87 protein-coding genes are annotated in these 87,275 nt (G+C 67.4%); 34 read left to right on the plus strand and 53 right to left on the minus strand.

Features of this window, described 5'->3' with window-relative positions; all coding sequences use genetic code 11:
• The coding region (locus B3E91_RS13295) for a PqiC family protein (protein WP_287029862.1) at positions 1–603 on the plus strand (603 nt) is incomplete at its 5' end.
• Positions 604–1,109: 506 nt separating this feature from the next.
• Here the strand turns inward: B3E91_RS13295 and B3E91_RS13300 are convergent.
• Positions 1,110–2,651: an AhpA/YtjB family protein gene (locus B3E91_RS13300; RefSeq protein WP_287029863.1), complete on the minus strand. Its 1,542-nt coding sequence runs from the start codon at positions 2,649–2,651 to the stop codon at positions 1,110–1,112.
• A 170-nt stretch (positions 2,652–2,821) separates the two neighbouring features.
• On the opposite strand from B3E91_RS13300, the gene serB reads away from it, so the two are divergent.
• Positions 2,822–4,036, plus strand: coding sequence for a phosphoserine phosphatase SerB (serB, locus tag B3E91_RS13305; RefSeq protein WP_282344106.1), 1,215 nt, complete (start codon positions 2,822–2,824; stop codon positions 4,034–4,036).
• Positions 4,037–4,088: 52 nt separating this feature from the next.
• Here serB and ispA read toward each other — a convergent pair whose 3' ends face one another.
• From ispA to B3E91_RS13320, 3 genes are all read right to left on the minus strand, one after another.
• Complete coding sequence (gene ispA, locus B3E91_RS13310; protein ID WP_287029865.1) at positions 4,089–4,976, minus strand: (2E,6E)-farnesyl diphosphate synthase; 888 nt, start codon at positions 4,974–4,976, stop codon at positions 4,089–4,091.
• Positions 4,973–5,215: an exodeoxyribonuclease VII small subunit gene (locus tag B3E91_RS13315; protein ID WP_287029866.1), complete on the minus strand. Its 243-nt coding sequence runs from the start codon at positions 5,213–5,215 to the stop codon at positions 4,973–4,975. Before B3E91_RS13315 ends, ispA begins: the two co-directional genes overlap by 4 nt.
• 91 nt (positions 5,216–5,306) lie before the next feature.
• Positions 5,307–6,077: a hypothetical protein gene (locus tag B3E91_RS13320; protein WP_287029867.1), complete on the minus strand. Its 771-nt coding sequence runs from the start codon at positions 6,075–6,077 to the stop codon at positions 5,307–5,309.
• 49 nt (positions 6,078–6,126) lie between these two features.
• Here B3E91_RS13320 and B3E91_RS13325 point away from each other — a divergent pair, with 49 nt between their 5' ends.
• Positions 6,127–6,621, plus strand: a complete 495-nt coding sequence (locus tag B3E91_RS13325; RefSeq protein WP_287029868.1) for a glycosyltransferase family 10 domain-containing protein — start codon at positions 6,127–6,129, stop codon at positions 6,619–6,621.
• Here the strand turns inward: B3E91_RS13325 and B3E91_RS13330 are convergent.
• The 8 genes from B3E91_RS13330 to B3E91_RS13365 are packed head-to-tail and all read right to left on the minus strand — an operon-like array spanning position 6,594 to position 15,825.
• Entirely contained in the window at positions 6,594–7,712 is a 1,119-nt protein-coding gene (locus tag B3E91_RS13330) for a glycosyltransferase family 4 protein (RefSeq protein ID WP_287029870.1), read from the minus strand. The genes B3E91_RS13325 and B3E91_RS13330 overlap by 28 nt on opposite strands.
• A gap of 11 nt (positions 7,713–7,723) precedes the next feature.
• Positions 7,724–8,815, minus strand: a complete 1,092-nt coding sequence (locus B3E91_RS13335; protein ID WP_287029872.1) for a glycosyltransferase — start codon at positions 8,813–8,815, stop codon at positions 7,724–7,726.
• Positions 8,812–9,924: a glycosyltransferase gene (locus B3E91_RS13340; protein WP_287029874.1), complete on the minus strand. Its 1,113-nt coding sequence runs from the start codon at positions 9,922–9,924 to the stop codon at positions 8,812–8,814. Before B3E91_RS13340 ends, B3E91_RS13335 begins: the two co-directional genes overlap by 4 nt.
• Positions 9,921–11,117 carry a glycosyltransferase gene (locus B3E91_RS13345; protein ID WP_287029876.1) on the minus strand — a complete coding sequence of 399 codons (1,197 nt, stop codon included), beginning with the start codon at positions 11,115–11,117 and terminating at the stop codon, positions 9,921–9,923. The genes B3E91_RS13340 and B3E91_RS13345 overlap by 4 nt, the downstream gene beginning before the upstream one ends.
• Complete coding sequence (locus B3E91_RS13350) at positions 11,114–12,844, minus strand: ABC transporter ATP-binding protein (protein ID WP_287029878.1); 1,731 nt, start codon at positions 12,842–12,844, stop codon at positions 11,114–11,116. Before B3E91_RS13350 ends, B3E91_RS13345 begins: the two co-directional genes overlap by 4 nt.
• Entirely contained in the window at positions 12,841–13,755 is a 915-nt protein-coding gene (locus tag B3E91_RS13355; RefSeq protein WP_287029879.1) for a glycosyltransferase, read from the minus strand. Before B3E91_RS13355 ends, B3E91_RS13350 begins: the two co-directional genes overlap by 4 nt.
• Complete coding sequence (locus B3E91_RS13360) at positions 13,752–14,924, minus strand: glycosyltransferase (RefSeq protein ID WP_287029881.1); 1,173 nt, start codon at positions 14,922–14,924, stop codon at positions 13,752–13,754. The genes B3E91_RS13355 and B3E91_RS13360 overlap by 4 nt, the downstream gene beginning before the upstream one ends.
• 1 nt (position 14,925) lies before the next feature.
• Positions 14,926–15,825 carry a glycosyltransferase family 2 protein gene (locus B3E91_RS13365; RefSeq protein ID WP_286786099.1) on the minus strand — a complete coding sequence of 300 codons (900 nt, stop codon included), beginning with the start codon at positions 15,823–15,825 and terminating at the stop codon, positions 14,926–14,928.
• Positions 15,826–16,377: 552 nt separating this feature from the next.
• On the opposite strand from B3E91_RS13365, the gene B3E91_RS13370 reads away from it, so the two are divergent.
• The 3 genes from B3E91_RS13370 to B3E91_RS13380 are packed head-to-tail and all read left to right on the plus strand — an operon-like array spanning position 16,378 to position 19,671.
• A complete protein-coding gene (locus tag B3E91_RS13370; RefSeq protein ID WP_282344557.1) occupies positions 16,378–17,430 on the plus strand; it encodes a Wzz/FepE/Etk N-terminal domain-containing protein in 1,053 nt (350 codons plus the stop codon).
• 2 nt (positions 17,431–17,432) lie between these two features.
• Positions 17,433–18,368, plus strand: a complete 936-nt coding sequence (locus B3E91_RS13375) for a glycosyltransferase (RefSeq protein WP_287029883.1) — start codon at positions 17,433–17,435, stop codon at positions 18,366–18,368.
• Complete coding sequence (locus B3E91_RS13380; RefSeq protein WP_282344547.1) at positions 18,358–19,671, plus strand: hypothetical protein; 1,314 nt, start codon at positions 18,358–18,360, stop codon at positions 19,669–19,671. The genes B3E91_RS13375 and B3E91_RS13380 overlap by 11 nt, the downstream gene beginning before the upstream one ends.
• On the opposite strand, the gene B3E91_RS13385 is transcribed toward B3E91_RS13380, so the two are convergent.
• From B3E91_RS13385 to B3E91_RS13425, 9 genes are all read right to left on the minus strand, one after another.
• Entirely contained in the window at positions 19,656–20,603 is a 948-nt protein-coding gene (locus tag B3E91_RS13385) for a glycosyltransferase (RefSeq protein ID WP_287029884.1), read from the minus strand. The genes B3E91_RS13380 and B3E91_RS13385 overlap by 16 nt on opposite strands.
• Positions 20,600–21,955, minus strand: a complete 1,356-nt coding sequence (locus tag B3E91_RS13390) for a lipopolysaccharide biosynthesis protein (protein ID WP_282344545.1) — start codon at positions 21,953–21,955, stop codon at positions 20,600–20,602. Before B3E91_RS13390 ends, B3E91_RS13385 begins: the two co-directional genes overlap by 4 nt.
• A complete protein-coding gene (locus tag B3E91_RS13395) occupies positions 21,952–22,107 on the minus strand; it encodes a hypothetical protein (RefSeq protein ID WP_282344544.1) in 156 nt (51 codons plus the stop codon). The genes B3E91_RS13390 and B3E91_RS13395 overlap by 4 nt, the downstream gene beginning before the upstream one ends.
• Positions 22,104–22,562 carry a hypothetical protein gene (locus tag B3E91_RS13400; RefSeq protein WP_282344542.1) on the minus strand — a complete coding sequence of 153 codons (459 nt, stop codon included), beginning with the start codon at positions 22,560–22,562 and terminating at the stop codon, positions 22,104–22,106. Before B3E91_RS13400 ends, B3E91_RS13395 begins: the two co-directional genes overlap by 4 nt.
• Before the next feature lie 23 nt (positions 22,563–22,585).
• Complete coding sequence (locus tag B3E91_RS13405) at positions 22,586–23,722, minus strand: glycosyltransferase family 4 protein (RefSeq protein ID WP_282344540.1); 1,137 nt, start codon at positions 23,720–23,722, stop codon at positions 22,586–22,588.
• Positions 23,719–24,714, minus strand: a complete 996-nt coding sequence (locus B3E91_RS13410) for an NAD-dependent epimerase/dehydratase family protein (RefSeq protein ID WP_287029885.1) — start codon at positions 24,712–24,714, stop codon at positions 23,719–23,721. Before B3E91_RS13410 ends, B3E91_RS13405 begins: the two co-directional genes overlap by 4 nt.
• 425 nt (positions 24,715–25,139) lie before the next feature.
• A complete protein-coding gene (ppa, locus tag B3E91_RS13415; RefSeq protein WP_090225905.1) occupies positions 25,140–25,667 on the minus strand; it encodes an inorganic diphosphatase in 528 nt (175 codons plus the stop codon).
• Positions 25,668–25,774: 107 nt separating this feature from the next.
• Complete coding sequence (locus B3E91_RS13420) at positions 25,775–26,587, minus strand: zinc-dependent peptidase (protein WP_287029886.1); 813 nt, start codon at positions 26,585–26,587, stop codon at positions 25,775–25,777.
• A gap of 6 nt (positions 26,588–26,593) precedes the next feature.
• On the minus strand, positions 26,594–27,244 hold the full coding sequence (locus B3E91_RS13425) for a DedA family protein (protein ID WP_273229970.1): 651 nt from the start codon (positions 27,242–27,244) through the stop codon (positions 26,594–26,596).
• Between the two features lie 143 nt (positions 27,245–27,387).
• On the opposite strand from B3E91_RS13425, the gene mpl reads away from it, so the two are divergent.
• The 3 genes from mpl to B3E91_RS13440 all read left to right on the plus strand — a co-directional run bounded on the left by mpl (position 27,388) and on the right by B3E91_RS13440 (position 29,737).
• Positions 27,388–28,737 carry a UDP-N-acetylmuramate:L-alanyl-gamma-D-glutamyl-meso-diaminopimelate ligase gene (gene mpl, locus B3E91_RS13430; RefSeq protein ID WP_287029887.1) on the plus strand — a complete coding sequence of 450 codons (1,350 nt, stop codon included), beginning with the start codon at positions 27,388–27,390 and terminating at the stop codon, positions 28,735–28,737.
• A 74-nt stretch (positions 28,738–28,811) separates the two neighbouring features.
• Positions 28,812–29,441 (plus strand): flavin prenyltransferase UbiX, encoded by a 630-nt coding sequence (gene ubiX, locus B3E91_RS13435; protein WP_287029888.1) that lies wholly within the window; start codon positions 28,812–28,814, stop codon positions 29,439–29,441.
• On the plus strand, positions 29,441–29,737 hold the full coding sequence (locus B3E91_RS13440) for a YceK/YidQ family lipoprotein (protein WP_287029890.1): 297 nt from the start codon (positions 29,441–29,443) through the stop codon (positions 29,735–29,737). The genes ubiX and B3E91_RS13440 overlap by 1 nt, the downstream gene beginning before the upstream one ends.
• Positions 29,738–29,802: 65 nt before the next feature.
• Here B3E91_RS13440 and B3E91_RS13445 read toward each other — a convergent pair whose 3' ends face one another.
• The 5 genes from B3E91_RS13445 to B3E91_RS13465 all read right to left on the minus strand — a co-directional run bounded on the left by B3E91_RS13445 (position 29,803) and on the right by B3E91_RS13465 (position 34,102).
• A complete protein-coding gene (locus tag B3E91_RS13445) occupies positions 29,803–30,735 on the minus strand; it encodes a 2-hydroxyacid dehydrogenase (protein ID WP_287029891.1) in 933 nt (310 codons plus the stop codon).
• 34 nt (positions 30,736–30,769) lie between these two features.
• The gene (locus tag B3E91_RS13450) at positions 30,770–31,243 is read right to left on the minus strand and encodes a YbaK/EbsC family protein (protein WP_287029892.1); all 474 of its coding nucleotides are present in this window, start codon (positions 31,241–31,243) and stop codon (positions 30,770–30,772) included.
• Positions 31,244–31,317: 74 nt separating this feature from the next.
• The gene (locus B3E91_RS13455) at positions 31,318–31,959 is read right to left on the minus strand and encodes an oxidoreductase (RefSeq protein WP_287029894.1); all 642 of its coding nucleotides are present in this window, start codon (positions 31,957–31,959) and stop codon (positions 31,318–31,320) included.
• Positions 31,960–32,004: 45 nt separating this feature from the next.
• On the minus strand, positions 32,005–33,555 hold the full coding sequence (locus tag B3E91_RS13460) for a C13 family peptidase (RefSeq protein ID WP_287029896.1): 1,551 nt from the start codon (positions 33,553–33,555) through the stop codon (positions 32,005–32,007).
• A gap of 91 nt (positions 33,556–33,646) precedes the next feature.
• Positions 33,647–34,102: a MaoC family dehydratase gene (locus tag B3E91_RS13465; protein WP_287029897.1), complete on the minus strand. Its 456-nt coding sequence runs from the start codon at positions 34,100–34,102 to the stop codon at positions 33,647–33,649.
• 149 nt (positions 34,103–34,251) lie between these two features.
• Between B3E91_RS13465 and B3E91_RS13470 the strand changes: the two genes are divergently transcribed.
• Genes B3E91_RS13470 through B3E91_RS13480 form a run of 3 tightly spaced genes read left to right on the plus strand, consistent with a single transcriptional unit; the run spans position 34,252 to position 35,919 of the window.
• Positions 34,252–34,614 carry a CidA/LrgA family protein gene (locus B3E91_RS13470; protein WP_090225931.1) on the plus strand — a complete coding sequence of 121 codons (363 nt, stop codon included), beginning with the start codon at positions 34,252–34,254 and terminating at the stop codon, positions 34,612–34,614.
• On the plus strand, positions 34,611–35,327 hold the full coding sequence (locus B3E91_RS13475) for an LrgB family protein (protein ID WP_287029899.1): 717 nt from the start codon (positions 34,611–34,613) through the stop codon (positions 35,325–35,327). Before B3E91_RS13470 ends, B3E91_RS13475 begins: the two co-directional genes overlap by 4 nt.
• Before the next feature lie 7 nt (positions 35,328–35,334).
• Positions 35,335–35,919 carry an LON peptidase substrate-binding domain-containing protein gene (locus B3E91_RS13480; protein WP_287029900.1) on the plus strand — a complete coding sequence of 195 codons (585 nt, stop codon included), beginning with the start codon at positions 35,335–35,337 and terminating at the stop codon, positions 35,917–35,919.
• Between the two features lie 12 nt (positions 35,920–35,931).
• Here the strand turns inward: B3E91_RS13480 and B3E91_RS13485 are convergent, their stop codons facing one another.
• Both B3E91_RS13485 and B3E91_RS13490 read right to left on the minus strand, forming a co-directional pair.
• The gene (locus B3E91_RS13485) at positions 35,932–37,248 is read right to left on the minus strand and encodes a bifunctional DedA family/phosphatase PAP2 family protein (RefSeq protein ID WP_273229990.1); all 1,317 of its coding nucleotides are present in this window, start codon (positions 37,246–37,248) and stop codon (positions 35,932–35,934) included.
• A complete protein-coding gene (locus tag B3E91_RS13490) occupies positions 37,245–37,961 on the minus strand; it encodes a DNA-3-methyladenine glycosylase (RefSeq protein ID WP_287029901.1) in 717 nt (238 codons plus the stop codon). Before B3E91_RS13490 ends, B3E91_RS13485 begins: the two co-directional genes overlap by 4 nt.
• A gap of 204 nt (positions 37,962–38,165) precedes the next feature.
• Between B3E91_RS13490 and B3E91_RS13495 the strand changes: the two genes are divergently transcribed.
• From B3E91_RS13495 to lipB, 11 genes are all read left to right on the plus strand, one after another.
• On the plus strand, positions 38,166–39,431 hold the full coding sequence (locus tag B3E91_RS13495) for a glutamate-5-semialdehyde dehydrogenase (protein WP_287029902.1): 1,266 nt from the start codon (positions 38,166–38,168) through the stop codon (positions 39,429–39,431).
• Complete coding sequence (nadD, locus tag B3E91_RS13500) at positions 39,431–40,090, plus strand: nicotinate-nucleotide adenylyltransferase (RefSeq protein ID WP_287029946.1); 660 nt, start codon at positions 39,431–39,433, stop codon at positions 40,088–40,090. The genes B3E91_RS13495 and nadD overlap by 1 nt, the downstream gene beginning before the upstream one ends.
• A 16-nt stretch (positions 40,091–40,106) precedes the next feature.
• Entirely contained in the window at positions 40,107–40,493 is a 387-nt protein-coding gene (gene rsfS / locus B3E91_RS13505) for a ribosome silencing factor (protein WP_090225946.1), read from the plus strand.
• Between the two features lie 9 nt (positions 40,494–40,502).
• Complete coding sequence (rlmH, locus tag B3E91_RS13510) at positions 40,503–40,970, plus strand: 23S rRNA (pseudouridine(1915)-N(3))-methyltransferase RlmH (RefSeq protein WP_090225949.1); 468 nt, start codon at positions 40,503–40,505, stop codon at positions 40,968–40,970.
• A gap of 10 nt (positions 40,971–40,980) precedes the next feature.
• Positions 40,981–42,876, plus strand: a complete 1,896-nt coding sequence (mrdA, locus tag B3E91_RS13515; protein ID WP_273230004.1) for a penicillin-binding protein 2 — start codon at positions 40,981–40,983, stop codon at positions 42,874–42,876.
• 31 nt (positions 42,877–42,907) lie between these two features.
• A complete protein-coding gene (rodA, locus tag B3E91_RS13520) occupies positions 42,908–44,011 on the plus strand; it encodes a rod shape-determining protein RodA (protein ID WP_287029947.1) in 1,104 nt (367 codons plus the stop codon).
• Between the two features lie 17 nt (positions 44,012–44,028).
• Positions 44,029–45,039 carry a lytic murein transglycosylase B gene (gene mltB, locus B3E91_RS13525; protein WP_090225957.1) on the plus strand — a complete coding sequence of 337 codons (1,011 nt, stop codon included), beginning with the start codon at positions 44,029–44,031 and terminating at the stop codon, positions 45,037–45,039.
• Positions 45,039–46,037, plus strand: coding sequence for a septal ring lytic transglycosylase RlpA family protein (locus B3E91_RS13530; RefSeq protein WP_090225959.1), 999 nt, complete (start codon positions 45,039–45,041; stop codon positions 46,035–46,037). The genes mltB and B3E91_RS13530 overlap by 1 nt, the downstream gene beginning before the upstream one ends.
• 95 nt (positions 46,038–46,132) lie before the next feature.
• A complete protein-coding gene (locus B3E91_RS13535; protein ID WP_090225962.1) occupies positions 46,133–47,293 on the plus strand; it encodes a D-alanyl-D-alanine carboxypeptidase family protein in 1,161 nt (386 codons plus the stop codon).
• Between the two features lie 66 nt (positions 47,294–47,359).
• Positions 47,360–47,635 (plus strand): DUF493 domain-containing protein, encoded by a 276-nt coding sequence (locus B3E91_RS13540; RefSeq protein WP_273230010.1) that lies wholly within the window; start codon positions 47,360–47,362, stop codon positions 47,633–47,635.
• Positions 47,635–48,261 carry a lipoyl(octanoyl) transferase LipB gene (lipB, locus tag B3E91_RS13545; RefSeq protein WP_287029904.1) on the plus strand — a complete coding sequence of 209 codons (627 nt, stop codon included), beginning with the start codon at positions 47,635–47,637 and terminating at the stop codon, positions 48,259–48,261. Before B3E91_RS13540 ends, lipB begins: the two co-directional genes overlap by 1 nt.
• A 111-nt stretch (positions 48,262–48,372) precedes the next feature.
• Here lipB and lipA read toward each other — a convergent pair whose 3' ends face one another.
• From lipA to leuS, 6 genes are all read right to left on the minus strand, one after another.
• Positions 48,373–49,425 carry a lipoyl synthase gene (lipA, locus tag B3E91_RS13550; protein ID WP_273230014.1) on the minus strand — a complete coding sequence of 351 codons (1,053 nt, stop codon included), beginning with the start codon at positions 49,423–49,425 and terminating at the stop codon, positions 48,373–48,375.
• 111 nt (positions 49,426–49,536) lie between these two features.
• Positions 49,537–50,832 carry a lytic murein transglycosylase gene (locus B3E91_RS13555; RefSeq protein WP_287029907.1) on the minus strand — a complete coding sequence of 432 codons (1,296 nt, stop codon included), beginning with the start codon at positions 50,830–50,832 and terminating at the stop codon, positions 49,537–49,539.
• A gap of 56 nt (positions 50,833–50,888) precedes the next feature.
• A complete protein-coding gene (gene arfA / locus B3E91_RS13560; protein ID WP_282344396.1) occupies positions 50,889–51,050 on the minus strand; it encodes an alternative ribosome rescue factor ArfA in 162 nt (53 codons plus the stop codon).
• A gap of 63 nt (positions 51,051–51,113) precedes the next feature.
• Complete coding sequence (holA, locus tag B3E91_RS13565) at positions 51,114–52,151, minus strand: DNA polymerase III subunit delta (protein ID WP_273230019.1); 1,038 nt, start codon at positions 52,149–52,151, stop codon at positions 51,114–51,116.
• Between the two features lie 37 nt (positions 52,152–52,188).
• Positions 52,189–52,800, minus strand: coding sequence for an LPS assembly lipoprotein LptE (gene lptE, locus B3E91_RS13570; protein ID WP_282341904.1), 612 nt, complete (start codon positions 52,798–52,800; stop codon positions 52,189–52,191).
• Between the two features lie 56 nt (positions 52,801–52,856).
• Complete coding sequence (gene leuS, locus B3E91_RS13575; RefSeq protein ID WP_287029911.1) at positions 52,857–55,463, minus strand: leucine--tRNA ligase; 2,607 nt, start codon at positions 55,461–55,463, stop codon at positions 52,857–52,859.
• A 295-nt stretch (positions 55,464–55,758) separates the two neighbouring features.
• Between leuS and B3E91_RS13580 the strand changes: the two genes are divergently transcribed.
• Positions 55,759–56,061, plus strand: coding sequence for a hypothetical protein (locus tag B3E91_RS13580; RefSeq protein ID WP_287029912.1), 303 nt, complete (start codon positions 55,759–55,761; stop codon positions 56,059–56,061).
• Positions 56,062–56,086: 25 nt separating this feature from the next.
• The gene (locus B3E91_RS13585; RefSeq protein ID WP_287029914.1) at positions 56,087–56,860 is read left to right on the plus strand and encodes a YdcF family protein; all 774 of its coding nucleotides are present in this window, start codon (positions 56,087–56,089) and stop codon (positions 56,858–56,860) included.
• A 37-nt stretch (positions 56,861–56,897) separates the two neighbouring features.
• Here the strand turns inward: B3E91_RS13585 and lnt are convergent, their stop codons facing one another.
• From lnt to miaB, 5 genes are all read right to left on the minus strand, one after another.
• Positions 56,898–58,418 carry an apolipoprotein N-acyltransferase gene (gene lnt, locus B3E91_RS13590; RefSeq protein WP_287029915.1) on the minus strand — a complete coding sequence of 507 codons (1,521 nt, stop codon included), beginning with the start codon at positions 58,416–58,418 and terminating at the stop codon, positions 56,898–56,900.
• Between the two features lie 140 nt (positions 58,419–58,558).
• Complete coding sequence (locus tag B3E91_RS13595) at positions 58,559–59,398, minus strand: HlyC/CorC family transporter (protein WP_273230028.1); 840 nt, start codon at positions 59,396–59,398, stop codon at positions 58,559–58,561.
• A gap of 10 nt (positions 59,399–59,408) precedes the next feature.
• Positions 59,409–59,867 (minus strand): rRNA maturation RNase YbeY, encoded by a 459-nt coding sequence (ybeY, locus tag B3E91_RS13600; RefSeq protein WP_287029918.1) that lies wholly within the window; start codon positions 59,865–59,867, stop codon positions 59,409–59,411.
• Positions 59,860–60,885 (minus strand): PhoH family protein, encoded by a 1,026-nt coding sequence (locus B3E91_RS13605; protein WP_287029919.1) that lies wholly within the window; start codon positions 60,883–60,885, stop codon positions 59,860–59,862. The genes ybeY and B3E91_RS13605 overlap by 8 nt, the downstream gene beginning before the upstream one ends.
• A gap of 147 nt (positions 60,886–61,032) precedes the next feature.
• Positions 61,033–62,373 (minus strand): tRNA (N6-isopentenyl adenosine(37)-C2)-methylthiotransferase MiaB, encoded by a 1,341-nt coding sequence (miaB, locus tag B3E91_RS13610; protein WP_287029920.1) that lies wholly within the window; start codon positions 62,371–62,373, stop codon positions 61,033–61,035.
• A 169-nt stretch (positions 62,374–62,542) separates the two neighbouring features.
• Between miaB and B3E91_RS13615 the strand changes: the two genes are divergently transcribed.
• The gene (locus B3E91_RS13615) at positions 62,543–62,869 is read left to right on the plus strand and encodes a DUF1820 family protein (protein ID WP_090226002.1); all 327 of its coding nucleotides are present in this window, start codon (positions 62,543–62,545) and stop codon (positions 62,867–62,869) included.
• 33 nt (positions 62,870–62,902) lie between these two features.
• Here the strand turns inward: B3E91_RS13615 and B3E91_RS13620 are convergent, their stop codons facing one another.
• The 4 genes from B3E91_RS13620 to B3E91_RS13635 form a co-directional block, all read right to left on the minus strand.
• Complete coding sequence (locus B3E91_RS13620; RefSeq protein ID WP_287029922.1) at positions 62,903–63,454, minus strand: tetratricopeptide repeat protein; 552 nt, start codon at positions 63,452–63,454, stop codon at positions 62,903–62,905.
• A gap of 116 nt (positions 63,455–63,570) precedes the next feature.
• Positions 63,571–64,860: a glutamate-1-semialdehyde 2,1-aminomutase gene (gene hemL / locus B3E91_RS13625; protein ID WP_287029925.1), complete on the minus strand. Its 1,290-nt coding sequence runs from the start codon at positions 64,858–64,860 to the stop codon at positions 63,571–63,573.
• Between the two features lie 55 nt (positions 64,861–64,915).
• Positions 64,916–65,545, minus strand: a complete 630-nt coding sequence (thiE, locus tag B3E91_RS13630) for a thiamine phosphate synthase (RefSeq protein WP_287029926.1) — start codon at positions 65,543–65,545, stop codon at positions 64,916–64,918.
• A gap of 10 nt (positions 65,546–65,555) precedes the next feature.
• Entirely contained in the window at positions 65,556–66,350 is a 795-nt protein-coding gene (locus tag B3E91_RS13635) for a hydroxymethylpyrimidine/phosphomethylpyrimidine kinase (protein ID WP_273230052.1), read from the minus strand.
• 188 nt (positions 66,351–66,538) lie between these two features.
• Here B3E91_RS13635 and B3E91_RS13640 point away from each other — a divergent pair, with 188 nt between their 5' ends.
• The 3 genes from B3E91_RS13640 to B3E91_RS13650 all read left to right on the plus strand — a co-directional run bounded on the left by B3E91_RS13640 (position 66,539) and on the right by B3E91_RS13650 (position 71,360).
• Positions 66,539–68,959, plus strand: coding sequence for a 7TM diverse intracellular signaling domain-containing protein (locus B3E91_RS13640; RefSeq protein WP_287029930.1), 2,421 nt, complete (start codon positions 66,539–66,541; stop codon positions 68,957–68,959).
• 98 nt (positions 68,960–69,057) lie between these two features.
• On the plus strand, positions 69,058–69,699 hold the full coding sequence (locus B3E91_RS13645; protein WP_287029931.1) for a TetR/AcrR family transcriptional regulator: 642 nt from the start codon (positions 69,058–69,060) through the stop codon (positions 69,697–69,699).
• Entirely contained in the window at positions 69,696–71,360 is a 1,665-nt protein-coding gene (locus tag B3E91_RS13650) for an acyl-CoA dehydrogenase family protein (protein WP_287029932.1), read from the plus strand. Before B3E91_RS13645 ends, B3E91_RS13650 begins: the two co-directional genes overlap by 4 nt.
• A gap of 28 nt (positions 71,361–71,388) precedes the next feature.
• Here the strand turns inward: B3E91_RS13650 and B3E91_RS13655 are convergent, their stop codons facing one another.
• The 5 genes from B3E91_RS13655 to B3E91_RS13675 are packed head-to-tail and all read right to left on the minus strand — an operon-like array spanning position 71,389 to position 75,846.
• Complete coding sequence (locus tag B3E91_RS13655) at positions 71,389–72,129, minus strand: amino acid ABC transporter ATP-binding protein (protein ID WP_287029933.1); 741 nt, start codon at positions 72,127–72,129, stop codon at positions 71,389–71,391.
• Positions 72,126–73,631: an argininosuccinate lyase gene (argH, locus tag B3E91_RS13660; protein WP_287029934.1), complete on the minus strand. Its 1,506-nt coding sequence runs from the start codon at positions 73,629–73,631 to the stop codon at positions 72,126–72,128. The genes B3E91_RS13655 and argH overlap by 4 nt, the downstream gene beginning before the upstream one ends.
• Positions 73,628–74,317: an amino acid ABC transporter permease gene (locus tag B3E91_RS13665; RefSeq protein ID WP_090226027.1), complete on the minus strand. Its 690-nt coding sequence runs from the start codon at positions 74,315–74,317 to the stop codon at positions 73,628–73,630. Before B3E91_RS13665 ends, argH begins: the two co-directional genes overlap by 4 nt.
• A 7-nt stretch (positions 74,318–74,324) precedes the next feature.
• Positions 74,325–74,987, minus strand: coding sequence for an amino acid ABC transporter permease (locus B3E91_RS13670; protein WP_287029935.1), 663 nt, complete (start codon positions 74,985–74,987; stop codon positions 74,325–74,327).
• Between the two features lie 13 nt (positions 74,988–75,000).
• Positions 75,001–75,846 (minus strand): transporter substrate-binding domain-containing protein, encoded by an 846-nt coding sequence (locus B3E91_RS13675; protein ID WP_287029936.1) that lies wholly within the window; start codon positions 75,844–75,846, stop codon positions 75,001–75,003.
• A gap of 227 nt (positions 75,847–76,073) precedes the next feature.
• Here B3E91_RS13675 and B3E91_RS13680 point away from each other — a divergent pair, with 227 nt between their 5' ends.
• Positions 76,074–76,976: a LysR substrate-binding domain-containing protein gene (locus B3E91_RS13680; RefSeq protein WP_287029937.1), complete on the plus strand. Its 903-nt coding sequence runs from the start codon at positions 76,074–76,076 to the stop codon at positions 76,974–76,976.
• Positions 76,977–77,159: 183 nt separating this feature from the next.
• Entirely contained in the window at positions 77,160–78,533 is a 1,374-nt protein-coding gene (gene ppnN, locus B3E91_RS13685) for a nucleotide 5'-monophosphate nucleosidase PpnN (protein WP_287029938.1), read from the plus strand.
• Positions 78,534–78,650: 117 nt separating this feature from the next.
• Here ppnN and B3E91_RS13690 read toward each other — a convergent pair whose 3' ends face one another.
• Entirely contained in the window at positions 78,651–79,601 is a 951-nt protein-coding gene (locus tag B3E91_RS13690) for a threonine dehydratase (RefSeq protein WP_287029939.1), read from the minus strand.
• A gap of 77 nt (positions 79,602–79,678) precedes the next feature.
• Here B3E91_RS13690 and B3E91_RS13695 point away from each other — a divergent pair, with 77 nt between their 5' ends.
• Positions 79,679–81,013: a PLP-dependent aminotransferase family protein gene (locus B3E91_RS13695; RefSeq protein WP_287029940.1), complete on the plus strand. Its 1,335-nt coding sequence runs from the start codon at positions 79,679–79,681 to the stop codon at positions 81,011–81,013.
• A gap of 119 nt (positions 81,014–81,132) precedes the next feature.
• Positions 81,133–82,608 carry an AMP nucleosidase gene (gene amn / locus B3E91_RS13700; protein WP_273230081.1) on the plus strand — a complete coding sequence of 492 codons (1,476 nt, stop codon included), beginning with the start codon at positions 81,133–81,135 and terminating at the stop codon, positions 82,606–82,608.
• Between the two features lie 410 nt (positions 82,609–83,018).
• On the opposite strand, the gene ahr is transcribed toward amn, so the two are convergent.
• Positions 83,019–84,053 carry an NADPH-dependent aldehyde reductase Ahr gene (ahr, locus tag B3E91_RS13705; RefSeq protein WP_273230083.1) on the minus strand — a complete coding sequence of 345 codons (1,035 nt, stop codon included), beginning with the start codon at positions 84,051–84,053 and terminating at the stop codon, positions 83,019–83,021.
• Between the two features lie 178 nt (positions 84,054–84,231).
• Here ahr and B3E91_RS13710 point away from each other — a divergent pair, with 178 nt between their 5' ends.
• The gene (locus B3E91_RS13710) at positions 84,232–84,801 is read left to right on the plus strand and encodes a pseudouridine synthase (RefSeq protein WP_287029948.1); all 570 of its coding nucleotides are present in this window, start codon (positions 84,232–84,234) and stop codon (positions 84,799–84,801) included.
• Between the two features lie 132 nt (positions 84,802–84,933).
• Here B3E91_RS13710 and B3E91_RS13715 read toward each other — a convergent pair whose 3' ends face one another.
• The 3 genes from B3E91_RS13715 to B3E91_RS13725 all read right to left on the minus strand — a co-directional run.
• Complete coding sequence (locus tag B3E91_RS13715; protein ID WP_090226054.1) at positions 84,934–85,140, minus strand: DUF2788 domain-containing protein; 207 nt, start codon at positions 85,138–85,140, stop codon at positions 84,934–84,936.
• Between the two features lie 133 nt (positions 85,141–85,273).
• A complete protein-coding gene (locus B3E91_RS13720; RefSeq protein WP_090226057.1) occupies positions 85,274–85,753 on the minus strand; it encodes an Lrp/AsnC family transcriptional regulator in 480 nt (159 codons plus the stop codon).
• 347 nt (positions 85,754–86,100) lie between these two features.
• Positions 86,101–87,275, minus strand: a 1,175-nt coding sequence (locus B3E91_RS13725; protein ID WP_287029941.1) for an NAD(P)/FAD-dependent oxidoreductase, incomplete at its 5' end; no start/stop codon positions are given.

An 87,275-nucleotide genomic window follows, 5' to 3' on the forward strand; every position in this document is an offset into this window, starting at 1 on the left:
GACAGCGGCAGTCCGGCCATTCCACAGAAGGCCAGCGGGCCGGCGGTGCTGCTCGGTCCGATCCAGCTCGCCGAATACCTGTCCCAGGACAACCTGCTGCAGCGCCAGGCCGACGGCAGCCTGCTCGCCGACCGTGACGCGCGCTGGGCCGGGCGCCTTTCGGCGAACGTCGACGATGTGCTCCTGCGGCAGCTCGCCGGACGCCTGAACAGCCAACGCGTAGCGCTCGCCCCGGCGATCGGCTTCAGCGCCGACGTGCAGGCCCAGCTGAACATCACGCGCCTGGATTCCGGCCCCACCCAGCCGGCGGTGCTCGAAGCGCAGTGGCGTCTGGTGGACAAGGCCGGGCAGCTGCGCGATACCCGCCTGGTGCGCCTGCAGGAGGAGCATCAGGGCAGCGCCGCGGACCAGGTGCGCGCCCAGGGCGTGCTGCTGCAGCGCCTGGCGGGCGAGATGGCCGAGACGATCGGCCCGCTGTCGCGGCAACTGGCCGAAAGCGCGCGCAAGGCCGAGGCGAGGGCGGCGACCGCGACCAAGGAGAAGCCTTCGCGCATCCCGGTCGCCGAACCGGTGCGTAATGGCGCCGAAGTGTTCCGCTTCTAGCCCGCGCCGCTCGCGCAAGAGCCCGGACCGCCCAGCGCGCTCCGGGCTTTTTTATTGGGGTACGAAGGGTAGTGGCTGGTAAAGCACCTGCCCGATTGAGCGGGAGAGTCTCGGCGATAGCGCGTGTGGTGGGTTACGGCGCATGACGCCAGAGAATGACCGGAGCGTCGTCGATGCGCCTAACCCACCCTACGGGTGGCGGGGACATCTGGACGTAGGGTGGGTTAGCGGCGATAGGCTCGGCTTTGTGGGTACGACACCGCAGGTTAACGCCGCGTAACCCACCGGGCGGAGGTTGGCGATAGTCCGTCTGGTGGGTTACGGCGCTTATGGCGCGGGGAAGGAGCGAAGCGTCGGTGATGCGCCTAACCCACCCTACGGGTGGCGGGACATCTGAACGTAGGGTGGGTTAGCGGCGATAGGCACTGGCGGTGGGCACGACTCCGCAGCGCAACGCCGCGTAACCCACCGGGCGAGGCCCCAGGATCACCAACGAAACGGCCGCCTCAGCGGCCGTTCATGTCCTGCATGCGCACCAGTTGGCGTTCGAGCAGCGACGGATAGGGTTCGAGCAGGCGCTCGACGCAGCAGGCGCCCTCGGGGCTGGCGATCGGGCGGATGCGCGCGCGCTGGCGCAGCAGCGGGTCGTCGGCGATGCGGCGTTCCACCAACAGCAGGTTGCGGCTGTGCTGCGACAGGGCCAGGGCGTCCTGGGCGGTTTCGCTGAGCAGCAGTTCGGGCTGGTCGAGGTCGGCCAGGTCTTCGCCGAGGGTCAGTCCCAGTTGCAGTTGCAGGGCGATGCCGCTGTCGGCGACCTCGATCTGCAGGGCATGGCCGAGGGCGCGCATCAGTTCGCCACAGCACAGCGCGTGGGTCAGGTAGTCCTCGCCGCTGTCCTGGCGATGGAAGAGCAACAGGCTGCTGCCGTCGCTCAACGTGTGCAGGTCGCACTGGTAGAGCGAGGCGGCCTTGTCCAGGCAGTCGCGGTAGCGCTGCAACAGGTCGAGCAGGCGGCTGCGCGGCAGGCGGCGCAGCTGTTCCTGGGCGCCGAGCTGGATTGCCAGTACCGCGCTGAGCGCGGGCAGGCTCGGAGCCACCGTGACCGGGGCCGGCTGCACCTGTACCGGCGGCCGTGTTCTCGACGTCTCGACCGGGCTTTCGTCGCGCAGCTCGGAGAACGGATCGTCCTCGTCGTGAAGGCGGCTCGAGGCGCGCATCGGGGCCGGTTCGTCGTCGTCTTCCTCGTCGCTGTCGAAGCGGCTGTCGCCGAGGTCGCGTACCTCGAACTCTTCTTCGGCTTCCTGGTCGAGGTAGTCCTCCTCGAGGTATTCGTCTTCGGGCTCGGGCTCGGGTTTTTCCGGCACCAGGCGCGCCTGCAACTGGCGCGCGAGGTCGCCGATCTCGTCCTGGCGGCCTGCGCCGGGCGCCGGATCGTCCGGGTCGCGCAGCCACACCCGCAGCTCCAGCAGCGGCGTCGAGATGTGCCGGCCCAGGCGCAGGCTCAGCGACAGGGTCAGCGCCAGCAGGATCAGGCTGAGCAGCCCCATGCTCTGCAGGCTGATGGTCATCGGCTGCTCGAACTGCTGCATGTCGAGGCTGATACGCAGCTGCCCGGCAATCACTTCCTGGAAGGTGATCGGCGTGGAGAACACGCCTTCGGTCTCGCCGAGCATGCTCTGCTTGGGCCGCGAACCGGCCTCGGCGAGCAGGCGGTTGTCGACGCTGTAGATCGCCGCGTGGGCGACCAGCCGGTTCTTCACCAGGTTGCCCAGCAGCACGTTGAGGCTGAGGATGTCGTTGGACACCAGTGGATCGCGCGCCGAGGAGGCGGTCTGGGTGATCAGGCTCTGGCCGAGGGCGTCGGCTTGCGATTGCATCGCCTGCTTGAACTGCATCCCCATCACCCAGGCGTAGATCACCAGCGCCAGGGCCACCAGCAACAGGCTGTGACTGGCGATGCGCAGGGCCAGGGGTACACGCCGCTGACGCAGGGCGTGGAAGATGAGGAGGAAGAAGTTGTCGGGCTTGACGGGGGCTGGCCGGTTCACGGAGCTCGGCTCTTCTCGAGTAGGAAATGTGGCCGGCAGTATACGGGAAAAGCCGGGCCAGGCTTCAAGCTAGACGGCCGCCTTTGCGCCAGGCGGACGCGCAGAGCGGGAAGCCGGGCGTCGGCGGCTCGGTTAGAATGGCCGCCGCATTCTTCAGCGGAGCCAGCACCTTGCGCGAAATCGTCCTGATCAACATCACCGGGGAAGACCGCCCGGGCCTGACCGCCGCCATCACCGGCGCGCTGGCACAGGGTGGGGTGAACATCCTCGATATCGGCCAGGCGGTGATCCACGACACGCTGTCGTTCGGCATCCTGGTGGAAATCCCGGACAACCAGCGCGCCTCGGCGGTGCTCAAGGAAGTGCTCTTCACCGGCTACAAGCTGGATCAGCAGGTGCGCTTCACGCCGGTTTCGGAAGCCGACTACCAGCAATGGGTCGGCGGCCAGGGCAAATCCCGCCACATCGTCACCCTGCTGACGCGCAAGGTGACTGCCGAACAGCTGCAGCGGGTCAGCTCGATCACCGCCAAGTTCGGCCTCAACATCGATCGTATCGACCGTCTTTCCGGGCGTATGCCGCTGGATACGCCGGACGAGCGCAGCAACGGCTGCATCGAGTTCTCGGTGCGCGGCGAGCCGGCCGACACGCTGGCGCTGCGCGCCGAGTTCCTCAGCGTGGCGCAGGAGTTGAACGTCGACATCGCCTTCCAGCGCGACTCGGTGTTCCGCCGCAACCGGCGCCTGGCGGTGTTCGACATGGACTCGACGCTGATCGAGGCGGAAGTCATCGACGAGCTGGCCAAGGTTGCCGGCGTCGGCGAGAAGGTGTCCGAGATCACCGAGCGGGCAATGCGTGGCGAGCTGGATTTCCGCGCCAGCTTCACCGAGCGCCTGGCCCTGCTCAAGGGGCTGCCGGAATCCGAGCTGGAAGCCGTCGGCGCCTCGCTGCGCCTGACCGAAGGCGCCGAAGTGCTGTTCGCCGAGCTCAAGCGGCTGGGCTACAAGACCGCGATCCTCTCCGGTGGCTTCAGCTACTTCGCCCGGCAACTGCAGGCCCGGCTGGGCATCGACTACGTGTTCGCCAACGAATTGCAGATCGAGAACGGCGTGCTCACCGGTGTCGCCGTCGAGCCGATCGTCGACGCCCAGCGCAAGGCCGACCTGCTGCGTCAGCTGGCGGAACAGGAAGGCCTGCGCCTGGAGCAGACCATCGCCGTGGGCGACGGCGCCAACGACCTGCCGATGCTCGGCCTGGCCGGTCTCGGCGTGGCCTTCCGCGCCAAACCGCTGGTCAAGCAGTCGGCCAAGCAGGCGATTTCCACCCTCGGCCTCGACGGCATCCTCTATCTGCTCGGTTTTCGCGATCGGGAAGGGCAGGACTAGAGCGGTCCTGCGTCTGCGGGGCGGTTGAATCGCCCCGGGGGAGTGATGGCTGTTAGCTGCGCCGTTCTACGATGAAACGCGCGAGGTCGCGCAGCGGTTCGGCGCGTTCGCCGAAGGCCTCCAGCGCGCCCAGCGCCTGGTCGCGCAGGTCCAGCGCGTAGGCCTTGGCGGGTTCCAGGCCGAGGAGGGCCGGGTAGGTGGGCTTGTCCTGGGCCTGGTCCTTGCCCTGGGTCTTGCCCAGCGTCGCGGTATCGCTTTCCACGTCGAGGATGTCGTCCTGCACCTGGAACGCCAGGCCGATGGCCCGCGCGTAGGTTTGCAGCGCGGCCAGCGCCGCGTCGTCGGCCCGGCCGCTGGCCAGGGCGCCGAGGCACACGCTGGCTTCGATCAGCGCGCCGGTCTTGTGCCGGTGCATGCTTTCCAGCGCGCGCTGGTCAATCTGCCGCCCCACCGACTCCAGGTCGATCGCCTGCCCGCCGACCATGCCTTCGGGCCCGGCCGCGCGGGCCAGGGTGGTCAGCATGCGCAGGCGGGTCTCGGCGCTGGCCCTGGGTGCGCTCGGCTCCGCCAGTACGCTGAAGGCCAGGCTCTGCAGGCCGTCGCCAGCGAGAATCGCCGCCGCTTCGTCGAATGCCTTGTGGGTGGTCGGCTGGCCGCGGCGCAGGTCGTCGTCGTCCATCGCCGGCAGATCGTCGTGCACCAGCGAGTAGGCGTGGATCAGCTCCACCGCACAGGCCGCGTTGTCGGCCTGTTCGGCGTCGCCGCCAAGGGCTTCGCAGGCGGCGTAGACGAGGATCGGGCGCACCCGCTTGCCGCCGTTCATCACGCTGTAGCGCATCGCCTGGTAGAGCCGCGCCAGGTCGTCCTGCGGAGGCTGGAAGAACCGCTCCAGGCACGCGTCGACACGTGCCCGGCAGGCTTTCTGATAGGCCGCGGTCATGCCTCGGGGTCCGCTTCGAAGGGCGCCTCTTCGGTTTCGCCGTCACGCTCCAGGAGTATCTGGACCTTCTGCTCGGCCTGGCTGAGCGCCGCCTGACAGTCGCGGGTGAGGCGGATGCCCTGCTCGAAGGCGCCCAAGGAGTCTTCCAGCGACAGCTCGCCGCTTTCCAGGCGCTCGACCAGGTTCTGCAGGTCGGCGATGGATTGTTCGAAATCGAGTGCAGCTTTCTTGCGGGCCATGGGCGTTCTCTACGACGGGAGCGGAAACCGCGGCGACACTAGCAGAGCGGCCGCGCACGGAGCAAATGGCCGGCGGGGCGAATCCGCGCGATCACGCGCCGGCCAGCTCGACATCGGACAAGGGTGAACAGCCGTTTCGCGCAGTCATTGTGGGCGCGGCTTGGTATCCTGTGCGGGGATTCGGGAGCGTAGCGAAATGGAATGGGGCATGGTGCGGCGGCTGGTGACACTCGGCAAACGCCTGCGCAGGTCGGTCGTAGCTCTGACCTTCGATGCGCATGATTTCTCCGACCCGCTCCCCTGCCTCTGGTCGAAGGGCCTGAGCCGCCAGTGCGACTTCCGCGGGCCGGAAGGCTACTGGCAGGCGCCGACCGAGAGCGTCCAGAGCGAAAGCCTGTTCCGCGAGCATTATGCCGATGCCCACGGTCTGGTCTGGGTCCGGCTGAGCACCCAGTCGCGCGACGGCGTCGCGGCGGATCTGGATCATTTCGTTGCCGCCGCGCTGCCCTCCATCGCCAAGCCCTTCGTGCTGGTGACGTCCGATGGCGACGTTTCGGTGCCCTCCGAGCTTCGTCCGGAAACTGTCGCCGCGCTGCTCTCCTGTTCCTGGCTGGTCGCCTGGTACACGCAGAACCACGACGGCAGCGGCGCCCCGCGGCTCGCGCCATTGCCCATCGGGCTCGACCTGCACACGCCGCGGCCCTTCAGCAGCCCGCGCCGGCTGCTCGACGACCTGGCGCGCATCCGCTCGATGCGCCGCGAGGCGGGTGATCTGCCGCCCACGGTTCTGTGCGACATCGGTCTGAGCCTGGCCTCCGCGCCGCGCATCGCGCCGGTCAAGGCATTGCACGGCTGCAGGCATGTCGAGAGGGTTCGTCGCCGGGTGAGCCAGCGGGCGATATGGCAGCGTTATGCGAACCATCCCTTCGTGCTCAGCCACGGCGCTGTTCCAGTCGGCGACGAAGGACACCAGCGGGCGCAACGCCTTCGCCGCCGAACTGATGCGCCATCTGCCGGTGGACTCCTACGGCCGGTTCCTCAACAACAGCGCCATCCCGCAGCCGGATCGGGGCGCGGCGACCAAGATGGACCTACTCGGCGGCTACCGCTTCTGCCTCGCACTGGAGACCTCCGAGGAGGACTACGTCACCGAGACGTTCTTCCAGCCGCTTCGGCCGGCCTTCGCCGCGAAGATGGACCTGGCGTCCGAGGAAGTCTTCCTGCGGCTCGTCGCGCGCCGGTTGCACGCGAATTCCCGCCCGCAGGATGCCGGCGCCCCGCAACGGCCTTTCGGCTGGCTGGGCTATGCGCGCGCGTCTGCAACACCTGCGGTGCCGGTTGGCCGGCTGAACGCCCCGCGCATGGCCGCGACTCCGGCTCAGCGGGCGTCTGCGACCAGTTGGTGATACAGCGCCACATAGCGCTCGGCCATGCGTTGCGCGGTGAACAGCTGCCAGTAGCGGGCTTCGGCGCGCTGGCCCATCGCGGCGGCTTGCTGCGGATGGTTCCACAGGTACTGCATGGCGCTGCGCAACGCCTCGGCGTTGTCGGCCGGGACCACCAGGCCGGTCTCTTCGCCGATGTTGATGAAGGTGGTGCCGGTGCCGATCTCGCTGGAAATCATCGGCTTGCCATACATCGCGCCTTCCAGCAGCGAGATGCCGAACGCCTCCGAACGCAAATGCGAGGGAAACACCACGGCGTAACTCAGCTGCAGCAGCGCGGCCTTGTCGTTATCGGGCAGGTGGCCGAGGAAGCGGATGTTGAGCAGGCCGAGTTCGGCGGCCTGGGCGCGCAATTCCGCCTCGATCGGCCCGGCGCCGACGATGACGATCGGCAGGTCGGTGCCCCGGGCCGCCTCCAGCAGGATGTGCAGGCCCTTGTAGTAGCGGATCACGCCGACGAAGAGGAAGAACTTCGGGCCGATACGCTCGCGCCAGTAGCGCAGCTTTTCGGGTGAGGCCGCGGGATAGCTGGTCTTGTCCAGGCCGATGGGAATCACGCTGACCTTGTCCCGGTACTGCTCCAGCACATCGCTGGACGCCAGGTAGTTGGGCGAGGTGGCGACGATGTGATCGACGTCGGCGAGGAAGCGCCGCTCCAGCGGCCGGTACAGCTTGAGCAGGTTCTTCTGGCGGATGATGTCCGAGTGATAGGTGACCAGCGTCGGCTTGCGGGTGCGACTGAGGAAGTGCACCAGGTCCATGAACGGCCACGGAAAGTGGTAGTGGATCAGGTCGGCCTGCTTCGCCAGGCGGGCGAACAGCGGGAATGCGGACAGGGAGAAACCGGTGGCGGCGATCTGGAAGTCCAGCCTGGCCCGGTAGCCGTGGTAGCCGTTGATCTCCATCGGCCGTTCGACGCGCTGCTCGCCCAGCGACAGCACGTCGGTGGTCACCCCGAGGCCGGCCGCGCCGCGGGCGATCTGATCGATGACCTGTTCGATTCCACCGATGCTGTCGGGAAGGGAGGTCTTGTAGAAGTGCAGCACGCGCATGGTGAAGGTGCTTATTGGATGATGTTTCTGAAGGCGTCGAGGAAACGTGCCCGGGAGAACTCCGCAGCCCGCGCCTCGCAGGCGGCGCGCATGCTCAACGCCCGCTCGGCGGACATTCGTCCAAGCGCCTCGGCAATGGTATCCGCGCTCGGGTCCGCGGGCAGCAACAGGCCCGTGCGCTGGTCGACGACGCTTTCGCGCAGCCCGCCCTCGGCGACGCCGATCAGCGGTTTGCCCGCCGCCATGGCTTCGACCGCGGACATGCCGAAGTCCTCGTCCTGGGGCACGTAGAGCGCGGCGATGGCATTGCCCATGAGCTGCGCCAGGGCGGCGTCGTCGAGCCAGCCGGCGAAGCGGATGTTCGGCGCGCCGTTCGCCAGCACCTTCAGGGCCTCGAGCTGCGAGCCGCCGGAGGCGACCACCAGCTGTTTGTCCGGCATGCCGAGAAAGGCGCGGACGATGCGGTCGACCCGCTTGTTGGGTTCCAGGCGCCCCAGCGACAGATAGTAGCCCTGCTGGCCGAGGAAGCGAAACCCGGTGGTATCGATGGGCGGGTAGACGACCTCGGCGGCGATCCCGGTGTGTTCGAGCAGGCGCTCGCGGACATGCAGCGAGTTGGTCAGCACACGGTCCATGCGCTGCAGCGCGAGCAGGTAGGCGTGGCGATAGCGTTCGATGGCCAGCCGCAGCGCCGGCCTGGCCAGCGCCGGAGCACGCGCCAGGTAGCGCTCGCGCTGGTCGAAGGCGAAACGCGGCGGCGTGTGGCAATAGTAGAGGCGCCGCCCGCTCGGCTGTTCGAGCGCCGCAAGCGGGGCATAGAGCCCGCTGTAGATCACCTGCCGCGCCTCACGCAGGTACGCGGGCGGCCGGGAGAACGCGGCCAGCGCCCGGGGGATGCGCGGGAGCATGCGCAGGGGCGCGGCGCCGATCACCTGGGGCTCTACGGCGTCGCAATCCCCGGATTCGCGGAACGCCGGGTAAACCCCCGATACGCCGAGGGCGAAGCCGGGCAGCCCGTTGGCCAGGGCGATGACCAGTCGCTCGGCGCCGCCGTTCACCTGTAGGTAGTCGTGCAGGACCCAGTGCGAGGAAGGTACGTTCATGGTTGCCCCGCATCCGACAGGTTCAGCCGTTCCAGCAACTGCCGGGTGACCGCGCCGGCCTCGTAGCGTTCGACGACCTTGGCGTGACCGGCTTCGCCCAGGCGCCGGCACAGCTCCGGCGAGGAAGCCAGGCGCAGCAGCGCCTCGGCGAGCGCCTGGGTGTCGCCCTCCGGCACCAGCAGGCCGTCGACCTCGTGCTCGATCAGCTGCGCGGGCGCGCCGGTGGCGTAGGCGATTACCGGTTTGCGCCGCGACCAGGCCTCTATGACGGTTCTACCGAAGGTCTCCGGCCCGCCGGAATGCGACACCGAGGCCACCACCACGGCGCGGCAGCTGCGCAGCAGGACGGAGGGGTCAGCCACGTAGTCGCCGAGCCGGTAGCTGGCGCCGATGCCGAGTCGCTCGATCAACTGCCGCAAGCGCTGTTGAAGCGCCGGGTCATCCTGCGGTCCGCAGGACAACAGGGCCAGTGGCTGCTGGCGCTCGTGCAGGTGATGCAGCGCCAGGGCCAGATCGGTATGGCCCTTCCAGGGATTGAGCGTGGCCAGATGCAGGATCGGACCTTCGTAGGAAACCGCCTCGTCGGCGATTTCCACCATGTCCGGCACCACCGACCAGGGCGAGGGGCCGAAGGGCGCCGTGTACGCGGGGCTCAGGTAGCCCTGGCGCTGCATCACCACGCTGTTCGGTAGCAGAATCGGCGCGCCGGGCAGGCGGGTGAAGATGAAATCCAGGTCCTGCCAGAGGTAGTCGCGCACGTAGAGATGGCAGCGTCGGGCCAGCGGGCGGACGAACCGCGCGGCCATGGCGGCGATGAGCGCCGAACGCTGGGTGTTCAGCAGGATCGCGTCGGGGCGATGGCGCAGGAACGCGAGCAGCAGCTGCAGCGCCGCGATTCGCCGGCCGGCGGTGTTCTGGCTGGTGCGCACATGAATCAGGCGCGCATTGGCCGGCAATGCTCCCGGCTGTAGCAGGCGCTCCCGGTGCGCGTTGCTCTGGGCAAAGATCACCACCCGCAGGTCCGCTGGCAAATGACGCAGGACGATCTCGATGCTGCGCTCGGCGCCGCCGTAGCCCTGCTCGATGGAGAGGATGAACAGGGTTTTCATGGCCGCGCGTACTGCTGTCGGCAGAGCGCCCAGCCGGCGTTCGCGATGCGTTCGGCAAGCTCGCGCCGGGTCGCCAGGGCGACGATTGATGCGGCGAATTCCTCGGCGCCGTGGGCCGCCAGGTAGTGCTCGCCGGACGTCACCGCGAGGCCGCGCACGCCTTGCCGGGTGGAAATCACCGGGCGGCGGTGGGCGAAACCTTCGAGCGTCTTGAGCTTGGTCCCGCCGCCGGCGAACAGCGGGACCAGGACGATGTGGCTGCGCGCATAGCTGTCGTCGAGGTCGCCGACTTCGGCGGTGAACTCCACCTGCGGCGTGTCGCGCAGCAGCGCTTGCAGCGCCGTGGAGGCATGCCGGCCGATGATGCGTAGGCGCCAGGGCGACGTCAGCGTCGTCGACAGGCGGGGAATCAGGCGCGTCAGCAGGAAGCGCACGGCTTCTTCGTTGGGCGGGTAGTTCAGTGTGCCGACGAACAGCAGGCCAAGTGGCCCGTCGCAGGGGAGACCGGCAGGCGTCGCCGGCAGGGCGATCCGGTTGGGCCGGCAGGCGATGGACAGGCCGGGACGCGCCGGCAAGTGCCGCGCATCGTCGCTCGCGGCCAGGTAGAGGGTTCGGTACTGCCGCGCGATGTCGCGCTCGACCAGGCGGTACTGGATCGCCGTGGACAGCCCGCGCAGCGCGTCGCGGTACTGCCCCATGCGCCAGGAGGCCAGCGCCACGCTGGTTCGCGTGCGGGACTCCAGATCGTCCAGGTCGAGTGCGCAGTCGGCGTGCGGATAGCGCGCGGCCAGTGCTGTCCCGAGGTCTTGCAGGTAAAGCCGGAACACCACGATGCGCTGCACCGTCTCGCCGGCGAGGCGGGCTTCCAGCGCCTCCAGCGTCGATGTCGACGTCCACTGCTGCCAGTCGCTGACGAAGCGACGGGAACACAGGGCGAGCAGCGGCAGCGACAGGCCTGCCAGGCGGCGATAGCGGCGCGTCGTGCTGACCCCGTCCGCCAGCGGCCAGAGCGCTTCGGCGGGGTAGTCCGCGGGCAACGTCGGCCAGCTGTCGCGGTCACCGGCGACCAGCAGGTGCACCCGGTGGTCGCGGCTCAGCGTCTGCAGCCAGTCCCAGGCGCGCAGCGCGCGGCCCGAGCCGCCCGGCAAGGGCAGGACTGGCGTGACGAACAGGGCAACCGGTCTGGATGTCATTCGGCGTTCGCCGCCAGGTCTTCGAGCACGCCGTTCTGCAGGCGCACGGTGCGGTCGGCGAAGCGCAGGTTGCTGCTGCGGTGGGTGATGTAGACCACGCTCATCGCCGGGCAATCGCGGCGCAGCCGGGACAGCAGGCGGGTTTCGCTGGCTTCGTCGAGGCCGGAAGTGGCCTCGTCGAGCAGCAGCAGGTCCGGCCGCCTGTACAGCGCCCGCGCCAGCGCCAGCCGCTGGCGTTCCCCGCCGGAAAGACGCGCGCCGTCGGCGCCGGCCGCGGCGTGGCGACCGCCGGCGAGGCGGGCGACGACCTCCTCCAGCCCGGCCTGGCGCAGCGCGGTATCGACCCGCTCGCCGTCACCGTCGTCGAAGCCGAACACCACGTTCTGCTCGATGCTGTCATCCAGCAGGGCCACGTGCTGCGGGATATAGGCGATGGTGGGTGACGAGCCTTCGGGCCAGGCGTGGCGGACATTGCCCGACTGCGGCTGGTGAATGCCGCAGAGCAGCTCCATCAGCGTGCTCTTGCCGGTGCCGGACGGGCCGACGATGGCGACCCAGGACGGATGCGCGATGTGCAGCGTCGCCTCGTCGAGCACCGTCGGCAGCTGGGGGCCGTGGCGGAAGGTCACCCGCTCGAGGGTGAACATCGGGGTGTCTGCGGCCTGCGCCGTGATGCCCACACGCTGGGTGTAGCCGGCGGCGGCGCGTTCCAGCTCGCCAAGGACCAGTTCGATGTTGTACACCGCGCCGAACAGCGCGGTGCGCGTGCCCAGCACGCTCATCATCGCGGGCAGCAGCGCCCGCGCCACCACGGCGTAGAAGATCAGTTGCGGCAGCAGCAGGTTCAGCGGTCGCCCCATCAGCATCCACAGCGAGACCACCAGCAGGAGGATGCCCAGCACGGCGAAGTCCAGCACCAGTCGCGGCAGCGTCGGGAAGACGGTCAGCCTGACGTTGGCGGCGGCCAGGGCCTTGAGCGAATGGTCGATGTGGCGCAGGAAAAAGGGCTCGAGGTGGTATACGCGAATCTCGCGGAACGAGGCGAAGGCCTCGGCCATGCTGGTGTTCCAGCGCTGCAACGCGGCCTCGCGCGCGTGCGAAGCCTGCTTCTGGCCCCTGCTCAGCAGCCGGTGGGTCAGGGTATTGAGCAGCAGGAATCCCAGGGCCAGCAGGACGGACGCCAGCGGGTACTGCCAGAGCATCAGCGCGGAGAGGAACACCAGCATCAAACTGGAGGAGATCATCGTCACGCATTGCTGGCTGACGTAGGCGGCATCCACCGCCGTGGCCGCGCAGCGGCGGAAGTAATGGGTTCGGCTCTCGCTGCGAAAGCCCATCCAGTCCAGATGCAGGTAGCCCTCCAGCAGGCGGCTGACGGTGTAGCGCTGAACCTGCTGGTTGAAGCGCGCACCGCGCCAGGCCAGCCCGGCCTGGACCATCAGCTTCACGCAGATCAGCAGGAACAGGCCAAGGCTGAGGGTCGGGATGACCGACCAGCCGAGCCGCTGCAGCGTCGATTCGATCAGTACCGGACACTGCTCGTTGAGGCAGGCGACGTAGGGGATGACGGTGGCGGCGACGAGCATTTCCAGCGCCGACAGCCCGCAGGCCCAGATCGACACCCAGTACAGCTGGCGCTTGTGCGCCGGCGACAGGAAACGTGACAGCGCGGCGCCGAACTGGCGCAGCTTCCCCCAGTTGTCGTCGAAGTCCTGGCGGGCAGTCATCGCGAGTTCAGCCAGGATCGGACGCTGTGCCGGGGATGGCTCAGCAGGGTCATCGCGCGTTGCCGCTGGTAGGCCAGCAGGCTGGGCCTGGCGTCCGCCGGCAGGAAACGCCGGGCATTGCGCGCGTAGGTGGTGTCGGCGAAGGCGACGTAGTCGACCGTCAACAGTGCGGCATGGAAATGGCTGAAGTCCAGGCGCGACTCGTCGAACCACAGGTGATTCCACAGGTGCAGGCTGCGGGCCTCGTCCGGCAGCGTCACGTTTCGCAGCAGCAGGTCTTCGATGCCCTTTGGGGTCCAGTCCAGCGAATAGAAGGAAGTGGGCGGCTGGATATCCAGCAGGTCGGGGAAGCGCTTGCTGAGGCGGTACGGCAACAGCGTGGAGTGATTGCTCCAGCTGCCGTCGAACGCCTCGGTCATCGCGTCGAGCCAGTGCCGGCAGAATTCGGCACCGGGCGCCGAGGCGATCCAGGCGTTGCACAGCGAGCGGTCGTCCTCGGCGCCGGCGGGGGCCTTTTCCTCGCCGAGGATGAATTGCCGCGAATGCCAGTCCGTCGGCAAGGGGCGCAGGAACAGGCTGTCGATGTCGGCGTAGATGCCGCCTTCTTCCAGCAGTATCCGCAGTCGCGCGAAATCGGCCAGGTGGGCATAGCGGAACGCCGCCACCGTGGGGTCGTCGTAGCGGTAGTCGGCGACGAAGCGCTCGGGGTCGATGCGCCGCAGGCGCAGCCGCGGCTTGATTCGCTCCCACCATTCGCCGTGTGGCTCATTGTGATAGTGGAAGTGCACCTCGTCGGGCTGGTTCACCTCCAGGCACGAGGCCAGGCAGAGGTAGTACATCAGGTGGAACGGCTCGGTCTGTTCGCGCAGGCCGAAGACGAAATGGAAGACGTTGGGGATCGGGCTGGTCATGCGAGGGCCTTGAGGAGGGCCGCGATCACGGCATCCGGGGAAAAATCGCGGGCGATGCTCGCCGCCTGCTGCGCCGCGCGCTGGCGAGCCGCGACGGGCGCCTCGAAGATCGTCCGCAGCTGGCGCGCGGCCTGCTCCACCGAGGGTTCGGCCCAAAGGTCGGACGGCTTGTAGCTGGCGGACCAGGTCGGTTCGTGGACGGGCACCAGGGTGTAGTCGATCAGCGCGCTGAGTGCGGGGTCGAGATAGTCCAGCTGCCCGCCATAGCCGGTGATCACCACCGGCTTGCCCAGCCGCGCGGCCTCGAAGGCACCCAGGCCCCAGCCTTCGGTACGCGTGAGCGAAACGAAGCAGTCGCCCATCTCGTGCAGTGCGAGCATTTCCTCGTCGCTCAGGGACTCCTCCGCGATCACCGCAACGGGCGCGGGATTGGCGAAGCGGCGTGCCAGCCGCGCGACGCTGCGCACCGGCGACGGATGCCGAAGGCGAAAGCCATTGCGCCAGTGGCGATGCCACTGGGTGATGTCGTTGCGACTGGTCTTCACGATCATCAACACCGGATCGCTGGCGTCGAAGGCCTTCCAGTAGGCCTCCAGTGCCAGGTAGGGCGCCTTGCGGTTGGACCAGTAGCCGACGGTGTAGAACACGAAGCGCTGCCGGTCGTCCCGCGGCAGGCGTGCCCGCAGCGCGGCGCGCGCCGCGGGGGCGGCTTCGGCGAGGCTCTCGAACTGGGGCAGGTGGGGCACCACGTGGATCGGCACGTTCACACCGGCGCGGCGAAACACCTCGACGTTCCACTGGCAAGGCACCAGCACCGCGTCCAGCTGGTTGAGAATCTCTGGCCAGTGCGTCGGCAGGTTTTCCAGCTCCCACACCGTGTAGCCGAGGATGCGTCGCCCGGCCTGGCGCTCCTGTTCGATCAGCGTGGGGAAATACTCCGGCACGGTGTGGATCAGCACGGTGTCGTAGTCGATCGGCCGGTTGCACACGCCGTTCAGCTTGGTTTCCGGCCAGTCGGTGACCGGCTGCAATTGATAGCGATCCGCGCCGGGCAGCATCGGTGCCCACGTCAGCTCGACGCCGGCATCCACAAGCGCGCGGACATAGGCCTTCGCCGCGACCGCGTAACCGGTGGTGTCACCCCAGGAAATGTACTTCAGCCCACGCATGTCATTTGCGCCAGGATGCCAGGTGGAAAGCGGTAAAGCCGCGCAGCATGCCGAGGATCCGCGCGGCGAAGGCCGCGCTTCTCCAGGCGTCCAGCGTGAACAGCTGGATGAACGAGGAAACCAGCGTACGCATGCCCCAGTTGAGCATATGAGGCTGGGGATTCTTCGCGATCAGCGCGCCATCGCCTATGGCATAGCTGTGGAAACGACCCACGGCCCAGGCATTCCAGGGCGGCATCTTGCTCGGGTGCTGCATCTTGATCCGCGGGCTGTAGCAGGCTTTCAGGCCATCCATGTGGTCGAACAGCCGGTTCATCAGGTCGATGCCTTCGGCTGCTGGGAAGGGGGCGCCGGGGCCGAAGCGCTCATCGAAGCCGTCGGCCCGCAGGAACAGCTCGCGGCGCACGAAGAGCGTGGCTTCCGTCAGGCAGCTGAACATTGTGCGGCGGGTGAACTCGGTCGGCTCCTGCTTCCAGCGCAGCACGTTGGGCGCGCCGGTTTCGTCGATGGTCTGGCCGGTGATCACCTGGGTCAGCGGGTCGTTGGAGAGTCGTTGCACTTCGCCCAGGGCATCCGAGAGCAACTGGCAGTCGTCGTCCGGAAAACCCAGCCAGATTCCCCGCGCCAGGCGCGCACCGAGGTTGCGGGCACGGGTGGCGCTGCGGAAGTCGACCTGCTCATGGCGGATATCGAGAAGCCCGGCGAAACGGGCGATCACCTCGACCAGGCGATCGTCGCCATTCTGGTCGACCACGATCACCTCGAGCGTTGGCGCATTCTCCTGTTTCACCAGGCTCGCCAGGCAAGGCTCCAACTCGCCGTCGTCGTGCAGCGTGGCGATGACCAGCGAACAGTGTGGGGCAGAGGGCTGGCGCGCGACGTCGTCGGGGGAACGCTGCATGGTTTCTCGGTTCTATCGGCAAGGCGGCTTTTTCAGCGGAACGCGCGGCAGGCCGGCTGTTCTGTCGATCGGTCGGATGATCGTATTTTCCATACAGGCATGTCTTCTCCTCGCGCCGAGCGGTTCATGGCGTGGGAGCTCTTTCTTCGGGAGGCGACGCGAGCAGGTGCGCCCAGGCGCCGCGGGAGAATGCCTTGACGCGTGGCTATTTACCAGTCCAGAAGGGGATTTTCTCGTATCGATAGCGTTACGAGGGACTAAAACCCGTGAAACCGCTCCGTTTTGGTCTTTCAGATCGATCTTCTGTTTGCGCCTAAGCTATACCCGTTCAGGCCTCTCATCCGCGCAGGCAGGGTAGGTACGAAAGGCGGTGGGCACCATCATGGACGGCGCGTCTCGTGGCGGGCCTGGTACGAAACGGTCGAAGGCTCGCCGCCGTGCGGGTAGTCCAGTGGTCTGAAGCCGCCTGGTTACGGGAAGCAACACTGGCGCCGCCGAATGAAATCGTTACTATCCCGCGAGCAAGAATAATCGAGAGATTTCTTAGTGAACATGCTGACGCAACGTGGAACTGCGGACTCCTCTTATCACCTCGACCTCTTCGATTATCTGCGGCTTCTGTTGCATCGCTGGAGGTGGGTAGCCGGGCCGACGCTGGCCGCCCTGGCCTGCGCGGGGCTTTACCTGCTCCTCACTGCGCCGGTCTACCAGGCGAGAACCACGTTGTTGCCGCCGACGCCGGCGTCGATTGCCGGGTATAACCAGGACAACGGTCGGGCGGGACTGCCGGTCTGGGATTCGGACGCAGTCTACAGTGCGTTTCAGAAGTATCTGTTCAGCGACAGCCTGCGACTCAGCTTCTTCAGGGAAACGGTTTTGCCGGGCCTGAGCGAAGAGCAGCGCCGGAGGCCCGAGGGCGCCTTGCGCCGTGCGTTCGACACGCAGCTCCAGGTGTTGGCCCCGGACAGGCTCAAGCCTTATATCCTCCAGGTCGACGTATTGTCCGAGCAGCCTCAGCAGGCCGCCGACTGGGCCAACGCGTACGTGCGCAGCGCCGAGCGTCTGGCGGACCAGGAGATCCGCGAGACAGTCGAGGCGTCGATCCATCAGCGCGGCGCCCAGTTGCAGCGCCAGATCGATCTGTTGAGAGAAACGGCGCTGAAGCGGCGCAAGGACCGCATCGCGGCGCTGAAGGAGGCGCTGCAGATTGCCCGTAGCGTCGGTCTTGACTCCCCGCAGGCGAGCTCCATGCGGGTTGCTGCCCAGGACAACCTTGCCTCGTTCATCGACGGCAGCCTGCTGTATCTGCGCGGCTCCAAGGCAATCAGCGAAGAAATCGCGTTGCTGGAGGCTCGCGAGTCCGATGATCCTTTCATCGAGTCGCTGCGGGATCTGGAAGAGCAGAAAGCGTTCCTCGGCGGTATCCGAATGCCCGACACCATGCGGGCGGTACAGGTCGATCAGTTGGCGCTGCCGCCAGACGCCCCGGTGAAGCCACGCGCGGTTCTCGTACTGCTGGCCGCCTTGCTGATCGGACTGATCGCCGGGACGCTGCTGGCCTCGGTGCTCGGTGCGGCGACCATGCGAAAGGGCGAGGCGCGCTGAGCATGACGCAGCAGGCGCCACTGGTCACGCTGGTCACGCCTACCTACAACCAGGCGCGCTACCTACAGAAATCACTGGACAGCGTGCTGGAGCAGACCTATCCGAACATCGAGTACATCGTCATCAACGACGGTTCCAGCGACGATACCGAGTCGGTGCTGAGCCGCTACGATGGTCGCGTGAACTGGTCGACCCAGGCCAACCAAGGACAGGCCGCCACGCTGAACGCGGGGTGGAAGGTGGCACAGGGCAAGTACATCGGTTACCTGAGTTCGGACGATCTGCTCGCTCCGGACGCGGTGGCGCGGCTCGTCGCTGTGCTTGAACAGGATCCGTCGGTGGTCTGTGTCTATCCGGACTGCGACCTCATCGACGAGCATGGCGTGGTAGTCAAGCGTGGTCTCTGCAACGGGTTCGATCTCGAAGAGTTGGTGGTCCGGCAGGAGTGCCACATCGGTCCCGGAGCATTGTTCAGGGCCGACGGCTTTCGCCGCGTGGGCGGCTGGAAAACCTATCTGCATCTGGCGCCGGACCGTGAGTTCTGGATGCGCCTGGCGGGCGAAGGAAGCATCCGTTTTCTGCCCGAGTCACTTGCCGGCTACCGCCTGCATGCGCAGTCCATTTCCTATCAATCGACTTCCGACGAGCAATCCAAGGAATACCTTCAGGTGCTGGATGAGTACTTCGCCGGAAACGTCGCGCCGAGCATCCTCGCACGCAAGCAGGAAGCCTATGCGTTCGCCTATTTCCTCATGGCGCGCAATGCCATGCGTAGCGGCCGCCCCCTGCGTGGTGGCCGCTATTTCGTCGAAGCCTGTTCGCGGCATCGCGGCTTCATGCATCCGCGATACCTGCTGCAGTTGGTGCGCAATACGCTGAGCAAGCCGGTCCGGGTGGCGATGGCACGTGTGCGAGCGAGGCGGCTGCGTGCTGACTGATCGCGTCCGGCTCATGCGATGGCTTTTCCCGCTGTTTTACTTCCAGGCATACCTGGGGCTGAGCGTGTTGCTGTTCTTCTTTGGTCCATGGCCTTGGCCGGTGCAGGAGCCGGAGTCGCTGCTGGTGTTCCTGCTGGCCTCCCAGGCATGCTTTCTCGTGGGCTATCTTGCCGCCGCCTGCGTGCCCTTCCCCAAAGGGGCCGTGCTGGACGAGGCGAAGGTGCGTCGCTTCTTCGATTTTTGCCTGGTGGTTAGCCTGGTCCTCGCGATCCCAACCAGCCTGGCCCGCGCGGGCAGCGCGGTGCCGGACATCCTGTTCGGCCTCAGCGATCCGGGACAGGCCTACGTGGATAACTACTATCGCCTGCTCGACGGCAACTCCTACGTATGGGCGGAGTATCTGCGGATTCTCCTGGCCGTCCCCGTTACCTCGACCTTTCCGCTTCTGGTCTATCTCTGGGGCGGTCTGGGCTGGGTACGGCGCTTATTGGGTATTGTCGCTGTCGTTTTCCACATGTGCGTATACATGGCGATCGGCACCAACAAGGGGATCGCGGACGTCGTCATCACCCTGCCGCTGCTGCTGGTGTTGGCGAGTTGGTCCGGCGGAATTCGCCTGCAGGTGTTCCGCCCCCGTTACTTGCTGCTGTTCGTCCTGGCGTTCGCGCTGTTCCTAGGATTCTTTTCGGCGGGCCAGGTCGGACGGACGGGCGGGGTCGGGGAGGCGGGACTACTGCCGGCGGGGCAGGTGATGGTCCAGGCCGATCGCCGCGATGGTGAATATGCGCAAGTTCTGCCGCCTGCGTTGATGGTTACCTATGAATCGCTGACGCGCTACATGGGGCAGGGTTACTACGCCTTCGCCGTCGGCATGGACCTGGACTCGCCGAGCACATTTGGCTTCGGCAATTCCATGTTCCTGAATCGAAACATGGACGCATTGCTGGGCACCCACTACTTCACCGAGAATTCCCTGCCCAGCGTCCTGGAACAACGCAAGGGTTGGAGCATGATGATGCTCTGGCACTCGCTCTACACATGGTTGGTGTCGGATTTCGGCCTGGGCGGGACGCTTTTCCTGATGGGATTTTTCGGCTTCCTGCTGTCGCTGGGCTGGCGCCGTTGCCTCGACCGGCAGGGCGTCCTCTGGCTGACGATGGCGTACATGATGTTGATCCTGTTCTATTACACCCCAGCCAACAACCAGCTGTTCCAGATCGGAGAGACCACTTCCGCTTTCGTCATGGTGCTGCTCTGGCTGATGCTTTCCGGAGAACGGATCTTCTATCAGCGCAAGGGGTGATCGAGCCGCTGCCTGAGCCAGGCACGCCATGCATTCCTGGCACGCAAGCGCGGCAGGCCGAAGAGGCCGTTGGCCAGAAGTTTGAGGTTGCGGTAGCGGGTCGGCCAGGCCGGCCAACAGCGCGACGCTTCGGCAAGCGCGGTCGCAGCCTTGCGCCAGCGGCCTGCCAGCAAATGCAGGCGCGCCGTCAGCACCTGGGTGTTGGCGCGGGCGCGGAATTGCTGCCGAGCCAGACTGTCCGGTACATCATCGCGGGAGAAAAAGCGTTGCACGGCGATGGCGTACTCCCCCGCACGCTGTTCATCAGGCGCGCGAAAGGTCTGCGATTGTTCGTGTACGCGGAAAGCCGCGAGGGTTTCCGGATAGTGATGCACCGTACCGCACAGGCCCACGCGCAGCAGGAAATCCCAGTCGGGAATCAACCGCAGACGCACGTCCCATCCGCCGATTCGTTCCAGCACGCAGCGTCGTAGCAGGGCGCCGGGGCCAACCGGACAGAAGCCGTTGATCACCACCTCGTAGTGGTCGAACGGCGGTGCGATGACTTGCTTGAGTCGCCGACCCTCATGATCGATCAGCCAGTAGTCGGGATACACCAGCATTCGCTGTTCGTCTTCGAGCAGCGCGGCGACCAACTTGCCGATAGCGCTGGGTTCAAGGCGGTCATCGGCGCTCAGGTACCCCAGGATGTCGCCGGAGGCATGCCCCCAGCCGCGGTTGAGGCTGGCGGACTGGCCCTGATTGCTCTGTTGCAGCAACACGATCTTGCCGGTATAGCCCGCAAGAATGGAGGCTGTACGGTCGGTCGAGCCGTCGTTGACGACGATGACCTCAAGGTTGCCATAGTCCTGGGCAAGCAGGCTGTCCAGCGTGTCGGCGAGGTAATGCTCTGCGTTGTAGGCAGGTACAACCAGGCTTACGCGTGGGCTCATAGCAATCTCTTCAGGGTTCGCAGGGGGTGTAGCATCCCTTGCAGCGAGGCGACTGTCACTAGTCCCAGGCGCATTCTGACGCAGACACACATGGCCAGGCTCTGAAGACCCAAGGCAATGGCGACGCCGAGGGCGACGCCGCTGGCGCCGAGCCAAGTACCCAGCAAGAGCGCCAGTGGGATCAACAACGCACCGCTCAACCCGGTGATCCACAACATGTCGCGCTGGCGTCCGGTCATCATCAGGGTGTAGCCGGCCGAGCCGCAGAGCACGTTGACGCACTGCCCGGCGCCGAGGATCAGCAGAACCCCGTGAGCACCGCGATAGCTGGCGCCGAAGAACAGCTCGAGCAGCAGCGGGCCGGCGACAGCGAACAGGATCAGCGCCAAGATGGCTGGCAATGCCGCGAGTGCGGCCGAGTCGCGCAGAAGGCTCTGCAAACGGGCATGCTGGCCGAGCGCGTGCTGTTCGCTGATCATCGGGACCAGGGCCGAATTGAGCACCAGCAGGGGCAGGGTGAGCAGTTGGGTCAATCGAGAGGCGGCTCCGTACAGGGCAACGTCGGTACTGTCGGCCAAATGGTTGAGAATCCACAGATCGGCCTGGGTCAGCACGACCAGAAGCAGATTGGTACCCCACAGGGGCAGCGATAGCGCCAGCAATGTCCGCCAGCCCGGCGTCTGTGGCGCAGGCAGTCGACGCAAAGCACGGCGCAGTGCCATCGAGCAGATGAGAACCGCCAGAAGCGTTGCTCCGGCTACCAGTATGACGGTCTGCCGTAGTGTTGGAGTGCCATACAGCGCGGCGATGCCGAGCGCCGTTAGGTACAGCAAGCTGGAGCAAAGGCCTCCATACACCGAGGCGCGGAGTATGTCCTGCAGACCGCGAAAGGTTTCCGCAAGGGCTGACTGCAGCGCCAGGCCTATTGTCCAGATGATCAGGAGGATCGGCAGGAGCACGTCCGGTGGGAATTTCAGGAATGCCGCCAGTTGCCTGCTCACCGGCGGTAGCAACAACACGGTCGCATAGACCAGCGCGGCGAAGGCTAGCAGCTTCAGGGCCATCCATATGGCGCCCTTGGCCCGTGCTGGCCTGCCCAGGGCCATCGCTTCGGATACCAGTCGCACGACACTCAGATTCACGCCGCAACCGATCACGATGGCACTGATGGAGCAGAAGCTGAACAGGATGAAGTAGTTGCCCGCCGCGGCGGGCTCCAGCGTGCGGGTGATGAGTGTGGTGACGAGCAGCCCCGAGAAGGCTGCGAGCAGGCGCACCGCGAGGGAAATGGCGCTATTGCGTGCCAGGCTGGAAGATTTGCCTGCGGCAACCGGAGGGGTGGTGGAGTTCATGTCGGCACCGTTTCGCCCTTGAGCATCCCCAGCAGCGAGGCGCCCGCGGCAAGGTTGGACTGCGCTGTGCTCGGCACCATGAGTGCAAACTCCGAATTCACGCCGACCCGGCTTCCAGGCTCGTTGGAGCCGAAGACCATCACGGCGATCATGGGATCAGTCCGATTCGTCCAGATCGTTGTTCAGGGCCAACGGTTTCATCCGCCGGGCGATGACCGGTGATGGCAACCTCCTTCAGCGTCTTGGAAAGCGCCAGGGCGCTAGCCGGATAGGCCGCTTTGTCCGGTTTTCCGGTGCCCCTGATCTTGGTGTGCGCCGCTTGCGTGACGTCGGGCACGCAGCAAGCAACCCGCTCGGGCGTCGCGACATGAAAGGCGTTGACGATATCGCGCGTCGCGCTCTGAAGGATGGCGGAATGGCGCGCATCGCGTCGGTGGATCTTCGACTTGGGATGCGCATGGCGCGGCAGCAGCACATCAGGCTGGCTCTTTTCGTCGCGACCAAGGGTGTGGATTCCCTTCGGGGCGCTGCGAAGAAAACCGCCGAAAGCGGCGTTGCCGAAAGGCCCCGTTCCTTCGGAGATCAGCAAACATCTGTCTTTCAGCATTCCCGCTCTCTTCGGTGTTTCCGTCACGCAGATGTTACGGAAATTCCTGAGTAGGCGCGCAGACAACGCTGGGCCACCTCGCGCCAGGTGTAGTCCTGCAGAACGAGCTGCTTGAGTCGCTGGCCTTGGACGGGCAACAGGTCCCGCTGTGACAGCATCTGGCGCATACCTTCGGCAATTGCAGGCGCTTCGACCGGAACGATCCGGCCTCCGGCGATTCTTTCTACTTCGTCGAAGCCGCATTGGTCGGTGAGCAACACCGGTGTACCCACCAGGCCTGCTTCCAGCGCGACGATGGACATTGCTTCCTTCCGGGAGGGTATCACTAGGAAATCCGCCGCGCGCAGCAACGGGTATTTGCTGTCTGGCTGCAAGTGTCCGGGGAACTCGACGTTGCTGGCGATTCCCAGCTGCTGTGCCATGGCTTCGAGTGTTGCTCGTTCACCGAAATCCGGGCCCGCCACCACCAAGCGTGCGGTCGGATAGTCTTGCTTGACCTGGGCGAATGCTGCCAGCAACAGGTCAGGCCCTTTTATCGGCGCAAGGCGCCCGAGAAACGCGATCAAGGGTGATTCAGCGCTCCCCGGCTCCCAGCGAGGCGGCGAACGATCCCCCTCCTGATCCTGCTCGTGAACCCCATTGGGAATCAGCAGCGGCGCGTCGCAAGGAATGCCGTAGGGTGGGTAGTCCTTGCGCTCTGCGTCGGTCACCACCATGCAGCGTTCGGCGTTGCGGACCAGCTGGTAACCGATTACGGCGTTGTAAAGTTTCTTCAGCAGGCGCGACCGGCCCGCAACCGGTAGCGAGCCGGCCGGACAATAGAAATAGGGTATGTCGTGGCGCTTCGCGAGCCAGCCGACGAGCCCTGCGAGCCAACTCCAGTGTCCGGTGATCTGTACCACATCGGCCCGTGCTATCCAGTCGCTGATGCGTGCCGGAGAGGCCAGTGGCAGGTAGAAGCGGCGGCCCAGGTTACTCAGCAGCAGGCACTCGAATTCGGCCAGTTCGGCGCGCCGTTCAGCGGTAAGTCCAACCGTGGTGCTCAGCAGCATGACGGTGTGCCCAAGATCTTGCAGCGCCCTGGCCAACTGAAAGGTTCGCTCGGCCGTGCCGCCTCCCAGGGTGGTGTCGATGGAGTCACAGACCAGCAGTATCCTCATGAATTTCCCTTCCGCTGCAACGCGTACCATCGACCGTATTCCCTCACGGCCTGTTCGAAATCTTTCTTTGGCGCGAATCCGAGGCTGGCTAGCCGGGTCCCAATGATCTGCAGACGTGGGTCGTCCTGGGAACGCCGCGAGAGGCGCAGCAGGGCATGAAGCACCGAAGAGGGAATGCTCAGGGTAGAGCGCAGCTTCGGTGCATCCATCGATGCGGCGAGGAGTTCGTCGACGCGCTGGTAGTGATTCGACGGATGTGCATCCTCTGCGACGATGAAAACCTGACCCAGCAGCGGCTTTGGATGGAAAGCCAGCAGTTCTACCGCCTGGACGACTGTTTCGACGGGCACCAGATGCATGTTTCTGTTGCCGTAAACGAAGCGCAGCACGGCGCGGGTCCATAGAGGCCAGTCCAGCATGCGTCGCGCCAGTTGCTCGAGATTCCTGGAGTCAGGACCGAACACCGCGGTTGGTCGCAGGATCGCCAGGTCGACCCGAGAACCCAGGGTGGCCGCTAGCTCCTGCTCCACCACCAGCTTGCTTTTCTCGTATCGGGACAACGGATTGGGCGGCGTATCTTCATTGGCTTCGCTGCGGTCGGAGCGACCCAACACCATCGCGGTGCTGACATGTATCAGCCGCCGAACGCCGTTTTCGATGCAGGCCGAGGCGAGCTGACGAGCATGATCGTGCGGAGATTCTTCGGCGGCGGTTGACCATGCGAGGTTGATCAGGACATCGGTGCCGGTGAGAAATGCCTGCAGCGAGTCGGGGGTGTTCAGGTTGCCAATGTAATGGCGGGTCCCATCCGCAGAGGGAGCAGATGTCGCCGAGCGACACAGTTGCCGAATCTCGCATGGCAGCGGGAGAAGCGAATCCAGCAGGTGACGGCCGATGAAACCCGACGCGCCGATGAGGCCAATTGTCAGTGGCTGCTGGGAGGTCGGTCTGTTAATCACCAGTGGACCCACCCCTTGCCTGATGGTCTCCATGAAGACAGCAGGGCGTGGCAATCAATGCGTACGAGCATGCCTCTGCGGTCGGACCACCATGGCAGATACGGAATCCATTCATACATCCCTGCTTCCATGTTTTTTATTATGGTCTTCAAGCCGCTAAATACCTGCCTGCGTTTGCATATCTAGACATCTGGCATTTCAGGTCGATGCGTTTGATCGGAGTGGCGCCGATTAGTTGCGGTCTTCCTGGCTCCCATCAACCAGGGGCCCGGCGAGTCTGGGGTCGGTTTGGCTTTTCACACGCATCCGTGCTTTCGATACAACCCGTTCTCGTTCCAGGCATCGGAGCGCTTGTATGTATCAAGCTTCCGATTATTTGGATATTTGTTTCTAATTATTAATGTCTGTAGGCAATAAAAAAGCCGGCTTGTGGCCGGCTTTTCGGAGAGGGCAGCAGCTTACTTTTGGTAAGCCGCGGCCGCCTTGAGAATTTCGGCGCGGGCGGCGTCGGCGTTGCCCCAGCCTTCGACCTTCACCCATTTGCCTTTCTCGAGATCCTTGTAGTTCTCGAAGAAGTGCTTGATCTGCTCGATCAGCAGCGGCGGCAGGTCGGTGTATTCCTGGACGTCCTTATAGATGCTGCTCAGCTTGTCGTGCGGAACGGCGATCAGCTTGGCGTCGCCGCCGGCTTCGTCGGTCATGTGCAGCACGCCGACCGGGCGCGCGCGGATCACCGAGCCCGGCGCCACCGGGTACGGCGTCACGACCAGCACGTCGAGCGGGTCGCCGTCGTCGGCCAGGGTGTGCGGGATGAAGCCGTAGTTGGCCGGGTAGAACATCGGCGTGGCCATGAAGCGATCGACGAACAGGCAGTCGGTGTCGTGATCGATCTCGTACTTGATCGGCGCGTGGTTGGCCGGGATCTCGATGGCGACGTAGATGTCGTTGGGCAGGTCTTTGCCAGCCGGAACCTTGCTGTAGCTCATGGGGTGACTCCCGGTATTAGGGCCAAAAAGTGGGCCGGATTATAGGCACATTCAATCGGCGATACCACGCCATTCAGCCTTTGGTCGGGGTTGTCCGAGACCATCGGTCAGGGCCGCTCGCGGTAGTCCGGATGCTCCGCCTGCAGGCGTTTCAGCCGCGCCAGCGGGTCCTGGCGATAGAAGTGCGCGAGCTGTGCGTAGACCGCCGGGAAGGCCTGCTCGAGCAGGTCCGGGGCGCTGAAGAAGTACTCGCTGGAGACGGCGAAGAACTCCGCCGGGTTTTCCGCGGCGTAGGGGTCGATGGCGGTAGCCGCGTCCGGATCGCGATCCAGCTGCGCATTCATCGCGTCGTAGGCGCCCTGCATCGCCTGCGCCCAGTCGACCACGCGAATGTCGCGGTGCAGGGGAGGCAGGCCGTTGGCGTCGCCGCCGAGCATGTCCAGCTTGTGCGCGATTTCGTGGATCACCAGGTTGTAGGCTTCCCAGCCGCCGCTTTCGGCGACCCCCGGCCAGGCCAGGATCACCGGGCCCTGCGCCCAGGCCTCGCCGCTGCGCTCGTCGTCCCACTGGTGCTCGACGCCGGCATCGTCACGGTAGCGCTGCGGGCTGCGGAAGTCGTCGGGGTAGAGCACCAGCTCGTGGAAGTTGCGCTGCCATTCGCCTGCCGGCAGGTGCAGCAGGGGAAGCTGCGCCTGAGCGGCGAGGACCAGGCGATCCTCGCCGGACAACTCCAGGTCGCCGAGCAGGCTGAGGCTCTTGTCATGCAGGAACAACACGCTCAGCTCGCGCAGGCGCTGCAGTTCGGCGTCGTCCAGCCCGTCGAGGATCGGCAGCCGCGCCAGTACCGCGGCCCAGCGCTGGTCGTCGACGGGGTGCGCGGCGAGGATGCGGCGTTGGCGCCAGGCGCGCAGCGACCACACCGGCGGTCAGCCCTGGCTGATGGCGCGCGCGCGGATGCGGTGGCGAATCCAGCCGATCAGCATGGGCAGCAGCGACAGGCCGATCACCAGGAGGATCATCGCGGTCAGGTTCTGCCGCACGAACGGCGTATTGCCGAAGAAGTAGCCCAGGGTGCTCAGGCCGCCGACCCAGAGCAGGGTGCCGAGCAGGCTGAAGGCGAAGAAGCGCGGGTAATACATGCGCCCAAGACCGGCGACGAAGGGCGCGAAGGTGCGCAGGATCGGCAGGAAGCGCGCCATGGTCACCGTCTTGCCGCCGTGCTTGGCGTAGAAGGCCTCGGTGTGCGCGAGGTAGTCGCGGCGGAAGATCTTCGAGTCGGGATTGCTGAATAGCCGTTCGCCCGCCGTTCGCCCGATCAGGTAGTTGCACGAGTCGCCCAGCAGCGCGGCGAGGCTCAGGCAGCCGATCAGCAGGCCGATGTCCATGCCGCCCAGTGCGCTCAGCGCGCCGGCGAGGAACAGCAGGGAGTCGCCGGGCAGGAACGGTGTCACCACCAGGCCGGTCTCGCAGAAGATCACCAGAAAGAGGATGGCGTAGATCCACACTCCGTACTGGGCGAGGAGCATTTCCAGATAGAGGTCGAGGTGCAGGATCAGGTCGATCGGATTGAAGTCCATGGCGGGGGCATTTGTCCGGGCGGAGGCGCCAGTATAACCACGCCGGTCCGCTTGGCGCTGCTGCCGGAGGTCCGTTGCAGGGGCTCTGTGCTAACCTGCGGCGCAGTTTTTCCGGGGGTGGTTTCCCCGCTCAGAGGTCATCCATGCATATCCACATTCTCGGCATCTGCGGCACCTTCATGGGTTCGCTGGCCGTCCTGGCCAAGGAACTCGGCCACCGCGTCACCGGCTCCGACGCCAACGTCTATCCGCCCATGAGCACCCAGCTGGAAGCCCAGGGCATCGAGCTGATGCAGGGCTACGATGCCGCGCACCTGACGCCTGCGCCGGACCTGGTGGTGATCGGCAACGCCCTGTCGCGCGGCAATCCGGCGGTGGAGTACGTGCTGAACAAGGGCCTGCCCTACGTTTCCGGGCCGCAGTGGCTGGCCGACCACGTGCTGCAGGGGCGCTGGGTGCTCGGCGTCGCCGGCACCCACGGCAAGACCAGCACCAGCAGCATGCTCGCCTGGGTGCTCGAACACGCCGGCATGGCGCCGGGCTTCCTGATCGGCGGCGTACCGCAGAACTTCGGCATCTCCGCGCGCCTTGGCGACACGCCGTTCTTCGTGGTCGAGGCCGACGAGTACGACAGCGCCTTCTTCGACAAGCGCAGCAAGTTCGTCCACTACCGCCCGCGCACGGCGATCCTCAACAACCTCGAGTTCGACCACGCCGACATCTTCCCCGACCTGCCGGCCATCGAGCGGCAGTTCCACCATCTGGTGCGGACCATTCCCGGCGACGGGCTGATCATCCACCCGGTCGCCGAAGCCGCGCTGGTACGCGTGCTGCAGATGGGCTGCTGGACGCCGGTGCAGACCACCGGCGACGGCGGCCAGTGGCAGGCACGGTTGCTCAGCGAGGACGGTTCGCGCTTCGAGGTGATCTTCGACGGCGTGCCGCAGGGCACCGTGGACTGGTCGCTGACCGGCCGTCACAACGTCGACAACGCCCTCGCCACCTTGGCCGCGGCGCGGCATGTCGGCGTGGTGCCGGAGCTGGGCATCGCCGGCCTGAGCCTGTTCAAGAGCGTCAAGCGGCGCATGGAGAAGGTCGCCGAGGTCGATGGCGTGACGATCTACGACGACTTCGCCCACCACCCGACGGCCATCGCCACCACGCTGGACGGTCTGCGCAAGCGCGTCGGCAGCGCCCAGGTGATCGCCGTGGTCGAGCCGCGCTCCAACTCGATGAAACTCGGCGCGCACCGCGACGGCCTGGCCGAATCCGTGGTGCAGGCCGACCGGGTGTACTGGTACGCGCCGCCGAACCTGGGCTGGGACCTGGCGGCCACGGTCGCCGGCGCGACGGTGCCGACCGAGGTCTGCGATTCGCTGGAGGCCATCATCGCCGGGGTCAAGGCCCACGCGGCGCCGGGCACCCAGGTGGTGATCATGAGCAACGGCGGCTTCGGCGGCCTGCACGGCAAGCTGGCCGCGGCGCTGAAGTAAGACATGGGCCTTCCGGCCGGGCTGGCGTTCCAGCAGGCCGGACAAGCAAGCGAAACAGCTTTGAGAGTGAATTTATGAGCGGTCCCGAACGCATCACCTTGGCGATGACCGGCGCTTCCGGCGCGCAGTACGGCCTGCGCCTGCTCGACTGCCTGGTGCAGGAGGAGCGCGAGGTGCACTTTCTCATCTCCAAGGCGGCGCAACTGGTGATGGCCACCGAAACCGACGTGACGCTGCCGGCCAAGCCGCAGGCGATGCAGGCGTTCCTCAGCGAATACACGGGCGCTGCGGCGGGGCAGATCCGCGTCTACGGCAAGGAGGACTGGATGGCGCCGCCGGCCTCGGGCTCCGGTGCGCCGACGGCGATGGTGGTGGTGCCCTGTTCCACCGGCACGCTGTCGGCGATCGCCACGGGCGCCTGCAACAACCTGATCGAGCGCGCCGCCGATGTCGCGCTGAAGGAGCGCCGGCAGCTGATCCTGGTGCCGCGCGAGGCGCCGTATTCGAGCATCCACCTGGAGAACATGCTCAAGCTGTCCAACCTCGGCGCGGTGATCCTGCCGGCCTCGCCGGGTTTCTATCACCAGCCGCAGACGCTCGACGACCTGATCGATTTCGTCGTCGCGCGTATCCTCAACCTGCTGGAAATCCCCCAGGACATGCTGCCGCGCTGGGGCGAGCATCACCTGGGCAGCGCCGACTGATGCGCGCCGCGGCGCTGCTGGCCGCCACGCTGGTCGCCGCGTCGCTGCTCGGCGGGTGCGCCAGCGTGCGCACGCTGGATGCGGCCAGGCCCGGCGCGCCGGTGATCTACGCCGGCACGCGGCTGGACTGGTATGAACTGCACGGGGGTTGCTGCCCGAAGGAGCGGTTCGGCGCCGAGGCCCCGCGCCATGCGGCGCTCGACCTGCCGGCCAGCGCGCTGCTCGATACCCTTCTGCTGCCGTTCGCCGTGGCCACCGAGCTGGGCATCGGCCTCGGCGTGCGCGGCGGCAACTGACGCCGCGGGCGTTGCCCGTCGCCACGCGATGCGCGCCGCTCGGGCGGCGATAGAGTGATCAGGCCCTAGAGCGGCGTCAGCAGCGGTTCGCCGGCGAAATGGCGGCGGGCGTTCTCGATGAACTGGGTCAGCGCCTGCGCCACTGCCTGCGGTGAGTTGCCGCCCAGGTGCGGGCAGAGGATGACGCTGTCCAGGGCGACCAGCTCTTGGGGTGGCAGGGGCTCGCTTTCGTAGACGTCCAGCGCCGCGCCGCGAATGACCTTGCGCCGCAGCGCATCGGCCAGCGCGGCGGTATCCACCACGCTGCCGCGCCCGACATTGACCAGGTAGCCGCCAGTACCCAGCGCCTCGAGCATCTCGCGGCCGACCAGGTGATGGGTCGCCGCGCCGCCCGGAATCGCCAGCACCAGGCAATCGGCCCAGCGCGCCAGCGCCAGCGGACTGTCGAAGTAGCAATGCGGGCTGGCGTCTTTCGGCGTGCGGTTGTGGTAGCCGACGGACATCTCGAAGGCCAGCGCGCGCGTGGCGATGCGCTCGCCGATGGCGCCCAGGCCGAGGATGCCGACGCGCTTGCCGCTGACGCCGTCCTGCTCCGGTAGCTGCGTGCGCCAGACCCCGGCGCGGCAGGCGATGTCGAGGTTGCGCAGGTCGCGGATCGCCGCCAGCAGCAGCGCCATGGCGTGATCGGCGACGCTGGCGGCGTTGCTGCCGGCGCCATTGCACAGGGCGATGCCGCGCTGGCGGGCGACGTCGAGATCGATGTTCTCATAACCGACGCCCAGCGCAGAGACCAGCTGCAGCGCCGGCAGGCGGGCGATTTCCTCACCCGCAAGGCCCACCGCGCCGGTGGTCAGCACCACCTGGATAGAGGCGGCGTGCTCGGCGATGGCCGTGCGCCGGCTCTCCGCATCGGGCGCGTAGTGGCAGTCGAAATGTTCGGCGAGTCGCGCCAGGGTGGCGGGCGGCGAAGGGCAGAGGATCAGCAGGCAGGGCTTCATGTGAGCGACCTCCAGGATTGGATGAGGGCGGCCATCAGGCGAGGCTGGTCTCCTGGCAGACATCAACCCACTGGGCGCCGGTGAGTTCGGCGATGCGCCGGGGCGCCAGGCGCACCGCGCTGTGGATGGCGCCCGCGGCCGGCACCACTTCGTCGAAGGCTTGCAGCGACACGTCGCAATACACCGGCAGCGGCGTCGCCAGGCCGAACGGGCAGACGCCGCCGACCGGGTGTCCGGTCAGCGCCACCACGCTCTCGGCGTCGAGCATCTTGGCCTTGCCGCCGAAGGTCTCCTTGATCTTGCGGTTGTCGATGCGCGCATCGCCGCGGGCCACCACCAGCAGGTTGCGTTCGCCAACGCGGAAGGCCAGGGTCTTGGCGATCATTCCCGGTTCGACGCCATGCGCGGCGGCGGCCAGGGCGACGGTGGCGGTACTGTCGTCGAGTTCGATGACGGTGAGGTCGGGCGCCTTTTCGGCGAAGAAGGCGCGGACGGACTCCAGGCTCATGCAACTGCTCCCTTGGCGAAAAGGGCCACCTTGGCGCTCCGCGCCGGCTCCGTCAATCGCCCGGGGAGGGCGGCTCAGCGGCCGAGTCGGCGCAGGTCGTCGGACTCGACGATCCGCGCGCCGGGCTGTTCCTCCAGCGCCAGGCGCCACAGCGCGCGGGCCAGTACCGTGGCTTCGATGCCCTGCCACTTGCCCGGCAGCACCCGGCTGAGCGGCGCCGCCAGGCGTTCGCCGAGGCGAAATTCCTGGCGCGCGCCGAGCAGCATCGAGGGGCGGGCGAGGGTCAGTTGAGGCCAGTCCTGGGCGAGCAGCGCCGCTTCGGTCTCGCCTTTCACGCGGTTGTAGAACACCGACGACTGCGCGTCGGCGCCGATCGCGCTGATCACCAGCAGGTGTCGCGCGCCCAGTGCCCGGGCGCGTTCCGCGAAGGCGAGAACCAGGCCATGGTCGACGGCGCGAAAGGCTTCCTGCGAGCCGGCCTGCCTGATCGTCGTGCCGAGGCAGCAGAAGGCGGTGTCGACCGGCCCTTCGAGGCGCGGCAGCAGCGCGGCGAGTTCGCCGACCGGGTTGTGCAGGCGCGGATGCTCGGCCAGCGGGCGCCGGGTCGGTGCCAGCACGCACTCCACGGTCGGCTCGTCGAGCAGGCGGTCGAGCAGGTGTTCGCCGGTCAGGCCGGTCGCGCCGGCGATGAGGATGCGCTGCGGTGTCAGGTACATGTTCGCCTCCGGTGACAGCGGCGCGGTGCGCCCACTCCTGTTTCTTCAGAGTTTGCCACTGGCTGCTTTGTTCTGGGCCGCGCGATAGCGATTCCAGCGATCGAGCACCGCGTTGGGCGCCCAGATCTGCGGCTCGGAGGCCTCGAAGTCCTCGGCGAGCTCGCGTTCGGCGACTCTCGCCCTGGCGATCTCGAAGGCCTTGGCGAGGTCGTCGGTCTGCTGCAATGCCTCGCCGAACAGCGCGCGGCCGAAGTAGGTGAAATCGGCTTCTTCCGAGCAGCCGAAGGACACCCGGTCGGCGCGGGCGGCGGTGATGATCAGGGTCTTGTCGTCCTTCAGCGGCGGGATGAAGCCGCCGGAATAGCAGGCCGAGACCACCAGCACCTTGTAGCGCTCGTTGAGTGGGCGCATCAGCTCGGCCAGCGAGGTGGCGGAGAGGTCGGCCAGGTTCAGGCGCGGTACGTCGAGGCTCAGGCGGTGGTCGGCCGAGCCGTGGCTGGTCAGGTAGATGAACAGGAGGTCTTCCGGTCCGCTGCGTTTGGCCAGGGTGTCGAGGCTGCGGGCCAGGCTCTCGCGGGTGGCCAGTGGGCGGTCGGCGAGGTGGTCGCGGTGGTTGGCCAGGGTCACCACGCCGCGCGCGCCGAAGCGCTTGCCGAGCAGGTCGGCGACGTAGTCCGCCTCGCGCAGGAACACGCTCTGCTTGCCGTCGCCGGCCAGGGTCAGCGCGTAGAGTTCGCTGGCCGGGGTCGACGCGGGTATCGCCGCGAGGGCGTCGCCGAGCAGCCGGCCCTGTTCCAGCAGGCCGACGTCCAGCGGGTCCGGCAGCGCCTTGCCCTGTTCGTCGCGGATGCGCTGGCCGGCTTGCCAGGAACCCTTGCGGGTGCTGCCGTCGGCCAGCGTGAGCACGCCGGGACCGTCATAGGCGCCCTGCTTGAAGCCGCCCTCGTAGATGCCGCCATCGGCCAGTTGCAGGCGGCCTTCGCCGTCGTACTGCCAGTCCTTGAACTGGCCCAGGTAGCGGCTGCCGTCGGCGCCGCGGAATTCGCCCTGGCCGCTCAACTGGCCGTGGACGAACTGGCCGAGCCAGGTGTCGCCGTCGCTGGAATAGCTGCCCTGGCCGTGGAAGTCGCCCTCCTCGAAGGCGCCGCCGTATTCCTCGCCATGCGCGCCGCGGTAATGCCCGGCGCCGTTGAGTTCGCCGTCGCGGAACACGCCCGACCAGCTTTCACCGTTTTGCTCCAGGGTACCCTGGCCCTGCATCTTGCCCTTGTCGAAGAGGCCTTCGTAACGGCTGCCGTCGGCGTAGGTGAAGGTGCCCTTGCCGTGGTACTGACCGAGATGGAATTCGCCGACGTAGGTTTCCCCGCCGGCGCCGTGCCAACTGCCCTGGCCCTCGAACTGGCCGTCCTTGAAGTTGCCTTCGTAGTAGCTGCCGTTGGCGTAGTCGATGCGCCCCGTCCCCTGCAGCAGACCGTTCACCAGCTCGCCGCGGTAGCGCCCGCCATCCGGCAACTGTGCAGTCGGCGATTTCATCGGCTCGCCCTCGCCGCAGGCGGCGAGCAGCAGGATCAGCAGGGCGGGTAGAACTGGGCGCATGAAGAGGGTCCGGTCTGGCAACAGGCCCTAGTATGCCGCAGCGGGGCGGGCGACGCGCGGCGCACCCGTGGCAGGGTGCGCCGGAGCCCGTTCAGACGAAGCAGAGGCTCAGCGGCTCGGCGATGTAGGCGGGTTTTTCCTGGCCTTCGATCTCCATCACCGCGCGTGCCTTGAGCAGCCACTGGCCGGGGTTCTTCTCATAGGCATCGGTCAGGCTCAGGCCCAGGCGCACCCGCGAGCCGACCTTGACCGGCTGGATGAAGCGCAGGCTGTCGAGGCCGTAGTTCACCGCCATTTTCAACCCTTCGGGGAGGATCATCCGGCCCTCCATCAGCATCGGCATCAGCGAGAGCGAGAGGAAGCCGTGGGCGATGGTGCTGCCGAACGGCGTCTGCCGCGCCTTCTCCGGGTCGACGTGGATGAACTGGTGGTCGCCGGTGCATTCGGCGAACTGGTCGATGCGCGTCTGGTCGACTTCCAGCCAGTCGGAATGACCGAGATCCTTGCCGATGTGGTCCTTGAGTTGTGCGACGGGTACGAATGGCATGTGTCCTCCGGGGGGCTCTTGTTGTTGTCGAGGTCGCAGATCAGCACGCACCCGGTGGACGGTCAAGCTCGCATGGCCCAGGCGAATGGCGCGTCATAGGTCCACGGGGGAATGCCTATAATGAGGGCCTCGAGCCCTTGGAGAATCCGATGCTGCTACGCGGCCTTACTTGGCTGGTGCTGTTCCAGATGCTTGGCACCGCGCTGAACGTGCTGTTCCTGTCCATGCTGCCCGGCCCGATCATCGGCCTGGTGCTGCTGTTCCTCTTCATGCTCGCCCGCGGCGAAGTGGGCGAACCGCTGAGCGTCGCCGCCAGCAGCCTGCTGCGCTACCTGCCGCTGATCCTGGTGGTGCCGGCGGTGGGCGTGATGGTCTACGCGCGGGAAATCGCCGCGGATTTCTGGGCGATCGTCGGCGCGCTGGGCCTCTCGCTGGTGATCTCGCTGTGCTTCGCCGGCTGGCTGATGGAGAAGCTCATCCGCCGCCAGGGCCGTGCCCGGGAGGACGCATGAGCGTCAACTGGCTGGGCGCCTGGCAGGCGCTGATCCACCATCCGCTGTTCGGCGTCGGTATCACCCTGGCGGTGTATCAGCTCGCCCTGGCCGCCTACGAACGCAGCCGCTGGGTGATGCTGCAGCCGGTGCTGGTGTCGATGGTCGGGATCATCGCCATCCTGCTGGCCTGCGGCCTGAGCTACGCCGAGTACCGCAAGAGCACCGAGACCATGACCATCCTGCTCGGGCCGGCGACCGTGGCGCTGGCGGTGCCGCTGTTCCTCAACCTGCGGCGCATTCGCCTGCTGTTCTGGCCGATCGTCATCACCCTGGCGGTGGCCGGCGTGTTCGCCACCGCGTGCGGCGTGGCGCTCGCCTGGTTGTTCGGTGCGGAGCGGCAGATCCTGATGACCCTCGCGCCGAAGTCGGTGACGTCGCCGATCGCCATGCTGGTGGCCGAGCAGATCGGCGGCGTGGCGGCGCTGGCGGCGGTGTTCGTGATGATCACCGGCGTGATCGGCGCGATCGTCGGCCCTTCGCTGCTGCGCCTGGTCGGGGTGCGCAGCGCCGCCGCCCAGGGCATGGCGCTGGGCCTCACCGCGCATGCCGTGGGCACCGCGCGGGCGTTGCAGGAAAGCGACGAAGCCGGCGCCTTCGCCGCGCTGGGCATGAGCCTGATGGGCGTGGCCAGCGCGGTGTTCCTGCCGCTGGCCGTGGCGATAGTGAGCTGAGGTGCTGATGACCCTTCCCCTGTTCCCCCTTTCCACCGTGCTGTTTCCGGGCTGCCAGCTCGACCTGCAGATCTTCGAGGCGCGCTACCTGGACATGCTCAGCCGCTGTCTGAGGCAGGACTCCGAGTTCGGCGTGGTGTGCATCATCGAAGGCGCAGAGGTCGGCCAGGCCGCCGGGCGCTTCGCCGATGTCGGCTGCTCGGCGAGCATCCGCGACTGGCAGCAGCGTCCCAACGGGCTGCTCGGTATCCGTGTCGAAGGCACGCGACGTTTCCGCGTGCTGAGTTCGCAGGTGCAACGCGACCAGTCGATCCTCGCCGACGTGGAGTGGCTGGACGAGCCGCCGGAGCGGCCGCTGCTCGCCGGGCACGCCGACCTCGCGGCGCTGCTCGAGGCGCTGGCCGAGCACCCGCTGGTCGCCGCGCTGGGCATGGGCGGCGTGGCCGCGGGGCAGCAGGCGCTGGCCAATCAACTGGGCTACCTGTTGCCGTTCACCGAGGAGGCCAAGCTGGAGCTGCTGGCGATCGGCGATCCGCCACAACGCCTGGAGCGCATCCAGCAGCTGCTCGAACAGCTGCAGGGCGACGGCTGAGCCGGGCGGCCTTCAGTAGCGGTACATCTGCACGGCGGCCGGCAGCGCCCAGGTGGCAACGCCGCCGAGCAGCGCGATGCAGGCCGGCAGGATCAGCCACCAGGCGCGCGGAGACAGCGCGCCGAGCGGCTCGCGCCACTGCACCGCGGCCAGGCTGGCGGCGCACAGCGCGCTGGCGAGCATCGCGCCGGCCAGCACGTCCGTGGGCCAGTGCACTCCCAGGTACACCCGCGACATCGCGATCGCCAGCGCCGGCAGGCAGGCCATCACCATCCACGCCAGGCGCAGACGCGCCGGTTGCCCGCGACCGGCGAGGGTGCCCAGCACCAGGAAGAAGGCGAACGCCGCCGAACTGTGGCCGCTGGGAAAGCTGTAGGTGTGCAGCGGTTCAAGCAGCACTTCCGGGCGGGTGCGGGCGAACAGGTGCTTCAGCAGGCCGTTGAGCAGCGCCGTGCCGAGCAGCGTGCCGCCGGCGAACAGCAGGGCGCGCCACTGACGGGTGATCGCCAGTAGGGCGCAGAGCAGCGCGCCGACGAACAGCTGGGTCTTGAAGTCGCCGAGCCGGGTGATCAGCACCATCAGATGGTCGAGGTGCGGCGCACGCTCGTCCTGCATCACCGCCAGCAGGCCGTTGTCCAGCGCCTGCAGGTGCGGCATGCCGAGGAACAGGCCGGTCAGGATCGCCGCGCTCAGCGCCGTCGCCAGGTACGGCGTGCGGCGCTGATGGTGCAGGCTTTGCTGCGCGCAGAGGCCGATCAGCACCGCGAAGGCTGCGGCGACCACGCCGGCCTGGGGCCAGAAGCCCTCGGGCAGCGGCAGACGCAACGCGGCGCCGGTGGCCCAACCCGGCATCAGGTAGGCGATCGCCCAGCCGGCCGCCGCCACCAGGCTGACCAGGATGAAGCGCGGCATCGGCATGTCGAGCATCCCGGCGATCATCGGCAGCATCGGCCGCAGCGGGCCGATGAAGCGGCCTACCAGCAGGCTGGCGATGCCGTACTTGTGGAAATAGCTCTCCGCGCCGGTCATCCATTCCGGGTGATGGCGCAGCACCGGCAGGCGCCGGATGTTCTGATGGAAGCGCCGGCCGAGGGCGTAGGACAGCGCATCGCCGAGCAGGCCGCCGGCGTAACCGAGCAATAACGTCTGCCACAGGGTCAGCGCGCCGCCGCCGGCGGCCACCGCCACGGCGAACATCAGCACCGTGCCGGGCACGATGATCCCGGCGATCGCCAGGCACTCGACGCAGGCGATGACGAAGATCGCCAGGCCGAGCCATTCCGGATTCTGCGTCAGCCAGCCGCTGAGGCTTTCGAGCCATTGGCTCATCGATCGAACTCCTGTGTCTGCAGCAGATGGTAGTCGCGACCTTCGAGCTGTCCGCGGCGCAACGGGTTCCGTGTGCAGTGGCGCGCGTGCGCGGCATCGACGAAGCGGTAGGCGAGGTGCTCGTCGCGGCCGGGCGGAATGCCCAGGCGCGTCGTCCGGATGATCTGCACCGGGCGCTCGCCGACGTCGTCGACGAAGAAGCGCTGCACGTCGAAGCGCCGCGCGTTCCATTCGCTCACCTTGAGCCCGAGCGCCCGGCATAGCAGGGTCTGCCCGGCACACAGGCGTTCCGCTGCGCGCGGGCCGCCATTCGCGGCAGGGCTGTTGCGCAGCATGCGTTGCAGGCTGGCGGTGCCGGAGACGGCGTCCAGCCAGGGATGCGCGGACTTGATCAGGACCGCGTTGCCGGCGCCGGCAACGCTCATGTTCAGGCTGTCGCCGCCGCGTGCGTAGTACATGTAGATGTGCCCGGCGTCCATGAACAGCGCGCGCCGCGAGGGCGTCTGGCCAAGCGAGGCATGGCTGCCTTTCTCGTCCAGGTAGTAGGCCTCGGTCTCGATGATCCGCGCCGCCAGCCAGAGCCCGTCGACACGGTGGCGCAGCACCTTGCCCAGCAGGTCGCGGGCCACCTGCTGCGCGTCGCGGTCGAAGAATGCGTCCGCCAGCGGCCGCGCGCCGGGCCAGGGTGGCTCGCAGTGGAAGGGATCGGTCATCGGGGTTCTTCGAAGGTTGGGCTGGCCGCAGCATACCAAACGGCCTTTTCGCCCATGCGGCGGGCAGCGCGGCGAAAAGGTGTCGGGAAATTACCTCCGCGGCCGCCCTGGCCTGCGCGCGTTCGCCATCTGCCGGGCGCCGCTGGGCGTGGGCGCCCGCGACCGCTATAATCAGCCGTTTTCCAAGACTGCCAGGCCGCCGAGATGACCGAGTCCGTGCACGATTACATGATCCGTCTGGGCCGCGCCGCACGCGCCGCCTCGCGGGTGGCCGCGCGCGCCAGCACTGCGCAGAAGAACCGCGCGTTGCAGGCCGCCGCCAATGCGCTCGACGCCTCGCGCGCCGAGCTGGCCCAGGCCAACGAGCTGGACCTGGCCGCCGCACGCGCCAACGGCCTGGAACCGGCCATGGTCGACCGCCTGGCGCTGACTCCGGCGGTCATCGACAGCATGATCGAAGGCCTGCGCCAGGTGGCCACGCTGCCCGATCCGATCGGTGAGATCCGCGACATGCGCTACCTGCCCTCCGGCATCCAGGTCGGCAAGATGCGCGTGCCGCTGGGAGTGATCGGGATCATCTACGAATCGCGACCCAACGTGACCATCGACGCCGCCAGCCTGTGCCTGAAATCCGGCAACGCGACCATCCTGCGCGGCGGTTCCGAGGCGATCCATTCCAACCAGGCGATCGCCCGCTGCATCCAGCAGGGCCTGGCCGAAGCCGACTTGCCGGCGGCGCTGGTGCAGGTGGTGGAGACCACCGACCGCGAGGCGGTCGGCGCGCTGATCAGCATGCCGGAGTTCGTCGACGTCATCGTGCCGCGGGGCGGCAAGGGGTTGATCGAGCGCATCAGCCGTGACGCCAAGGTGCCGGTGATCAAGCACCTGGACGGCGTCTGCCACGTCTACATCGACGTCGCCGCCGATCTGGACAAGGCGATCCGCGTCGCCGACAACGCCAAGACCCAGCGCTATTCGCCGTGCAATGCCATGGAAACCCTGCTGGTGCACGCCGACATCGCCGCTCGCGTGCTGCCGCCGCTCGCCGCGATCTACCGCGACAAGGGCGTCGAACTGCGGGGCGATGCAGCGACGCGCGCGCTGCTCGGCAGCGACGTGCTGGAAGCCAGCGAGGATGACTGGTTCGCCGAGTACAACGCGCCGATCCTGGCGATCCGCATCGTCGATTCGCTGGAAGCGGCCATCGAGCACATCAACCATTACGGCTCGCAGCACACCGATGCGATCGTCACCGAGAACTTCAGCGATGCGCGGCGCTTCCTCACCGAGGTGGATTCCAGCTCGGTGATGGTCAACGCCTCGACGCGCTTCGCCGACGGCTTCGAGTACGGCCTCGGCGCGGAGATCGGGATTTCCACCGACAAGCTGCACGCCCGCGGCCCGGTCGGTCTGGAAGGCCTGACCAGCGAGAAATACGTCGTCTTCGGCGACGGTCACGTGCGCACTTGATCGGCTCTTCGCCGACCCCGCGGCGTATCGGGATTCTCGGCGGAACCTTCGATCCGGTGCACATCGGCCACCTGCGTGGCGCGCTGGAAATGGTCGAGCAGTTCGCCCTCGACGAATTGCGCCTGATTCCGGCGGCGCGCCCGCCGCATCGCGATCAGCCGCAGACCAGCGCTGAGGACCGTCTGGCGATGGCGCGCAGCGCGGTGGCCGGGGTGGCGCCGCTGACGGTGGACGACCGCGAGCTCAAGCGCGACAAGCCGTCCTACACCATCGATACCCTGGAGTCGTTGCGCGCCGAACTGGCCGCACACGACCAGCTGTTCCTGATCCTGGGCTGGGATGCCTTTTGCGGCCTGCCGGGCTGGCATCGCTGGAGCGAGTTGCTTGAGCACTGCCACATCCTGGTGTTGCAGCGTCCGGATGCCGACAGCGAGCCGTCGCAGGAACTGCGCGATCTGCTCGCCGCGCGCAGCATCAGCGATCCGCAGGCGCTGGACGGGCCCGGCGGCAAGATCGCCATCGTCTGGCAGACGCCCTTGCAGGTGTCCGCCACGCAAATCCGTCAATTGCTGGCCAGCGGCCGCTCGGTGCGCTATCTGGTGCCGGACGCGGTGCTGGCCTACATCCAGGCGCACGGGCTTTACCCGGCGTCTCACTGAACTTGAGGTAGTTGCTTTGCAGAATGAAGAACTGGTCCAGCTGGCGGTCGCCGCCCTGGAAGACATGAAGGCCAAGGACATCACCGTGATCGATGTGCGCGGCAAGACCAGCGTCACCGATTTCATGGTGATCGCCAGCGGCACCTCCAGCCGCCACGTCAAATCCCTGGCCGACAACGTGCTGGAGAAGGTCAAGGAACAGGGCGTGCGGCCGATCGGCAGCGAAGGCCTGGACAGCGGCGAATGGGCCCTGCTCGACCTCGGCGACGTGGTCGTGCATGCCATGCAGGTCGCTACCCGGCAGTTCTACGACCTCGAACGCCTGTGGCAGGGCGCCGAGCAGAGCCGCGCGCAGCACGGCGGGACCCAGGGCTACGAGCCGCCGGACTTCGACAAGGAGTAACCCGCGGCCGTGCGCATCAAGCTGATCGCTGTCGGGTCGCGCATGCCGCGCTGGGTGGAGGAGGGCTGGCAGGAATATGCCAAGCGCATGCCCGCCGAGCTGGCCGTCGACCTGGTGGAAATCCCGCTCAATACCCGCGGCAAGAACGCCGACGTGGCGCGCCTGATCCGTCAGGAAGGCGAAGCCATGCTCGCCAAGGTGCAGCCCGGCGAGCGCATCGTCACTCTCGAAGTCGAAGGCAAGCCGTGGAGCACCGGGCAACTGGCCCGGGAGCTGGAGCGCTGGCGGCTGGATTCGCGCACGGTCAACCTCATGGTGGGCGGCCCGGAAGGGCTGGCGCCGGAAGTCTGTGCACGCAGTGAACAGCGCTGGTCGCTGTCGCCGCTGACGTTGCCGCATCCGCTGGTGCGCATCCTCGTCGGCGAGCAGCTCTATCGCGCCTGGACGGTCATCTCCGGCCACCCGTACCACAAGTAGCAGTCCGAACATGCCGCAGCCGATTCGCCTCAAGGACCACGAAAAAGACGCCAGTCTGGTGCGTCGGCGGGTGATCGTCGGCGCGGTGGTGGTGGTCCTGCTGACCCTGACGCTGGTGGCGCGGCTGTATTACCTGCAGGTGATCCAGTACGACTACCACTCGACGCTGTCGGAGAACAACCGCGTCCACGTGCAGCCAATCCCGCCGACCCGCGGGCTGATCTACGACCGCAACGGCGTGATCGTCGCCGACAACCGGCCCAGCTTCAGCCTCACGGTGACGCGCGAGCGCACCGGCGACTGGCAGTCGGTGCTCGACACCATCGTCGAGGTGCTGCAGCTCAGCGAAGAGGACCGGGCGATCTTCGAGAAGCGCATGAAGCAGGGGCGCCGGCCGTTCGAGCCGGTGCCGATCCTGTTCGAGCTGTCCGAGGAGCAGATCGCCCGCATCGCCGTGAACCAGTTCCGCCTGCCCGGCGTGGAAGTGGTGGCGCAGTTGGTCCGGCATTACCCGCAGGGCGAGCATTTCGCGCATTCGGTGGGGTACGTCGGACGGATCAACGAGGCCGAGCTCAAGCGCCTCGATCCGGTCAACTACAGCGGCACTCACCACATCGGCAAGACCGGCATCGAGCGCTTCTACGAGAATGAGCTGCACGGCCAGGTCGGCTACGAGGAGGTCGAGACCAACGCCCGCGGCCGCGTGCTGCGGGTGCTCAAGCGTACCGATCCGACGCCCGGCAAGGACATCCACCTGACCCTCGACATCAAGCTGCAGGAAGCCGCCGAGGCGGCGCTGGGCGGGCGGCGCGGCGCGGTGGTGGCGATCGATCCGGCCAACGGCGACGTGCTGGCGATGGTCAGCCAGCCGAGCTTCGACCCCAACCTGTTCGTCACCGGCATCGGCTTCAATGCCTATGCCGCACTGCGCGATTCCGAGGACCGCCCGCTGTTCAACCGCGTGCTGCGCGGCCAGTACCCGCCAGGGTCGACGATCAAGCCGGCGGTGGCGGTCTCGGGGCTCGAGGCCGGGGTGATCACGCCGGATACACGGGTGTTCGATCCGGGCTATTACCAACTGCCCAACTACGACCACAAGTACCGCAACTGGAACCACAGCGGAGACGGCTGGCTGAGCCTGGAAACCGCGATCATGCGCTCCAACGACACCTACTTCTACGAACTCGCCCACCGCATGGGCATCGACCGTCTGCACGACTACCTGAGCCGCTTCGGCATCGGCAGGAAGGTCTCGCTGGACATGTTCGAGGAAGCCGAAGGGCTGATGCCGTCGCGCGAATGGAAGCGCGCGCGCTACCGCCAGGCGTGGTTCCCGGGGGAAACGCTGATCCTCGGCATCGGCCAGGGCTACATGCAGGCGACCCCGCTGCAACTGGCGCAGACCGCGGCGCTGCTGGCCAATCACGGCAAGTGGATTCGCCCGCACCTGGCGAAGACCATCGAGGACCAGCCGCCGGTGGACGAGAACCCGATACCCGACATCCTGGTGCGCGATCCGAAGTTCTGGGACTACGCGCGCAACGGCATGGTCCAGGTGATGCACGGCGCCCGCGGCACCGCTCGGCGGGTCGGCGAGACGGCGGCCTATCACATCGCCGGCAAGAGCGGCACGGCTCAGGTGGTGGCGATCCGTCAGGGCGAGAAGTACGACCGCAACAAGCTGCAGGAGCGCCACCGCGACCACGCCCTGTTCATCGGTTTCGCGCCGGCGGAGAAGCCGCGTATCGCCGTGTCGGTGATGATCGAGAACGGCGAGTCCGGTTCCGGCGTCGCCGCGCCGGTGGTCAAGCAGGTGATGGACGCCTGGCTGCTCGGCGCCGATGGCCAGCTGAAACCCGAATACGTGCCGAACGCGCCGCTGGAGAACCTCGATGGGCAACGGTAACTTCGACCGCACGCTGTCCGATCAGGACGTGATGCGCCGGCGCGCGACGCTGCTGCAACGCCTGCACGTCGACGGCATCCTGCTGACCCTGCTGCTGGTCCTGGCGTCGGGCAGCCTCTTCGTTCTCTATTCGGCCAGCGGTCGCGACTGGGACCTGCTGATCAAGCAGGCCAGCTCCTTCGGCCTCGGCCTGCTGGGCATGGTGGTGATCGCCCAGTTCGAGCCGCGCTTCCTCGCCCGCTGGGTGCCGCCGGCCTACGTGGTGGGCGTCAGCCTGCTGGTGGTGGTGGACGTGATGGGCCACAACGCGATGGGCGCGACCCGCTGGATCAACATCCCCGGGGTGATCCGCTTCCAGCCCGCGGAATTCATGAAGATCATCATGCCGGCGACCATCGCCTGGTACATGTCCAAGCGCAGCCTGCCGCCGCGGCTGAAACATCTGGCGATAAGCCTGTTGTTGATCGGTATCCCCTTCGTGCTGATCATCCGCCAGCCGGACCTCGGCACGTCGCTGCTGGTCCTGGCGTCGGGGGCCTTCGTGCTGTTCATCGGCGGTTTGCGCTGGCGCTGGATCATCGGCGCAGTGGCCGCGGTGATTCCAGTGGCGGTGGCGATGTGGTTCTTCGTCATGCACGACTATCAGAAGCAACGGGTATTGACGTTCCTCGATCCGGAGAGCGATCCGCTGGGCACCGGCTGGAACATCATCCAGTCGAAGGCGGCGATCGGTTCCGGCGGCGTGTTCGGCAAGGGCTGGCTGCTCGGCACCCAGTCGCACCTGGATTTTTTGCCGGAAAGTCACACGGACTTTATCATTGCCGTCCTCGGCGAGGAGTTCGGCCTGGTTGGCGTTTGCCTGCTGCTGCTGATCTACTTGCTGCTGATCGGCCGCGGCCTGATGATCACCGCCCAGGCCCAGACGCTGTTCGGCAAGCTGCTGGCGGGCAGCCTGACCATGACGTTCTTCGTCTACGTATTCGTCAACATCGGCATGGTCAGCGGGCTGTTGCCGGTGGTGGGAGTTCCGCTCCCCTTCATCAGTTATGGCGGAACTTCGCTGGTGACCCTGCTGTCAGGGTTCGGGGTTTTGATGTCGATCCACACCCACCGCAAGTGGATCGCACAGGTTTGATAAGAGTGAAGAATTCAATGCAGGTATTGCGCGGCTGGGCTGCTCGTAACTCACGTTTGATCGGTCTGGCTGGCAGCCTGGGGGTGATCGCTCCGGTGCAGGCGGGTGACTACGACGCGTCGCAGCCGGTGGCCGACTTCGTGGCCGGCATGACCCGCGACTACGGGTTCGCCAGCGAACAGCTGACCACGCTGTTCCACGAAGTGGAGCGCAAGCAGGCGATCCTCGACGCCATCTCGCGGCCGGCCGAGAAGGTCAAGCCGTGGAAGGACTACCGGCCGATCTTCATCACCGATGCGCGCGTCGCCCAGGGCCTGGACTTCTGGCGCCAGCACGAAGACGCGCTGGCTCGCGCCGAGCAGGAATACGGCGTGCCGGCGCAGATCATCGTGGCAATCATCGGCGTGGAGACCTTCTACGGGCGCAACACCGGCAACTACCGGGTGATCGACGCGCTGTCGACGCTGTGCTTCGACTATCCGGCACGTGCGCCTTTCTTCTGCCAGCAGCTCAAGGAGTTCCTCCTGCTGTCCCGCGAAGAACAGGTCGATCCGCTCACCGTGAAGGGTTCCTACGCTGGCGCCATGGGCCTGCCGCAGTTCATGCCCGGCAGCTTCCGCGCCTACGCGGTGGACTTCGACAATGACGGCCACATCGACATCTGGGGCAACCCGGTGGACGCCATCGGCAGCGTCGCCAGCTACTTCAAGCGGCACGGCTGGACGCCGGGCGAACCGGTGGTGAGCCTGGCGACCACGCGGGGCGAAAGGGTGGACGAAGGCCTCACCGACGGCCTCGATCCGGTGAAGAACGTCGGCGAACTGCGCGCCCTCGGCTGGGCCAGCAGCACCGCGCTGCGCGATGACATCCCGGTCACCGCCTTCCGTCTGGATGGCGAAAATGGCGCCGAATACTGGATGGGCTTGCCCAACTTCTTCGTCATCACCCGCTACAATCGCAGCGTGATGTACTCCATGGCGGTTTATCAATTGTCCGATCTGCTGGTCAAAGCCCGAGGCAACAAGTGATGCCACAGCGCCCGTTCCGCCTGGCGATGCTCAGCGCCCTGGCGCTGCTGATGGTCAGCTGCTCCAGCAGTCGCGCGCCGCAGTCGCCGTCGAGCGGCGCCGTGGTCGGCGGCGACTACAACCGCCCGCACCGCGACGGCGCGCCCTGGTGGGACGTCGACGTCTCGCAGATTCCCGACGCCGTGCCGATGCCCAACTACGGCCCGGTGAAGGCCAATCCCTACACCGTGCTCGGCAAGACCTATTACCCGCTCAACGAAAGCCGCCGCTACCAGGCGGTCGGCACCGCGTCCTGGTACGGCACCAAGTTCCACGGCCAGGCCACCGCCAACGGCGAGAAGTACGACCTCTACGGGATGAGCGCGGCGCACAAGACACTGCCGCTGCCCAGCTACGTGCGCGTGACCAACCTGGACAACGGCAAGAGCGTGGTGCTGCGGGTCAACGATCGCGGGCCGTTCTATTCCGACCGGATCATCGACCTGTCCTTCGCCGCGGCGAAGAAGCTCGGCTACGCCGAAACCGGCACTGCGCGGGTCAAGGTCGAAGGCATCGACCCGGCCGAATGGTGGGCCAAGCAGGGCCGGCCGGTGCCGATGATGCTCGCCCAGCCGCAGATGGCCACGGCGGCGCCCGTCGCGCGCACTCCGGCGCAGGTCGCCACGCAGCCGGTCGAGCAGTACACCCCGCCGCCCCAGCAACACGCCGCCGCCGTCCTGCCCGTGCAGATCGACGCAAAAAAAAACGCTTCGCTCGCAGCCTCTGGCCTGTATCTCCAGGTGGGCGCCTTCGCCAATCCGGACGCTGCGGAGCTTCTCAAGGAGAAGCTGAGTACGGTGGTGACTGCACCGGTGTTCATCAGCTCGATAGCGCGCAACCAGCAGATACTGCATCGCGTGCGTCTGGGGCCGATCGACACTCAGGGTGAGGCCGAACAAGTACAGAGCAGCGTGCGGCTGGCGAAGCTCGGCCAGCCCACCCTGGTCCGCCCGGACTGAGGACATAGCCCGCACGGGGCATCCGCAGGACGCGGAACAGGCGACCGACGTCCAGGCGACGGTCGCGATTTCCAGCAAACACATCAGAGAGTCGGATGAATACCACCAGCTTTGCGCAACGCCTGCTTGTCTCGTTTCTGCTCGTCGCCACGCCGGCCGCCTGGGCCGCCGATCAGGCGATCCCCGCGCCGCCGCAACTCGCCGCCAAGGCCTACGTGCTGATGGACGGCGCCAGCGGCCAGGTGCTGATCGAGAACAACGGTGACGAACGCCTGCCTCCGGCGAGCCTGACCAAGTTGATGACCGCCTACATCGCCACCAACGAGATCCAGGGTGGGCGCATCGGCGAGAGCGACATGGTCACCGTCAGCGAGCACGCCTGGCGCACCGGCGGTTCGCGGATGTTCATCCAGGTCGGCACCCAGGTGTCGGTCAGCGACCTGCTGCACGGCATCATCATCCAGTCCGGCAACGACGCCAGCGTGGCCATCGCCGAGCACATCGCCGGCAGCGAAGACGCCTTCGCCGATATGATGAACACCACCGCGCAGAAGCTCGGCATGACCAACAGCCACTTCATGGATGCCACCGGCCTGCCCAATCCGGACCACTATTCCTCGGCCCGCGACATGGCGATCCTGGCGCGCGCGATCATCTACGGCGAGCCGACCCACTACGCGATCTACGCGCAGAAGGAATTCTTCTGGAACAACATCAAGCAGCCCAACCGCAACCTGCTGCTGTGGCGCGACAAGACCGTCGACGGCCTGAAGACCGGCCATACCGAAGAAGCTGGCTACTGCCTGGTGGCGTCCGCCCTGCGTGACGGCCAGCGGATGATCGCCGTGGTCTTCGGCACCGCCAGCGAGCAGGCGCGTGCCGCCGAGACGCAGAAGCTGCTGACCTACGGCTTCCGCTTCTTCGAGACCCAGACCTTCTACCAGAAGGGTGCCGAGCTGGCCAAAGCGCCGGTCTGGAAAGGCGCCACCCGCGAAGTGCGCGCCGGGCTCGCCGAGGACCTGTCGATGACCCTGCCGCGCGGCCAGATCAAGGCCCTGCAGGCGAGCATGACGCTTAACCCGCAGCTGGTCGCCCCGATTGCCAAGGGCGACGTGATCGGCAAGGTCGAGGTCAAACTGCAGGACAAGGTCGTCCATAGCGCCGACCTGATCGCCCTCGACGCGGTCGAGGAAGGTGGTATCTTCCGCCGCCTGTGGGACAGCATCCGCCTGTTCTTCTACGGTTTGTTCAACTGACCTTCCGCTGGCGGCGGCCCTGATCCGGGGCCGCCGCCTCGCGGATCACGAGCCCGCGTGCGTCCCATGACCGAAGAAACCCAAGCCCCGAAAATCGAATTCCCCAGCGAGCGCTATCCGATCAAGGTGATCGGCGACGCCCATGAAAGCTTCGTCGACATGGTCGTCGAAGTGATCCAGCGTCACGCCCCGGACCTCGACGCCTCCACCGTGGTGAAGCGCGACAGCCGCAATGGCCGCTTCCTTTCGGTACAGGTGCTGATCACCGCCACCGGCATCGAGCAGCTGCAGGCCATCAACGTCGACCTGCGCGCCACCGGCCGTGTGCACATGGTGATCTAGTGGCACCCGCCGAACTCGTCGTGCGTCATCTCGGGCTGGTGGAGTATCTGCCGACCCTTGAGGCCATGCGCCGCCTGACCGCCGAGCGCGACGCAACCACGCCCGACGAGATCTGGCTGCTGCAACATCCCCGCGTGTTCACCCAGGGCCAGGCCGGCAAGGCCGAGCATCTGCTGGCTCCGGGCGACATTCCCGTGGTCCAGGTCGATCGTGGCGGTCAGGTCACCTACCACGGCCCCGGCCAGTTGGTGGCCTACCTGATGCTGGACCTGCGTCGGCTCGGGCTGGGCGTGCGGGAACTGGTCACGGCGATGGAGCAAAGCCTGGTGGAACTGCTGGCCGGCTATGCCGTCGACGCGGCGCCCAAGGCGGATGCGCCCGGCGTCTATGTCGCCGGCGACAAGGTCGCCTCGCTGGGGCTGCGGGTCAGCCGTGGCTGTTCCTTCCACGGCCTGGCGCTCAACGTGGACATGGACATGTCGCCGTTCGGCCGGATCAATCCTTGCGGTTACGCGGGGTTGAAGATGGTCCAGCTCCGCGACCTGCTGGAGACGCCACCGGCGCTGGACGAGGTGGCGCAGCGTCTGGAGCGGATCCTGCGCCGACGCCTGGGCTACGTTCGCTAGGCTGGCGATACGGCTTCAGGCGGCCTTGCTGCCGCCCTTTGCGAAGAAAGAGATTTCCTGAACGATGCGAACACCCCGGATTTCCGCGGGGTGTCTTGCCGTGGGCGCGACTCAGTTCAGGTTGAGCGCGGGAATCAGGCCGGTGACCAGCGGCTGGCCGGGAACCGGAACGGGCGCGGCGAGGCCCAGGTTGTTCTTCTCGAACACCCGGTCGGCGCGGTAGCTGGAGCGCACCAGCGGGCCGGCGGCGACTTCCATGAAGCCTTTTTCCAGGCCGATCTCGCGCAAGCGATTGAATTCCTCCGGGCTCACCCAGCGCTTCACCGTCAGGTGGTTGCGGGTCGGCTGCAGATACTGGCCGAGGGTCAGGATGTCCACGCCGATGGCGCGCAGGTCGTCCATGGTCGCCAGCACTTCCTCGTCGGTCTCGCCCAGGCCGAGCATCAGGCTGGTCTTGGTGAGGACCTCGGGACGGTGGCGCTTGGCGTGTTCCAGCGCGCGCAGGGTCTTCGCGTAGCCGGCGCGTGGGTCGCGCACCTCATGGGTCAGCCGCTCGACCGTTTCGACGTTCTGCGCGAACACTTCCAGCCCGGAGTCGACCACCCGTTCGATGGCCTGCAGGTCGCCGTCGAAGTCCGGTGTCAGCGCCTCCACCACCACCTGCGGGGTGCGCTCCTTGATGGCGCGCACGCAGGCGGCGTAGTGGCCGGCGCCGCCGTCGTCGAGGTCGTCGCGGTCCACCGAGGTCAGCACGATGTAGCGCAGCGCCATCAGCTCGACCGATTTGGCGGTGTTCTGCGGTTCTTCCTCGTCCAGCCAGCCGTTGGGGTTGCCGGTGTCGACGGCGCAGAAGCGGCAGGCGCGGGTGCACACGGAGCCCATCAGCATGATGGTGGCGGTGCCGTTGGACCAGCATTCGCCCATGTTCGGGCAGTGCGATTCCTGGCACACGGTGCTTAGCCGATGCTCGCCGACATTGCGCTTCACCGCCTCGAAACGGCTGCCGCTGGGCGCCTTGACCCGCAGCCACGAAGGCTTGGGTTCATGCACCTGGGGCTGTGCCGAGGCGCGGCGCTTCTGGCCATCCTTGATCGCGGTGATGCCCTGCGCGGTGCGGAACTTTTCGCCGCTGGCGACGGGTTTTGACGAGTCTATGTCGGACATCGGAACTGGCTCCGTGAGAGGCTCCGTTGGCAGCCGCAGGGGCAAATGGGGGAGGCGAAGTGTATCACAGGGGCTCGCCGCCGAGCCTGGGTGCCCGGCGGCTTGCGGCGATCAGCGGCCTTCGCGCAACTGCTTGATCAGTTCCTGGCTCGGGTAGCCGTCTGCCGGCCAGCCCAGCGACTGCTGGTAGGCGCGGATCGCCTTGCGGGTGTTGGCGCCGATGATGCTGTCCGCCGCGCCCGGCTCGTAGCCGCGCGCGCTCAGGCGCTCCTGGAGTTCGATGCGCTCGCTGCGGCTCAGCGGGAGATCGTCGCGCGGCCACTCGCCGATAACCTTTCCGGCGCCTTGGAAGCGCTCGGAAAGCAGGCCGATGGCCAGCGCGTAGGAGGACGAGTTGTTGTACTTGAGGATCGCGCGGAAGTTGCTCAGCACCAGGAACGCCGGGCCACGATGGCCGGCCGGCAGCAACAGCGAAGCGCTTTCATCGGCCAGCTGGCCCGGAAGCACCGGCGGCGCGATGCCCAGCCCCTGCCATTCGCGCAGGGGCTTGCGGATGTCGGCATCGGCAAGGGCGTAGTCGAAGCCCTTGGGCAGCGTCACCTCGAAGCCCCAGGGCAGCCCATGGCGCCAGCCGGAAGCCTGCAGGTAGTGGGCGGTGGAGGCCAGCGCGTCGGCCGAGGAGTCCCAGATGTCGCGACGCCCGTCGCCGTCGAAGTCCACGGCATGGGTGTCGTAGGTGGTCGGGATGAACTGGGTCTGGCCCATCGCGCCGGCCCAGGAACCGATCATCCGCTCCGGCTTCACGTCGCCGTGCTGGAGAATCTGCAGCGCGGCGATCAGCTGGCTCTGGGCGAACGCCGGACGACGGCCCTCGTAGGCCAGGGTCGCCAGCGAACGGATCACCGAGCGGCTGCCCATGATCTGGCCGAAGTTGCTTTCCATGCCCCATACGGCGACCAGCGTCTGCGGCTCGACGCCGTAGCGCTCTTCGATGCTGGCGAGCAGGGCGGCGTTCTGCTGGATCAGCGCCTTGCCCTTGGCGACACGCTGGGCGGACAGCGCGCCGTCTAGGTATTCCCAGACCGGCCGGGTGAACTCGGGCTGGCTGCGGTCGGCGTCGATCACGGCCTGGTCGGGGGTCACGCCGCTGAAGGCGCGGTCGAAGACCTCGGCGCGGATGCCCGCCTTCAGTGCCTGGCTGCGGAATCCGTCGCGCCATTGCTCGAAGCTGATGCTCGGCTCGGCCGCGGGCTGTGCGTCTGGGCTGACGGTCGCGGTGGCTGCGGGCGGCGTGGAGGGTGGCGTGGGGGCGGCTTGCGGAGGGTTGTCCGCGCAGGCGGAAAGGAAAGCCAGGGTGGCGCCCGTGAGCAGGGCACGCGTCAGCTCGGGTGCTTTGGGATAGGGCATGAAATCGAGGGTCTCGGTCGGTATCAGTGCATGACCTTAGCATGGCCGCCGGCTTTTTAAGCCGCCAGAAGGACCGAAGCCTCTCCGTTGTAAGACGGAGAGGCTTCGCGGCGGTAGCTGCCTTTGCCTTTTTTCGGGACTTCCTGGCGGCAGCGGAACAGCGGTTGCGCGATCAGGGATTTGGCCTTGTTAGGCCGCGATTTGGCTTTTCTGGACATGCCGATACTCCTGCGAACGGGCGGCGCGCATGGTGCGCCCGGTCGGCATGGAAGTCCAGATGCTCAGTGGCTGGGAAGGCTCAGCCGTTTGCCCGACAGCTGCAGGCAGAGCAGCGCCAGGCCGTTCCACGGCGAGCCCTCGGCCTGGCCTTTGATCTGCGCGTCGATGCGCTGGGCGTCGCCCAGCAACTGTTGCCAGCGCGCTGCGGAGTGCCGTTGCAGGGCCCGGGTCATCAGCGGCTTGCGCTTGTCCCAAACCGGCGGTCGCGCCTGGCTGAAGGCGCGGTCGAGCGGGATGCCCTGGGCTTGCTGGCGCGACAGGTTGGCCAGCAGGCGCAGCTCGCGGGCCAGCGCCCAGAGGATCACCGGGGTTTCCACGCCTTCGCCACGCAGGCCTTCGAGCATGCGCAGGGCGTGCGCGGATTCGCCGTTGAGGGCGGCGTCGATCAGCCCGAAGACGTCGAAGCGGGCGCTGTCGGCCACGGCGGCCTGCACGGTCTCGACGTCGATCTGCTCGCCCTCGGCGATCAGCTTGAGTTTCTCGATCTCCTGGGCGGCGGCCAGCAGGTTGCCCTCCACGCGTGCGGCGATCAGCTCCACCGCTTCCTGGCTGGCGCTCAGGCCGGCCTGCGCCAGGCGCTGGCGAATCCATTGCGGCAACTGCGCGGCGTCCACCGGCCAGATCTGCACGAACTGCGCCTGTGGCCCTTCGATGATGGCCTTGGCCCACTTGGTCTTCTGCGTGCTGCCATCGAGCTTGGGCAGGCTGACCAGCAGCAGGGTGTCTTCGGCGGGGCGGCCCAGGTATTCGATCAGCGCGGCGGCGCCCTTGTCGCCCGGCTTGCCGGAGGGAACGCGCAGCTCGATCAGGCGCCGTTCGGCGAACAGCGAGAGGCTGGCGCCGGCTTCGTAGAGCAGGCCCCAGTCGAAATTGGCGTCGGCATGGAACACCTGGCGTTCGCCGAAGGCTTCGCGGCGGGCGGCGGCGCGGATCGCGTCGCAGGCTTCCTGGCACAGCAGCGGATCGTCGCCGCTGACCACGTACACCGGGGCGAGGCTGCCCTGCAGGTGCTTGCCGAGTTGGGCGACGTTGAGTTTCATCGGAAGGGAATCGGGCCGCCGAGGCGGCCCGTGACGATCACTTGGTCGGGATCGGCAGTTCGATCGGCGACTGCTGCGGCACCGCGGCGCGCGCGCGGCGCTCGGCTTCCGCCGCTTCGGCTTCGGCGCGGGCACGGGCTTCGGCGGTTTCCTGCAGCTGGGCCAGGCGATCCGGGCTGAGCAGTTGCAGGCGCAGGGCCAGTTGCTGAACCAGCTCACGGGTCATCTCGGCGCGCAGTTGCTGGCCTTCCTGGCTGGAGCCGATCAGGTTGTTCTGGTCGTGCACGTAGGTCTGCTGGACTTCGACGCTGTCCTCGAGCAGGACCAGGTCCTTGCCGGCGCGGATCTGGTAGTGCAGCGTGCGGCTGATTTCGTACTCGGCACTGCGCGCGGAGCTGGTGTAGCTGGCGGTGCGCTGCTTCTCTTCCTCGCGGGCGATGATCAGCTTGTAGGGCGCGCCCTGGTAGACCTTCACGTCGCTGCGTTCCAGCAGGGCGGTGAGCTGCTTGGCGACTTCGCCGTAGGCATCGCGCGCCTGCAGGTCGAGTTCCTTGAGGGCGAACTGGGTATCGCCGGTGCCGCGCAGCTGGAAGCCGCAGGCACTCAGAAGCAAGGTCAGGCCGACGAGCAGCAGGTTCCGTTTGAGCATTTCTTCTATCCCCTTGGCAGGCATTCCGGCGCCTTCTGGTCGGCGCCGGATGGTGTTCAGTTGGCGACGATGTTGACCAATTTACCCGGAACCACGATCACCTTGCGGATCGTCAGCCCTTCGGTGAAGCGCAGGACGTTCTCGTTCTGCCGCGCCGCCGCTTCGATTTCCTCGCGACCGGCGCTGGCCGGCATCTCGATCTGCCCGCGTAGCTTGCCGTTGACCTGGATGACCAGTTGCAGGCTGTCCTGAACCAGCGCGGACTCGTCCAGCGCCGGCCATTTCGCGTCGATCACCGCGCCATCGTGGCCCAGCCGGTTCCAGAGTTCATGGCAGATGTGCGGCGTGATCGGCGCCAGCAGCAGAGTCACGGTCTCGAGGCCCTCGTGCAGCAGCGCGCGATCCTGGTCGCTGTCCTGGGCGGCTTTTTCCAGCACGTTCATCAGCGTCATCACCTGGGCGATGGCGGTGTTGAATTTGTGATGCTGGCCGACGTCCTGGCTGGCCTGGCGGATCGCCAGGTGAATGGCGCGGCGGACCTCCTTCTGCGCGTCGTTCAGGCTGGCCACATCCAGCGCGCCCGGCAGACCGCCGGTGACGTGCGCGTGGGCCAGGCGCCAGACGCGGCGCAGGAAGCGGCTGGCGCCTTCGACACCGGAGTCGGACCATTCCAGGCTCATGTCCGGCGGCGAGGCGAACATCATGAACAGGCGACAGGTGTCGGCGCCGTAGGCATCGATCATCGATTGCGGATCGACGCCGTTGTTCTTCGACTTGGACATCTTTTCGACGCCGCCGATTTCCACCGGCTGGCCGTCGCTCTTAAGCTTGGCGCCGATGACCTTGGCCTTGGCGTCGCGCTCGACCTCGACGTCGGCCGGGTTGAACCAGTCCTTGCCGCCGTTGGCGAGCACGCGGTAGTAGGTCTCGGCGACCACCATGCCCTGGGTCAGCAGGTTCTCGAACGGCTCGCTGGAGTCGATCAGGCCCTGGTCGCGCATCAGTTTGTGGAAGAAGCGCGCGTAGAGCAGGTGCAGGATGGCGTGCTCGATGCCGCCGATGTACTGGTCGACCGGCAGCCAGTAGTTGGCTTCTTCCTTGTCCAGCATGCCGCCGGTGAAATTCGGCGAGGCATAGCGGGCGAAGTACCAGGACGACTCGACGAAGGTGTCCATCGTGTCGGTTTCGCGGCGCGCCGGCTTGCCGGTGCGCGGGTCGGTGGTTTCGTAGAACGAGGGCAGGCGCGCCAGCGGCGAACCGGCGCCGTCCGGCACCACGTCCTCGGGCAGCACCACCGGCAGCATGTCGGCCGGCACCGGGATGTCGTCGCCGTCTTCGCTGTGGATGATCGGAATCGGGCAGCCCCAGTAGCGCTGGCGGCTGATGCCCCAGTCGCGCAGGCGGAACTGCGTGCGCGCCTGGCCCAGGCCCTTGTCGCGCAGGGCGACTTCGATGGCATCGAAGGCACCGGCGAAGTCGAGCCCGTCGAAGGCGCCGGAATTGATCAGTTGGCCGTGCTCGCCGTAGGCGTCCTGCCAGGGCGCTGGCGTTTCATCGCCGGCCGAGGTGCGCACCACCGGCTTGATCGGCAGCCCGTACTTGCTGGCGAACTCGAAGTCGCGCTCGTCGTGCGCCGGGACCGCCATCACCGCGCCGTCGCCGTAGTGCATCAGCACGTAGTTGGCGACCCATACCGGGAGCAGTTCGCCGGTCAGCGGGTGCTGTACGCGCAGGCGGGTGGCGTAGCCTTTCTTTTCCTGGGTGGCGATATCGGCCTCGGCCACGCCGCCGCGTTTGCATTCGTCGACGAACGCCTGCAGCTCGGCATCGCCCTGGGCGGCCAGGGTCGCCAGCGGGTGTTCGGCGGCGACCGCGACGTAGGTGGCGCCCATCAGCGTGTCGGCGCGGGTGGTGAAGACCTTCAGCGCGCCTTCGCTGCCGATGCTGGCGACGTCGTAGGGGAAGCTGACTTCCATGCCGCGCGACTTGCCGATCCAGTTGCGCTGCATGGTCTTGACCTGTTCCGGCCAGCCGGGAAGGTCGTCGAGGCTGCTCAGCAGTTCATCCGCGTAGGCGGTGATCTTGAAGTAGTACATCGGGATTTCGCGCTTCTCGATCAGCGCGCCCGAACGCCAGCCGCGGCCGTCGATGACCTGCTCGTTGGCCAGGACGGTCTGGTCGACCGGGTCCCAGTTCACCGTGCCGTTCTTGCGGTAGATGATCCCTTTCTCGAACAGCTGGGTGAACAGCCACTGCTCCCAGCGGTAGTAGTCCGGCTTGCAGGTGGTGACTTCGCGCGACCAGTCGATCGCCAGGCCCAGGCTCTTCAGCTGGGTCTTCATGTAGGCGATGTTGTCGTAGGTCCACTGCGCCGGCGCGACGTTGTTCTTCATCGCCGCGTTCTCGGCCGGCATGCCGAAGGCGTCCCAGCCCATCGGCTGCAGCACGTTCTTGCCCTGCATGCGCTGGTAGCGGGCGATCACGTCGCCGATGGTGTAGTTGCGCACGTGCCCCATGTGCAGCTTGCCGCTGGGGTAGGGGAACATCGACAGGCAGTAGAACTTCTCCTGGCCGGGCTTCATGGTGGCGAGGAAGGACTGGTTCTGATCCCAGAAGGATTGCGCGGCGGCTTCGATTTCGCGGGGCTGATACTGTTCGTGCATGGCTACTGGCGCTGGAGATGAGGGCGGGGAGCCGGTTTCCGATCGACGGCGAAGGCGTCCGGGCAGAGCATGAAAAACGGACCCGCGGGAGGCGTCCAATCCGTTCATTCGTCGTACCTGGCCTGCGCACTTTTCGATACCGAACAGGCTCTTGCAGGAAACGCCGTAGCATACATGACCGGCCTTGACCGTGGGAAACCCAGATTGCCCGTCCGCCTGTCGCCCTGCTGGAAGCCGGTGCGGGCCGCGCCTAGACTGATACCTCGGATGCCGATCTCCGGTACCGGGAGGCACGATGACTGCGCAACACGAAAGCGACATCTACGCGCATCTGCTGCAGCGTATCGCGCTGGCGCTGGAAGGGGCGGAAACCGACCACGCCTTCCGCAATCACAGCTCGGTCGAGCTGGAGATCAGCGGGCTTTCGGGGATCGAGCTGGCGCTGATTCAGGCCTATCTGCAGCACGACCCCGAACTGCATGGCGGCCTGTCCGAGGGGCTCGCCGCCGCGTCTGGCCAGGAGGGAGGCGATCCGCGTTTCCCGCGCGCGCCCGGGCAACCTCCTGGCCCGCTTTCGCCGCGCGTGCTTCCCCGTTAGGCTGCGGGCACCCAGGAGGTGCCCGATGTCGATCCGCTACATCTTCAAACAACTGCTGATGCCGCCAGGCGGCCTGTTGCTACTGTTGCTGCTCGGCTGGTACCTGCGCCGGCGCGCTCCGCGGCTGTCGGCGTTGTGCCTGTTGCTCGGCTTCGGCGGGCTCTGGGCCATGAGCCTGCCCGTCACGGTAGAAAAGGGCGCGCAGTGGCTGGAGCGCCACGAGCAGCCGTTGGCGGAAGCCGACTGGCCGGCGCTGGCGCAGCAGGCCGAGGTGATCGTGGTGCTGGGCGCCGGGCAGGTGCCGGACGACCCGGCCTGGGGCGGCGTCGCCCAGCCGGCGCCGATGGCCATCGAACGCATGCGCTACGCCGCGCGACTGGCGAGAGCCTCGAAGCTGCCTCTGCTGACGTCCGGTGGCTCGCCCTACGGCCAGCCGCTCAGCGAGGCGCAGATGATGGCCGACTCGCTCGCCCGCGACTTCGGCACGCCGGTGCGCTGGCAGGAACCGGCCAGCCGCACCACCTGGGAAAACGCGCTGTTCACCGCGAAACTGCTCCGCGAGCAGGGCATCACCCGCGTGGTGCTGGTGACCCAGGCCTGGCACATGCCTCGCGCGCGCTGGAGTTTCGAGCAGCAGGGCTTGCAGGTGATCGGCGCGCCCTCCGGTTTCCTCGGGATACCGAACGGACGCCCGACCGGAGGTTGGCTGCCGGAAGGTGCCGCGGTGTGGCAAAGCGTGCAGGTGCTCAACGAGGCCATCGGCCTGCTGGCCTACCCACTGGCCTATGGTCGCCAATGAGCGGATCGCTGCGGCGCCTACCGGTGATCCGTCAGCTTTAGAGCGTCTTCGCCCAGCGGCTGGCCAGCAGCGCCCAGCCGAACAACAGACCGCAGAGGAACACCATCGGCCAGGCACGCCAGCGCAGGTACGGCGTCAGGCCCTGCATCGGTGTCACTTCGCCGTACATCACGACCTGCTGGAATTGCGGGACCTGCTCGGTGATCCGGCCGAACGGATCGATCAGCGCGCTGACCCCGTTGTTGGTCGCGCGGATCATCCAGCGGCCGGCCTCCAGGGCGCGCATCCGGGCCATCTGCAGGTGCTGCAGCGGGCCGATGGAGCGGCCGAACCAGGTGTCGTTGCTCACCGTGAGCAGCAGGTCGCTGCGGGCGGCGAGGCCCGCAGCGAATTCCGGGTAGACCACTTCGTAGCAGATGTACGGGGCGATCCTGTAACCCTTGGCCTGCAGCAGTGCCTGGTCGGCCGGGCCACGGGCGAAGTCCGACATCGGCAGGTCGAAGAAGGCGATCAGCCCGCGTAGCAGGTCCTGCAGCGGCACGTATTCGCCGAACGGCACCAGCTTCTGCTTCAGGTAGGTGCCTTCGCCCTGGCCGACCACGGTGATGCCGTTGTAGTAGCGCTGCTCGCCGCGCTCGTTGGGCTGGCGTACCGGCACGCCGGTGATCAGTGCGCTGCGGCGTTCATCGGCGAAGCGGCCCATGCTCTGCAGGTAGGGCTCGGCATAATCCTTGACCACCGGCACCGCGGTTTCCGGCCAGACCAGCAGGTCCACCGGGCGCGCCTCGACGCTGAGGTCGCGGTACAGCTTGAGCTGGGCGTTGAGGTGTTCGCGGTCCCACTTCATCTCCTGGGCGACGTTGCCCTGGATCGCCGCCACCTGCAGCGGCGTCCCCAGGGCAAGGGTCCAGGCGTGGCCCTTGAGCAGCACGCCGACCAGCCAGGGCGCCAGCAACAACGCCAGCGCGCCGGCGAAGAACGCCCGGCGTGCGCGCAGGCGCGGCAGGTTGACCAGCAGCGCGGCGCTCAGCGCCAGGACGAAGGACAGCAGCCAGACGCCACCCAGCGGTGCCAACCCGGACAGCGGGCCGTCCAGCTGGGTGTAGCCGGCATACAGCCAGGGGAAGCCGGTGAGGAACCAGCCGCGAAAGGCCTCCTGGGCCAGCCACAGCGCGGCGAAGGCCAGCGCATCGGCCAGCGGTGCCTCGCTACGGCGCAGCCAGCGCGCCCAGAGCCAGGCGGGAAGCGCGAAGAACAGCGCCACGCAGGCCGAGAAACCCACGGTGAGGAAGCCGGCCAGCGGCACGGAGGCGGCGCCGTAGTCGTGGATGCTGACGTAGATCCAGCCGGTGCCGGCCAGGTACAGGCCGAGGCCGAAACACCAGCCGCGGCGGAACGCGGCGTTCGCCGTCAGGTCGCGCAGGCCGAGGTAGAACAGGCCGATGCAGAGCAGCTGCAGGGGCCAGAAATCGAACGGGGCAAACGCCAGCGGGGTGAGGGCGCCCGCGGCCAGGGCCAGCAGGTTGCCCGGCCAGCCGGGGCGTGTGATCCAGCGCATCGTGAGTCCTTGAACGTAAATTCAGGCGGGCAAGGGTACTGGAAGCGGGAAGGGGGAGAAAGCGCGGGCACGGCGGCGCCGGTGTGCCGCTGGCGGGATGGGTCCGGCACCTCGACCCATCTCCGCCAGGGCGGAAGGGCTCAGCGCTCCAGCGGCGTCAGGCGCAGCAGGTGGATGCGCCGGCTGTCGGCATTGAGGATGCGGAAGCGGAAGGCGCCGATCTCGGTGATCTCGTTGCGCTTGGGGAGATGGCCGAAGGCATTCATCACCAGGCCGCCGACGGTGTCGAACTCGTCGTCGGAGAAGGCGCTGTGGAAGCACTCGTTGAAGTTCTCGATCGGCGTCAGCGCCTTGATCAGGAAGTCGCCGCTGGGCAACGGCTTGATGTAGCTGTCTTCCTCGACGTCGTGCTCGTCCTCGATGTCGCCGACGATCTGCTCCAGCACGTCCTCGATGGTCACCAGGCCGGCGACGCCGCCGTATTCGTCGATCACCACCGCCATATGGTTGTGGTTGGCGCGGAATTCCTTGAGCAGCACGTTGAGGCGCTTGGATTCGGGGACGAAGGTGGCCGGGCGCAGCATGTCGCGGACGTTGAAGTTCTCGCGGTCGGGCTTGAGGATCAGCGGCAGCAGGTCCTTGGCCAGCAGGATGCCGACCACATCGTCGAGGGTCTCGCCGACCACCGGGTAGCGCGAGTGGGCCGCCTCGATGATCGCCGGGAGGAATTCTTCGGGAGACTGGTTGGCGCGGATGCTGATCACCTGGGAGCGCGGCACCATGATGTCGCGAACCTGCAGGTCGGCGACCTGGATCGCGCCCTCGACGATGGACAGCGCTTCGCTGTCGAGCAGGTTGTTCTGGTGGGCTTCGCGCAGGAGTTCAAGCAGTTCCTGGCGATTCTTCGGTTCATGGACAAAGGCCTGGGTAATTTTCTCCAACCAGGATCTGTGTCCATTGCTCGATCGGTCTTCGCTCATTTTTCCTTGCTCAGTTTTCATCGCCGGCATAAGGGTCGGGATGACCCAGCTCGGCGAGCAATTCTCGTTCCAACGATTCCATTTCCTCGGCCTCGTCGTCTTCCAGGTGGTCGTAGCCCAGCAGGTGCAGGCAACCGTGGATCACCAGGTGCGCCCAGTGGGCTTCGAGGGCCTTGCCCTGTTCGGCGGCTTCCCGCTCGACCACCGGCACGCAGATCACCAAGTCGCCGAGCAGCGGTATATCCAGTAAGCCATCAGGAATATCGGCGGGAAACGACAGGACGTTGGTCGCGTAATTCTTGTGCCGCCAGGTGGCGTTCAGTTCGCGGCCCTCGTCCTCGTCGACCAGGCGGATGGTCAGCTCGGAGTCGGCGGTGCGCTGGCGCAGCGCCAGTTCGCACCAGCGGCGCAGTGCCGCCTCGTCGGGAACAGCGCCCTGGCTGGCGTTCTGCAGGTCGAGTTCAAGCATCGTCGGCGCGGGCACCCGGGTCGTTGTCGTCGCGTTGCAGCGGCGCCTGCTGGCGCTGCTCGAAACGGTCGTAGGCTTCGACGATGCGTTGCACCAGCGGGTGGCGCACGACGTCCTTGGAGATGAAGTGGGTGAAGCTGATGCCCGGCACGTCGCGCAGCACCTCGATCACATGGGTCAGCCCGGACTTGGTGCCGCGCGGCAGGTCGACCTGGGTGATGTCGCCGGTGATCACCGCGGTGGAGCCGAAACCGATGCGGGTGAGGAACATCTTCATCTGTTCCAGCGTGGTGTTCTGGCTCTCGTCGAGGATGATGAAGCTGTTGTTCAGCGTGCGTCCGCGCATGTAGGCGAGCGGGGCGATCTCGATCACCTGCTTCTCGATGAGCTTGGCCACGGTCTCGAAGCCGAGCATCTCGTAGAGCGCGTCGTACAGCGGGCGCAGGTAGGGGTCGATCTTCTGCGCCAGGTCACCGGGCAGGAAGCCGAGCTTCTCGCCGGCTTCCACCGCCGGACGCACCAACAGGATGCGTCGCACCTGTTCGCGCTCCAGCGCGTCCACCGCGCAGGCCACGGCGAGGTAGGTCTTGCCGGTGCCGGCCGGGCCGATGCCGAAGTTGATGTCGTTGTCCAGGATCGAACGCACGTAGCGCTGCTGGTTGGCGCCGCGCGGCTTGATCATGCCCTTCTTGGTGCGCAGCGCGACGCTGGAGGCGTTCTGCGCGCTCGGGTTGACCAGCTCGTCCATCCCCGACTCCTGCAGGAACAGGTGGACCATGTCCGGCGACAGCTCGCTGCTCTGGGTCTCGCGGTACAGGCGGCGCAGCAGGTTTTCCGCGGCGCGGGCGCGCTCGTTGTTGCCGACGATCTCGAACTGGTTGCCGCGGTTGCGGATTTCCAGGGCGAGGCGCTGTTCGATCAGCCGCAAGTGCTCGTCGAACTGTCCGCAGAGGTTGGCGAAGCGGCGCGCTTCAAAGGGTTCGAGGGTGAAACGATGGGGTTCGGTGGGAGCGTTCAATGTCTTTTTATGGCCGCCGGAGGCAGTGAAAGGTGGAAGAAAGGATAACCCCATGCGGGCGAGGGTGAAAGCTGCCGCCCGGCCGTGCATCGGGCCGGCGGCGCGACGGCGATGCACGGCCGCCGCGCCGCTTCGCAGCGTCGGGCGTCAGTGAACGGTGCTTTCGATCAGGCTGCCGCGCAGCGAATGCGGCAGCGCGTCGTCGATGTGCACTTCGACGAACTGGCCGATCAGCCGCGGGTTGGCGCTGCGGAAGTTGACGATGCGGTTGTTCTCGGTACGCCCCTGGAGCATGCCCGGGTCCTTCTTCGAGAAGTCGCTGACGAGGATGCGCTGGGTGCTGCCGACCATCCGCCGGCTGATCTCGAAGCCCTGCTGGCTGATCCGCGTCTGCAGGATCGACAGACGCTGCTTCTTCACTTCGTCGGGCGTGTCGTCGGGCAGATCGGCGGCCGGCGTGCCGGGGCGCGCGCTGTAGACGAAGGAGAAGGAGAAGTCGAAACCGACGTCCTGCACCAGTTTCATGGTCTGCTCGAAGTCCTTCTCGGTCTCGCCGGGGAAGCCGATGATGAAGTCCGAGCTGATGCAGATGTCCGGCACCGCTGCGCGCAGCTTGCGGATGCGCGACTTGTATTCCAGCGCCGTGTGGTTGCGCTTCATCGCCGCGAGGATGCGATCCGAGCCCGCCTGCACCGGCAGGTGGACGAACTTCACCAGCTCCGGCACTTCGGCATGGGCGGCGATCAGCGCGTCGGAGAATTCCAGCGGGTGCGAGGTGGTGTAGCGGATGCGCTCGATGCCCTCGACCTCGGCGACCACGCGGATCAGTTCGGCGAAGTCGGCGATTCGCCCGTCATGGGTCTCGCCGCGATAGCCGTTGACGTTCTGCCCCAGCAGGGTGACTTCGCGCACGCCGTGCTCGGCGAGGTGGATGACTTCGGCGAGCACGTCGTCGAACGGCCGGCTGACTTCCTCGCCGCGGGTGTAGGGCACCACGCAGAAGGTGCAGTACTTGCTGCAGCCTTCCATGATCGAGACGAAGGCGCTGGGGCCGTCGATGCGCGGCTCGGGCAGGCGGTCGAACTTCTCGATCTCGGGGAAGGAGATGTCCACCTGCGGCGTGCGCGTGCTGCGCGCGGCATCGATCATTTCCGGCAGGCGGTGCAGGGTCTGCGGGCCGAACACCACGTCGACATAGGGCGCGCGGTCGCGGATCGCCGCGCCTTCCTGGCTGGCCACGCAGCCGCCGACGCCGATCACCAGGCCGGGGTTTTCCAGTTTCAGCTCGCGCCAGCGGCCGAGCTGGGAGAACACCTTGTCCTGCGCCTTCTCGCGGATCGAACAGGTGTTGAGCAGGATCACGTCGGCTTCGGCGGGGTTCGCCGTGACTTCCAGGGCCTCGTGCTCGCCCAGCAGGTCGACCATTCGCGAGCTGTCGTACTCGTTCATCTGGCAACCGTGGGTTTCGATATAGAGCTTCTTGGTCATGGCAATGTCGGGGTGGTTAAAAAATGACCGGCGATTATAAGGGCGCCGCCGTGATCAGGCTACAGCGCGGCGGAAGGCGAGGCGGCGTTCGATTTCGCCGCGCCAGTCGGGCGGGCCGGCTGTGCTACCATGCGCGCCCCGTTTCTCCTCCCCGAGCCGCCCCGTCAGCATGAGCAAGCGCGATACCCCGATCTACAAGGTGATTTTCCTCAACCAGGGCCAGGTGTACGAGATGTACGCCAAGCAGATCTTCCAGAGCGATCTCTGGGGTTTCCTGGAAATCGAGGAATTCGTCTTCGGCGAACGCACTCAGGTGGTCGTCGACCCCAGCGAGGAAAAGCTCAAGGCGCAGTTCGAGGGCGTGGTGCGCAGCTTCGTGCCGATGCACGCGATCGTCCGCATCGACGAAGTGGAGCGTCTCGGTACGCCGAAGATCAGCGAAGCGAAGGGCGGCGGCAACGTGATGCCCTTCCCCATGCCGATGCCGGACAAGTAGGCGACCGTTCGAGGGGCCCGCCGCGCGGCGGGGCTATGGAAGCGGCGCGAACGGCGAATTGGCGCCGTCGACCGTCTGCAGGTCGGTGAGGTAGTTGCGGAAGATCTGCCCGAGCACCTGGGTGGCGATGTCCAGCTCGTCGCGACGCATCTGCGCGGCGACCAGGTCGGCGGTATCCAGCGCTTCGTCCGAACCGTTCACCGCCGCCATCTTCAGCACGATGAACGCCTGCATGTTGTTCGCCGGCACCCCTTCGCCGCGGAAGAACATGCCGCCCAGACGCAGCTGCGCGTTGGCGTGGCCCTTGAGCGAGGCCTGCTCGAACCAGTTGAGTGCCTGCTTGAGATCGCGCGGGGCGCGCTGGCCGTCGTAGTAATACTCGCCGAGTTCGAACTGCGCTTCGCTGTCGCCGCTCTGCGCCGCCTGCTGGCAGGCCGCGAGTGCTTCGGGCATGTCTTCCGGCGCGGTGTTCAGCGAGCAGCGCCCGTTGGCCGGGATCAGCAGGGAGTTGCCCCCCGCCGCGGCCAGCGCGGGAAGCAGAAGCAGCAGGCAGCCCAGGATTCGGCTGCGGCCGGTGCGGTTCATGCGAGTCGAAACGCCTCAGAAACAGAGACGGGCCCATGCCCGGCCGACAAGCGTGTCGGCACGTTCATTATGGAATAACCCGTAGCTCGCTTACAAAGCCTTTACCCGCTTTTGTGTCAGCTTTTCTTCAATTCGGCGAACGCGCGTTCGGCGGCGTCGAGGGTGATCTTCAGCTCCGCGTCGCCTTGGGCGATCGACGTGAAACCGGCCTCGAACGCGCTGGGCGCCAGGTACACGCCGCCGTCGAGCATCAGGTGGAAGAAGCGCTTGAAGCGTTCGACGTCGCTGCCCATCACGTCGTCGAAGGTGACGATGTCGTCGGCGCCGCTGAAGTACAGGCCGAACATGCCGCCGGCCTGGGTGGTGACGAAGGGAATGCCGGCCGCATCGGCGCGGTCCTGCAGGCCCTGCAGCATGCGGCTGGTGTAATCGGTCAGCTCGGCGTGGAAGCCTTCGCGCTGGATCAGCCGCAGGGTGGTCAGGCCGGCGGCCATCGCCAGCGGATTACCGGACAGCGTGCCGGCCTGGTACACCGGGCCGAGCGGGGCGATGCGCTCCATGATCGCGCGCTTGCCACCGAAGCAGCCGACCGGCATGCCGCCACCGATGATCTTGCCGAAGGTGGTCAGGTCCGGAACGATGCCGTAGTGCGCCTGGGCGCCGCCGAGGGCGACGCGGAAGCCGGTCATCACTTCGTCGAAGATCAGCACCACGCCGTGCTCGTCGCACAGCTCGCGCAGGCCTTCGAGGAAACCGGGTGCCGGCGGCACGCAGTTCATGTTGCCGGCGACCGGTTCGACGATGATGCAGGCGACCTCCTGGCCGACCTCGGCGAGCATCGTCTTCACCGCTTCGATGTCGTTGAACGGCAGGGTCAGCGTGTGTTTGGCGAAGGCGGCCGGAACACCCGCCGAACTCGGTACGCCCTGGGTCAGCAGGCCGGAGCCGGCTTTCACCAGCAGGCTGTCGGAGTGGCCGTGGTAGCAGCCTTCGAACTTGATGATGCTGTCGCGGCCGGTAAAGCCACGCGCCAGGCGGATCGCGCTCATGGTCGCCTCGGTCCCGGAGCTGACCATGCGGACCATCTCCATCGACGGCACCAGGCGGCAGACGAGGTCGGCCATCTCGGTTTCCATGGCGGTCGGCGCGCCGTAGGAGAGGCCGTGCTCGAGCTGTTTGCGAACCGCGTCGAGCACGTCCGGATGGCTGTGGCCGAGGATCATCGGCCCCCAGGAGCCGACGTAGTCGACGTAGCGCTTGTCGTCCTCGTCGATCACGTAGGCGCCGGCGGCGTGCTTGAAGAACAGCGGGGTGCCGCCGACGCTCCGGAAGGCGCGGACCGGCGAGTTGACGCCGCCGGGGATGTGTTTCTGGGCGTTGGCGAACAGGGTTTCGGAACGGGACATGCGGGGCCTCTCGGAAGTCGGCGGGCGGATCAGCGTGGCTCATCCGCCGAAAGGGTCAGGGGGTGGCGAACAAGGCACTGAAGGCGTGGGCGCGACGCTCGACTTCCGCAGCGTTTTCGGCGCTGAACAGGGCGTGGATCACCGCCACCAGGCTGGCGCCGTGGGCGATCAGCGAGGGGGCGTTGTCGAGCGTCACGCCGCCGATGGCGACGATCGGCAGGCCGGCGAGCTGGCGGGCCTGGGCCAGCAGCTCGAGGCTGGCAGCCGGTGCGCCCGGCTTGGTATTGGAATCGAAGAAACGACCGAAGGCGACGTAGCTGGCGCCTTCGCGGATGGCCTGCTCGGCGAGGTCGAGGCGCGCATGGCAGGTCGCGCCGATGATCGCCTTGCGGCCGAGCAGGGCACGCGCCGCGGCCAGGGAACCGTCGCCCTGGCCGAGGTGCAGGCCGACGCCCAGGCGTGCGGCGAGCTCGGCGTCGTCGTTGATGATCAGCTGCGCGCCGTGGCGGGCGCAGAGTTCGCGCAGCGCCTCGGCTTCGCGCAGGCGGCGGGCGTCGTCGCTGGATTTGTCGCGGTACTGCAGCAGCCGGGCGCCGCCCTTGAGCGCCGCTTCGACGTAGGGCAGCGATTTGCCGCCGGCGAGCAACTGGCTGTCGGTGATGGCGTAGAGGCCGCGCAGTTTCATGACGGCCGGCTCACGAGCAGAAATCCAGCGGCAGGCGGCGTGGCACGTACTGGCCCTTGCCCGGCGCCTCGGCGTCGCGCAGCGTGCGCCAGGTGTAGGTCAGCGCCGTCTGCACCGCGCTGGCGAGGTCTTCGCCAAGGGCCAGGCGCCCGGCCAGGGCGCTGGCGAGGGTGCAGCCAGAACCGTGGTAGCTGCCCGGCAGGCGCTCGCAGGTGAAGCTGTGGCGGGCGCCGTCGCGGGAGTAGAGGCGGTTGTGCACCTGCTGCTCGTCGCCGTGGCCACCGGTGATCAGCAGGTGGCGGCAATAGGGCAGCAGCTTTTCGGCGCACTCGTCGGCGCTGCCGTCGGGCAGTTCGGCGAGGATGCGCGCTTCGGGGAGGTTGGGCGTGGCGATGGCGGCGATCGGCAGCAGCCGCTCGCGCATCGCGAAGCCGACGTCGTCCTTGCCCAGGGCTCCGCCGCCGCCTGCGCGCAGTACCGGGTCGCAGACCAGCGGCACGCCCGGCAGTGAGCGCATCACTTCGAGGACGGTTTCGACCATCTCCACCGAGCCGAGCATGCCCAGCTTTACCGCGGCGACCGGCAGATCCGCGATCACCGCATGCGCCTGGGCGAGCACCCATTCGCGGTCGAGCACGCGAAAATCGACGACGTCGACGGTGCTCTGCACGGTCAGCGCAGTGACGGTCGGGGCGGCGTGGCAGCCTTGGGCGAGCAGGGCTTCGATGTCGGCCTGCAGGCCGGCACCACCACTGGGGTCATGCCCGGAGAGGCAGAGGACAACGGGGCGAGAGGGCATATTCATGGTGCGCGAGCTTATCACTAAACGCTCGGCGGAGGACCTCCAGGCGGCTGCCGCGACAGGGGCCAGTGCCCGCGCGCGGGCCTGCGCCGTCGGCGGCGGACTGGTACAGTTCGCCGCTTTCTCACCCGACCGACCGGCTGCGCTCCTCCGGGAAGCGCTCCTGTCACCGGCCGTTTTGTGCAGGACGTATGCGGCAACTCCTCCTCTACATCCTTTGCCTGTTGCCGAGCCTGGCAACGGCAATCAGCTTCGACGAACGAACCGAGAGCGTCCCGCTGGGGCGCGCGATGGCGGTTTTCGAGGACCCGCGCGGCGAGGTCGGCATCGAAGAGATCAGCTCGTCCGCCTTCGACGGCAAATTCCGCGCGCATGACCAGGACGTGCTCAACGCCGGTTATTCGCATTCGGCGTTCTGGCTGCGCGTGGACCTGGAATACCAGCCGCACGGCGCCGGCGATGCGCGCGACTGGCTGCTGGAACTGGCCTATCCGCCGCTCGACGACCTGCAGCTCTACCTGGCCGACGCCGAAGGCCGCTACCGGCTGGCGCGCCACACGGGCGACGGCCTGCCGTTCGCCAGCCGCGAGCTGAAGCAGAACAACTACCTGTTCCGCCTCGGCCTGCAGCCCGGTCAGCCCATGCGCGTCTACCTGCGGCTGAAAAGCGAGGGTTCGATCCAGGCGCCGCTGACGCTGTGGGCGCCGCATGCCTATCTCGAAGGCCAGACCGGCCGCGTCTACCTGCTCGGGATCATCTACGGCGTGCTGCTGGTGATGCTCTTCTACAACCTGTTCATCTTCCTCAGCGTCCGCGACGTCAGCTACCTCTACTACATCCTCTACATCGCCTCGTTCGGCCTCTACCAGGTGTCGGTGAATGGCGCCGGCATCCAGTATCTCTGGCCGGACAACCCCTGGTGGGCGAACGCGTCCACGCCGTTCTTCATCGGTGCCACGGCGCTGTTCGGCGGCCAGTTCGCCCGGCGTTTCCTGCGTATCCTGCAGTATTCGCTGCCGCTCGATCGCCTGCTGCGCGCGCTCATGGTCAGCGCCGCGCTGGTCATGCTGCTGTCGCTGTGCAGCAGCTACGCCATCGCCCTGCGCCTGGCCACGCTGCTGGCGTTGGCGTTCACCGTCACGGTGTTCGCCGCCGGCGTGCTGGCCTGGGCGCGCGGGATGCAGGTGGCGCGGTATTTCACCCTGGCCTGGAGCGCCTTCCTCGGCGGCGGACTGATCAACACGCTGATGGTGCTCGGCTACCTGCCCAACGTCTTCTTCACCATGTACGCCAGCCAGATCGGTTCGGCGCTGGAGGTCGGCCTGCTGTCGCTGGCGCTGGCCGACCGGATCAACGCGCTGAAGGAGGAGCGCACCGGCATCCTGCAGGCGGCCGAGCGGAAACTGCAGGCGCTCAACGCCGAGCTGGCGGCGGGCAATCGCCTCAAGGACGAGTTCCTCGCCACCCTGACCCATGAGCTGCGCACGCCGATGAACGGCGTGATCGGTTCGCTGGACCTGTTGCAGACGGTGCCGCTGGACACCGAGTCGGCGCTCTACCGCAAGACCGCGGCCGATTCGGCGCGCGCGCTGCTGGGCATGATCGACGACCTGCTGGCGCTCACCGAGCTGCAGGCCGGGCGCCTGCGCGCCGTGCGCGAGCCGTTCAGCCTCGGCGGGCTGCTCGACGCGCTGCGCGGCACCTACGCGGCGCGTGCCGAGGACAAGGGCCTGCGCTTCTCCCTCGAGCGTCAGCCTGGCCTCGAAGAGGTGCTCGAGGGCGACGCGCAGAAGATCGCCCAGTGCCTCGGCCACCTGCTCGACAACGCGATCAAGTTCACCGCACGCGGCGGCGTGGTGCTGCGCGTGGCGCGCGAAAGCGACGCCGCGGGCCACCTGAGCTTCGTCGTCAGCGACAGCGGGATCGGCTTCGTCACGCCGGCCGATGGCTCGCTGTACCAGCATTTCAAGCAGCTCGACGGGTCACTGACCCGCAGCTACGGCGGCCTGGGCATCGGCCTGGCGTTGTGCCGCCAGCTCGCCGGACTGCTCGGCGGCGAACTGCGCCACCAGTCCCTGCCAGGCCGCGGCAGCCGCTTCGAGCTGAGGCTGCCGCTGGCGTCCGGCGTCCGTCACACGACCGGCACGGCGGCCGACGCCGTTGCGCCGCGACGTCCGGCCGATTGCCGGGTATTGCTGGTGGAAGAGGACACGGTCAGCCGCCTGGTGTCGCGCGGCATGCTGCTCAAGCTGGGCTACCAGGTGTTCACCGTCGACAACGGCGAGCAGGCCTTCGAGCTGCTCGCACTGGAGCCGGTGGATGCGCTGCTGATCGATTGCGCCGCGCCCGGCGATGACGCCCATGCCACCTGTCGGCGCCTGCGCCAGCGGTCGGAGTACGCCAGGCTGGTGCTGCTGGGCATGGTCGATGCGCCGCAGGCCGCTGCCCGAGAGCATTGCCTGGCGGCGGGGATGGACGATTGCCTGGGCAAACCGATGCGCTTCGAGGAGCTGCAGCGGCTTCTTCGCCGCGCGCTGCTCAACCGAACCAACCGGGTGGGGTCAGAAGAACAATCGGCCGGCGGCGACGCCCTCTGCCGTACGTCGGGATGAATGCCTTGGCGGAGTAAGGCCTGCGCTTTGGCCGATCTCCCGCTTTCGCAAACATCTGAACGCTGGTTCACTTCTTGTGAAGCAATCGGGAGCCACCCATGGCCTACCGCACCACCCCCGCCCGCATGGATCGCGATGAGCAGCTGCGCCAGCGCATTCTCGACTGCGCCCTGAGTCGGGTGGCCGGCGGCGGTTTCGCCAGCCTGACCATGGTCGCCCTGGCCGACGACGTCGGCATCGCCACCGGCAGCCTGTACCGCCATTTCCACAGCAAGGGCGAGCTGGCGGCGGAGGTGTTCGCCAGCGCCAGCGGCCGCGAGGTCGAGGCGCTGCGCGAGGTGTTGAGGGGCGACGGCGATCCGGCGGCGCGCCTGGCGCACGGCGTCCGGCAGTTCGCCGCGCGGGCCTGGAGCAGCCGTTCGCTGGCCTTCGCCCTGATCGCCGAGCCGGTGGAGGCGGAGGTGGACGAGCAACGCCTGCTCTACCGCGAAGCCTATGGTGAGCTGTTCTGCGAGCTGCTGGAGGAAGGCGCGGCGCAGGGCGCGTTCCAGGTCGCGCAACCGCGAGTGATCGCCGCGTGTCTGGTGGGCGCGATTGCCGAATCGCTGGTCGGTCCGCTGTCGCCGCCCGCCTGGGCGGCGCGCGAGGCCGGTCGGCCGTCCGTTGAACTGGCCGTGGTCAGCGATGCCCTGACCACTTTCTGTCTGCGCGCTGTCGGCGCCAAGGAGCCCCATCCGTGAATTCCCCTCAGTCCGCGTTCAGTGCCCTCGGCGAAACCCACGAGGTCTTCAACCAGGTGCCGCCGCTGGACGGCGCCAACCTCTACCGCCTCGACCTGCCGTTGCAGGAGTGGGTGCACCGCTTCCAGGGCGGCTGGGCCGAGGACCGTCTGCAGGCATACGGAGCGCTGGCCGGCGGGCCGCTGATGGCGGCGGGTTTCCTCGCTAACGAGAACAAGCCGGTGTTCAAGAGCCATGACCGCTATGGCCAGCGCATCGACCTGGTGGAATTCCATCCGGCCTACCACGAGCTGATGCGCACGGCCATCGAGCACGGCATCCCGTCGCTGCCCTGGACCGACCCGCGCGCCGGCGCCCACGTGGCCCGGGCCGGGCTGAGTTACCTGCACTCGCAGGCGGAGTCCGGCAGCGGCTGTCCGCTGACCATGACCTTCGCCAGCGTGCCGGCGCTGCAACTGCAGCCGGATATCGCCGCCCAGTGGCTGCCGCGCGTCCTCGCCACAGAATACGACCCGCGCAACCTGCCGATGGAGCGCAAGGCTGGCGTCACCCTCGGCATGGCCATGACCGAGAAGCAGGGCGGCACCGACGTGCGCGCCAACACCACCCGCGCCCACGCCCTCGGTGCCGGCGGGCCGGGCCAGGCCTACGAACTGGTCGGCCACAAGTGGTTCTGCTCGGCGCCGATGTGCGACGCCTTCCTGACCCTGGCCTACACCGACAAGGGCCTGACCTGCTTCCTGCTGCCGCGCCACCGCCCGGACGGCACGCGCAACGCCTTCTACATCCAGCGTCTGAAGAACAAGCTGGGCAACTGGTCGAACGCCTCCAGCGAGGTGGAATACCGTGGCGCGCTGGCCTGGATGATCGGCGAGGAAGGCCGCGGCGTGCCGACCATCATCGAGATGGTCGGGATGACCCGCTTCGATTGCATGGTCGGTTCCAGCGCGCTGATGCGCCAGGCGCTGAGCCAGGCCACGCACCACTGCGCGCACCGTCAGGTCGGCGGCCGCCTGCTGGCCGAACAGCCGCTGATGCGCAACGTGCTGGCTGACCTCGCCCTGGAAAGCGAGGCCGCGCTGGCGCTGAGCCTGCGCATGGGCCACGCGCTGGACAACGCCGACGACGCCCAGGAAGCGACCTTCGCCCGCCTGGTGACCGCGGTCGGCAAGTACTGGATCTGCAAGCGAGCGCCGGGAATGATCGCCGAAGCCTCGGAATGCCTGGGCGGCGCCGGTTACGTCGAGGAAACCATCCTGCCGCGGTTGTACCGCGAGGCGCCGGTCAACTCGATCTGGGAAGGCTCCGGCAACGTGCAGTGCCTGGACGTGCTGCGCGCGCTGTCGAAAGAGGCCGGCGTGCTCGACGCGCTGTTCGCCGAACTCGGCGACGGCCACGGTGATGCCCGTCTGCGCGCGCATATCGAGCGCCTGGCGAAGAACTTCCGCGATACCGACGACATCCAGTACCGCGCCCGCCAGCTCACCGAAGACGTGGCCGTCGGCCTGCAGGCCAAGCTGCTGCTGGAGGCCGGCAACGCCGTGGTCTCCGACGCCTTCATCGCCAGCCGCCTGGGCGACGGCGGCCGCGAGTACGGCACCCTGCCACGCGGCGTGGATAGCGAGGCGCTGCTGGCGCGCAGCACTCCGCATCTGTTCTGAGTGCGGCGGACGTCTCGCCCGCGAGACGTCAGTGCAGGACGCTGTGGAGGAACTGCTGCGTGCGGGCTTCCTTCGGCGCGGTGAACATCTGCGACGGCGGCCCCATTTCGACGATCCGGCCGTCCGCGAAGAACACCACCCGATCCGCCACTTCGCGGGCGAAGCCCATCTCGTGCGTCACCACGATCATGGTCATGCCTTCCGCGGCCAGGCCCTTCATGACGTTGAGCACGTCGCCGACGGTCTCCGGGTCGAGCGCCGAGGTCGGCTCGTCGAACAGCAGCAGGCGCGGCTTCATCGCCAGCGCGCGGACGATGGCGACGCGCTGCTGCTGGCCGCCGGACAGCTCCGACGGATAACCGTCGGCCTTGTGCTGCAGGCCCACCCGCTCCAGCAACGCCAGCGCCTCGCGCTCGGCATCCGCGCGCGACGCCCGCTTGAGCTTGACCGGCGCGAGCGTCATGTTCGCCAGCACCGTCATGTGCGGAAACAGGGTGTAGTCCTGGAACACCATGCCGACGTCCTCCCGCAGGCGGGCCAGCGCCCGGCGGTTTCCCGCCTGGATCGATTCGCCGCCGTCGATGACGACGCTGCCAGCGCTGGGCTCTTCGAGGCTGTTCAGGCAGCGGATGAAGGTCGATTTCCCCGAGCCGCTGGGGCCGATGATCACCACCACCTCGCCCTCGCTGACGTCCAGGTCGACGCCCTTGACCACCTCATGCTCCCCGAAGTACTTGTGCAGGTCGCGCACGGTGAGCATCGGCTTCATAGGCCGGCCTGCGCCCGGGTCGCCGCCTGCAGCCGCTCATGCGCCGCCGCGAGGCGGTCGCGGCGGGCCTGGTTGGCCTGGCGCTCCAGCCCGATGCGTTGATTGGCGCGGATCAGGCTGGGCTCCAGCGAGAGCAGCGAGGGGCCGCCGGCGGAGGTGCGCGCCTGCACGTTGGCGGTGGGGTCGAGGCAGTCGCGTACCTTGTCCGCGGGCAGGTTCAGCGGGTGGCCGAGCTGCTCCAGCGCGCAGACGTCCACCATCGCCGTGTCGATGCGGTGCGCCGGAATCCCCGCGTCCATCGCCAGGCGCACCGCGCCGCCGACGACGTGGTGCGCCTCGCGGAACGACAGGTCCGCCTCGCGCACGATCAGGTCCGCCAGCGCGGTGGCGGTGGAGAAGTCCTCGCCGGCCCGTTGCACCGCCAGTCGTGCGTTCGGCGTCGCCGTGCGCAGCACCAGGTCGAGCAGCTTCAGGCAGCGCAGGCTCTCTTCCGCCGCCTCCCAGAAGCTGCGGGTGCCTTCGCGGTTGGCGTCGCCGGTGTGGGAAAAGTTGCTGCCCTTGATGGTGGTGCTGGCGCCCATCAGCAGGCCGACGATGTGCCCACTGCGGCCCTTGAGGTATTCCAGGACGGTCGGGTTCTTCTTCTGCGGCATGATGCTGGAGGTCGCCGCGACGCTGTCGGGGAAGTCGATCAGGCTGAACTCGTGGGTGCTCCAGACGAAGTAGTCCTGCGCCACGCGGCTCCAGAACACCGACAGCAGGCTCAGGTGGGACAGGCTTTCGAGAATGAAGTCACGCGAGCCCACGGCGTCCAGGGCGTTGTCCAGATAACCGTCGAAGCCCAGCAGCTCGGCGGTGCGCGCACGGTCGATCGCGAACGGAGTGCCGGCGAACGCGGCGGCGCCCAGCGGGCTCTGGTTCATCGATTCGAGGGTCTGGGTCAGTCGCCGGCAATCGCGCTCCAGCGCCTGCTCGACCGCCGACAGGTAGAACCCGTAGGTGATCGGCTGGGCCGGCTGCAGGTGGGTGTACCCCGGCATGACCACGGTAGCGAACGCCTCGGCCCTGTCCAGCGCGGTCTGGCGTACCTGGATCAGCGCGTCGATGAGGTCCATCAGGACTTCCCGGCAACGCAGGCGGTCCAGTGTGGCGAGCATGTCGTTGCGGCTGCGCCCGGTGTGCAGGCGGCCGCCGATGTCGGCGCCGATCTGCTCGATCAGGTGCGCCTCGTAGTTGAAATAGGCGTCCTCGCGGGAGGGGTCGAGGGTCACCGCGGCCGGCCCGGCCGCCTCCATGTCCAGCACGCCCCTGGCCAGCACAGCCGCATGTTCTTCGCGAATCAGGCCGCGCTCGGCGAGCATGACGATGTGCGCCTTGTTGACGTCGCCCAGATTGGCGAAGCCGTCGGCGAAACCTTCCAGGCGCGGCCGGTAGATGTACTCGTTGACCTCCGGGGCGGTGGCTTCCTTCAGGCGCCGACTGACTTTGGATTCTTGCATCATGAAACCCCCTGGTTTTTGGTACGCATCGCCGGGCGGCCCAGGCGGCGTTCGAGATAGCGGCTGAGCCAGCTCAGCGACGAACAGATGACGAAGTACACCAGCAGAACGCCGCCGTAGACGGTGAACGCCGGGCTGACGCCGGTCATCACTGTGGCGCGTTCGATGATGATCTGGCCGACCTTGAGGAACTCGCTGACCCCCACCAGGGCGCCCAGCGAGGTGGCCTGGACGAGCATCGTCAGCAGGCCGGTGTAGGCCGGCAGGATCGCCCGCATCGACTGCGGGGCGATCACGTGCAGGTAGATCTGCCAGGGCCGCAACCCCAGCGTCCAGGCGCTCTTCCACTGGTGGCGGGGCACCGATTCGAGGCCGCCGCGGACGATTTCGATGCCGTTGGCGCTGCCCCACAGGGTCAGCCCGGTGGTGACGGCGGCGAACGGGCTGAGGTCCAGGCCCAGCATCGGCGCGCCGAAGAAGATGAAGAACACGTTGACGATCAGCGGGATCGAGCGGAACAGCTCGACGTAGGCATGGATGAGCGTGCGCAGCACGCGGTTGCGCAGGGTCGCCAGCACGCCGAACACCGACGAAATCAGGGTGGTGAACAGCAGGACCACCAGCGCCAGGCGCAGCGTCATCCATAACCCTTTGGAGACGAACCCCCAGTTCTCGATGAGGATGTTCATGGCGGCCTCAGTGCTGGAAAGGACGTTGCAGGTGGGCGGCCAGGCGCCCGGTCAGCGCTGCCAGGACTGCCACCAGGGCCAGGTAGATGACACAGATCGCGCTGAACATCTCGATCGCGCGAAAGTCCGTGGCGATCCGGTCCACCGCGACGAAGGTCAGCTCCGCCAGGCCGATCGCCTGCAGGTAGGAGGAGTTCTTCAACAGCGAAATCGCCGTGTTGAGCATCGCCGGAAGGCTGGTGCGAAACGCGATGGGCAGCGCCACCAGGCCGAAGTAATGGATCGGCTTGAGGCTCAGGGCCATGCTCGCCTCACGCATGCCGTACTCGACCGTGGCCAGGCCGCCGCGCACGTTTTCCACCTGGTAGGCGCCGGCCCACAGCGACAGGCACAGCACGCCCGACCAGAACAGCGAGAGCTCCATGCCGATGGCCGGCAGGCCGTAGAAGATGAAGAACAGCTGCACCAGGATCGGCGTGTTGCGGATCAGCTCCACGTACAGGGCGACGAACTGCGCCAGCAACGGGATCTTCATCGCCCGTGCGGCGCCGCCGAGAACACCGATGACCAGCGAGGCGGCGATGGCCAGCAGCGACACCCGCAGGGTCATCAGCACGCCGTCCAGCAGCGCCGGCCATTGCGCCAGCAGGTAGTCGAAATCGAAGTCCATCGGCGGCCGACGCTCAGAGCGCTTCGGCAGGTTTGGCCTGCTCGAAGACGCTCAGGTAGTAGCTCTGGATGTTTTCCGGCACGTACTGCTGGACCCAGACGCGGAACAGTTTTTCCTCGTGCATGCGCGCCACCGCGGCGCTCAGGTAGTCGCGCCAGGCCGCCTCGTTCTTGCGCACGCCGATGGCGGCGTCGGATATCTGGAACGGCTCGTTGAGCAGGCGCGCATTCTTGTCGTTGTCGGCCACCACGACCAGGGTCGCCGCGTCGTGGGTGTAGGCGTCGGCGCGTCCCTGGCGGAAGGTCTGCAGCGCATCGGCGGCGCTGTTCATGCGCAGGGTCTTCACCTCGGGCATGTGGTCCTCGAACCACTTGGCCTGCACCGAGCCCTTCAGGGTGGCGAGGGTCTTGCCGTTCAGGTCGGTGATCTTCCTGATCGGGCTGTCCTTCTTCACCACCACGTCGCTGGCGCCCCAGCGATAGGGCGTGGTGAAGTCGATGACGCGCTGGCGCTCGGGGGTCACGCCGAGGGTCGCGATGAGGAAGTCGACCTTGCGCCCAAGCAGTTGCGGCACCCGGTTCTCGGCGGTGACGCAGGTGAAGGTCACCTTGTCCTTCGAGCCCAGCGCCCAGAGCGCGATTTGCCTGGACATCTCCACCTCGACCCCGGCGAACTCGCCGCTTCCATCCTGGAAGCCGTAGGGAGGCTGGTCGCAGCGCACGCCCGCGCGCAGCTGGCCGGCTTCCTTGATGTCGTCGGGAACGGCAGGCAGGTCGGCGGCATGCAGCTGAGTCAGTCCCGCCAGGGACACGCAGGAAAAGGCCAATGCGGTGCGAAGGGTCTTGAAGGAAAACGACATGGTGCCTCCTGGTCAACGTTCAGCATCGCGTGCACCGGGCACTGCGACGCATGATTTCAGGGCAGGAACCGAGACGGGACTCGGTGCAAGGGACGGGCTCGTACTTCTCCGGACAGCGCATCCATCTGCGCGGTTGCATCGCTGCCGAGAACAGTTATAAGGCCTCTGGTTCATGCCAACAAATGACAATACAGTGGGGGCTCATACGGAATTGATATGGTCTGCCCATGAATTTCAAACAGGTCGAAGCCTTCCGCGCCGTGATGTTGAGCGGCTCGATGACCGCCGCCGCCGAGTCGCTGCACACCTCGCAACCCAACATCAGCCGGCTGATCGCGCAGCTGGAGCGGCAGAGCGGCTTCCGCCTGTTCGAGCGCCTGGGCGGACGGCTGCTGCCCACCGACGAGGGAACGGCGCTGTTCGCCGACGTCGAGCGCGCCTTCATCGGCCTGCACAGCCTGGAGCAGTCGGCGCAGAACATTCGCCGCGCCGGCACCGGGCGCCTGCGCATCGCCGCCGTGCCTTCGCTCTCGCTGACCCTGCTGCCGCGGGTGATCCAGCGCTTTCGCGCGGAGAACCCGGAGGTGGCGATCTCGATCCATACCAACGACTCGCCGACGGTCGCGCATTGGGCCGCCTCGCAGTTCTGCGACCTCGGGCTGGCGTCCTATGTGGGCAAGGAGTTTCCCGGCGTGAAAAGCCAGGCCATCTGCGATGTGCCGGGAGTCTGCGTGTTCCCCAAGGGGCATCGGCTGGGCGCCCTCGATTCGGTGGGGCCGGAGGACCTGAAGGGCGAGGAGTTCATTTCGCTGTCGCAGAACGACGGTTCGCGCGCGCGGGTGGACCGGGTGTTCCCGGACGGCAAGGGCCAGCGCAAGCTGAACCTGGAAACGCCCTACGCGGCGACCATCTGCTCGCTCGTCGCGCTCGGCCTGGGCGTGAGCATCGTCAACCCGATGGTGGCGATGGAATATTTGCACCGGGATATCGAGACCCGCCCGTTTTATCCGCAGATTCGCTTCCCGACCTATCTGCTGTTGCCGGTGGACCGGCCGCAGAGCGTGCTGACCCAGCGCTTCGCGCAACTGATCCACGAAATGCTCACCGCCGCGTCGAAAGACTGGCTGTGAGCGGGTGCCGGCGGGGAATGAAATGGCCGTGCCGGCGTCCAAAGCGCTCGTCCGCGCGAGCCCGCCCGCGGGCCGGATCGAAACCGGCCGTGCGCAGGACCCTCCGCTTCAGGTAACGTCATCACATGCCCCCAACCCCTGGTTCCGTCGACTTCGCCGGAATCACGCGCCTCGGAAAGCTCAATGTCCCTACGAAACACGATCAATGCCTCGGTATCGCCCAAGGGCAGCCTGGAAACCCTCTCCCAGCGTGAAGTGCAGCAACTGCGTGAAACCGGCTCCGGCAGCGTGTACGCGCTGTTCCGCCAGTGCGCGCTGGCGATCCTCAACACCGGGTCGCACAGCGACAACGCCAAGACCATCCTGGAGGCCTACCCGGACTTCGAGGTGAAGATCCACCAGCAGGACCGCGGCATTCGCCTGGAGCTGCTCAACGCGCCGGCCGATGCCTTCGTCGACGGCGAGATGATCGCCAGCACCCGCGAGATGCTCTTCAGCGCACTGCGCGACATCGTCTACACGCAGAGCGAGCTGGAGAACCAGCGCGTCGACACCGAGACTTCGCAGGGCCTCACCGACTACGTCTTCCACCTGCTGCGCAACGCCCGCACGCTGCGCGCCGGGGTCGAGCCGAAGATTGTCGTGTGCTGGGGCGGGCATTCGATCAGCAGCGAGGAATACAAGTACACCAAGCGCGCCGGCCACGAGCTGGGCCTACGCGGGATGGACATCTGCACCGGCTGCGGTCCCGGCGTGATGAAGGGGCCAATGAAGGGCGCGACCATCTCCCATGCCAAGCAGCGCATCCTCGGCGGTCGCTATCTGGGCCTGACCGAGCCGGGCATCATCGCCGCCGAGGCGCCGAACCCGATCGTCAACGAGCTGGTGATCCTGCCTGACATCGAGAAGCGCCTGGAGGCCTTCGTCCGTGTCGGCCACGGCATCATCATCTTCCCCGGCGGCGCCGGCACGGCGGAGGAATTCCTCTACCTGCTGGGCATCCTCATGCACCCGGACAACGCCGAGCTGCCGTTCCCGCTGATCCTTACCGGGCCGAAGAGCGCCGAAACCTACCTGCAGCAACTGCACGCGTTCATCGGCGACACCCTCGGCGAGGCGGCGCAGAAGCGCTACACGCTGATCGTCAACGACCCGACGGAAGTCGCCCGGCAGATGGCTGCGGGGATCAAGGCGGTCCAGCAGTTCCGCCGCGAGCGCAACGACGCCTTCCACTTCAACTGGCTGCTGAAGATCGACGGCAGCTTCCAGCATCCGTTCGAGCCGACCCACGCCAACATGGCCGGCCTCAACCTGACCCGCAACCAGCCGTTGCACGAACTGGCCGCGAACCTGCGCCGGGCCTTTTCCGGCATCGTCGCCGGCAACGTCAAGGCCCACGGCATCCGTCTGATCGAGGAGCATGGCCCCTACGAGATCAGCGGCGACAGGGACATCATGCAGACCCTCGACCGCCTGCTGCAGGCCTTCGTCGAACAGCACCGCATGAAGCTGCCGGGCGGCAGCGCCTACGTGCCCTGTTACCGAGTGGTGACCTGATCGGCGCTGCGGCGCTGAACAAGCGCTCGGACGGTATCGCCGCAGCGCCGGGGCTTCGCTCCCCTCTCCCGTTCACGGGAGAGGGGCCGGGGGAGAGGGGGCTTTACCCGACGCCTATCAGCGAATGATCTCCGCCAGCATCTGCCGGTCGATGTTGGCGCCACTGAGGATCACCGCGGCGCGGCCGTCGCGGTTGATCTCGCGTTCCTGCATCAGTGCGGCGAGGGCGGCGGCACCAGCGCCTTCGGCCAGGTTGTGGGTGTCCTCGTGGAGCACGCGGATCGCCGTGCGGATTTCCTCGTCGTCGACCCGCACGATGCGCGCGGCGCCGGCGCGGATGATCTCCAGCGCCTCGGCCTGCGGGTCGCGGCAGGCCATGCCGTCGGCGAAGGTGTCGGCGCGTTCGGTGCGGCGAATCTCGCCGGCCTCGAAGCTCTGCGCATAGGCGTCCGCGCCACGCGCGACGACCCCGACGATCTCGGTGCCAAGGCCGAGCAGGTCGCGGGTGCGGATCAGCCCGCAGATGCCCGAACCCATGCCGATCGGCACGTACACGCGGTCCAGCGGCGGCGCCGCCTCGAACAGCTCCAGCGCATAGGTGGCCACGCCGCGCACCAGGTCCGGGTGCAGCGCGGGCACGAAATGCAGGCCCTCGTCGCGGGCCATGCGCGCGGCCAGCGCACGGGCTTCGTCGAAGTCGCGACCCTGCTCGATCACCTCGGCGCCGAACGCGCGCATCGCCGCGTTCTTCTCCCGCGCATTGCCCTCCGGCACCAGGATGCGCAGCGCCAGCCCGGCGTGGCGGGCGGCCAGCGCGAGGCTCTGGCCGTGGTTGCCGCGGGTGGCGGTGATCAGCCCGCGAAGCTCCGGCTGCCGGCGGCGCAGGCTGTCGACGTAGACCAGCCCGCCGCGCAGCTTGAAGGCCCCGGTGGGGTTGTGGTTCTCGTGCTTGACCCAGACCTCGCAGCCGGTCCGCTCGGCCAGCAACGGCCAGGCGATCTGCGCGGTGGGCGGGACGAGGGGACGGATCAGGTGGGCGGCATCGCGCAGTTGCTGCAGGTCGAACATCGGTTTTCTCCGTGGGTTTGACCCGATGCTACGGCGCGCGCATTGTATGGGTAAATCCTTATATTGCATGGCAGACAATGTGGCTTCCTGAGCTCGATACCGCCAACCAGCCGACCTACCTAGCGCTGGTCGAGGCGATCTCCACGGCGATCCGCAGCGGCGAACTGGCCTGCGGCGCGCGCCTGCCGCCGCAACGGCGGCTGGCCTGGGCGCTGGGCATCAATCCGAGCACGGTGATGCAGGCCTACCGCGAGGCGGCGCGCCGGCACCTGGTCTCCGGCGAGGTCGGCCGTGGCACCTACGTGCTTGCCGACAGCCGCGAGGCGAGCCTGTTCCTGCTCAAGCAGCCGCCGGCCGACAGCGAACGCATCGACCTGTCGACCAACGTGCCGGTGACCGATGCGGACAACCGCGATCTGTCGCAGACCCTTGCCCGGCTGGCCGCGCGCGGCGAACTCGACGCGCTGCAGAGCTATGCGCCGGCGGCCCTGGTGATGCGCGGGCGAATCGCCGCCAGCCAGTGGCTGCAGGGGCGCGGCCTGGACTGGCCGGCGTCGCGCGTGCTGCTCTGCGCCGGCGCCCAGCAGGGCGTGTCCGCGGCGCTGCTGTCGCTCTGCGAGGCTGGCGAGCCGCTGCTCGCCGAGGCGTTCACCGCGCCCGGCATCAAGGGCGCGGCGCGGCAGTTGCGCCTGCCGCTGCACGGCGTGGCGATGGACCGCCACGGCATCCTGCCGGAGGACCTGGACCGCCAGGTGCGCGCCACCGGGGCGCGGGTGCTGGTGCTCACGCCGTGCCTGCAGAACCCCACCGGCGCCTGCATGGATGCCGAGCGGCGCGCGCGCGTCGCCGAGGTGATCGAGCGCCACGGCCTGTGGCTGATCGAGGACGACGTGTACGGCGCGCTGAGCGACCAGCCGCCGCTGGCGCAGCGGCTGTCCGAGCGCTGCCTGCTGGTGACCAGTCTGTCGAAGACCGTTTCACCGGGACTGCGCCTGGGTGTCATCGCCGGCTCGGAGCAGTTGCTGGCGCGCATCGACCGCGAGGCGCAAGCGACCAACTGGGCGGTCTCGCCGCTGTGCCTGGCGGTCGCCTGCGAGTGGATCGAGGATGGCACCGCGCAGCGGCGTCTCGACTGGCAGCGCGAGGAAGTGCGTCAGCGCTGGCGCCTGGCGGCGCGCCTGCTCGGCCCGCGGATGCCGCAACAGCAGGCGGCGCCGCACCTGTGGTTGCAGACCTCGGACAGCGAGTCGCTGGCGGCGGCCTGTCGCGCGGCCGGGGTCGGGGGCGCGCCGACGGAGGTGTTCGCGGTGGGCCACACGCCGCTGAATGCCGTGCGCATCAGCCTGGCCGCCGCCCGCAGCCGCACCGAGCTGAAGCAGGCGCTGGAGCGGGTGGTCGCGCACTGGCCCTAGCGGGCGCCTGCTCGTCCGAGGGGGGATGACCGCCGTCCCCGGACGAGCGCGCTTGCGAAGCAGCGTCAATCGGTGGCAGCGTGGGCCATCGCTTCGAATGGCAAGACAAGGAATCCCGCATGACCGATCACGTTGCCGACGAATACGTCGTCGCTTCCACTGCCGAACAGGCGGTCGACCTGCTCACCGAACTGCACCAGCGCGCCGCCACCTCGCTGAGCCAGGCGCTCAAGCGCTACCTCAAGGAACGCGCCGAGCCCGATGCCGCGCAGCGCGCGCTGTTTCGCTACCCGGAACTGCGCCTGACCTACGCCACCCAGGGCGAGGCGGCGTCCACCACGCGCGCCTACGCCAAGGTCCAGGTGCCGGGCGTGTACCGGGTCACCGTGACCCATCCCGAGGCGTTCCGCGGCTACCTGCTCGACCAGTTGCGCCCGCTGATGAGCGACTACACGGTGCGCGTCGAGGTCGGCTCCAGCGCGCAGAACATCCCCTATCCCTACGTCGTCGAGCAGGGCGACGAGTTGGCCGGCAGCGGGGTGACGGCCGCCGAACTGGCGCGGGTGTTCCCCAGCACCGACCTGTCCGCCGCCACCGACTCGGTGGCCGACGGCCTCTACGACTGGACCGACACCGAGGCGCTGCCGCTGTCGCTGTTCGACGCCGCGCGCACCGACTTCTCGCTCAAGCGCATCCAGCACTACACCGGCAGCGACTGGCGCCACGTGCAACCGTGGATTCTGCTGACCAACTACCACCGCTACGTCGACCAGTTCATCCGCCACGGCCTCGAGCAACTGCGCGACGATCCGCGCTTCGTGCGCATGGTGCTGCCGGGCAACGTGATCATCGAACGCGGCACGCCCGAGGAGGACGCCCAGGCGGTGGCCGACGCGGTGGTCTGGCACCGCTACCAGATGCCGGCCTACCACCTGATCGCCAGCGACGGCCACGGCGTGACCCTGGTGAACATCGGCGTCGGCCCCTCCAACGCGAAGAACATCACCGACCACCTCGCCGTGTTGCGCCCGCACTGCTGGCTGATGATCGGCCACTGCGGCGGCCTGCGGCAGTCGCAGACCATCGGCGACTACGTGCTGGCGCATGCCTACATGCGCCGCGACGGCATCCTTGACCGCGTGGTGCCGCCGCACATCCCGATCCCGGCGCTGGCCGAGGTGCAGCAGGCGCTGCAGGAGGCCGCGGCGCAGGTCACCGGCGACAAGGGCGAAGCGCTCAAGCGTCGCCTGCGCACCGGCACCGTGCTGACCTACGACGACCGCAACTGGGAGCTGCACTGGGCCCACGAGCGGGCGCTGATCAACCTTTCGCGGGCGGTGGCGGTGGACATGGAAAGCGGCACCATCGCCGCCCAGGGCTACCGGCTGCGGGTGCCCTACGGCACGCTGCTGTGCGTCTCCGACAAGCCGCTGCACAGCGAGATCAAGCTGCCCGGCGCGGCCGGCGCGTTCTACGAGCGTGCGGTCAGCCAACACCTGAAGATCGGCATCGCCGCGCTCGACCTGCTGCGCAGCCAGCTCGACTCGCTGCACTCGCGCAAGCTGCGCAGCTTCGACGAGCCGCCGTTCCGCTGAGCCGCGTTCGGCGAGACCGCGTCCGGTGGGTTACGGCGCGGGCCATCGCGGATACCTGCAGCCGCACAGTACGCCTAACCCACCCTACGAAATCGGTTCCAACCCGACCGTAGGGTGGGCTTCAGCCCACCGAACGGCGTCCGGCGAGACCCCATCCGGTGGGTTACGGCGCGGCCCATTGCGGATATCCGCAATCGCACCGTGCGCCTCACCCACCCTACGAAATCGGTTCCAACCCGACCGTAGGGTGGGCTTCAGCCCACCGAACGGAGCTTGGCGAGAACCCATCCGGTGGGTTACGGCGCGGGTCATCGCGGATATCCGCAGCTGCACCGTGCGCCTAACCCACCCTACGAAATCGGTTCTAACCGGACCGTAGGGTGGGCTTCAGCCCACCGAGCGGAGTCCGGCTATTTGCTAGCGTCGAGCACCACGCGGTAGCGCGCCTTGCCGGCGCGCAGGTGGTCGATGGCGGCGTTCACCTGGCTCATCGGGAAGTGCTCGACCTGCGGCACGATGCCGTGGCGGGCGCAGAATTCCAGCATGCTGGCCATGGTCGCCGGCGACCCGACTGGCGAGCCGGACAGGCTCTTCTGCTGCGGGATCAGGTTGAACACGTGTACCGGGATGGCGCTGGGCACGATGCCGACGAAGTGCAGGCGACCCTTGGCGTTGAGCGTGCCGAGCAGGGCGTTCCAGTCCAGGTCGGCGCTGGCGGTGACCAGCAGGAAGTCCAGGCTGCCGGCGATCGCCTTCATCGCCTGGCTGTCGGTGGAGGCCACCACCTTGTGCGCGCCCAGGCGCTGCGCCTCTTCCTGCTTGCTCAGCGACGAGGTGAACGCCGTGACTTCGCAGCCCCAGGCGTTGAGGAAGCGCAGCGCCAGGTGGCCGAGGCCGCCGATGCCGACCACGCCGACGCGGTCGGTGGGCTTCACGCCGAACTCCAGCAGCGGGCTGAAGACCGTGGAACCGGCGCAGAACAGCGGGCCGGCGAGGCTCGGATCGAGGCTGTCGGGCAGGGCGATGGCCCAGGCCCAGTGCGCGCGCACCCGGTTGGCGAAGCCGCCGTTGCTGCCGACGATGGTCGGTTTCACCGTGCGGCAGAGCTGGTGCGAGCCCTCCATGCACGAACTGCAGTGCATGCAGCTGCCCTTGTACCAGCCGATGCCGACGCGCTGGCCGAGCTTCAGGCCGCGGGTCTGCTCGCCGAGGCGGACGACGGTGCCGACCACCTCGTGTCCGGGCACGAACGGATAGCGCGCGTTGCCCCACTCGTTGTCGATCATCGACTGGTCGGAATGGCAGATGCCGCAGTATTCCACGGCGACTTCGACGTCCTCGGCGCCCAACGGGCCGGGGCTGAATTCGTGGCGTTGCAGCGGCTCGCCGGCGGCCATCGCCGCCCAGCCGGTGAAGGTATCGAGTACGGATTCGGAAGTGCTCATGCCAGGCCCTCGCGGTGGATTGGAACGTCCGGGGTAGCATAGCCGGCTGCCGGGAGCACTGGGCAGCTGCATAAGCGGCGGCAATGATCCAGGCGTGCCTCAGTTACACTGCGCGTCCCTTCGACGCCCTGGAACGTGCATGCCCCGTCCGCCCCGATCGCGCCCGGCTCCCCGACGAGTGGCCAAGGCGCCACCTGCCGAGCCGCGCCTGATCCTGCTGAACAAGCCGTTCGACGTGCTCACCCAGTTCCAGGACGAAGCCGGCCGCGCGACCCTGAAGGACTTCGTCGCTGTGCCCGGCGTGTACCCGGCCGGTCGCCTGGATCGCGACAGCGAAGGCCTGTTGCTGCTGACCAACGACGGCCGCCTGCAGGCGCGCATCGCCGACCCGCGGCACAAGCTGGCGAAGACCTACTGGGTGCAGGTGGAGGGCGAGCCGAGCGAGGAGCAACTGCAGCGTCTGCGCGACGGCGTGGCGCTGAACGATGGCCCCACGCTACCGGCCGAGGCGCGGCGTCTCGACGAGCCGACGCTGTGGGAGCGCCATCCGCCGGTACGTTTTCGCAAGAGCGTGCCCACCGCCTGGCTCGAATTGGTGATCCGCGAGGGGCGCAATCGCCAGGTCCGGCGGATGACCGCGGCGGTCGGCCTGCCGACCCTCAGGCTGGTGCGCGTGCGGATCGGCGAGTGGACGCTGGACGGCTTGCAGCCGGGCGAATGGAAGGATTTACCGCTGCCGAAGGCCTGAGCGTGCCGGCGGTGCGCGCGGCGCACCCTACGCGAGGCCTGGCGAACCGACGTAGGGTGCGCCATGCGCACCAAGGGCCACAACACGCACACGCACACGCACAACCGTAGGGTGCGCCATGCGCACCAGAAGCTAGAAGCCGCCTTCGAGGCCGGCGACCACCAGCGATTTGATCAGGAATCCGGCGACGCCCAGGCCCAGGGCGAGGAACAGGATCATGGTGCCGAAACGTCCCGCCTTGGACTTCTTCGCCAGGTCCCAGACGATGAAGGCCATGAACGCGATCAGCGCCGTGACCAGGCTGTACATCATTATTTCTTCGAACAGTTCGGGTTGCATCGGGATCTCCGGGAGGTGTGCCTCGCCCGCGTCCGGCAGGCGCGGCGCCTGGCGCGGGGCCGGCGCAACGCGTCACGAACCACACCGGCACGGCGAAGCGCGGCGATTATACGGCAAGCCCGCGCTCATCGGCTCAGCCGCGCAGATGGCCCAGCGGAAGCTCGGTGCTGCCGAGCACCTGATCGAGCACGAAGGCGGAGCGCACGCTGGTGACGCCTTCGATGCGGGTGAGCTGGCCGAGCAAGAATTTCTGGTAGTGCTCCATGTCCTGCACAACCACCTTGAGCTGGTAGTCGGCGTCCATCCCGGTGACCAGGCTGCATTCGAGCACCTCCGGGCACTTGCGGATGATGTCCTGGAAATGCTCGAAGCGCTCCGGCGTGTGCCGGTCCATGCCGACCTGCACGTAGGCGGTCAGCGTCAGGCCGAGCTTCTTGCGATCCAGCAGCGCCACCTGGCGGCTGATGTAGCCGTCGTCCTCCAGTTGCTTGACGCGTCTGGAACAGGGCGACGGCGACAGGCCGATGCGTTCGGCCAGCTCCTGATTGGAGATGCGCGCGTCGCGCTGCAATTCGGCGAGGATGCGCAGGTCGTAGCGGTCCAGCTTGTCCATTTTTTCGGGGCTCTTTGGTTTTATTGCTGGGGATCATGCATGTGCGAGCTTTGATTGCGCAAGTAACGTCGAGATGGGCAATTTTAGCAATCACCTGTCGCCGCCGCGGGCGTACGCTTTACCTCAGTTTCAAGGCCCGGACGAAATGTCCACCCGGCCCGCTCAATCAGGCGGGTTGGCGCCGACGGTCCCACCGGGCCGCTCTGGCACCCGGGTCCGCACTGCCCAACCAGGCGGGCGACGAAAGCGGCGATATCCTCGCCAGTAACGGACGCGCAGTAAAAGGGGGAAGACCGGACGGTCTTCCCCCTTTTGTTTGGGCCGCGTTCGGGGCGAAACCTTCGCCCTCAGTCCGGATTCGCGCGAATCAGCCGCAACGCCTCGTCCACGCCGAGCGGCTGGCGCATGCGTTCGGCCAGCAGGGCCATGGCCCGCTGGCGCTCGCAGCCGACGGCGGCGGCGACCTGGTCGCCCTGGCGCAGCAGGGCAATGAACTCGAAGCGTTCCGGTTCCCCCTCGTAGACCACCTCGTCCCAGCGTTCGGCATGGCCGAGGTAATCGATGCGCTTGCCGAAGTGGAAGGTCCAGAAGAACGGCACGTCGCGGTAGCGCGCGTCGCCCCCGAGCATGTTCTGCGCGGCGATGCGCGCGTGCTGTTGTGCCAGGCGCCAGTGCTCGATGCGCGCCGGCTCGCCGGCGTAGGGGAAGCGCGCGATGTCGCCGGCCGCCCACAGCCCATCGGCGGCGCGCATGCCGGCGTCGACCGGCAGCGCGCCGTCCTCGTCGAGCAGGGCGTCATCGAGCATCGCGGTGACCGGGCTGACGCCCACGCCGAGCAGCACCAGCTCGGCCGGCAGCTGTTCGCCGTTATCCAGCAGCACGCCGTGCACCCGCTCGTCGCCGTCGAAGCGCAGCACCTCGGCGCCGCGGTGGAAGATCACCCCGTTGTCCTCGTGCAACTGGCCGATGGCCGCGCCGATGCGTTCGCCGAACGCGCTGGCGAAGGACACCTGATGGCGCGCGATGACGCTCACCACCAGGCCGCGCTGGCGCAATGCCGACGCGGCTTCCAGGCCGATGAAGCTGTCGCCGACGATCACCGCGCGGGTGCCCGGCCGGGCTGCCTGCAGGATGGCCTCGGCGTCCTCGCGCGAGCGCAGCAGGAGCACGTTGTCCAGGGTCGCGCCCGGCAGCGGCAGGCGTTGCGGCTCGCCGCCGGTGGCCAGCAGCGCGGCGTCGTAGTCGAAGTGGCGGCCATCGAGCAGGCTGGCCCGGCGCGCGGCGGCGTCCAGCTGCACGACCTCGCCGTGGATGCGCTGGATGTCCTGTTCGGCGAAGAACGTCTCGTCGCGCAGCGCCGGCCCCTCGGCGGGCGGCACCTCGCCGGAGAGGACGAATTTGCTCAGTGCGGTGCGGTCATAGCCGGGCCGCCGCTCCCGGTCGATCAGCAAGAGTTCGCCGGCGAACCCCTTCTCGCGCAGCGCGGCGGCAGCGGCGGTGCCGGCCGCCCCGGCGCCGATGA

The sequence above is a fragment of the Pseudomonas sp. UBA6310 genome (assembly GCF_002438225.1).
GTDB classification, from domain to species: domain Bacteria; phylum Pseudomonadota; class Gammaproteobacteria; order Pseudomonadales; family Pseudomonadaceae; genus Pseudomonas_O; species Pseudomonas_O kuykendallii.

What these genes read in the sequence shown, in the direction of transcription:
- ispA (WP_287029865.1), bottom strand. Translation starts at nt 4,976, where the DNA reads ATGACCGCGGCCTATCAGAAAGCCTGCCGGGCACGTGTCGACGCGTGC.
- B3E91_RS13315 (WP_287029866.1), bottom strand. Translation starts at nt 5,215, where the DNA reads ATGGCCCGCAAGAAAGCTGCACTCGATTTCGAACAATCCATCGCCGAC.
- B3E91_RS13320 (WP_287029867.1), bottom strand. Translation starts at nt 6,077, where the DNA reads ATGCCTGCAGCCGTGCAATGCCTTGACCGGCGCGATGCGCGGCGCGGA.
- B3E91_RS13325 (WP_287029868.1), top strand. Translation starts at nt 6,127, where the DNA reads ATGCGAACCATCCCTTCGTGCTCAGCCACGGCGCTGTTCCAGTCGGCG.
- B3E91_RS13330 (WP_287029870.1), bottom strand. Translation starts at nt 7,712, where the DNA reads ATGCGCGTGCTGCACTTCTACAAGACCTCCCTTCCCGACAGCATCGGT.
- B3E91_RS13335 (WP_287029872.1), bottom strand. Translation starts at nt 8,815, where the DNA reads ATGAACGTACCTTCCTCGCACTGGGTCCTGCACGACTACCTACAGGTG.
- B3E91_RS13340 (WP_287029874.1), bottom strand. Translation starts at nt 9,924, where the DNA reads ATGAAAACCCTGTTCATCCTCTCCATCGAGCAGGGCTACGGCGGCGCC.
- B3E91_RS13345 (WP_287029876.1), bottom strand. Translation starts at nt 11,117, where the DNA reads ATGACATCCAGACCGGTTGCCCTGTTCGTCACGCCAGTCCTGCCCTTG.
- B3E91_RS13350 (WP_287029878.1), bottom strand. Translation starts at nt 12,844, where the DNA reads ATGACTGCCCGCCAGGACTTCGACGACAACTGGGGGAAGCTGCGCCAG.
- B3E91_RS13355 (WP_287029879.1), bottom strand. Translation starts at nt 13,755, where the DNA reads ATGACCAGCCCGATCCCCAACGTCTTCCATTTCGTCTTCGGCCTGCGC.
- B3E91_RS13360 (WP_287029881.1), bottom strand. Translation starts at nt 14,924, where the DNA reads ATGCGTGGGCTGAAGTACATTTCCTGGGGTGACACCACCGGTTACGCG.
- B3E91_RS13365 (WP_286786099.1), bottom strand. Translation starts at nt 15,825, where the DNA reads ATGCAGCGTTCCCCCGACGACGTCGCGCGCCAGCCCTCTGCCCCACAC.
- B3E91_RS13370 (WP_282344557.1), top strand. Translation starts at nt 16,378, where the DNA reads ATGCTGACGCAACGTGGAACTGCGGACTCCTCTTATCACCTCGACCTC.
- B3E91_RS13375 (WP_287029883.1), top strand. Translation starts at nt 17,433, where the DNA reads ATGACGCAGCAGGCGCCACTGGTCACGCTGGTCACGCCTACCTACAAC.
- B3E91_RS13385 (WP_287029884.1), bottom strand. Translation starts at nt 20,603, where the DNA reads ATGAGCCCACGCGTAAGCCTGGTTGTACCTGCCTACAACGCAGAGCAT.
- B3E91_RS13390 (WP_282344545.1), bottom strand. Translation starts at nt 21,955, where the DNA reads ATGAACTCCACCACCCCTCCGGTTGCCGCAGGCAAATCTTCCAGCCTG.
- B3E91_RS13395 (WP_282344544.1), bottom strand. Translation starts at nt 22,107, where the DNA reads ATGATCGCCGTGATGGTCTTCGGCTCCAACGAGCCTGGAAGCCGGGTC.
- B3E91_RS13400 (WP_282344542.1), bottom strand. Translation starts at nt 22,562, where the DNA reads ATGCTGAAAGACAGATGTTTGCTGATCTCCGAAGGAACGGGGCCTTTC.
- B3E91_RS13405 (WP_282344540.1), bottom strand. Translation starts at nt 23,722, where the DNA reads ATGAGGATACTGCTGGTCTGTGACTCCATCGACACCACCCTGGGAGGC.
- B3E91_RS13410 (WP_287029885.1), bottom strand. Translation starts at nt 24,714, where the DNA reads ATGGAGACCATCAGGCAAGGGGTGGGTCCACTGGTGATTAACAGACCG.
- ppa (WP_090225905.1), bottom strand. Translation starts at nt 25,667, where the DNA reads ATGAGCTACAGCAAGGTTCCGGCTGGCAAAGACCTGCCCAACGACATC.
- B3E91_RS13425 (WP_273229970.1), bottom strand. Translation starts at nt 27,244, where the DNA reads ATGGACTTCAATCCGATCGACCTGATCCTGCACCTCGACCTCTATCTG.
- mpl (WP_287029887.1), top strand. Translation starts at nt 27,388, where the DNA reads ATGCATATCCACATTCTCGGCATCTGCGGCACCTTCATGGGTTCGCTG.
- ubiX (WP_287029888.1), top strand. Translation starts at nt 28,812, where the DNA reads ATGAGCGGTCCCGAACGCATCACCTTGGCGATGACCGGCGCTTCCGGC.
- B3E91_RS13440 (WP_287029890.1), top strand. Translation starts at nt 29,441, where the DNA reads ATGCGCGCCGCGGCGCTGCTGGCCGCCACGCTGGTCGCCGCGTCGCTG.
- B3E91_RS13445 (WP_287029891.1), bottom strand. Translation starts at nt 30,735, where the DNA reads ATGAAGCCCTGCCTGCTGATCCTCTGCCCTTCGCCGCCCGCCACCCTG.
- B3E91_RS13450 (WP_287029892.1), bottom strand. Translation starts at nt 31,243, where the DNA reads ATGAGCCTGGAGTCCGTCCGCGCCTTCTTCGCCGAAAAGGCGCCCGAC.
- B3E91_RS13455 (WP_287029894.1), bottom strand. Translation starts at nt 31,959, where the DNA reads ATGTACCTGACACCGCAGCGCATCCTCATCGCCGGCGCGACCGGCCTG.
- B3E91_RS13460 (WP_287029896.1), bottom strand. Translation starts at nt 33,555, where the DNA reads ATGCGCCCAGTTCTACCCGCCCTGCTGATCCTGCTGCTCGCCGCCTGC.
- B3E91_RS13465 (WP_287029897.1), bottom strand. Translation starts at nt 34,102, where the DNA reads ATGCCATTCGTACCCGTCGCACAACTCAAGGACCACATCGGCAAGGAT.
- B3E91_RS13470 (WP_090225931.1), top strand. Translation starts at nt 34,252, where the DNA reads ATGCTGCTACGCGGCCTTACTTGGCTGGTGCTGTTCCAGATGCTTGGC.
- B3E91_RS13475 (WP_287029899.1), top strand. Translation starts at nt 34,611, where the DNA reads ATGAGCGTCAACTGGCTGGGCGCCTGGCAGGCGCTGATCCACCATCCG.
- B3E91_RS13480 (WP_287029900.1), top strand. Translation starts at nt 35,335, where the DNA reads ATGACCCTTCCCCTGTTCCCCCTTTCCACCGTGCTGTTTCCGGGCTGC.
- B3E91_RS13485 (WP_273229990.1), bottom strand. Translation starts at nt 37,248, where the DNA reads ATGAGCCAATGGCTCGAAAGCCTCAGCGGCTGGCTGACGCAGAATCCG.
- B3E91_RS13490 (WP_287029901.1), bottom strand. Translation starts at nt 37,961, where the DNA reads ATGACCGATCCCTTCCACTGCGAGCCACCCTGGCCCGGCGCGCGGCCG.
- B3E91_RS13495 (WP_287029902.1), top strand. Translation starts at nt 38,166, where the DNA reads ATGACCGAGTCCGTGCACGATTACATGATCCGTCTGGGCCGCGCCGCA.
- mrdA (WP_273230004.1), top strand. Translation starts at nt 40,981, where the DNA reads ATGCCGCAGCCGATTCGCCTCAAGGACCACGAAAAAGACGCCAGTCTG.
- rodA (WP_287029947.1), top strand. Translation starts at nt 42,908, where the DNA reads ATGCGCCGGCGCGCGACGCTGCTGCAACGCCTGCACGTCGACGGCATC.
- mltB (WP_090225957.1), top strand. Translation starts at nt 44,029, where the DNA reads ATGCAGGTATTGCGCGGCTGGGCTGCTCGTAACTCACGTTTGATCGGT.
- B3E91_RS13530 (WP_090225959.1), top strand. Translation starts at nt 45,039, where the DNA reads ATGCCACAGCGCCCGTTCCGCCTGGCGATGCTCAGCGCCCTGGCGCTG.
- B3E91_RS13535 (WP_090225962.1), top strand. Translation starts at nt 46,133, where the DNA reads ATGAATACCACCAGCTTTGCGCAACGCCTGCTTGTCTCGTTTCTGCTC.
- B3E91_RS13540 (WP_273230010.1), top strand. Translation starts at nt 47,360, where the DNA reads ATGACCGAAGAAACCCAAGCCCCGAAAATCGAATTCCCCAGCGAGCGC.
- lipA (WP_273230014.1), bottom strand. Translation starts at nt 49,425, where the DNA reads ATGTCCGACATAGACTCGTCAAAACCCGTCGCCAGCGGCGAAAAGTTC.
- B3E91_RS13555 (WP_287029907.1), bottom strand. Translation starts at nt 50,832, where the DNA reads ATGCCCTATCCCAAAGCACCCGAGCTGACGCGTGCCCTGCTCACGGGC.
- arfA (WP_282344396.1), bottom strand. Translation starts at nt 51,050, where the DNA reads ATGTCCAGAAAAGCCAAATCGCGGCCTAACAAGGCCAAATCCCTGATC.
- holA (WP_273230019.1), bottom strand. Translation starts at nt 52,151, where the DNA reads ATGAAACTCAACGTCGCCCAACTCGGCAAGCACCTGCAGGGCAGCCTC.
- lptE (WP_282341904.1), bottom strand. Translation starts at nt 52,800, where the DNA reads ATGCTCAAACGGAACCTGCTGCTCGTCGGCCTGACCTTGCTTCTGAGT.
- leuS (WP_287029911.1), bottom strand. Translation starts at nt 55,463, where the DNA reads ATGCACGAACAGTATCAGCCCCGCGAAATCGAAGCCGCCGCGCAATCC.
- B3E91_RS13580 (WP_287029912.1), top strand. Translation starts at nt 55,759, where the DNA reads ATGACTGCGCAACACGAAAGCGACATCTACGCGCATCTGCTGCAGCGT.
- B3E91_RS13585 (WP_287029914.1), top strand. Translation starts at nt 56,087, where the DNA reads ATGTCGATCCGCTACATCTTCAAACAACTGCTGATGCCGCCAGGCGGC.
- lnt (WP_287029915.1), bottom strand. Translation starts at nt 58,418, where the DNA reads ATGCGCTGGATCACACGCCCCGGCTGGCCGGGCAACCTGCTGGCCCTG.
- B3E91_RS13595 (WP_273230028.1), bottom strand. Translation starts at nt 59,398, where the DNA reads ATGAGCGAAGACCGATCGAGCAATGGACACAGATCCTGGTTGGAGAAA.
- ybeY (WP_287029918.1), bottom strand. Translation starts at nt 59,867, where the DNA reads ATGCTTGAACTCGACCTGCAGAACGCCAGCCAGGGCGCTGTTCCCGAC.
- miaB (WP_287029920.1), bottom strand. Translation starts at nt 62,373, where the DNA reads ATGACCAAGAAGCTCTATATCGAAACCCACGGTTGCCAGATGAACGAG.
- B3E91_RS13615 (WP_090226002.1), top strand. Translation starts at nt 62,543, where the DNA reads ATGAGCAAGCGCGATACCCCGATCTACAAGGTGATTTTCCTCAACCAG.
- B3E91_RS13620 (WP_287029922.1), bottom strand. Translation starts at nt 63,454, where the DNA reads ATGAACCGCACCGGCCGCAGCCGAATCCTGGGCTGCCTGCTGCTTCTG.
- hemL (WP_287029925.1), bottom strand. Translation starts at nt 64,860, where the DNA reads ATGTCCCGTTCCGAAACCCTGTTCGCCAACGCCCAGAAACACATCCCC.
- thiE (WP_287029926.1), bottom strand. Translation starts at nt 65,545, where the DNA reads ATGAAACTGCGCGGCCTCTACGCCATCACCGACAGCCAGTTGCTCGCC.
- B3E91_RS13635 (WP_273230052.1), bottom strand. Translation starts at nt 66,350, where the DNA reads ATGAATATGCCCTCTCGCCCCGTTGTCCTCTGCCTCTCCGGGCATGAC.
- B3E91_RS13640 (WP_287029930.1), top strand. Translation starts at nt 66,539, where the DNA reads ATGCGGCAACTCCTCCTCTACATCCTTTGCCTGTTGCCGAGCCTGGCA.
- B3E91_RS13645 (WP_287029931.1), top strand. Translation starts at nt 69,058, where the DNA reads ATGGCCTACCGCACCACCCCCGCCCGCATGGATCGCGATGAGCAGCTG.
- B3E91_RS13655 (WP_287029933.1), bottom strand. Translation starts at nt 72,129, where the DNA reads ATGAAGCCGATGCTCACCGTGCGCGACCTGCACAAGTACTTCGGGGAG.
- argH (WP_287029934.1), bottom strand. Translation starts at nt 73,631, where the DNA reads ATGATGCAAGAATCCAAAGTCAGTCGGCGCCTGAAGGAAGCCACCGCC.
- B3E91_RS13665 (WP_090226027.1), bottom strand. Translation starts at nt 74,317, where the DNA reads ATGAACATCCTCATCGAGAACTGGGGGTTCGTCTCCAAAGGGTTATGG.
- B3E91_RS13670 (WP_287029935.1), bottom strand. Translation starts at nt 74,987, where the DNA reads ATGGACTTCGATTTCGACTACCTGCTGGCGCAATGGCCGGCGCTGCTG.
- B3E91_RS13675 (WP_287029936.1), bottom strand. Translation starts at nt 75,846, where the DNA reads ATGTCGTTTTCCTTCAAGACCCTTCGCACCGCATTGGCCTTTTCCTGC.
- B3E91_RS13680 (WP_287029937.1), top strand. Translation starts at nt 76,074, where the DNA reads ATGAATTTCAAACAGGTCGAAGCCTTCCGCGCCGTGATGTTGAGCGGC.
- ppnN (WP_287029938.1), top strand. Translation starts at nt 77,160, where the DNA reads ATGTCCCTACGAAACACGATCAATGCCTCGGTATCGCCCAAGGGCAGC.
- B3E91_RS13690 (WP_287029939.1), bottom strand. Translation starts at nt 79,601, where the DNA reads ATGTTCGACCTGCAGCAACTGCGCGATGCCGCCCACCTGATCCGTCCC.
- B3E91_RS13695 (WP_287029940.1), top strand. Translation starts at nt 79,679, where the DNA reads ATGTGGCTTCCTGAGCTCGATACCGCCAACCAGCCGACCTACCTAGCG.
- amn (WP_273230081.1), top strand. Translation starts at nt 81,133, where the DNA reads ATGACCGATCACGTTGCCGACGAATACGTCGTCGCTTCCACTGCCGAA.
- ahr (WP_273230083.1), bottom strand. Translation starts at nt 84,053, where the DNA reads ATGAGCACTTCCGAATCCGTACTCGATACCTTCACCGGCTGGGCGGCG.
- B3E91_RS13715 (WP_090226054.1), bottom strand. Translation starts at nt 85,140, where the DNA reads ATGCAACCCGAACTGTTCGAAGAAATAATGATGTACAGCCTGGTCACG.
- B3E91_RS13720 (WP_090226057.1), bottom strand. Translation starts at nt 85,753, where the DNA reads ATGGACAAGCTGGACCGCTACGACCTGCGCATCCTCGCCGAATTGCAG.